General features: G+C 46.7%; 108 protein-coding genes. 91 read left to right on the forward strand and 17 right to left on the reverse strand.

All coding sequences use genetic code 11. The annotated features are described in order from the left end of the window. Nucleotides 1-235 precede the first annotated feature (235 nt). From MHZ95_RS18640 to thiD, 4 genes are all read right to left on the reverse strand, one after another. Complete coding sequence (locus MHZ95_RS18640) at nucleotides 236-1,588, reverse strand: YjiH family protein (protein ID WP_239392305.1); 1,353 nt, start codon at nucleotides 1,586-1,588, stop codon at nucleotides 236-238. A gap of 481 nt (nucleotides 1,589-2,069) precedes the next feature. Then, the gene (gene bshB2 / locus MHZ95_RS18645; RefSeq protein WP_239392405.1) at nucleotides 2,070-2,750 is read right to left on the reverse strand and encodes a bacillithiol biosynthesis deacetylase BshB2; all 681 of its coding nucleotides are present in this window, start codon (nucleotides 2,748-2,750) and stop codon (nucleotides 2,070-2,072) included. Nucleotides 2,751-2,767: 17 nt separating this feature from the next. Next, nucleotides 2,768-3,118: a YojF family protein gene (locus MHZ95_RS18650; protein WP_239392306.1), complete on the reverse strand. Its 351-nt coding sequence runs from the start codon at nucleotides 3,116-3,118 to the stop codon at nucleotides 2,768-2,770. Between the two features lie 228 nt (nucleotides 3,119-3,346). Next, the gene (thiD, locus tag MHZ95_RS18655) at nucleotides 3,347-4,180 is read right to left on the reverse strand and encodes a bifunctional hydroxymethylpyrimidine kinase/phosphomethylpyrimidine kinase (RefSeq protein WP_239392307.1); all 834 of its coding nucleotides are present in this window, start codon (nucleotides 4,178-4,180) and stop codon (nucleotides 3,347-3,349) included. A gap of 195 nt (nucleotides 4,181-4,375) precedes the next feature. On the opposite strand from thiD, the gene MHZ95_RS18660 reads away from it, so the two are divergent. The 5 genes from MHZ95_RS18660 to MHZ95_RS18680 all read left to right on the forward strand — a co-directional run bounded on the left by MHZ95_RS18660 (nucleotide 4,376) and on the right by MHZ95_RS18680 (nucleotide 6,818). Then, nucleotides 4,376-5,143: a DUF4230 domain-containing protein gene (locus MHZ95_RS18660; protein ID WP_239392308.1), complete on the forward strand. Its 768-nt coding sequence runs from the start codon at nucleotides 4,376-4,378 to the stop codon at nucleotides 5,141-5,143. Further along, a complete protein-coding gene (locus tag MHZ95_RS18665) occupies nucleotides 5,136-5,822 on the forward strand; it encodes a uracil-DNA glycosylase (protein WP_239392309.1) in 687 nt (228 codons plus the stop codon). Before MHZ95_RS18660 ends, MHZ95_RS18665 begins: the two co-directional genes overlap by 8 nt. Nucleotides 5,823-5,858: 36 nt before the next feature. Beyond that, the gene (locus MHZ95_RS18670) at nucleotides 5,859-6,032 is read left to right on the forward strand and encodes a uracil-DNA glycosylase (RefSeq protein WP_239392310.1); all 174 of its coding nucleotides are present in this window, start codon (nucleotides 5,859-5,861) and stop codon (nucleotides 6,030-6,032) included. Next, nucleotides 6,032-6,295, forward strand: a complete 264-nt coding sequence (locus MHZ95_RS18675; RefSeq protein ID WP_239392311.1) for a YwdI family protein — start codon at nucleotides 6,032-6,034, stop codon at nucleotides 6,293-6,295. Before MHZ95_RS18670 ends, MHZ95_RS18675 begins: the two co-directional genes overlap by 1 nt. Before the next feature lie 142 nt (nucleotides 6,296-6,437). Continuing rightward, nucleotides 6,438-6,818, forward strand: coding sequence for a DUF423 domain-containing protein (locus MHZ95_RS18680; protein WP_239392312.1), 381 nt, complete (start codon nucleotides 6,438-6,440; stop codon nucleotides 6,816-6,818). 53 nt (nucleotides 6,819-6,871) lie between these two features. Here the strand turns inward: MHZ95_RS18680 and gerQ are convergent, their stop codons facing one another. The 3 genes from gerQ to hemQ form a co-directional block, all read right to left on the reverse strand. Beyond that, entirely contained in the window at nucleotides 6,872-7,219 is a 348-nt protein-coding gene (gerQ, locus tag MHZ95_RS18685; RefSeq protein WP_239392313.1) for a spore coat protein GerQ, read from the reverse strand. 148 nt (nucleotides 7,220-7,367) lie between these two features. Then, a complete protein-coding gene (locus tag MHZ95_RS18690; protein WP_239392314.1) occupies nucleotides 7,368-7,787 on the reverse strand; it encodes a cell wall hydrolase in 420 nt (139 codons plus the stop codon). A gap of 118 nt (nucleotides 7,788-7,905) precedes the next feature. Continuing rightward, nucleotides 7,906-8,655, reverse strand: a complete 750-nt coding sequence (gene hemQ, locus MHZ95_RS18695) for a hydrogen peroxide-dependent heme synthase (RefSeq protein ID WP_239392315.1) — start codon at nucleotides 8,653-8,655, stop codon at nucleotides 7,906-7,908. A 308-nt stretch (nucleotides 8,656-8,963) separates the two neighbouring features. On the opposite strand from hemQ, the gene pta reads away from it, so the two are divergent. Beyond that, entirely contained in the window at nucleotides 8,964-9,935 is a 972-nt protein-coding gene (gene pta, locus MHZ95_RS18700) for a phosphate acetyltransferase (RefSeq protein WP_239392316.1), read from the forward strand. A gap of 15 nt (nucleotides 9,936-9,950) precedes the next feature. Next, nucleotides 9,951-10,790: an octanoyl-[GcvH]:protein N-octanoyltransferase gene (gene lipL / locus MHZ95_RS18705; protein WP_239392317.1), complete on the forward strand. Its 840-nt coding sequence runs from the start codon at nucleotides 9,951-9,953 to the stop codon at nucleotides 10,788-10,790. 389 nt (nucleotides 10,791-11,179) lie between these two features. On the opposite strand, the gene MHZ95_RS18710 is transcribed toward lipL, so the two are convergent. Beyond that, nucleotides 11,180-11,815 carry an RsfA family transcriptional regulator gene (locus MHZ95_RS18710; protein ID WP_239392318.1) on the reverse strand — a complete coding sequence of 212 codons (636 nt, stop codon included), beginning with the start codon at nucleotides 11,813-11,815 and terminating at the stop codon, nucleotides 11,180-11,182. A gap of 186 nt (nucleotides 11,816-12,001) precedes the next feature. Between MHZ95_RS18710 and MHZ95_RS18715 the strand changes: the two genes are divergently transcribed. Continuing rightward, nucleotides 12,002-13,300: an HD domain-containing protein gene (locus MHZ95_RS18715; RefSeq protein ID WP_239392319.1), complete on the forward strand. Its 1,299-nt coding sequence runs from the start codon at nucleotides 12,002-12,004 to the stop codon at nucleotides 13,298-13,300. A 16-nt stretch (nucleotides 13,301-13,316) separates the two neighbouring features. After that, nucleotides 13,317-13,823 (forward strand): YwgA family protein, encoded by a 507-nt coding sequence (locus tag MHZ95_RS18720; RefSeq protein WP_239392320.1) that lies wholly within the window; start codon nucleotides 13,317-13,319, stop codon nucleotides 13,821-13,823. An 81-nt stretch (nucleotides 13,824-13,904) separates the two neighbouring features. Here the strand turns inward: MHZ95_RS18720 and MHZ95_RS18725 are convergent, their stop codons facing one another. Continuing rightward, entirely contained in the window at nucleotides 13,905-14,090 is a 186-nt protein-coding gene (locus tag MHZ95_RS18725) for a 2-hydroxymuconate tautomerase (RefSeq protein ID WP_239392321.1), read from the reverse strand. Between the two features lie 67 nt (nucleotides 14,091-14,157). On the opposite strand from MHZ95_RS18725, the gene MHZ95_RS18730 reads away from it, so the two are divergent. Beyond that, complete coding sequence (locus MHZ95_RS18730) at nucleotides 14,158-14,688, forward strand: YwhD family protein (protein WP_239392322.1); 531 nt, start codon at nucleotides 14,158-14,160, stop codon at nucleotides 14,686-14,688. A 538-nt stretch (nucleotides 14,689-15,226) separates the two neighbouring features. On the opposite strand, the gene MHZ95_RS18735 is transcribed toward MHZ95_RS18730, so the two are convergent. After that, on the reverse strand, nucleotides 15,227-17,290 hold the full coding sequence (locus MHZ95_RS18735; RefSeq protein ID WP_239392323.1) for a transglycosylase domain-containing protein: 2,064 nt from the start codon (nucleotides 17,288-17,290) through the stop codon (nucleotides 15,227-15,229). Between the two features lie 202 nt (nucleotides 17,291-17,492). On the opposite strand from MHZ95_RS18735, the gene MHZ95_RS18740 reads away from it, so the two are divergent. From MHZ95_RS18740 to MHZ95_RS18835, 20 genes are all read left to right on the forward strand, one after another. Next, the gene (locus tag MHZ95_RS18740; RefSeq protein ID WP_239392324.1) at nucleotides 17,493-17,936 is read left to right on the forward strand and encodes a YwiB family protein; all 444 of its coding nucleotides are present in this window, start codon (nucleotides 17,493-17,495) and stop codon (nucleotides 17,934-17,936) included. After that, nucleotides 17,933-19,600 carry an arginine--tRNA ligase gene (gene argS / locus MHZ95_RS18745; protein ID WP_239392325.1) on the forward strand — a complete coding sequence of 556 codons (1,668 nt, stop codon included), beginning with the start codon at nucleotides 17,933-17,935 and terminating at the stop codon, nucleotides 19,598-19,600. The genes MHZ95_RS18740 and argS overlap by 4 nt, the downstream gene beginning before the upstream one ends. Nucleotides 19,601-20,067: 467 nt before the next feature. After that, nucleotides 20,068-20,745 (forward strand): adenosylcobinamide amidohydrolase, encoded by a 678-nt coding sequence (locus MHZ95_RS18750; protein WP_239392326.1) that lies wholly within the window; start codon nucleotides 20,068-20,070, stop codon nucleotides 20,743-20,745. Then, nucleotides 20,745-21,701 (forward strand): adenosylcobinamide-phosphate synthase CbiB, encoded by a 957-nt coding sequence (gene cbiB, locus MHZ95_RS18755; protein ID WP_239392406.1) that lies wholly within the window; start codon nucleotides 20,745-20,747, stop codon nucleotides 21,699-21,701. Before MHZ95_RS18750 ends, cbiB begins: the two co-directional genes overlap by 1 nt. Next, nucleotides 21,688-23,346, forward strand: coding sequence for a threonine-phosphate decarboxylase CobD (gene cobD / locus MHZ95_RS18760; RefSeq protein WP_239392327.1), 1,659 nt, complete (start codon nucleotides 21,688-21,690; stop codon nucleotides 23,344-23,346). Before cbiB ends, cobD begins: the two co-directional genes overlap by 14 nt. Then, nucleotides 23,343-24,170 carry a cobyric acid synthase gene (locus MHZ95_RS18765; RefSeq protein ID WP_239392328.1) on the forward strand — a complete coding sequence of 276 codons (828 nt, stop codon included), beginning with the start codon at nucleotides 23,343-23,345 and terminating at the stop codon, nucleotides 24,168-24,170. Before cobD ends, MHZ95_RS18765 begins: the two co-directional genes overlap by 4 nt. A 4-nt stretch (nucleotides 24,171-24,174) precedes the next feature. After that, complete coding sequence (cobS, locus tag MHZ95_RS18770) at nucleotides 24,175-24,939, forward strand: adenosylcobinamide-GDP ribazoletransferase (RefSeq protein ID WP_239392329.1); 765 nt, start codon at nucleotides 24,175-24,177, stop codon at nucleotides 24,937-24,939. After that, nucleotides 24,912-25,502 carry a histidine phosphatase family protein gene (locus MHZ95_RS18775; RefSeq protein WP_239392330.1) on the forward strand — a complete coding sequence of 197 codons (591 nt, stop codon included), beginning with the start codon at nucleotides 24,912-24,914 and terminating at the stop codon, nucleotides 25,500-25,502. The genes cobS and MHZ95_RS18775 overlap by 28 nt, the downstream gene beginning before the upstream one ends. Continuing rightward, nucleotides 25,454-25,855: a bifunctional adenosylcobinamide kinase/adenosylcobinamide-phosphate guanylyltransferase gene (locus MHZ95_RS18780; protein WP_239392331.1), complete on the forward strand. Its 402-nt coding sequence runs from the start codon at nucleotides 25,454-25,456 to the stop codon at nucleotides 25,853-25,855. Before MHZ95_RS18775 ends, MHZ95_RS18780 begins: the two co-directional genes overlap by 49 nt. After that, entirely contained in the window at nucleotides 25,855-26,436 is a 582-nt protein-coding gene (locus tag MHZ95_RS18785) for a cob(I)yrinic acid a,c-diamide adenosyltransferase (RefSeq protein WP_239392332.1), read from the forward strand. The genes MHZ95_RS18780 and MHZ95_RS18785 overlap by 1 nt, the downstream gene beginning before the upstream one ends. Nucleotides 26,437-26,440: 4 nt before the next feature. Next, entirely contained in the window at nucleotides 26,441-26,926 is a 486-nt protein-coding gene (locus tag MHZ95_RS18790; protein WP_239392333.1) for an ECF transporter S component, read from the forward strand. Beyond that, nucleotides 26,923-27,606, forward strand: coding sequence for a hypothetical protein (locus MHZ95_RS18795; RefSeq protein ID WP_239392334.1), 684 nt, complete (start codon nucleotides 26,923-26,925; stop codon nucleotides 27,604-27,606). Before MHZ95_RS18790 ends, MHZ95_RS18795 begins: the two co-directional genes overlap by 4 nt. A gap of 807 nt (nucleotides 27,607-28,413) precedes the next feature. Continuing rightward, on the forward strand, nucleotides 28,414-30,564 hold the full coding sequence (locus tag MHZ95_RS18800; RefSeq protein ID WP_239392335.1) for a (Fe-S)-binding protein: 2,151 nt from the start codon (nucleotides 28,414-28,416) through the stop codon (nucleotides 30,562-30,564). Nucleotides 30,565-30,753: 189 nt separating this feature from the next. After that, a complete protein-coding gene (locus MHZ95_RS18805) occupies nucleotides 30,754-31,959 on the forward strand; it encodes an acetyl-CoA C-acetyltransferase (protein ID WP_239392336.1) in 1,206 nt (401 codons plus the stop codon). A gap of 124 nt (nucleotides 31,960-32,083) precedes the next feature. After that, nucleotides 32,084-32,935, forward strand: coding sequence for a 3-hydroxybutyryl-CoA dehydrogenase (locus tag MHZ95_RS18810; protein ID WP_239392337.1), 852 nt, complete (start codon nucleotides 32,084-32,086; stop codon nucleotides 32,933-32,935). Between the two features lie 15 nt (nucleotides 32,936-32,950). Continuing rightward, a complete protein-coding gene (locus MHZ95_RS18815) occupies nucleotides 32,951-34,087 on the forward strand; it encodes an acyl-CoA dehydrogenase (protein WP_239392338.1) in 1,137 nt (378 codons plus the stop codon). Between the two features lie 59 nt (nucleotides 34,088-34,146). Next, nucleotides 34,147-35,286, forward strand: coding sequence for an acyl-CoA dehydrogenase (locus tag MHZ95_RS18820; protein WP_239392339.1), 1,140 nt, complete (start codon nucleotides 34,147-34,149; stop codon nucleotides 35,284-35,286). A 14-nt stretch (nucleotides 35,287-35,300) separates the two neighbouring features. Then, nucleotides 35,301-35,927, forward strand: a complete 627-nt coding sequence (locus MHZ95_RS18825) for a TetR/AcrR family transcriptional regulator (RefSeq protein ID WP_239392340.1) — start codon at nucleotides 35,301-35,303, stop codon at nucleotides 35,925-35,927. A gap of 403 nt (nucleotides 35,928-36,330) precedes the next feature. Further along, a complete protein-coding gene (gene rpoE / locus MHZ95_RS18830; protein WP_239392341.1) occupies nucleotides 36,331-36,903 on the forward strand; it encodes a DNA-directed RNA polymerase subunit delta in 573 nt (190 codons plus the stop codon). A gap of 164 nt (nucleotides 36,904-37,067) precedes the next feature. Next, a complete protein-coding gene (locus MHZ95_RS18835) occupies nucleotides 37,068-38,666 on the forward strand; it encodes a CTP synthase (RefSeq protein ID WP_239392342.1) in 1,599 nt (532 codons plus the stop codon). A gap of 85 nt (nucleotides 38,667-38,751) precedes the next feature. Here the strand turns inward: MHZ95_RS18835 and MHZ95_RS18840 are convergent, their stop codons facing one another. Beyond that, nucleotides 38,752-39,270 (reverse strand): DUF2529 family protein, encoded by a 519-nt coding sequence (locus MHZ95_RS18840; RefSeq protein WP_239392343.1) that lies wholly within the window; start codon nucleotides 39,268-39,270, stop codon nucleotides 38,752-38,754. A 414-nt stretch (nucleotides 39,271-39,684) separates the two neighbouring features. Here MHZ95_RS18840 and MHZ95_RS18845 point away from each other — a divergent pair, with 414 nt between their 5' ends. The 41 genes from MHZ95_RS18845 (at nucleotide 39,685) to MHZ95_RS19045 (ending at nucleotide 76,776) form a co-directional block, all read left to right on the forward strand. Further along, nucleotides 39,685-40,044 (forward strand): response regulator, encoded by a 360-nt coding sequence (locus tag MHZ95_RS18845; protein ID WP_255726852.1) that lies wholly within the window; start codon nucleotides 39,685-39,687, stop codon nucleotides 40,042-40,044. A gap of 102 nt (nucleotides 40,045-40,146) precedes the next feature. Continuing rightward, complete coding sequence (locus MHZ95_RS18850) at nucleotides 40,147-41,004, forward strand: class II fructose-bisphosphate aldolase (protein ID WP_239392344.1); 858 nt, start codon at nucleotides 40,147-40,149, stop codon at nucleotides 41,002-41,004. 411 nt (nucleotides 41,005-41,415) lie between these two features. Next, the gene (gene fsa, locus MHZ95_RS18855; RefSeq protein ID WP_239392345.1) at nucleotides 41,416-42,063 is read left to right on the forward strand and encodes a fructose-6-phosphate aldolase; all 648 of its coding nucleotides are present in this window, start codon (nucleotides 41,416-41,418) and stop codon (nucleotides 42,061-42,063) included. Nucleotides 42,064-42,430: 367 nt separating this feature from the next. Continuing rightward, on the forward strand, nucleotides 42,431-43,708 hold the full coding sequence (locus MHZ95_RS18860; protein WP_239392346.1) for a UDP-N-acetylglucosamine 1-carboxyvinyltransferase: 1,278 nt from the start codon (nucleotides 42,431-42,433) through the stop codon (nucleotides 43,706-43,708). 73 nt (nucleotides 43,709-43,781) lie between these two features. Further along, nucleotides 43,782-44,747: a class II fructose-bisphosphatase gene (gene glpX, locus MHZ95_RS18865; protein ID WP_239392347.1), complete on the forward strand. Its 966-nt coding sequence runs from the start codon at nucleotides 43,782-43,784 to the stop codon at nucleotides 44,745-44,747. 201 nt (nucleotides 44,748-44,948) lie between these two features. After that, on the forward strand, nucleotides 44,949-46,232 hold the full coding sequence (rho, locus tag MHZ95_RS18870) for a transcription termination factor Rho (RefSeq protein ID WP_239392348.1): 1,284 nt from the start codon (nucleotides 44,949-44,951) through the stop codon (nucleotides 46,230-46,232). A gap of 570 nt (nucleotides 46,233-46,802) precedes the next feature. Next, nucleotides 46,803-47,024 (forward strand): 50S ribosomal protein L31, encoded by a 222-nt coding sequence (gene rpmE, locus MHZ95_RS18875; RefSeq protein WP_239392349.1) that lies wholly within the window; start codon nucleotides 46,803-46,805, stop codon nucleotides 47,022-47,024. A gap of 198 nt (nucleotides 47,025-47,222) precedes the next feature. Further along, nucleotides 47,223-47,825 carry a thymidine kinase gene (locus tag MHZ95_RS18880; RefSeq protein WP_239392350.1) on the forward strand — a complete coding sequence of 201 codons (603 nt, stop codon included), beginning with the start codon at nucleotides 47,223-47,225 and terminating at the stop codon, nucleotides 47,823-47,825. Between the two features lie 173 nt (nucleotides 47,826-47,998). Continuing rightward, entirely contained in the window at nucleotides 47,999-49,075 is a 1,077-nt protein-coding gene (gene prfA, locus MHZ95_RS18885; protein ID WP_239392351.1) for a peptide chain release factor 1, read from the forward strand. Further along, a complete protein-coding gene (prmC, locus tag MHZ95_RS18890; RefSeq protein ID WP_370643113.1) occupies nucleotides 49,050-49,922 on the forward strand; it encodes a peptide chain release factor N(5)-glutamine methyltransferase in 873 nt (290 codons plus the stop codon). The genes prfA and prmC overlap by 26 nt, the downstream gene beginning before the upstream one ends. Before the next feature lie 43 nt (nucleotides 49,923-49,965). Continuing rightward, nucleotides 49,966-50,535: a stage II sporulation protein R gene (locus MHZ95_RS18895; RefSeq protein WP_239392352.1), complete on the forward strand. Its 570-nt coding sequence runs from the start codon at nucleotides 49,966-49,968 to the stop codon at nucleotides 50,533-50,535. 59 nt (nucleotides 50,536-50,594) lie between these two features. After that, nucleotides 50,595-51,623, forward strand: a complete 1,029-nt coding sequence (locus MHZ95_RS18900; RefSeq protein ID WP_239392353.1) for an L-threonylcarbamoyladenylate synthase — start codon at nucleotides 50,595-50,597, stop codon at nucleotides 51,621-51,623. 69 nt (nucleotides 51,624-51,692) lie between these two features. After that, entirely contained in the window at nucleotides 51,693-52,199 is a 507-nt protein-coding gene (locus MHZ95_RS18905) for a manganese efflux pump (protein ID WP_239392354.1), read from the forward strand. Nucleotides 52,200-52,259: 60 nt separating this feature from the next. Then, nucleotides 52,260-52,703 (forward strand): low molecular weight protein arginine phosphatase, encoded by a 444-nt coding sequence (locus tag MHZ95_RS18910; protein WP_239392355.1) that lies wholly within the window; start codon nucleotides 52,260-52,262, stop codon nucleotides 52,701-52,703. After that, nucleotides 52,703-53,998 (forward strand): methyl-accepting chemotaxis protein, encoded by a 1,296-nt coding sequence (locus MHZ95_RS18915; protein WP_370643114.1) that lies wholly within the window; start codon nucleotides 52,703-52,705, stop codon nucleotides 53,996-53,998. Before MHZ95_RS18910 ends, MHZ95_RS18915 begins: the two co-directional genes overlap by 1 nt. 138 nt (nucleotides 53,999-54,136) lie before the next feature. After that, nucleotides 54,137-54,574, forward strand: coding sequence for a ribose 5-phosphate isomerase B (gene rpiB / locus MHZ95_RS18920; protein WP_239392357.1), 438 nt, complete (start codon nucleotides 54,137-54,139; stop codon nucleotides 54,572-54,574). Between the two features lie 175 nt (nucleotides 54,575-54,749). After that, complete coding sequence (locus MHZ95_RS18925; protein ID WP_239392358.1) at nucleotides 54,750-55,295, forward strand: TIGR01440 family protein; 546 nt, start codon at nucleotides 54,750-54,752, stop codon at nucleotides 55,293-55,295. 227 nt (nucleotides 55,296-55,522) lie between these two features. Beyond that, nucleotides 55,523-56,764 carry a serine hydroxymethyltransferase gene (gene glyA, locus MHZ95_RS18930; RefSeq protein ID WP_239392359.1) on the forward strand — a complete coding sequence of 414 codons (1,242 nt, stop codon included), beginning with the start codon at nucleotides 55,523-55,525 and terminating at the stop codon, nucleotides 56,762-56,764. Between the two features lie 246 nt (nucleotides 56,765-57,010). After that, nucleotides 57,011-57,640: a uracil phosphoribosyltransferase gene (upp, locus tag MHZ95_RS18935; protein ID WP_239392360.1), complete on the forward strand. Its 630-nt coding sequence runs from the start codon at nucleotides 57,011-57,013 to the stop codon at nucleotides 57,638-57,640. Between the two features lie 19 nt (nucleotides 57,641-57,659). Continuing rightward, a complete protein-coding gene (gene wecB / locus MHZ95_RS18940; protein ID WP_239392409.1) occupies nucleotides 57,660-58,781 on the forward strand; it encodes a non-hydrolyzing UDP-N-acetylglucosamine 2-epimerase in 1,122 nt (373 codons plus the stop codon). A gap of 622 nt (nucleotides 58,782-59,403) precedes the next feature. Further along, nucleotides 59,404-59,775, forward strand: coding sequence for an ATP synthase subunit I (locus MHZ95_RS18945; protein ID WP_239392361.1), 372 nt, complete (start codon nucleotides 59,404-59,406; stop codon nucleotides 59,773-59,775). A 29-nt stretch (nucleotides 59,776-59,804) separates the two neighbouring features. Then, on the forward strand, nucleotides 59,805-60,515 hold the full coding sequence (gene atpB / locus MHZ95_RS18950) for a F0F1 ATP synthase subunit A (protein WP_239392362.1): 711 nt from the start codon (nucleotides 59,805-59,807) through the stop codon (nucleotides 60,513-60,515). 65 nt (nucleotides 60,516-60,580) lie between these two features. After that, the gene (atpE, locus tag MHZ95_RS18955; RefSeq protein WP_239392363.1) at nucleotides 60,581-60,793 is read left to right on the forward strand and encodes a F0F1 ATP synthase subunit C; all 213 of its coding nucleotides are present in this window, start codon (nucleotides 60,581-60,583) and stop codon (nucleotides 60,791-60,793) included. A gap of 154 nt (nucleotides 60,794-60,947) precedes the next feature. Next, complete coding sequence (gene atpF / locus MHZ95_RS18960) at nucleotides 60,948-61,493, forward strand: F0F1 ATP synthase subunit B (protein WP_239392410.1); 546 nt, start codon at nucleotides 60,948-60,950, stop codon at nucleotides 61,491-61,493. Continuing rightward, a complete protein-coding gene (locus MHZ95_RS18965; protein WP_239392364.1) occupies nucleotides 61,490-62,029 on the forward strand; it encodes a F0F1 ATP synthase subunit delta in 540 nt (179 codons plus the stop codon). Before atpF ends, MHZ95_RS18965 begins: the two co-directional genes overlap by 4 nt. A 25-nt stretch (nucleotides 62,030-62,054) precedes the next feature. Continuing rightward, nucleotides 62,055-63,563 (forward strand): F0F1 ATP synthase subunit alpha, encoded by a 1,509-nt coding sequence (gene atpA / locus MHZ95_RS18970; protein ID WP_239392365.1) that lies wholly within the window; start codon nucleotides 62,055-62,057, stop codon nucleotides 63,561-63,563. A gap of 129 nt (nucleotides 63,564-63,692) precedes the next feature. After that, nucleotides 63,693-64,550 carry a F0F1 ATP synthase subunit gamma gene (locus MHZ95_RS18975; RefSeq protein WP_239392411.1) on the forward strand — a complete coding sequence of 286 codons (858 nt, stop codon included), beginning with the start codon at nucleotides 63,693-63,695 and terminating at the stop codon, nucleotides 64,548-64,550. Between the two features lie 226 nt (nucleotides 64,551-64,776). Beyond that, nucleotides 64,777-66,192 carry a F0F1 ATP synthase subunit beta gene (atpD, locus tag MHZ95_RS18980; protein WP_239392366.1) on the forward strand — a complete coding sequence of 472 codons (1,416 nt, stop codon included), beginning with the start codon at nucleotides 64,777-64,779 and terminating at the stop codon, nucleotides 66,190-66,192. Between the two features lie 147 nt (nucleotides 66,193-66,339). After that, on the forward strand, nucleotides 66,340-66,747 hold the full coding sequence (locus MHZ95_RS18985; RefSeq protein ID WP_239392367.1) for a F0F1 ATP synthase subunit epsilon: 408 nt from the start codon (nucleotides 66,340-66,342) through the stop codon (nucleotides 66,745-66,747). 140 nt (nucleotides 66,748-66,887) lie between these two features. Continuing rightward, the gene (locus MHZ95_RS18990; protein WP_239392368.1) at nucleotides 66,888-67,124 is read left to right on the forward strand and encodes a DUF1146 family protein; all 237 of its coding nucleotides are present in this window, start codon (nucleotides 66,888-66,890) and stop codon (nucleotides 67,122-67,124) included. Nucleotides 67,125-67,790: 666 nt separating this feature from the next. Further along, nucleotides 67,791-69,095, forward strand: a complete 1,305-nt coding sequence (gene murA, locus MHZ95_RS18995) for a UDP-N-acetylglucosamine 1-carboxyvinyltransferase (protein WP_239392369.1) — start codon at nucleotides 67,791-67,793, stop codon at nucleotides 69,093-69,095. A 125-nt stretch (nucleotides 69,096-69,220) separates the two neighbouring features. After that, on the forward strand, nucleotides 69,221-70,189 hold the full coding sequence (gene spoIID / locus MHZ95_RS19000; protein WP_239392370.1) for a stage II sporulation protein D: 969 nt from the start codon (nucleotides 69,221-69,223) through the stop codon (nucleotides 70,187-70,189). A 10-nt stretch (nucleotides 70,190-70,199) separates the two neighbouring features. Beyond that, on the forward strand, nucleotides 70,200-70,862 hold the full coding sequence (locus MHZ95_RS19005) for a M23 family metallopeptidase (RefSeq protein WP_239392371.1): 663 nt from the start codon (nucleotides 70,200-70,202) through the stop codon (nucleotides 70,860-70,862). Between the two features lie 676 nt (nucleotides 70,863-71,538). Further along, nucleotides 71,539-71,811 (forward strand): sporulation transcriptional regulator SpoIIID, encoded by a 273-nt coding sequence (locus MHZ95_RS19010; protein ID WP_239392372.1) that lies wholly within the window; start codon nucleotides 71,539-71,541, stop codon nucleotides 71,809-71,811. A gap of 322 nt (nucleotides 71,812-72,133) precedes the next feature. Continuing rightward, complete coding sequence (gene mreB / locus MHZ95_RS19015) at nucleotides 72,134-73,126, forward strand: rod shape-determining protein (protein ID WP_239392373.1); 993 nt, start codon at nucleotides 72,134-72,136, stop codon at nucleotides 73,124-73,126. A gap of 42 nt (nucleotides 73,127-73,168) precedes the next feature. Continuing rightward, entirely contained in the window at nucleotides 73,169-74,008 is an 840-nt protein-coding gene (locus tag MHZ95_RS19020) for a flagellar hook-basal body protein (protein WP_239392374.1), read from the forward strand. A gap of 30 nt (nucleotides 74,009-74,038) precedes the next feature. Next, on the forward strand, nucleotides 74,039-74,875 hold the full coding sequence (locus MHZ95_RS19025; protein WP_239392375.1) for a flagellar hook-basal body protein: 837 nt from the start codon (nucleotides 74,039-74,041) through the stop codon (nucleotides 74,873-74,875). A 90-nt stretch (nucleotides 74,876-74,965) separates the two neighbouring features. Then, a complete protein-coding gene (locus MHZ95_RS19030) occupies nucleotides 74,966-75,274 on the forward strand; it encodes a DNA-directed RNA polymerase subunit beta (protein ID WP_239392376.1) in 309 nt (102 codons plus the stop codon). 66 nt (nucleotides 75,275-75,340) lie between these two features. Continuing rightward, the gene (gene fabZ, locus MHZ95_RS19035) at nucleotides 75,341-75,784 is read left to right on the forward strand and encodes a 3-hydroxyacyl-ACP dehydratase FabZ (protein WP_239392377.1); all 444 of its coding nucleotides are present in this window, start codon (nucleotides 75,341-75,343) and stop codon (nucleotides 75,782-75,784) included. A gap of 96 nt (nucleotides 75,785-75,880) precedes the next feature. Next, nucleotides 75,881-76,267 carry a hypothetical protein gene (locus MHZ95_RS19040; protein WP_239392378.1) on the forward strand — a complete coding sequence of 129 codons (387 nt, stop codon included), beginning with the start codon at nucleotides 75,881-75,883 and terminating at the stop codon, nucleotides 76,265-76,267. A 122-nt stretch (nucleotides 76,268-76,389) separates the two neighbouring features. Beyond that, complete coding sequence (locus MHZ95_RS19045; protein WP_239392379.1) at nucleotides 76,390-76,776, forward strand: hypothetical protein; 387 nt, start codon at nucleotides 76,390-76,392, stop codon at nucleotides 76,774-76,776. A gap of 71 nt (nucleotides 76,777-76,847) precedes the next feature. Here the strand turns inward: MHZ95_RS19045 and MHZ95_RS19050 are convergent, their stop codons facing one another. After that, a complete protein-coding gene (locus MHZ95_RS19050; protein WP_239392380.1) occupies nucleotides 76,848-77,291 on the reverse strand; it encodes a YwpF family protein in 444 nt (147 codons plus the stop codon). 281 nt (nucleotides 77,292-77,572) lie between these two features. Here MHZ95_RS19050 and MHZ95_RS19055 point away from each other — a divergent pair, with 281 nt between their 5' ends. Together MHZ95_RS19055 and MHZ95_RS19060 are read left to right on the forward strand one after the other, a co-directional pair. After that, on the forward strand, nucleotides 77,573-78,004 hold the full coding sequence (locus tag MHZ95_RS19055) for a single-stranded DNA-binding protein (protein WP_239392412.1): 432 nt from the start codon (nucleotides 77,573-77,575) through the stop codon (nucleotides 78,002-78,004). Between the two features lie 345 nt (nucleotides 78,005-78,349). Beyond that, nucleotides 78,350-78,511: a hypothetical protein gene (locus MHZ95_RS19060; protein ID WP_239392381.1), complete on the forward strand. Its 162-nt coding sequence runs from the start codon at nucleotides 78,350-78,352 to the stop codon at nucleotides 78,509-78,511. A gap of 65 nt (nucleotides 78,512-78,576) precedes the next feature. Here the strand turns inward: MHZ95_RS19060 and MHZ95_RS19065 are convergent, their stop codons facing one another. From MHZ95_RS19065 to MHZ95_RS19075, 3 genes are all read right to left on the reverse strand, one after another. After that, nucleotides 78,577-81,318, reverse strand: a complete 2,742-nt coding sequence (locus MHZ95_RS19065; RefSeq protein ID WP_239392382.1) for a DEAD/DEAH box helicase — start codon at nucleotides 81,316-81,318, stop codon at nucleotides 78,577-78,579. Continuing rightward, nucleotides 81,315-82,895: a hypothetical protein gene (locus MHZ95_RS19070; RefSeq protein ID WP_239392383.1), complete on the reverse strand. Its 1,581-nt coding sequence runs from the start codon at nucleotides 82,893-82,895 to the stop codon at nucleotides 81,315-81,317. The genes MHZ95_RS19065 and MHZ95_RS19070 overlap by 4 nt, the downstream gene beginning before the upstream one ends. A gap of 66 nt (nucleotides 82,896-82,961) precedes the next feature. Then, nucleotides 82,962-83,411 (reverse strand): helix-turn-helix domain-containing protein, encoded by a 450-nt coding sequence (locus MHZ95_RS19075; RefSeq protein WP_239392384.1) that lies wholly within the window; start codon nucleotides 83,409-83,411, stop codon nucleotides 82,962-82,964. A gap of 191 nt (nucleotides 83,412-83,602) precedes the next feature. On the opposite strand from MHZ95_RS19075, the gene MHZ95_RS19080 reads away from it, so the two are divergent. The 18 genes from MHZ95_RS19080 to MHZ95_RS19165 all read left to right on the forward strand — a co-directional run bounded on the left by MHZ95_RS19080 (nucleotide 83,603) and on the right by MHZ95_RS19165 (nucleotide 108,636). After that, nucleotides 83,603-83,950: a hypothetical protein gene (locus MHZ95_RS19080; RefSeq protein WP_239392385.1), complete on the forward strand. Its 348-nt coding sequence runs from the start codon at nucleotides 83,603-83,605 to the stop codon at nucleotides 83,948-83,950. 105 nt (nucleotides 83,951-84,055) lie between these two features. After that, complete coding sequence (locus MHZ95_RS19085; RefSeq protein ID WP_239392386.1) at nucleotides 84,056-84,511, forward strand: transcriptional regulator; 456 nt, start codon at nucleotides 84,056-84,058, stop codon at nucleotides 84,509-84,511. A 375-nt stretch (nucleotides 84,512-84,886) separates the two neighbouring features. After that, nucleotides 84,887-85,582 carry a hypothetical protein gene (locus tag MHZ95_RS19090; protein WP_239392387.1) on the forward strand — a complete coding sequence of 232 codons (696 nt, stop codon included), beginning with the start codon at nucleotides 84,887-84,889 and terminating at the stop codon, nucleotides 85,580-85,582. Beyond that, nucleotides 85,575-86,840, forward strand: coding sequence for an efflux RND transporter periplasmic adaptor subunit (locus tag MHZ95_RS19095; RefSeq protein ID WP_239392388.1), 1,266 nt, complete (start codon nucleotides 85,575-85,577; stop codon nucleotides 86,838-86,840). The genes MHZ95_RS19090 and MHZ95_RS19095 overlap by 8 nt, the downstream gene beginning before the upstream one ends. Nucleotides 86,841-86,982: 142 nt before the next feature. Further along, entirely contained in the window at nucleotides 86,983-87,597 is a 615-nt protein-coding gene (locus MHZ95_RS19100) for a 3'-5' exonuclease (RefSeq protein WP_239392389.1), read from the forward strand. Between the two features lie 96 nt (nucleotides 87,598-87,693). After that, nucleotides 87,694-88,827 carry a polysaccharide deacetylase family protein gene (locus MHZ95_RS19105; protein WP_239392390.1) on the forward strand — a complete coding sequence of 378 codons (1,134 nt, stop codon included), beginning with the start codon at nucleotides 87,694-87,696 and terminating at the stop codon, nucleotides 88,825-88,827. Nucleotides 88,828-89,301: 474 nt separating this feature from the next. Further along, on the forward strand, nucleotides 89,302-90,264 hold the full coding sequence (locus MHZ95_RS19110) for a nuclease-related domain-containing protein (protein WP_239392391.1): 963 nt from the start codon (nucleotides 89,302-89,304) through the stop codon (nucleotides 90,262-90,264). 748 nt (nucleotides 90,265-91,012) lie between these two features. After that, entirely contained in the window at nucleotides 91,013-91,306 is a 294-nt protein-coding gene (locus tag MHZ95_RS19115; RefSeq protein WP_239392392.1) for a YhdT family protein, read from the forward strand. Beyond that, the gene (gene panF, locus MHZ95_RS19120; protein ID WP_239392393.1) at nucleotides 91,303-92,748 is read left to right on the forward strand and encodes a sodium/pantothenate symporter; all 1,446 of its coding nucleotides are present in this window, start codon (nucleotides 91,303-91,305) and stop codon (nucleotides 92,746-92,748) included. The genes MHZ95_RS19115 and panF overlap by 4 nt, the downstream gene beginning before the upstream one ends. Before the next feature lie 161 nt (nucleotides 92,749-92,909). Further along, nucleotides 92,910-93,821, forward strand: coding sequence for a DMT family transporter (locus MHZ95_RS19125; protein ID WP_239392394.1), 912 nt, complete (start codon nucleotides 92,910-92,912; stop codon nucleotides 93,819-93,821). Nucleotides 93,822-94,086: 265 nt separating this feature from the next. After that, complete coding sequence (locus tag MHZ95_RS19130; protein ID WP_239392395.1) at nucleotides 94,087-95,391, forward strand: alkaline phosphatase; 1,305 nt, start codon at nucleotides 94,087-94,089, stop codon at nucleotides 95,389-95,391. Between the two features lie 408 nt (nucleotides 95,392-95,799). Continuing rightward, nucleotides 95,800-96,960: an aminotransferase class I/II-fold pyridoxal phosphate-dependent enzyme gene (locus MHZ95_RS19135; protein WP_239392396.1), complete on the forward strand. Its 1,161-nt coding sequence runs from the start codon at nucleotides 95,800-95,802 to the stop codon at nucleotides 96,958-96,960. Between the two features lie 283 nt (nucleotides 96,961-97,243). Beyond that, nucleotides 97,244-98,311, forward strand: coding sequence for a CAP and S-layer homology domain-containing protein (locus MHZ95_RS19140; protein WP_239392397.1), 1,068 nt, complete (start codon nucleotides 97,244-97,246; stop codon nucleotides 98,309-98,311). A gap of 395 nt (nucleotides 98,312-98,706) precedes the next feature. Beyond that, nucleotides 98,707-99,876, forward strand: coding sequence for a S41 family peptidase (locus MHZ95_RS19145; RefSeq protein ID WP_239392398.1), 1,170 nt, complete (start codon nucleotides 98,707-98,709; stop codon nucleotides 99,874-99,876). Between the two features lie 111 nt (nucleotides 99,877-99,987). Beyond that, a complete protein-coding gene (locus tag MHZ95_RS19150) occupies nucleotides 99,988-101,280 on the forward strand; it encodes a nucleotide sugar dehydrogenase (protein ID WP_239392399.1) in 1,293 nt (430 codons plus the stop codon). Continuing rightward, nucleotides 101,277-101,987: a WecB/TagA/CpsF family glycosyltransferase gene (locus MHZ95_RS19155; protein ID WP_239392400.1), complete on the forward strand. Its 711-nt coding sequence runs from the start codon at nucleotides 101,277-101,279 to the stop codon at nucleotides 101,985-101,987. The genes MHZ95_RS19150 and MHZ95_RS19155 overlap by 4 nt, the downstream gene beginning before the upstream one ends. A gap of 697 nt (nucleotides 101,988-102,684) precedes the next feature. After that, a complete protein-coding gene (locus MHZ95_RS19160) occupies nucleotides 102,685-106,161 on the forward strand; it encodes an S-layer homology domain-containing protein (RefSeq protein ID WP_239392401.1) in 3,477 nt (1,158 codons plus the stop codon). 108 nt (nucleotides 106,162-106,269) lie between these two features. Then, nucleotides 106,270-108,636 (forward strand): Ig-like domain-containing protein, encoded by a 2,367-nt coding sequence (locus MHZ95_RS19165; protein WP_239392402.1) that lies wholly within the window; start codon nucleotides 106,270-106,272, stop codon nucleotides 108,634-108,636. Nucleotides 108,637-109,267: 631 nt separating this feature from the next. On the opposite strand, the gene MHZ95_RS19170 is transcribed toward MHZ95_RS19165, so the two are convergent. Beyond that, nucleotides 109,268-109,411, reverse strand: coding sequence for a hypothetical protein (locus MHZ95_RS19170; protein WP_239392403.1), 144 nt, complete (start codon nucleotides 109,409-109,411; stop codon nucleotides 109,268-109,270). Nucleotides 109,412-109,512: 101 nt separating this feature from the next. Next, on the reverse strand, nucleotides 109,513-109,937 hold a 425-nt coding region (locus MHZ95_RS19175), incomplete at its 5' end, for a hypothetical protein (protein WP_239392404.1).

The raw sequence follows: 109,937 nt of genomic DNA on the forward strand, positions 1-109,937 counted from the left end.
AGGAGTTAGGGAGTGCTCATAACTTTCTTCAAGTGATCAAAGGAGTTAGGGAGTGCTCATAACTTTCTTCAAGTGATCAAAGGAGTTAGGGAGTGCTCATAACTTTCTTCAAGTGATCAAAAGAATAAGGGAGCGCTCATACCTCACCTCAAGCGCTCAAACCCTACCCCCAAGCGATTATATCCCCAACTCAAAAAGCCTCCGCAACAAGATGCGAAGGCTTTCGTTTTCCCATTTAAAACACAAGATGTGCAACTCCTGCTACGATTGGTAGTGCAATGAGTGTGCGCAGCAAGAAAATGAAGACGAGGTCCAAAAAGCTGATTGGGATTTTGGATCCGAGCAGGAGACCGCCGACTTCGGACATATAGATGAGCTGAACGACTGAAACTGTGGCGATGACGAAAAGGGTCATCGGTGATGTAATGGAGCCGTCCGCTAAAATAACAGGTAGGAACATGTCGGCAAATCCGACGACCATTGTTTGTGCGGCTTCTGCAGCTTCCGGAATTCCGAGGACAGTTAAAATCGGTTCAAACGGTTTTCCGAAAAACTTGAAGACGCCTGTATATTCCGCAAGAATGAGTGCGACCGTTCCGAATGCCATGACGACAGGAGCGACACCGATCCACATGTCGAGCACATTTTTCGAACCGTCTGTGAAAATTTTTCCGAGGTTCCGGCTTTTATTCGCCGTTTTCAGTGCATTTTCAAGACCGTGACTGACCACGTTATAGCCTTCTGGGAGCCGTTCTTCGTCACCTGTAAACGGTCTTCCATCAACATACTCATTTTTTTTGCCGGCGAGGGGATAGATGCGCGGCATGATAAAGGCCAAGAGCAGTCCCGTGAAAATGACGGTTGCGTAATATTGTGGGAAGTAGGAAGACAAGCCCACTGTATCGATAATGACAATCGAGAAAGTAATGGAGACGACGGAAAAAGTGGTTCCGATATTCGCCGCTTCCCTTTTTGTATAAAAGCCTTCCTCATATTGTCTACTTGTCAATAAAACACCGATTGTTCCATCGCCGATCCATGACGTCAACGCATCAATGGACGAGCGGCCCGGCAACTTGAAGACGGGACGCATAATTTTCACCATCATCGTTCCGAAAAATTCAAGCAATCCGAAATTCAAGAGCAAGGGCAATAGCATCCCTGCAAAGAAAAATATCGTGAATAAAAAGGCTACAAGCCCATCTGATGACAGAAGTAATCCGCCCGTATTTTCACTCCAAACGGCTTCAGGCCCGATCTGGAATGTCACCATTACTGCAAATACAGCGCCGAGGACACGTGTGATTGTCCAAAACGGTGAAACTTTAAATAGACTGACGACAAACGACGGTTTTGCATGATCCGTTTTTACGAATAAAAACAACACGGAACCGATCGCTGCAATGACGATCACAATGAGAGCAGCCATTGGCATAATAGGCTCAACGACAGACGATAAAAGATCAGCTAACTTCGCAATGGGGACTTTCCATTCTTCCCCAAACTTTAATGGAATCATAAACAAAATGACACCGATAATCGACGGAATCAAGAAATAGAACCAAGTGGATAATGAAAACTTGTTCACAATATGCCTCCTACTAAATTCAACGAACAAAATGTATAACTTGAATATTTATACATACTAGCCTGTTTCCAGCGCTTTGTAAATAGTACCTCATCTATTTCCACTTTTAAGTCTATTTAGTATATAGAAAAATGCAGGACGCCTGCCTATTAAAGGAACGCAGTCTAAGTGCGCGACGTCCTGTCGCAACGACTGCATAACCTGCATAGTGCAGGCCTCAGGTATAAGACGATTTGGCGACGAGGTATTTTTTGCCTCACAGCCAAAATGGCTTTCAAAGCTGCCAGCCTAAGTTCGCCACTTCCAGTAAGGTGCCTTAATTTCCGCAAAAAACGCAGAAATACGGCAAATCGAACCCTCCGCTGTTCGATTGGCAACGGCTGCCTGACTCACTTCCTGTGAGCCTCCGAGCGTCTGGCGTCCGGAACCTGGACAATTGAAAAAAAGTTGCAACCAATAGGATTGCAACTTTAGCAGGGGGTTATTCGAAGTCATTCGACCATTGATAACTATAAAAGCGTTCGTTGTTGAGCCATTTCAATGTCTCTGGATCTTGAGCCGCTAATTTTTTCTCTGTTTCGCGCATCATCCAAACGGTTTGGGATGCGTGAGCTTTCAGTGTGGCGAGTTTCTTATCCGCCATGGCGGAAACATCATGGATGATATCCGGTTGGCCGAGCACTTCAACGGTGTTGTTGGCGAAAGCGAGTGTGTAGAGGGCTGGCCGTTCTGTTTCAGGGATCCGTCTCACTGCGCGTACGACCGCTCGTGCTGTCGCATCATGGTCTGGATGAACGGCTAGGCCTGGATAGAAAGTGATGACAAGAGATGGATTGGTTTCGTCGATTAAATCGGTGATCAGCTGCACCATCTTTTCATCATCTTCAAATTCAATTGTCTTGTCCCGGAAGCCCATCATGCGCAAGTCTTCGAGACCCATTGCTTCGCAAGCTTTTTGGAGTTCTTCTTTCCGGATTTGAGGCAATGTTTCACGGTTTGCGAATGGGGGATTGCCGAGGTTCCGTCCCATTTCTCCGAGTGTCAGGCAAGCATAAGTGACGGGCACGCCCATTTCGCGATAAGAAGCGATGGTGCCGGAGACGCCGAATGCTTCGTCATCGGGATGGGGGAATACAACGAGTACGTGACGTTCTTTTTTTATCATACATGTATACCTCCTTAATAAGTGAACGGGGTTTCGCTAATTTCAAGCGCCACCGCCAGTTTTCCGTCGCTGTCCAGTCCGGCCATAAGAAGCCGTCCATGTTCGTCGAGCTTATAATGGGTGATTCCTTGTGCGTAAATCCAGCCGGATGGTAACTTCAACCCGATGCGGTGTGGCGAATCACCCGCCACTTTTCCGAGTTCATATTTGACGACGATATTGCGGATGAACGCCCCCGCATTGAAAAATCCTTCATTGAGATGCGTGGCATACGAGCCGTTCGTCGTTTCAAGATGGATATAGACATCTTTATTGGCAAATGAAGTAATCAATTCCTGCAAATGATCAGGTCTTACTTTTTTCATGCAAAAAATCCTCCTTTACACTGCTACATAGCTTCTTACTAGTATATAGAAGATAAACGTCGAATGCGATTCAGGGGGCTTGGGGGCAGATGCAATCAAACTACTGCTAAGTGCAATCAAACCTCCAACAAGTGCAACCAAACTACTCCCGAGTGCAACCAAACCCACCATGAGTGCAATCAAATTGAAAAACGGCCGGAAAAATCATTTCCCGGCCGCTTGGATGACTTATACTTCAGTTGTTGTAATTTCCGGGGCACCGAAACGGTTCTTAGCACCGTGCATAACCGGGCCGACATAGTCGTTCAGTTTCCAGCCGTTTGCAATCGCCGCTGATACGAATTTTTTAGCTTCGAAAACCGCTTCGCTTACTGCGAGACCGTTGGCAAGATTCGCCGTGATGGCCGCTGCGAATGTACAGCCTGCGCCGTGGTTGTAAGGTGCATCCGTTTTTTCCGCTTCCAGCAATGTGAAGGTATGTCCATCATAGAAAAGGTCTGCCGCTTTGTCATGATCCAATTGCTTTCCGCCTTTGATGACAACGTTGCGTGCGCCCAATGAGTGGATTTTTTGCGCGACTTTTTTCATATCTTCGATAGTGCGCGGCGTTTTCATCCCCGCAAGTTGACCTGCTTCGAACAAGTTCGGTGTAACGATCTCCGCTTTCGGTAGCAGAAATTCTACCATCGCGTCGACAGTTCCTGGATTGAGGACCTCATCTTCCCCTTTACATACCATCACCGGGTCGATGACAACATGGTCGAGGCCGGATTCTGCAATGGCATTTCCTGCCGTTTGAATCACTTCTTCCGTGCTGAGCATGCCTGTCTTAATGGCATCGATGCCTGTCGAAAGAGCAGTTTTGATTTGGGCTTTCAACACATCGATCGGCAAGGAGTACACACCGTGTGACCAGTTGTTGTCGGGATCCATCGTCACAACAACAGTTAAAGCCGTCATGCCGTATGTGCCGTGTTCTTGGAATGTTTTCAGGTCAGCTTGGATTCCCGCGCCGCCTGAAGTATCTGAACCTGCGATTGTTAAAGTCTTTTTTAACGTCATAATGGGAAAGTCTCCTTTTGTCTGGAATAAACACTGATTTTATCTTATCAAATAAATCGAAAATTACAATTGTCGCATATTATCGCTCGTAGCAGTTTCAAGCTCGTACCATTCCTTTCTAGTTGTTTGAATAGAAATTTTCCTATACTCTTAACATAGAAGATACTGTCGGAGAAAGGGGAAAAGAGGGGTCTGATGGCGAAAGATAAGAAGTTGGAAGAAATAGAGCAATTGTTGCAAGAATTGAAAGCATCCAAAGAAGAGACCGCCGTGACGATGGATACGGTGAGAAGGCGCCCATTCGGTTTTTGGCGTGGGTGGAAACTGTTGTTTTCATTGTGGAAACGATCCTATCTGATCATCGCACTTCTCATTCTGCTACTGATCCTATCGTTGCCATTTGTGGCATTTTATATGTTGAAACAAGGAAGTACGTTCACCGAACAGAAAGGTGTGTTCCTTGAACAGATACAAGATTTGAAAGAACTGGCAACCGCAGAGGCGTATACGAAAGTGATCATCGAACGGCAAGATAATACGTTGTTCGGGCAAAGTATCGGCCTGAATTTGCCGGGGACGAAACGGCAGTTGCTCGTCGTCATTCCGGGCTCGGTGAAAGCGGGCGTCAACCTATCCGGGCTGACGGAAAAAGACGTGATCATCGACGAGGAGAACAAGACGGCGAAGCTGACATTGCCGCCCGCCACTTTTTTAGGTGGGGCTGAAATTTATTTCGACCAAGTCGAAGTGTACTCGTACGAAGGGCTGTTCCGTGAAAAAGCGAATATCGAAGAAGCGTACGAGCTCGCGGCAGAAGCGAAAGAGCTCATTTTGGAAGAGACGGCCGGACAAGGCGTGTTAAGCATGGCACAGCAGAATGCGGAAAAAACATTGCGTGAGATGTTTTCATTCGCAGGCTATGAGGTAACGATTGAATTCAAGGAGTCGAGGACTGGTGAATAAAAAATTATTCGGGAATGAATGGGATCCTATTCTACAAGAAGAATTCGGGAAGCCGTATTATTTGCAACTGCGTCAGTTTTTGAAAAAGGAATATACGGAACAAATCATTTATCCGCCGATGGACGATTTGTGGACAGCTTTCAAGCTAACCCCTTACAATGATGTGAAAGTGGTCATTTTGGGACAAGACCCTTATCATGGGCCGGGACAAGCGCATGGGCTCAGTTTTTCTGTGAAGCCTGGCGTGAAAATCCCACCTAGTTTGCGAAATATGTTCAAAGAACTGGAAGCGGATATCGGTTGCCAGATGCCAGAAAACGGTACGCTTACAGGTTGGGCGGCACAAGGGGTACTGATGATGAATACGGTTCTAACTGTACGACAAGGAGAGGCACACTCGCATCGGGGACAAGGATGGGAAAACTTCACAGACGAAGTCATCCGCCAGTTGTCGGAACGAGAACAGCCGATCATTTTTATCCTTTGGGGACGCCCCGCGCAGGAGAAGAAAAAATTGATCGATACAACACGCCACGCGATTATTGAATCCGTCCATCCAAGCCCGCTCTCCGCAAGCCGAGGATTTTTGGGGAGCCGCCCATACTCCGCTGCGAATCGGATTTTGGAATCATGGGGGAAAACGCCGATCGACTGGTGCCAAACAAGTCCTAGCCACTGACGTGAACTGTCCGGCTGCGAAAAGAGGTGATCCGCGATGTCGGTGAATTGCTTTCAATGTCGCCATTTCTTTGTGACATGGGATCAGCGAAATCCGCGCGGCTGCAAAGCATATGGCTTTAAAACGAGGGAAATGCCGTCGATGGTCGTCAAACGATCTTCCGGCATGGACTGTTTGAAATTCGAACAGAAGAAAAGGGAGGGAAGATGATGATTCCTTATGACCGGATTATGGAAGAAATGGAGCGGCAACTGCATATAGCGAAACGATCGGGCGATGCGCAATCGATGCGCGAAGCGTTATCCGCCATCCGATCACTTTGCGAAGTCGCGCTTGGCGGGGAAGTGAAGCGGGAAGAGCGGATTGTCCCGAAAATGCTGGCAACGAGTCAGCCTGCTACATCCATATCTTCACTGGAAAGCAAGCCGCTCGTGGAAGAAGATGCAAATGGCGGTTCGCTCTTCGATTTTTGATAGGTAGAAAGTCTTTATTCGCTGATAAAGCTGGCTAAAGCGCTGATAAATGATGTGGAATCGCTAATATAGTGACCCGGAGCGCTGATATTGCCGGTGGGAACGCCGATATTCTTAAAATTACAAGAAAGTAGGAGAAATCATGCCATTTTTCATTATCGCAGGGGCTGTGAACGCAGCGATTGCCGTTGCATTAGGGGCATTCGGTGCGCATGCACTCAAAGAAAGACTATCCGAACGTTATTTAGCCATTTGGGAAACCGCCGTCCAGTATCAAATGTTCCACGCACTTGGATTGATCGCCATTGGAATTCTGATGAGTTCATCGCTGCTTGGCGCGACGACGCAACTTAGTTGGGCAGGGTACTTGTTGCTTGCCGGAATTATCTTTTTCTCGGGTAGCCTTTATATTTTAAGTCTGTCCGGCATCGGTGTTCTTGGTGCCATCACACCAATCGGCGGTGTTGCATTTATCATTGGTTGGATTATGCTCATCGTGGCAGCTGTTAAATATACACAATGAAGACAAAAAAATCTTCCGCATGCCAGATCAGGCAGACGGAAGATTTCTTTTATTCACGGTTGTTGTGGGAAGTATCTCACTTCTTGATCGAACTCCGCATAATCAAAGTAGATCATTGGGAAGAGGAAGCGGTGTCCCGTTGCTTCTTCACTCAAAATGACATGGTCACGGCCTGCAGCTTCTACCAAACCTCTAACTGTTTTTGTATTTTTACCACTATCCAGCGCATGCTCGAATGAAAAGTGGAAAGTGCCAGGAAGTCCTCTGTTTAGACGTAAAATATTCTCGATGTATGATTCTTCCCGGCCAGGTACGCCAGGAGGCCTTCCGCTCGGAATTGTCACTTGTGGCGGTGCGACATGTTGATTTTGATAGGTAGGATTCCAATAATATTGGACCATTTCTTCATCCTTTCTAAATTAAATTCAATTACGCCTTGGCGTAATTGCGTCCAGATTTTGAATTGAGCAAAGCTCAATTAACTCTTTTCAAAATCTGTGACATCCGCCGGAGGCACTTTATTCAGCGGTCGTTTGCTGAATAAAGTTTTTAGATCATGGGGCAGTCTTGCGTCGTTGGAGAATAGAAGCAGTGCGACTTGAATCTACCTGTGTTCCATTGGTTATACCATTGGGCAGGACAATCTCCCGCAGGCATGAAAAACCATAAGGAACGTTCTCCAGGGGTGAAGCGTTCGCCGTTGACGACGCGTCTTGCTAAGTTTCGATCATGCTCACGGGCACGTTGGTAAAAGTAGCTTTTCGTAGTCGCTTCAAAGCCTCCTGGACGTTGGAAAACCATCTGTTGCAACGTTCGGATATCGCCGAAATCGAGACAGTCTGCGCGTACACGATTCACCCCGACATTGCCGACTAACAGCATACCTAAATTTCCATCCCCCTCCGCTTCGGCGCGCATCAGGCGTGCAAGCAGATCCAATTCAGCATCCGTGTACTTAATCACTGCCACGGCACAACCCCCTTGCATCCACCATATGCAGCTTGGGTCTTTATCATGACCTTGAAAAAAAGAAAAAACGGTAAACCGGACGCAACCGGTTTACCGTATAGATCATTGATGAAGAAAGTTAGACTTGGAAGAAGCTTTCTTTTTTATCGCCATCCAAAATCGTCCCGATGAAGAATGAACCGAAAACGCCGTAGCGTGCGCTCACTTCGTCAAAACGCATTTCATAGACTAGTTTTTTGAATTGAAGAACATCATCTGAGAATAATGTGACGCCCCATTCGTAGTCATCGAAACCGACAGAGCCGGAAATGATCTGTTTCACTTTGCCTGCATAGCTGCGACCGATCAGGCCGTGACTACGCATCAATTCTTTCCGCTTGTCCATATCGAGCATGTACCAGTTATCTTCGCCTTCACGCTTTTTGTCCATCGGATAGAAGCAGATGTACTGGCTGCGTTGCAGTTCCGGATATAGACGCGCGCGGACATGCGCGTTTTGATATGGATCTTCATCTGATTGACCTGCTAAATAGTTCGACAGTTCAACGACCGAAACGTAGGAGTATGCCGGAATCGTGAAATCTGCGATTGTCAATTTGTTGAATTCAGCTTCCAACTCCTGCAGTTCGTCCATTGTCGGACGTAATGTCATCAGCATGAAGTCCGCCTTTTGTCCAACAATTGTATAGAAGGCGTGTGCGCCTGTTTTTTCAACGTCCGCTTTTTGTAGTTTTTCAAGATAGGCCAAAAATTCATCTACGGCTGCTTGGCGTTCTTCTTTCGACAATAATTTCCATGATGCCCAGTCCATCGACCGTAAATCATGTAAAACATACCAACCATCGAGTGTTTGTGCTGCTTCGTTCAAATGAATTCATATCCTTTCACAATGAATTTATGTCTAGACCCAGTGTAGCATAGATCGCGGAAAGAACGCCTCTAATAAGCCCGTTGTCACGAATTTGCCATGAAGTGTCCTGTTGTTATAAAAGCGGAAATTCGTGTATGCTAGAGAGAGAAATCATCTTCATTCAGCGGGTGTTTAAGCACCCGCTGAATGAAGATGAGCCTCCGGCGGATGTCACAGATTTTGGAAGGAGTCAATCGAGCAGGCTCGATTCAAAATCTGGACGCAATTACGCCAAGGCGTAATTGATTTAGGAAGGCGGACATGAAATGACAGATTTATTCACAAGTATAAAAGAGAGATTGAGTGGACGTGACAAGACGATCGTGCTCCCGGAAGGAATGGATGTCCGTGTTCTGCAAGCGGCGTCACGGCTGCATCAAGAGGCACTTGTGAAGCCCGTCTTATTAGGGAATGAAACTGAAGTGAAGCAAGTGGCGGCGGAGATCGGAATTGAGATGACGGGGATTGAAGTGATCGATCCTGCAGGCGTTCCCTATATCGAAGAACTTGTTGAAAAGTTTGTCGAACGCCGTAAAGGAAAAGTGACAGGGGAACAAGCGCGTGAGCAATTGACAGACGTCAATTATTTTGGCACGATGCTTGTCTATACAGGACGGGCGGATGGCTTGGTCAGCGGGGCGGCTCATTCGACGGCAGATACGGTGCGGCCTGCGCTACAAATCATCAAGACGAAGCCGGGCGTTTCGCGGACGAGTGGTGCTTTCATCATGATGAAAGGGGAGGAGCGTCTCGTCTTTGCGGATTGTGCCATCACTGTTGCACCGACTTCTCAGGAGCTGGCGGAAATCGCAGTGGAAAGCGCCAAAACAGCTATATCATTCGGCGTCGAGCCGCGTGTAGCAATGCTGAGCTTTTCAACGCAAGGATCTGCAGTAACGGAAGAGACGGAAAAAGTGTCGAAAGCGGCAGAAATTGCTCGATCGCTTGCGCCTGAATTGACGCTGGATGGGGAATTCCAGTTTGATGCAGCGTATGTGCCGGCAATCGCGGCGAAAAAAGCGCCAAACTCTGTCATCCAAGGAGATGCGAATGTTTTCGTTTTCCCATCGCTGGAGGCCGGGAATATCGGTTATAAGTTGACGGAGCGCCTCGGCGGATATGAGGCGATTGGTCCGATTTTACAAGGGCTGAACATGCCGGTGAACGATTTGTCACGCGGTTGTTCCGCGGACGATGTGTACAAGCTGACCTTGATCACGGCTGCGCAAAGCCTATGAGTAGGAGACGTTGAGATGTCACAATTTGAATCATTTTTGACCATACCCGAGTGGCGTTTCGTGGATGAATCGATGACTTCGCGCGCACGCTCTGCGTTGGAATCGTTCGCGATGGATGACACGCTCTGTCATCTTGTCGGGCAACAGATGAGCATGCCGGTGATCCGTACGTGGGTTCATTCTCCGACGGTGGTCCTCGGCATCCAAGATCATCGGCTGCCACATATTGAAGAAGCCATTCCGGTGTTGGAAAACGCGGGCTACAACGTCATCGTCCGCAACTCAGGCGGCTTGGCTGTCGTGCTGGACGAAGGGGTGCTGAATCTATCGATTGTCCTTTCGGAACAGGATTCGGCGATCGATATATCGACGGGCTATGAAGTGATGCTCGCCTTTATCCGCATGCTTTTTCCGGAAGCGGGCGATCGGATCGAAGCTTATGAAATCGTCGGCTCTTATTGTCCTGGCACCTATGATCTGAGCATTGACGGCCGTAAATTTGCGGGCATTTCCCAGCGCCGATTGCGGCAAGGCATCGCTGTTCAAATTTATTTATGCGTTGAAGGAAGCGGGGCAGAGCGGGCCGAAATCATCCGGGATTTTTACACTGTCGGTTTGCAAGGGGAAGAAACGAAATTCACTTACCCGTCCATCAAACCGGAAGTCATGGCTTCCCTCTCCGAACTATTGGCGATGCCACTCACCGTAGGAGAGGTCAACATCCGGATTCAAATGCTATTGCGCCAGTTGGCCGAAAACATTGTGATGAGCGGCTTAAACGCAGAAGAAGTGGAACTTTATACATTCTATTTAACCCGCGTCCTCGAACGAAATAAAAAAATGCTTACACGTTAATCAATTACGCCCCGGCGTAATTGCGTCCAGATTTTGAATTGAGCAAAGCTCAATTAATTCCTTTCAAAATCTGTGACATCCGCGAGCCTACAGGAAGCAGGTCATGCAGTCGTTGCGAATCGAACAGCAAAGGGTTCGATTTGCCGTATTTCTGCGATCTTTGCAGAAATTAAGGCACATTCCTTTTAGGACGTCGCGAACTTAGACTGCCTTCTATACTTCGTTCAGCGGGCGTTTGAACACCCGCTAAATAGGTAAACAAAACTGCAAACACTCGCCACCTATAGAGGTGGGGGTCTTCTGTAGCTGACGCTTCGCTTTCAGTACAAAAACATTTGATGAATGAAGATAAAATAGTGCAGCCGCTCTTCAATTAAAAAAACCGCTGATCAATGATTCAGCGGTGGTTCTTTGGAAACAAGGTTTCCGTTTTGTTCCATTTTGAAAATGGGTGCGCTGCGATCGGCTTCGTCATCCAGTGTGACGAGGCGGCGAGCGCGATTCATGATTTGAACGAATTGTTCATAATCGGCGCGCAATGTTTTGTTTTCTTGCTTGAGCTTTTCAATCTCTTTTTCAAGACTCTCATTTTTTTCATTTGCTATTTTAGCGGTTTGTCTCCAACGAAGAGATTCCGAATCGCCAGCGCCTGTATGATGCAGACGAACGAGATAAGCGATCACCGTATCTAGCGACAATGCCGATAAGGGAACAGGGGTCTTCTGGTCCTCTTCTCCACCTTGTGAAGGTGTGTATAGCTGCTGTCCGCGGCGTTTGAAATCTTTGCCGAGAACGCGCATTGCCTGCTTGCGCTCTTTTTTTGCTTCCGACAGCTCTTTTTCATACTCGCGTCGGACGACGGCATTCCACCTGAATCCGCATGCGGCTGCTGTCCGGTTGAGCAAATCACCGACTTCTTCGAACGCGCTCAGCTGTGTACTTCCTTCGCGGACATGCCGCAACACCGTCTCTGCCAATAGAGTGTCGTTTTCTTCAATCCAAGCATCCTGTCTAACTTTCACCATTTCCGTGCCTCCTGCCATATGTTCATAGTTTCTTTCTACGGTCAGTTTGGACAGGTTTGCGTTTCTTTATTCATATGGAAACAGCATTCTATCTCTTTTTTTTTGAATGTATCATTTTCACCTTTCGACGCTACGGTTTTTTTATTATACTTGAGAGAATGGACTTTATTCAGCTGGAGGTGCACAATGGCGTATAAAGATGAAAAACTGTCCGAAGAAAAAGTGTTCAAAGATCCGGTGCACCGCTATATCCATGTGCGGGACAAGGTCATCTGGGACGTCATTGGGACGAGGGAGTTTCAGCGCCTTCGCCGGATCAAACAGCTTGGGACAACTTATTTGGTCTTTCACGGCGCGGAACATAGCCGTTTCCATCATTCGCTAGGCGTCTATGAAATCGTCAGAAGGATTGTGGATGACGGGTTTGATGGTAGACCGGAATGGAATCAGGAAGAAAGGCTTGTTACGCTGTGCGCAGCACTTTTACATGACCTGGGGCACGGTCCTTTTTCGCATGCATTTGAAAAGGTGTTTGATCTGGATCATGAAAAGTTTACGCAAGCCATTTTACTAGGAGATACAGAAGTGAATGCCGTACTGACCCGTGTGGCGGACGATTTTCCGCAAAAAGTGGCCGACGTCATCGGGAAAACGTATCCGGATAAACTCGTTGTCAGTTTAATATCGAGCCAGATTGATGCGGATCGGATGGATTATTTGCAGCGCGATGCTTATTTTACAGGTGTTTCGTACGGTCATTTTGATATGGAACGGATTTTACGGGTCATGCGCCCTGCGGAGGAGCAGGCAGTTATCAAGTATAGCGGGATGCATGCGGTGGAAGATTACATCATGAGCCGTTACCAAATGTATTGGCAAGTGTATTTCCATCCTGTTTCGCGCAGCGCAGAAGTGATTCTGACGAAAATTTTACATCGTGCGAAACATTTATATGAAAGTGGGTATATCTTTAAGCAGGAGCCCGGTCATTTCCGCTCGTTTTTTGATCGGACATTTGCACTTGAAGAATACGTCGCTTTGGATGAAAGTATTTTGCTCACGTATTTTCAAATTTGGATGAAGGAAGACGATCCGATCTTATCGGATCTTTGTTACCGATTCATCAATCGGAGGCTGTTCCAATATGCGGAGTTCGATCCGGCAACAGAATACCGTAAAATCGGTGAACTTGAACAGTTATTTGCTGAAGCGGGTATCGATCCCGAATACTATTTACTGGCCGATTCTTCCTCGGATTTACCTTATGACTTCTATCGACCGGGCGAAGAGAATGAGCGCTTGCCGATCTATTTACAAATGCCAAATGGCGAGTTGAGTGAGTTGTCGCGGTCTTCGGATATTGTCGATGCCGTTTCTGGAAAGCGGCGAACGGACCATAAATTATACTTTCCAGAAGATTTATTGGAAGCGGGGAAAGAGACGAACCCGTTATACGGAAGGATTTTAAAGTTATTGAAAGGCTGAGAAAGGGGTGGCTCTCTTGTTGCAGGAGCATGCCAAAATTGTGCAATTTGTCGCCAGAGCACAGGAAGTGACCGGGCGGAAAAAGATGCAGAAAATGATTTATATCGCTAAAAAGATGAATTTCCCATTTGCGGAAAAGTATGAGCTCCATATGTACGGCCCATATTCCGAAGAATTGACGCTGCGGATCGAAGAATTATGCGAGATGGGCTTTCTCGCGGAAGAGTGCATGGACAAGGGGTCGTATGTCCAATACAAATACAATGTCACGACCGAAGGGAACCGTTTTCTCGAAACGGCCCACACGCCTCCCGAAACACTTGGGACATGCATTGATTTGATGAACGGGAAAAGCTCCCGTTTTCTTGAACTGGTATCGACACTGCTTTACTTCGATCATCTTGAAAAGGACGAACAAATAGCCAAGGTCCATATTGTGAAAAATAAACTGAACTTCTCCGAAGAAGAAATGACTGCGGCATTCGATTTTATTGAAGAGCTACAAAACTATGCAATCCATTGAAAAAAGCTGACCTGGAAGAATGATTTCATTCCAAGTCAGCTTTTTTCGTGATGCCGTCTAGGCGCCCTATGCTTTTGATTATTATAGATCGCTTTTCCGTTTTCCAGCATGTGCGTAATTACTTTTTGACATTTCTTCGATAATGACATGAATCGCTTCAATCGGAGCACCTGTCGTTTCCGCAACGACATCCGTCACTTTTTCGCACAAGGCACGTTTTTGTTCCTCTGTCCGTCCTTCGACCATCTTCACAGTTACAAATGGCATTCCATTTCCCCCTTTCGGCAAAAATCCGGTATAGTATAGATAATATCAGACTTGGAGGGGTAAGCGAATGGCAAATGAACAAAAACCAAAACAAAAACTAGGCTTTACCATTATAAAAGATGATCCGACAGACGGGCATGGCGGATTTGGGATTGGGTCATTGTCACTTGAAAATGTATCTCCCGTCATCATCGACGTTGAAGAAGGGCTAGCGCGCATCGAAATCGGGGCGATGCATGCTCGCAGTGACACAGAACGCGGCATTAAATTCACCGCTAACCGAGAGGATTCAGAAGGTGGAAAGCCGTACTGGCTCGTTTGGGTCACGATCGATTTTAAAGAGGATGGCCCTTATTACGCAGGTGTCACAGCATGCGAAATGGTCGTCAATCGTGAAAAGCGCCGCGGTTACAAAATCCTTGCCGACCACGTCAACCGCATGGACAAATCGATGAAACGTCAAATTATCGTTGAGCATATGGATGATAAATCTAAACGGATTCTAGCTGAATTCCTAGCGGGCCATAATCAAGAAATGTGGCAGCGCAGTGAACCGAAATTATTCACCGACCTTGGGCTGGAATCTTCAGACTTGTGAACGATTTGTGACAAATTTCGTATACTTCGGCATCCGAGGTTGAATGTCACTTAGAAAGGAAGTACACTGAAACCATAGCTTGCTAATTGGAGGCTAGGACAACCGGAATGGTGCGTTCCCTATCGGATTCCGTATCAAACAAACCCAAGCATGATACATGATTCGACAGGACGCCTTGCCCGGTAAAAAAGCTTTCCTTTCCTGAAGTTGCTCAGGAAAGGAAAGCTTTTTTGTTGTTGAATGAAGGAGAAAACAACGCTTTTAGTAATTAATAGCAGGCAAACAAGCCCCGCGACTGGTGCTCAAGTGCCCGTATCGCTCAAAGGCTAGCGTCTTGCGCTCAAACCTCACTGGGAGCGCTCAAAGTAAAGCCATCCGCGCTCAAACATCAGCAGGAGCGCTCAAAGTAAAGCCGTCCGCGCTCAAACATCAAAGGGAGCGCCCAAAGTAAAGCCGTCCGCGCTCAAACATCACCAGGAACGCTCAAAGCAATACCCGCCGCGCTCAAACCCTCACCGCAAACGCTCAATCAATCCACTCATTCAAAAAAAGAAAACGGAAACAGTTCAAATTTTTTACTTTCGCCCTCTTCATCCGAAGAGTAGCGTTGTTCGCGTAAGGTTTTATCCGTACATAGTTTTTGGGGCATATCTTGTTCTTTTACATAAACCAGTCTTTGTTTCTCGCATTCATTGACAGCGATGCCGCCTGTTTCGACGTCGATGATTACGCTACTGACACCATCCGGTGGAATGAAGGGTTCAGCTGGTTTGCCGCTGTGCACCTGTTCCATGAAATCGATCCATATTTTTTTGGAAGCGGCTTTGTCTTGGGAGTCGGTCAATTGCTGGCCGACGTCGAATCCGGTCCAAATGCCTGCTGTTAGCGATGGTGTATAGCCGATGAGGTATTGATCAGAAATCGTTGTCCCGGATTTCGCTGCGTAAGGGCGTGTTTGCTTTTGTCGCATGGACAGCCCCGTCGCATACGTATAATCATTGAAGACGGGGTCAAACATGCCGGTCATCAAATGTGTAAGCACGAACGCGTCTTGTTCTGAAAGAATATGTTTTTTACTTTGTTTCGGATGTTCGTATACCGTTTTCCCTTCGGCATCTGTAATCGATAAAATGGTCGTCGGTTGAATATCTATCCCGCCCGAAGCGATCCGATTATAGGCATTGGTCATATCGAAGAGGGTCACCTCGGATGTGCCAAGCGCAATAGCAGGGGATTCCGGGAATTCACTGTGAACGCCAAGTCGGTCCGCCATTTTGCTGAACTTTTTATATCCGATTTCCTCCAATGTTTTGACCGCGAAAATATTATCGGAAATGGCAATAGCTTGCGCAAGGGAAATGGGTTGTCCAGCAAACTTTCCATTAACATTATTCGGTTCATAAGTGGAGCGGCCATCATCATACGTGAAAATGGTCTTTTCAGTCGACATGAAGGTGAGCGGATTGAAGCCGTCTTCCAATGCTGCTGCATAGAGGATGGGCTTCATCGCCGAACCGGGTTGCCGTTTCGCCTGCGTTACCCGGTTGAATGGACTCTCGGTATAATCCACCCCGCCGACCAATGAAGTGATTGCACCTGTGCCTGGTTCAATGGACATGAAACCGACTTGCAGTTCACTGTCTGGCATCCATTTATCTACCATTTCTTCGGCAGTTTGTTGGTGATGCTGATCTAATGTCGTACGAATTGTCCAACCACCTTCTGCCGGATACCGTCCTTTTGAAGCGAGAATTTTTTCTGCTTCGCGCCATACTTCATCTAAAAAGTAGGGAGCGACCCGTTTGGCATCGGCCCATTCCCGCGTTTTCAACACAAGTTGTTCATTGGATGCGCGCTCTTCTTGCCGCGCTGTAATATACCCCTGATCTTCCATCAAGGAAAGCACAAGCAATTGACGTTCACGCGACCTTTCGGGGTTTTCGATCGGTGAATAAATGGAAGGTCCTTTCGTAATGGCGACGATGGCCGCGGACTCTTCCAATGTCAAATCTTTGGCCGGCTTGCCAAAATAAAACTTACTTGCCGCTTCCACCCCGTACATGCCATGGCCGAAATAGACCGTATTCAAATAGCCTTCCAAAATGACATCCTTGTCGTAAAATATTTCCATCCGATAAGCGTAGAGCGCTTCATGGATTTTACGCGTCCACGTCTTTTCGAACGTCAAATATAAGTTTTTGGCGTATTGTTGCGTGATCGTGCTGGCGCCTTCTACCTTTCTTCCAGCTTTGGCATCTCTCAAAAGGGCGCCGGCAATCCGGCGATAATCAAAGCCGTTATGCTTGTAAAAATTCTTATCCTCTACGGCTACAGCTGCATCGATCAGAAAAGGGGACATGTCATCGAGATCGACCCAATACCTGCGTTCAGCCGAAAAACGATCGCCGATTTGGTGGCCGTTTTTATCAAGGAAGACGGACGCTTTCGGCACACTTAAAGAAGGTGCACCAGCAATTTGTGCATACAGTCGTAGCGCAAGGAATAAGGTCAGTGCAGCGGTCAGCATCGTCACCGTTAACAGCATCAACCGTCGTAACGTCGATCGCATCTTTTTCTTCTTCACATATTCTATACGTCGCATACCATCCCGTCCTGTCCGTTTCGTCTATATCACAACCAGTATGCGACGCCCGGGACGAGATTAAACGACAATCTGCTAAAAACATCTAACATTGGATAGATTGAAATGTAAGCGGGAAAAAGGATATAATAAAATGATATTCAGGACGTATTAAGAACAACGAGCGTCTAATTCTGTAGACAATTGAAAAGGCGGTGAACGTATGGACTTGCAGGATCGTGCACGCACTGTCGCAATCCGGCTCCATTCGTCAATTCAGCATCCTGGACAGGACAAGGAAACACACGAGATGCACCTTACAGGAGAACTGATCGATAAAAAAGGGAAAACCTATTTGAGATATGAAGAGCAACAAGATGGAAATCGAGTGTCAACGACCATCAAATTCGGAGCGGAGGAATCGCTTATTCTCCGTGGTGGCGCTGTGTCCATGCGCTTGCCTTTTGCGATCAACGAAGAGCGGATGGGGACGTATGGAAGCGGACCCGCAACATTTGATTTGCTTGTCAAAACAAATGGGTTAGAAATATCCAAGAATGCGGACGATACCGGAGGACGTTTTGATGTGCAGTACGAATTGCACGGGGAAGGCGCATTGCTCGGTACATATGAACTAACGATTACATATATGGAGGGAACACAATGAACGCGGTAGAACAAATTCAACACGAAGTGAAATCGGCATTGCGCCAAGCGGTGATCGAAACAGGACTTGTAGAAGAGGCGGCACTTCCGGATGTCATGCTGGAAACACCGAAAAACAAAGACAATGGCGACTATGCTACGAATATCGCGATGCAATTAACAAAATTGGCGAAAAAGCCGCCGCGTGCAATTGCGGAAGCGATTTTGGAAAAATTGGACACGTCGTCGACAGCAATCGAATCGATTGAAATTGCGGGACCCGGTTTCATGAACATCCGCTTGAAAAAGGATTATTTAGGGGAAATCGTCAAAACGGTGCTTGAACAAGGCGAAAGTTACGGTCGTTCCAATTCAGGAGATGGCGAAAAGGTTCAAGTGGAATTCGTGTCGGCCAATCCGACCGGCGATTTGCATCTGGGCCATGCGCGCGGGGCATCCCTCGGTGATTCACTGTCCAATGTCCTTGATTTTGCAGGCTATGCGGTTGAACGAGAATACTATATCAACGATGCAGGGAATCAAGTGCATAACTTGGCGAAATCCGTGGAAGCCCGCTATTTCCAAGCGCTCGGTATAGACGTGGAAATGCCGGAAGACGGTTACCAAGGCCCGGATATCATTGAAATCGGTAAGCAATTGGCAGAACAATATGGCGATCAATACGTCAATGTTCCGGAAGAAGAGCGCTATACATTTTTCCGTCAATATGGACTGGATTTCGAATTGGAGAAATTGAAAAAAGACCTGGCCGATTTCCGAGTCATGTTCGATAGCTGGTTTTCAGAAACCTCTCTTTATGGGAACGGTAAAATCGATGTCGCGCTGGAAAAATTACGTGCAAACGGCCACGTTTACGAAGAAGACGGTGCAACTTGGTTCCGCTCGACGACATTCGGGGACGACAAAGACCGCGTGCTCATTAAAAACGACGGCACTTATACGTATTTGACACCGGACATTGCCTATCACGAGGACAAATTGAACCGTGGTTTTGATAAGCTTATCAATATTTGGGGTGCGGACCACCATGGATATATTCCGCGTATGAAAGCAGCCATCGAAGCGCTCGGTTACGACCGCGATACACTGGAAGTCAGCGTGGCACAAATGGTTCAGTTATATAAAGATGGCGAGAAATTCAAAATGAGTAAACGGACTGGGAAAGCCGTCACATTGCGTGAACTCGTGGAAGATGTCGGTTTGGATGCAGTCCGCTATTTCTTTGCGATGCGTTCGGGCGATTCACAAATGGACTTCGACCTCGACTTAGCCATTTCCCAATCGAATGAAAACCCGGTGTACTACGCGCAATATGCGCATGCACGGATTTCCTCGATTTTACGCCAAGCCGGGGACACAGGACTGTCCGCATCTGTGGAAAACGTCTCTGTATTGCAAGCGGAAAAAGAGCTGGAATTGCTGAAGAAAATCGGAGACTTCCCGAAAGTGATTAGCGATGCGGCAAGAATGCGTACACCGCACCGCGTGGCAACGTATATCCAAGAACTTGCCGCAGCCTTCCATAGCTTCTACAATGCGGAAAAAGTATTGGATCCGGACAACCGTGAACTGTCTGAAGCGCGACTTGCGCTCATTACGGCAACACGGACGACGATTGCAAATGCGCTGAAATTGATTGGCGTTTCCGCGCCTGAAAGAATGTAAGGATGTAGCCGCTGCACAGTTGTGTGGCGCTCAGCCTGTTGACAAACGCTCGCATCCGTTGTTGAGGCCTACAGGAAGTAGGTCACGCATCCGTTGCCAATCGAACAGCGGAGGGTTCGATTTGCCGTATTTCTGTGCTCTTTGCAGAAATTAAGGCACCTTCTTTCGGGACGCGGCGCCCTTAGGATGCCTTCCTTAATCGCTCGTCCGCTCATGAACTCTAGTTCAATTCGCGTCTTCGCTCGACTTCGCGCGTGCTCGCAGGATGCAAGTCATGCAGGCGTCGCGACAGGACGTCGCGCTCTTAGCCTGCCTTCCACATGACAAGCGTTTTCAATCAGGCTGAGGAAATGCCTAATGACGAATTACTTCATAAAAAAGGTGTAGGCAAAGTCAAAAATGGCTTGGCCTGCACTCCGGCCGCTGCACAGTTGTGTGGCGGTTTTTTCTTAGAAAGGGGAAGGCCGATGAAGGTGGAAAAAGAGCATTTCACGATAACCTCCGAATATGTCGCTTTGCATGCACCGGAGCCTTTGCGGACATTATCTTCTGCCGTTCATAATGCGGGATTCGGCTGGTATCGGACATTTGTCAACCGCCACGTTGATGCGGGTTACAATAGTGACGATGCCAAAGCCGAAATGGCGGCGTACCTTGAACGGCAAGGTTTTTCCGTGACGGACGCGGTCGGGATGATGACCGCTGTGAAGACAGACCACGTGGAAATCGAGGCATACGAAGGTGATTTCGGTAAGGTGTTGATTGCGGTGACGGCTGGCGTGGGCAATGCGGTCGATGTGTCCGCCTCCCTTACCCGGGACCGCGAAACGCGCATCGGAACGATCAATACGTGGATCATCGTCAATGGCCATTTAGCCGACGAAGCGTTCATTCAAGCGATCATTACGGCGACGGAAGCGAAGGCCAAAGCATTGCAGGGGGAATCAATCACAGACCCGCTCACCGGTACCATTGCGACCGGTACATCGACGGATAGCGTGCTCGTGGCTGCCACGCAACAAGGCGCAACAATTCCCTATGCAGGTCCAATTACGCCGCTTGGCAAACTGATCGGCCATGGCGTTTACGATTGCACGGTGCGCGCCATTCGGACATACAAACGGGCGAAAGGATGGACGCTATGATTCCAGCACATTTCATCGCCATCGCGCTCGGTTTGTTACTCGACCGGATCATCGGTGATCCACCGAATTGGCCGCATCCTGTTCGCTGGATCGGCACATTCATTTCGAAAATGACCGCATGGTTGAATAAAGGACGATACCGCACTGGAAAAGGGGCCTTGTTGCTGTTCATAACGGTCGCGCTCGTCTTTGGTGCTACATTTTTACTTGTCGGCTTGGCCTATCAAATTCATGTCTATATTGGTATTTTCATGGAAAGCGTACTCATTGCCATTGGACTGGCACAAAAAAGTTTACGAGACGCCGCACTAACAGTCTATGAACCGCTTGTGAATAGAAATATAGAAGAAGCGCGCGAAAAATTATCCTGGATCGTCGGGCGGGATACCGAAAAATTACAAGAGCCAGACATTGCACGCGGCGCCATTGAGACAGTTTCAGAGAATACGGCGGACGGCATCACCTCTCCGCTATTTTGGGCATTTTTGCTCGGCGCACCGGGCTTATGGCTGTACAAAGCCGTAAATACATTGGACTCGATGGTCGGTTACAAAGATGAACGTTTTGAGCAGTTTGGGAAGTTTTCAGCCCGGGCGGATGATCTGTTGAACTTCATTCCCGCGCGGATCACGGGGATGCTCATCCTGTTGTTCACACCCAATGAAGGGAAGCAACCTTTCTTGAAACGCTTTGCGGGCTGGATTCGTGATGCGAGGCGTCATCCGAGTCCGAACAGCGGGTTTTTAGAAGCTGCAACGGCTTGGCAATTGGGTGTCAAGTTAGGTGGCAAAAATACATATCGCGGTCAACTATCCGAGCGGCCGGAAATCGGTCCGGGTACCGTACCGCTTCGCGCGAACCATATACAATCGGTCATCACCGAAATGCATCTTGTCACCTTTGTCTTTTGGTTGGTGATGACCGTGATTGGAGTGTCTATCTATGCGATTGCCTGAACATGGTGCCAATCCGCACCACGTTTATGAAAGAGTAGGAATCGATGTGCCGGAACGGGTACTGGATTTCAGTGAAAACGTCAACCCCGCAGGTCCGCCGTCGAGCATTCAACAGAGCTGGCCAGATTTCTTGGGGCAATTAAGTGCCTACCCGGATCCACAAGGGGAACCGTTTTTAACGGCGGCGGCCGATTTCCACGGTGTGTCAAAAAACGATGTGTTCACCGGAAATGGAGCAGCGGAACTGCTTGCGCTGATCGCGGAACGTTATCGTGGCAAGCGTGCGGTCGTTGTCCACCCGACTTTCTCCGAATACGAAGCGACATTGACGGCTAAACATGTGGAAATTGTCCGCGTCACGGCAAGTGCGGTGAACGCTTTCCGATTGCCGGTCCAAGACATTATGCGGGCGATGGACGGGGCGGCTGTGCTGTACTTATGCACGCCAAACAACCCGACTGGCATACTGCCCGAACAGCATGAATTGGCTGGCATTGTCCAACATGCCAAAGAGGTAGGATGTGAAGTCGTCTTGGATGAGGCGTTCATCGATTTTGTCGACGAATCCTTATCGTTCATTGCGCAAATAAAAGAGGATCCACATGTCATCGTTGTCCGTTCGATGACAAAAATGTACGCCATCCCGGGAATCCGTCTTGGCTATGTCATTGCAGATCCCGCTATCATACAAGAAATCAAAGCGCTAGCACCGCACTGGAATGTCAATGGCATCGCGGCGCAGATCGGGACTGCTTGTTTACAAGAAGAAGGGTATCGACAACAAGCAATCGACTTTAGCAATAGGCAACGTGAAAGCATGAAAGCCTTTCTGCAAGCGCAAGGGTGTACCGTAACGAATTCCGTCACCAATTTCCTGTCATTCAAACCGCCGGCAGGGCAAGAGGCGAAAGAGTTATACCGGATGTTATTGAAAGAAGGGATCGTTCTTCGGCATACCGAAAATTTTCAAGGCATGGATGGTGAATGGTTGCGGATCGGCATGAAAAATGAAGCGGATATGGCTGTGTTAAAACGAGGTTTAGCAGAGTTGCTTTCATCTCCCGATCCTGCCAGATTGACGTTCATTAGCGGTGGTGTCCGAAGCGGGAAAAGTGCTTATGCTGAACAATTGCTACTGGACAAGGCGCGGCAACATGGCGGCAGGCTCGTCTATATCGCATCCGGCACAGCGACGGATCCCGAAATGCAAGCGCGCATTGCAAGACATCAACGGGATCGAGTCGCCCAAAATTGGACGACGCTGGAACAGCCGATGCAAATAGAAAATGTCTTGCCGAACATCCAAACAGGCGATTTTGTGTTATGGGATTGCGTAACTACTTGGCTGGCCAATGAATTATTCGATGGTTGGGAAACGGGAAATCCGTGTATCGACCAACCAGGCTGCATGGAACAAAAATGGACCCGACTGGAAGACACGCTGGACGCACTATTGGAAAAAGCGGAACATCTTGTCATCGTATCCAACGAAGTGCAAGATGAATGGCCAACAGGGAGCATCGAAACGGAAACATACCGTCAATGGATCGGTCAGATTCACCAGAAACTCGTTATGAAAGCGGACATGGCGATTGAAATGGATTATGGCATCCCGACGTTTTGGAAAGGGGAGACAGGCCGATGAATGGATTGATTGTGCTCGGCACCGCATCGGATTCCGGCAAGACGATGATCTGTACTGCGCTCTGCCGGATTTTGGCCAATGAAGGCGTACGCGTTACACCGTTCAAATCGCAAAATATGTCCCGCTTTTCCACGACAACGGAAAAGGGGGAAGAGATGAGCCGTGCACAGTTCCTACAAGCGGAAGCTGCACGGACTACCCCATCGATCTATATGAACCCGATTTTACTGAAGCCGGTTCCCGGCATGAAATCTGAGGTACGAATTTTCGGGGAACAGTTTGGACCCGTAGCAGGCATGACCTATCGCGAACAATTTTTCCAACGCGGTGTGGAAGCGATTCGAACGTCTCTTGCTAAACTTGCAGAAACATACGAAACGGTCATTATCGAAGGGGCGGGAAGTCCGGCCGAGGTGAATTTGAATGATCGGGAAATCGTCAATATGCGCGTTGCGGTAATCGCTGATGTCCCCGCAATTTTAGTTGCGGATATCGACCGTGGAGGCGCCATTGCCTCGATTGTCGGTACCTTGCAATTGATGCAGCCCGAACACCGTTCACGCGTTAAAGCGATCATTATCAATAAATTTCATGGAGATGTTTCCTTCTTCCAAGAAGGCATCGATTTCATTGAATCCTACACAGGCATTCCAGTGGCGGGCGTCATTCCATTCAAAGCGAATCATGGCATTGAAGAGGAAGATGCCGATCGGCCTGTAGCGGCTGCGCCCGAGGGGGTCGATGTTTACGACGAATGGGCGTCGCATGTGAAGGCGCACTTGAATTGGCCGCTTATGAAAGACATTTTGTCGGGACGGAGGTGAGGAGATGTCAGGCATCTGGTTGGCGCTTCAGTTTTTCACATCCGTTCCGATTAACAAAGAATTACCGCTTGGTCGAAAAGAAGTGACGGGCATGTATATGGCGCTTCCCTTTGTTGGAGCTGCCATTGGGCTTGTCATGTATACAGTGTCTGCTGTCATGCATGAATGGCTTGGTATGGGTTCGCTTTTGACCGCGGTTTTCATCGTGCTCGCGGGCATCGTGTTAACGGGTGGCTTGCATCTGGATGGCTGGGCCGATATGGGGGATGCTTTCTTCTCTTACAAAGATCGTGAACAGCGGCTTGCTATTTTGGAGGATCCGCGACTTGGAGCGTTCGGAACGATGGCGCTGGTGTTGTTGATTGTTGTGAAGATCGCATTGTTCAATGAGCTATTGTTGCGCGGAGATCTATCATGGATTGTATTGCTGACCATTCCCTTGCTGGCAAGAGCAGGAATGAACATCTATTTCGCAACGGAGCGTTTGGCGAAAAACAAAGGTCTTGCTCATTTTTTTCAAGAAAAGATGTCAGGAAAAACGGTTGTGGTCAGTTCGTTGATCATTTCGGCTGTCACTTTGCTCTTTCTTGGGCTAGCAATGGGGACAATTTCTGTTCCGCTCGCTTTGGCGATGCTGCTTTTTGTGGGCATCTTTCTTTATCGGAAATGGTCGCTCCGGCATTTTGGCGGGGTAACCGGCGACTTATGCGGCGCATTCATAGAAGGAATGGAGGCATTATTATGGCTGACCGTTTTGTGCTTTTCTTGATTCGCCATTTGCCGACGCAGGGGAATCAGGAGCGGAAGTACATCGGGTGGACGGACGAACCGATACTCGAAACGGCAATCGAACAGCAGTGTCTGATCACCGCCTCAACCGTTTTCGGCAGCGATCTCATACGGACCCGGCAAAGTGCTGCAGTCTACTTTCCAGACGCAACATTTATAGCGGATTCCCGTTGGCGTGAATGCCATTTTGGGATTTTTGAAGGGAAAACGTATGCAGACCTTGAAAAGGATGAGGACTATCGAAGCTGGATAGAGGATCCGGAAAGGAATCGGCCACCAAAGGGCGAAAGTTTGGCGCAAGTGAAGAAGAGGGTGCTGTCCGTAGTCAAGGAAATGCCGAACTACGCGGTCATCCTAACGCACGGCGGTCCGATCCGTGTCCTGTTAACCGCTTTTTCACAGGAGAACAAAGCATTCTGGTCATGGGATGTCCCGCATGGTGCCGCCTATCGGCTGGAATGGGACAATGCAACGGCGTTTAAGGAGGGGAGAGCGTGCACATCTATATCGGCGGTGCCCATAACGGCAAACGGGCTTACGTGAAAAAGTGGTTAGCCTCCCGGGAAAGTGAATGGTTTGATGGAAATTTGCCAGACGGAAGGGATGCTGAGAATAGTGTCGGTGTCCTTGTCTTGGCAGGTCTTGAAAAATGGTTAGCCACTGAGGATATACCGGAGGAAGAAGCGGTTGCCCGGGTGATGGAAGTGATCCGCAACCGGGAAGTCATCATCATTTTGACCGATATCGGCAGGGGAATTGTACCAATAGACGGGAAACAGCGCCAATTGCGCGATACTTGCGGACGGCTCTACCAACGGCTGATCGGCGAAGCGGAAGAAGTGACACGCATCTGGTACGGCATTCCACAGATTCTAAAGAAAAGGGGAGAAGGTTAATGAAAATTTACACACGTACAGGAGATAAAGGGAAAACGAGTTTAATTGGCGGCCGCGTCGACAAAGACAGCCTCCGTGTCGAAGCCTATGGCACGATGGATGAATTGAATTCATTCGTCGGAAAAGCGATGACGGAACTCGATCCGGGCATTTTCAAGGATTTGCTGGAAGACTTGGAAACGATCCAAAACGAATTATTCGATGGCGGCGGTGATCTCGCCAATGTCATGAAAGAACGTCATTATAAATTGGGGGAGGAACCGATCGAAGTAATGGAGCAGCGCATCGATCAGCTAATGGAAGAAGCGCCGCCTTTGGAAAAATTCATCCTGCCGGGAGGTTCACCGGCTGCCGCGACGCTTCATATCGCCCGGACTGTGGCAAGGCGGGCAGAACGACAAACGGTGTCGTTAATGAAAGCGGAAGAAGACGTTCCGGCTGTCGTGCAGCGCTATTTAAATAGACTTTCGGATTATCTTTTCGTAGCGGCGCGTATTGTCAACGCACGACTCAATGTCCCGGATAATGAATACGTCAGAAGCGCGAAAGTGTTCCGGACAGATACGAAAAAGGGCGAGTGACAAGATGAAACTACAAAGACTCACATTGACAGCAATGTTCGCAGCGCTCTGTGCCATCGGCGGGCTTATCAAAATTCCGTCCGGCATCGGTTCCTTGGCGCTGGATACCGTTCCCGCGATCGTATCGGTCGCATTTTTACCACCTGTTTTCTCAGGTGCGGCATCGTTGCTCGGTCATTTGGCATCCGCGCTGTACGCAGGGTTTCCATTAGGTCCATTTCATCTGCTCATTGCATGTGAAATGTTCGTCATCATTTTACTCTTTGCACGCCTGCACAGAGCAGGGCATCATGTGCTGAAATGGCTATTTTTCATTATTGCTAATGGCTTGCTTGCACCGTTGCCGTTTTATTTCCTTGTCTCGCCGGCGTTTTTCTTTGGCGCATTGCCCGCTATTCTTGTTGCGACGATCTTGAACGCTGGAGTCGCTGCCCTCGTCATTCCAGCGCTTCGGCATGTTTCTTCTAGTAGGGTGGGGATTCAACGGTGAGGAATGCAATCGACATTGGCAACGGGTTGATCATCACGACGGATAATTCAGGCGGCATCGGTGAAAAGCCAGGGGACTTGGTTACTGTACCCGATCGGTTCACCGCCTATTTTGCCGCCCGTGTTGCCTTGCTTGAACAATGGGCGGCGCAAGCCGAACCGATCTCCATTTTGCTTCATAATTTCAGCGGAAGCACCAGTTGGGAAAAATATGTCGCGGGCATCCACGATTTATTCACTGAAGCAGGTCTTCAAACGCCGCCGATCAGCGGCAGTTCAGAAACGAATATGACGCTTCTGCAATCCGCGATGGTTGTTACAATTATCGGTCGAACGAGTGAGCAACCAATCGATGAGGAAGTGAAATGGTTCACATACGGCATCCCCCTCGTCGGGAATGAAGTGTTGAACCGCGCCGCTGACATCGCCTCCATGCGCGTATTGAAAGAAGCGATGGAAATCGGGCTCATTCAACAACTATGGCCTGTTGGATCACGGGGTATCTTGGAAGAAGTCCGTTCCATGGTAGATAATGAAACGGCAAACGTCGAATCCGAATTGGATATCACCAAAACCGCCGGACCATCCACCGTCGTCCTCCTTGCCATCCCAACAACCAGAATAGAAAAAGCCAAAACATTTTTTGGAGCACTACTCAGGGAATTAAACATCTACATTTAACACCTGCGCCGCCAGCGCAGGTGTTTTTGCATGGAATCAATCAAAAATCAACCAATCGCTCATAACTCCCATCGCCGCGCTCAAATTCATATTATGGCGCCCAAACTCTATTGTGCGTGCTCAAAGCTTGTGTTAGGCGCTCAAACTTTGCGTCAGCCGCTCAAACAGACAGCGTAGCGCTCAAACTTTGCGTCAGCCGCTCAAACAGACAGCGTAGCGCTCAAACTTTGCGTCAGCCGCTCAAACAGACAGCGTAGCGCTCAAACTTTGCGTCAGCCGCTCAAACAGACAGCGCAACGCTCAAACATGCCCATGCAACGCTCAAAACGGTTTCCAAGCGCTCAAAGCATGTCGCTTCACGCTCAAAGTATCACTCAAGTGCTCAAAGACATGGCACTCACGCTCAATGTGTTGTTCAAGCGCTCAAAGTCTATCCCCGCGCGCTCAAAGCAGCATCCAAGTGATCAAAAGCACCGCCGCGCTCAAACTATCGTCTCAAGCGCTCAAACAGACGGCACAACGCTCAAACTTTGCGTCAGCCGCTCAAACATGGCTATGCAGCGCTCAAAACGGTTTCCAAGCGCTCAAAGCATGTCACCTCACGCTCACCCCCCCACCAACAGCGCTCAAAAATCCCCTCCCCAATTGTAAGAATTTCCCCACTCGCAAAGAATTCTCTATTGACTGAATGATCATTCATATTTAAACTATAAATAAAGAGTCGACAGAATAATAATTCTAAAGTATTATATTCTGAACATTTAAACACAAGGGGCACTCACAGAATGGAAAAGGGGGAGGAGACGAATGGGAGGATTGCTCATTGCCAACTGGATATTGTTTCTCCTAGTGACGGCATATGCATTAGCGTTATTCACCTATTTGATCAAAACACGCGTTCAATTTATCAAACTTGGGCGCAAAGAAGAGTTTGATCAAAATGTAAAAGAACGGCTTCGGAAAATTTGGGTGTATGTTTTCGGACAGAAGAAGTTGTTGAAAGACAAAAAGAGTGGGACGATCCATGTCATGTTTTTCTATGGATTCATCCTCGTTCAATTCGGAGCGATCGATTTAATATGGAAAGGGCTGAAACCGGGTTCACACTTGCCGTTCGGTCCGGTGTATCCGGCATTCACTTTCTTTCAGGAAATTGTCGCGCTCATGATTCTCATTGCGGTCGTGTGGGCATTCCATCGCCGTTACATTGAGAAATTGGTTCGTCTGAAGCGGGGTTGGAAATCTGGACTTGTCTTGATTTTCATTGGGGGACTCATGCTTTCAACTTTACTGGCGAACGGGATGAATTTGATCTGGCAAGGGCATGAAACGACTTGGTCGGAGCCGATTGCTTCAACAATCGCCACCGTATTCAGCTTCCTGCCGGAAACGGGGGCGGCGGCTGTATTCTTTGCTGCCTGGTGGGTGCATTTACTCATTTTACTGACGTTCCTCGTTTACGTACCGCAATCGAAGCACGCGCATTTGATTGCAGGGCCTGCCAATGTGTATTTTCATAGACTTGACCATGCAGGGACGTTGAAGCCGATCGACTTCGAGGCGTTGGAAAATATCGAAGATGAAGAGGAAATGCCTGCACTTGGGGTAGGGAAAATCACGGATTTCACGCAGTCGCAAATGATCGACTTCTACGCTTGTGTAGAATGCGGGCGCTGTACAAATATGTGTCCAGCTTCCGGGACAGGCAAAATGCTTTCCCCGATGGACTTGATTACGAAACTTCGAGATAACTTGACGAACCATGGGGCACTCGTCACCAAGCAGAAACCATGGGTACCGACTTTCGCTTTCAACCAGACGAAAGGAAACCAGATCGCATTGGCTGCGGGACTTGAAGGGGTTTCGTTGGATGAGATTTACAGCCCATCTCTTATCGGCGATGTTATTACAGAAGAAGAGATTTGGGCATGTACGACTTGCCGGAACTGTGAAGACCAATGCCCGGTTATGAACGAACACGTCGACAAAATTATCGACCTTCGCCGTTATCTTGTCATGACGGAAGGGAAAATGGATGCGGATGCGCAGCGTGCGATGACCAACATCGAACGTCAAGGAAATCCATGGGGGCTGAATCGGAAAGAAAAAGAAAACTGGCGCGATGCTAATCCGGAGTTGCATATTCCGACGGTGAAAGAAATGAAAAAAGCGGATGAGGAATTCGAGTATCTATTCTGGGTTGGCTCGATGGGGGCTTTTGACAACCGTTCGCAAAAGATCGCCCTGTCATTCGCCCATCTTCTGAACGAGGCAGGCGTCAAGTTTGCGATTTTAGGCAATAAAGAAAAGAACTCCGGTGATACACCGCGCCGTCTAGGGAATGAGTTTTTATTCCAAGAGCTGGCGACTGCGAACATTGGGGAATTCGAAAAAGCGGGTGTCACAAAAATCGTCACCATCGACCCGCATGCGTACAATATCTTTAAAAATGAATACCCGGATTTCGGATTCAAAGCGGAAGTTGTCCATCATACGGAACTACTGCATGAACTTGTTAGCCAAGGGAAGCTGAAGCCGCAACATGCAATCAATGAAACGATCACCTTCCATGATTCCTGCTATCTCGGCCGTTACAACGATGTCTATGATCCACCTCGCGAAATTCTGAAATCCATCCCGGGGGTCAACCTCGTCGAGATGAAACGGAACCGCGAAGAAGGTATGTGCTGTGGAGCCGGTGGAGGTCTGATGTGGATGGAGGAAGATACGGGCCATCGCATTAACGTCGCACGGACGGAACAAGCTCTCGAAGTGAGCCCGGGCATCATCTCATCCGGTTGTCCATACTGTCTGACAATGCTATCCGACGGGACGAAAGCGATTGAAGTGGAAGAATCCGTTGGCACTTATGATATTGCGGAACTGCTTGAGCGTTCCATTTTTGGAGAAGAGGAAGAACAGCTTGTCGAAGAACAAGAAGAAACGGTTTTGCAATAAGAAAGTGAAATATTGCGGAACTATCAGTATTATCATATAATTGGGGTAGGGAGTGGAAGTACTCCCTATTTTCATAGAAAAATATTGAGCGAGCGTTCAGTCAAATAGGGCTTTTCTATTGTAGGCAAAGGCCAAAATGAAATCATACAATGAATGAAAGCGTTACCACGTGATTTGGAGGCGAAGGGAATGGCGAAAACAGTTATCGTGGATGGAGCACGGACACCTTTTACGAAATTTGGTGGAGCATTGCAGAGCATGACGGCAAGCGATCTTGGGGGGATTGCCATCAAAGAGGCATTACAGCGCGCCGGGGTGAACGAACAAGAGGTCGATGAAGTCATTTTTGGAACGGTTTTGCAGGGAGGGCAAGGGCAAATCCCGTCCCGCCAAGCGGCAACGAAAGCTGGATTGCCGTGGTCCGTCAAAACGGAAACCGTTAACAAAGTCTGTGCATCCGGTATGCGCAGTGTGACGCTCGGCGATCAGCTCATCCGTTTGGGAGATGAAGCAGTCATCGTAGCGGGTGGCATGGAATCCATGTCCAATGCTCCGTACTATTTACCGAAAGGAAGGTTCGGTTTGAAAATGGGCGACACCGAGCTTGTGGACGGCATGATCTACGATGGGCTTTCTTGTTCATTTTCCCACGATCGGGTCCATATGGGAACATACGGCAATCGGACGGCTGAACAACTTGAACTGACACGCGAACAGCAGGATGAATGGGCGTTGCGCAGTCATGAACGGGCAACGAAAGCAATCGAAGCTGGGCTTTTCGCTGAAGAAATCGTCACGGTGGAAATTCTGCAAAGGATAGGCAATCCGATCAGAGTCGATACGGATGAAGCGCCGCGCCGCGATACATCGCTTGCATCACTTGCGAAATTACGTCCTGCCTTCGGAAAAGACGGCACTATCACGGCGGGCAATGCGCCCGGCGTCAATGACGGGGCATGTGCACTCGTGTTGATGAATGAAGAACGAGCGCAACGAGAAGGGAGAACCCCGCTTGCGACAATTATCGCGCATGCGGAGCTATCCATCGAACCAGAGAATTTCCCGCAAACACCCGGATTGGTCATCAATAAACTGTTACAGAAAACAGGAAAGAAACTGGAAGAAGTCGATCTTTTTGAAATCAACGAAGCATTCGCGGCTGTCGCACTCGCCAGTTCGCAAATCGCAGGGCTTGATCCTGAAAAAGTGAATGTCAATGGTGGGGCTGTCGCACTTGGCCACCCGATTGGCGCAAGTGGGGCACGGATCATTTTAACATTAGCTTATGAATTGAAACGTCGTGGGGGCGGCATCGGAATTGCGGCAATCTGTTCAGGCGGCGGGCAAGGCGACGCCATTATGATCGAAGTGGCTGGCACTCCACGCAACCATTGATGGGAATAAGCCTTTAGTCATCATTTGCAATCAAACTCCTAGCGAATGCAATCAAACAGTTGATAAGTGCAATCAAAGTGCCAGCGACAGGCACGACAACAAATCAGACGGGGGAATGGAATAAATGGAAATTAACAAAGTAATGGTCATCGGAGCGGGCCAAATGGGGAGCGGCATTGCCCAAGTATGCGCACAGGCAGGCTTCGCTGTGAAATTGAATGACGTTAAAGAGGAATTCTGCCAAAAAGGGCTGGCGGTCATTGCGAAAAATCTGGCCCGCAACGTTGAAAAGGGGCGCATGACGGAAGAAGAAAAAACGGCGATCCTCGGTCGTGTCAGCCCATCCCTTGATTTGCAAGATGCAGCGGACGTCGACATCGTCATCGAAGCGGCAGTTGAAAATATGGAAATCAAGCGCTCGATCTTCAGTCGACTTGATGAAATTGCACCGCAACACGCGATTCTTGCGTCCAACACTTCTTCATTGCCGATAACGGAAATCGCAGCCGCGACAACGCGTCCTGAAAAAGTGATCGGGATGCACTTCATGAACCCAGTACCGGTGATGAAATTGGTAGAAATCATCCGTGGTCTTGCAACGGCAGACGCAGTGTATCAAGCAGTCGAAAACATGACGGAGAAATTGTCCAAAACACCGGTTGAAGTGAATGATTTTCCAGGCTTCGTTTCCAACCGCATCCTTATGCCGATGATCAACGAAGCGATTTACACTTTGTATGAAGGCGTCGCCACAAAAGAAGCGATTGATGAAGTGATGAAGCTGGGCATGAATCACCCGATGGGACCGCTTCAACTGGCAGACTTTATCGGTTTGGACACTTGCTTATACATCATGGAAGTGTTGCATGAAGGATTCGGCGATTCAAAATACCGCCCATGTCCATTGCTTAGAAAATATGTATCGGCCGGTTGGTTAGGGAAAAAGTCCGGTCGCGGTTTCTACATCTACGAATAAAGGAGTTCGGATGCTATGGATCTACGATTCACCGAAGAACAACAGATGATGCGTGACATGGTCCGAAATTTTGCAAAGACAGAAATTAAGCCTTTCATTCCAAGGATGGAAGCTGGGGAATTTCCACATGAAGTGCTGAAAAAAATGGGGAAGCTCGGTCTGATGGGAATCACTGTCCCGACCGAATACGGCGGTGCCGGGATGGACTTCGTTTCGTATATTAGCGCCATCCATGAACTATCTAAAGTGAGTGCGGTGGTGGGTGTCATTCTTTCCGTCCATACGTCGGTCGGTACGAATCCGATCCTCTATTTTGGGAATGAAGAACAAAAAAAGCGTTACTTACCTAAAATGGCAAGCGGCGAATTCCTCGGGGCTTTCTGTCTGACAGAAGCATCCTCCGGTTCGGATGCCGGTTCTTTAAAAACGCGCGCCGTGAACAAAGGGGATCATTATGTGTTGAATGGTTCCAAAATGTTCATCACCAACGGCGGGGAGGCGGATGTCTATATCGTCTTCGCATCGACGGATTCCTCTAAAGGGACATACGGCATTTCCGCATTCATCGTCGACAAAGATGCACCGGGGCTCAACATCGGAAAAGATGAGCGGAAAATGGGGCTTCATGGATCGCGGACTGTCGAACTGTCCTTCGATAACTGTCGTGTACCCGTGGCAAATAGGCTTGGCGAAGAAGGGGAAGGGTTCAAAATCGCGATGGCGAACCTTGATGTCGGTCGGATCGGCATTGCCGCCCAGGCGCTCGGTATTGCGGAAGCGTCTTTAGAGGCGGCAACGGATTATGCGCAACAACGTATGCAGTTTGGCAAGCCGATCGCCGCACAACAAGGGGTCGCCTTTAAATTGGCGGACATGGCGACGGCGGTCGAAGCTGCAAGGCTTCTCGTCTACCGTGCCGCCCAGCTTCGCGCAGAACAATTGCCGTGTGGAAAAGAAGCTTCCATGGCCAAACTATTCGCCTCCCAAGCCGCCGTCGATAATTCGATTGAAGCGGTGCAAATTTTCGGCGGCTACGGTTATACGGAAGACTATCCCGTTGAACGTTATTTCAGAGATGCCAAAGTGACTCAAATTTACGAAGGCACGAGCGAAATCCAACGCATCGTCATCGGCAAACATGTATTGAAGTAGATCTATAGTCATTATGCAATAAATACCAAAACGGAAATACCATAAAAGGGGGAACCGAAGTGAATTTCAAACTATCCGAAGAACATGAAATGATTCGTAAAATGGTTCGTGATTTTGCGGAACATGAAGTGGCGCCAACCGCTGCAGAACGTGACGAGGAAGAGCGCTTCGATATGGATTTGTTCAACCAAATGGCAGAGCTCGGTTTAACGGGGATTCCGTGGCCCGAAGAGTATGGCGGCATCGGCAGTGATTATTTGGCCTACTGTATCGCTGTCGAAGAGCTATCCCGCGTCGATGCCTCGATTGGCGTGACACTGTCCGCGCACACATCGCTGGCGGGGTGGCCGGTATTCAAATATGGAACGGAAGAGCAGAAACAAAACTATTTACGACCGATGGCGGAAGGGACGAAAATTGGTGCGTACGGCTTGACTGAGCCGGGTTCAGGGTCTGACGCGGGCGGCATGCGGACGACGGCGAAGCTGGACGGCGATGACTATATTTTAAACGGCTCCAAAATTTTCATTACCAACGGTGGCATCGCGGATATTTACATCGTTTTTGCAGTGACCGATCCCGATTCTAAACATAAAGGGACAACTGCCTTCATCGTGGAGAGAGATTTTCCGGGCTTCTCCGTCGGGAAAAAGGAGAAAAAGCTTGGCATTCGTTCATCTCCTACGACGGAGATCATGTTCGACAATTGCCGCGTACCGAAGGAAAATAGGCTCGGTGAAGAAGGGGAAGGCTTCATCATCGCCATGAAAACATTGGATGGCGGACGGAATGGCATTGCCGCGCAGGCGGTCGGCATCGCGCAAGGTGCATTGGATGCAGCAGCCGACTATGCGAAAGAGCGCGTTCAATTCGGGAAACCGATTGCGGCAAATCAAGGAATTGGCTTCAAACTTGCGGATATGGCGACAGCGACGGAAGCATCGAGGCTCCTTACATACCAGGCGGCTTGGCTGGAGTCCAACGACTTGCCGTATGGAAAAGAGTCCGCGATGGCGAAACTGATGGCTGGAGATACGGCGATGAAAGTGACGACGGAAGCGGTCCAAGTATTTGGTGGTTACGGCTATACAAAAGACTATCCGGTCGAGCGCTTCATGCGTGATGCGAAAATTACGCAGATTTACGAAGGCACACAAGAAATCCAACGCCTTGTCATCTCCCGAATGCTTACAAAATGATCGGGAGGTCTAACATGGAAACGAAACGAAAAGTGAAATCATCCGTCAAAGACGAAAGCCTCGTCGAAAAAAGACGGCAGCAAATTATCCGCGGCGCTGTCAAACTGTTTAGAGAAAAAGGATTCCATCGCACGACGACTCGTGAAATTGCCAAAGAAGCGGGCTTCAGCATCGGAACGCTTTACGAATATATCCGGACGAAGGAAGACGTGCTCTATCTTGTTTGTGATGACATCTACAACGAAATGCTTCACAGGCTGTCGACCCTTCCGATTCAAAAAGGGACGACAGAAGGGCTGCAAGCGGCCATTGAACAATATTTCTACTTGATTGACGATATGGCAGATGAATTTCTTGTCATGTACCAAGAATTAAAATCATTGCCAAAAGACGCCTTGTCCTACGTCCTGACAAAAGAAATGGGAATGGTCGCGTTATTTGAGAAAATCCTTCTCACTTGCTTGAAGTCCGGGGAACTGCGCATTGCGGAAGAGGAAGTTAATATGGCTGCCCATCATATCGTCGTGCAAGGGCAGATGTGGGCATTCCGCAGATGGGCTTTGCATAAAAATTATAAAATCGAAGACTACATCGCCTTGCAAACAGACCAACTGTTATATGGAATCAGTAAAGGGAAATGAGCAAAATCATAAAAAAGCCGTGCAAACAATTGTTTTGCGCGGCTTTTCCGTATAGTAAAGAAGCTGGTGAGGTAAGCTTGTAAAAAACGATCATTAATGTTGATGCATTCAATCGCATACATTACCAGTGGATGCAATTTCCATGTATAATAAAAGGGAATCGGAAAGAGGTGCAAATATGAAGCCATATCATCATGTGTTAATTATAGCTATGCTTGTCTTTCTTATAATTTTATTATATGGTGATGGTTTCGGGGCAATCCCTTTTTTGCTTTCTGCGCTATATCTCATTTCCATTTGTGTAAAGGAACTGCGACACTTCAAAAAGAGTAAAAGACTGTAGCATATTTAGGATTACATTGTATATAATTATGTTTATGTTCAAAGAAAGGACGTGCGTGAAATGAATATCCGTGAAATGACAACAGAACAACTTTCGGAAGAATCCATGATAGACATCGCATTCGCGATTTTGACAGAAAAACAAACACCACTCACATTGCCGGAGCTTATGGATGAGATTCGTCAGCTCATCGGCGCGACAGAAGCTGAAATGAAAGAGCGACTGCAGCAGTTCTATACGGACATGAACATTGATGGAAGGTTCCTTGCGATCAATGACAATCGTTGGGGGCTTCGTGAATGGTACCCAGTTGAGCAAATCGAAGAAGAAACGGCTCCAGTCGTTAAAGTCCGTAAAAAGAAAAAGAAGAAAGCTTTATTGGATGATGATGACGAAGAGGAAGAAGAGGAAGAAGACGACGAGGACGAGTTATTCGACGAAGATTTCGATGAACTGATCGACGAAGATGACGAGGATGACGATGACGACGAGGAAGAGGAAGAAATCGTCGAAATCGAAGAGGATCTTCTTGAACCGGACGATGATCTTGAAATCATTCCAGACGATGAAGACCTTGAATTGGATGATGAAGAGGAAGAGGAAGAAGACGAAGAGGACGACGAATTCAAATGATTTTACTTGACTTCATTCCTTTGACGCTATAAGATTTTACTGGGCTCCTTAAAAAAGGACACATGAACCAGTGCATATGCGCTCCTCCTGTAGGCGATAACTACAGATGGAGCGCTTTTTGATTTTTCTATCATCATTCAACGAAATGAACGGAGGAGTTTGACATGACAAAATACATCTTTGTAACGGGTGGCGTTGTTTCATCACTAGGAAAAGGGATTAACGCCGCATCGCTTGGCCGGTTATTGAAAAACCGTGGTCTTCAAGTAACCATCCAAAAATTCGATCCTTACATCAACTTGGACCCGAGAATGATGAGTCCCTACCAACACGGAGAAGTGTTCGTCACAGAAGACGGAGCGGAAACAGATCTCGACTTAGGTCATTATGAGCGCTTCATCGACATCAAATTGAACAAGTTTTCGAACGTAACAATGGGGAAAGTCTATTCCTCCGTATTGAAAAAAGAACGTCGCGGCGAGTACAAAGGCGCAACGGTTCAAGTCATCCCACATATTACGAATGAAATCAAAAACCTCATCAAACGTGCGGGGAAAGAGACGAATGCAGATGTCGTCATTACAGAAATTGGCGGCAGTGTAGGGGACATCGAATCCCTACCTTACTTGGAAGCCATCCGTCAGATGAAAACGGATCTCGGTAAAAATGACGTGATGTATATCCATAACACACTTGTTCCTTATTTGCAGGCTGCCGGCGAACTGAAAACAAAACCGACACAGCATAGCGTTAAAGAACTACGAAGCCTCGGGATTCAACCGAATATGATCGTCGTGCGAAGTGAATACCCGGTGCCACAAGATATGAAAGACAAGATCGCTTTATTCTGTAACATCAAAGCTGAAGAAGTCATTGAAGCATTGGATGCGGAAACGTTATACGAAGTGCCGCTCCGATTGCATGAACAGCATATGGATAACATTGTTGTCGACTTCCTAGACCTTAAAACGAAAGAACCGGATTTAACGGAGATCAAGGAACTTGTGACGCTTGTCAAATCCCTTTCGAAAAAAGTTCGTATCGCACTTGTCGGGAAATATGTCGAGCTGCAAGATGCGTATATCTCAGTAGTGGAAGCATTGCGCCACGCAGGTTATGGTTTCGACGCGGATATCGAAGTGAAATGGATTAATTCTGAAGAATTGAATGCGCAAAATGCAGCAGAATTTTTAGCGGATGTTGATGGCATTGTCGTGCCAAGTGGATTCGGTGACCGTGGAATCGACGGTAAAATCGAAGCAGCCGCGTACGCGCGCATGAATGGAGTTCCGTTCTTAGGCATCGGTTTAGGCATGCAGTTAGCGGCGGTCGAATTCGCGCGCAATGTTCTGGACATCCAAGACGCGAATTCCACGGAATTTGATAAGGAAACACCAAACGCCATCATCGAAAATCATCCGGAAGATAACGGAAATGAAGAGCACGGCGGTACAATGCGACTAGGTTTACACCCATGCAAATTGAAAAAAGGGACAAAAGCATACGAAGCCTACGAAGAAGAATTGGTTTACGAACGTCACCGTCACCGTTTCGAATTCAATAATGCGTATCGCGAACAATTCGAAGAAGCAGGAATGATCCTATCAGGGAAAAGCCCTGACGATCAACTGATTGAAATGATCGAATTGAAAGACCATCCGTTTTTCATCGGCTGCCAGTTCCATCCGGAATTCGCATCCCGCCCAACACGCCCACAACCACTCATCCGCGACTTCATCGGCGCGGCAATGGAAGGGAAATAAGAAAAGCATAGGGCGCCTATAGTTAAATAATAAAAGACAGCACCCACCTGGAAAATTCCAAGCGGGTGCTGTCTTTGTCTTGCCCTCAATCTTCATCCGAAAGCATTTCATCATACGCCAGCTTCACGGCCTCATAGACAAATAAAGAAGCCATCGCATGCGGTTGGACAATTCGCTCACCGTTGTCGCCAGGCAATAGCCCGCGTGTCAGACCGGTTGATACATAAGTGTACGCTAAATTTTCAAGCTCATTATCTTCACCAGGTTTTTCAGCTGCCAGCGCGGCAAACGGGATGAAGCGATCAGCCAGCGTGCGCGCCAACTCTAGCGCCCACTCATCGGAAGAGGAACGGGTAAACAGCCAAACACGATCGGCTGAACCAATCTCCATTCCTTCTTCATAACGGACCGCTCCCTGTAATGGTTCAACGCCATACAAGGCTGTCACAATGACCGCTTCCATTTCCTTGGCTCCAGCTAAAATAACACGCCCTTCACCAATGGTCGCCTGGGCGAGAAGTCGCGCAGTCTCTTCAATCGATTCTTCGCCATTTGCCGCAATGCGCCCCAAAAGGCCGCCAATTTGTGTTGTTAATATTTTCAACCTTACCACCTCCCATCCATTATAAGTTTTTTACTTTTGAAAACCTACAAATCCCGCTTTTTATAATCAAAACGTTGATTTAACTTTATTATCAGAATTTTATAGTATATTATGAAGTAGAACAGATTGCACAGAACTTACTCCTTTTCTATAAGTTATGGCGGTATTCCAAACATAGGAAAACTGAAAAATACAGCAAAAAGGTTGTACGAGAAAAGTAATGCAAAGCTTGTTCAATCTTATCGTTAAAGGAAAAGCTCGCGTTCCCTTCGCGTTTGACTAGAATGTTTTTACAGTTAAAGTAAAAATCGAAACGGAATGATATTATTTCAAAAAAAAGCAGGAAAAATCAGATTGCTGTCAAATAAGTACTATACTAGACAATGAAGATTGCCGGGAAGAAGGGATTGCAAATTGAAAAAACTGTTGATCGTTGATGATCAGATGGGCATACGTCTTCTACTCGATGAGGTATTCCGGCGGGAAGGCTTTGTCACACGTCTTGCTGCAAACGGAATGGAAGCGCTTCAATCAGTGGAGATAGAGGCGCCTGATTGTATTTTGCTTGATATGAAGATGCCCGGAATTGACGGAATCGAAGTGTTGAAAAGAATTAAGAACGGCTGGCCGGAAATCCCCGTAATTATGATGACTGCATACGGCGAGATTGAATTGACCGATGATGCATTAAAAATCGGGGCAGTGAAATACTTTACAAAACCATTTGACATTTACGAAGTCCGTGATGCAGTTAGCGCATTATTTGAAAAGTGACAAAGCAGGCAGTGGTAAACACTGTCTGTTTTTGTTATGATATGAGTGGTATATAAGAGAGATAAACATGTACAAGATTCAATTATCCGAGGAGGAATTCGAATGGCGCTCGTATCGATGAAAGATATGATGATCAAAGGGAAAAAAGAAGGTTATGCAATTGGTCAGTTCAATCTGAACAATCTTGAATATACGCAAGCGATTTTACAGGCGGCACAGGAAGAGCAATCACCGGTCATTTTAGGTGTTTCTGAAGGGGCTGGACGTTATATGGGCGGCTTTACAACCGTCGTCAATATGGTAAAAGGTCTGCTTCACGATTACCAGATTACCGTTCCGGTCGCAATTCATCTGGATCACGGCTCAAGTTTTGAAAAATGTAAAGAAGCGATCGATGCCGGCTTTACATCTGTCATGATCGACGCATCATCGAAACCGCTCGCAGAAAATATTGAAATAACAAAACAAGTTGTGGAATATGCACATGCACGCGGCGTTTCCGTAGAAGCGGAACTCGGTGTGGTCGGTGGACAAGAAGACGATGTCATCGCAGACGGAGTCATTTACGCAGATCCGGCAGAATGTAAAGAACTGGTCGATAAAACAGGGATTGACTGCTTGGCGCCGGCACTCGGTTCTGTCCACGGCCCTTATAAAGGTGAACCGAACCTCGGTTTCAAAGAAATGGAAGAAATCTCGAGTCAATCGGATTTACCACTTGTTCTACACGGTGGAACGGGCATTCCTTTAAAGGATATCCAACGTGCTATCTCCCTCGGAACTTCCAAAATCAATGTGAACACGGAGAACCAAATCCAAGGGACGAAAGCAGTCCGGGAAAAACTCGCTGCAGATCCGGATGTCTATGACCCACGAAAATATTTGGCACCGATGCGCGATGCGATCAAAGCGACAGTCATCGAGAAAATGCGCGAGTTCGGCAGCTCCCAAAAGGCATAATCAGTTACGCCTTGGCGTAATTGCGTCCAGATTTTGAATCGAGCCTGGGGCCTACAGGATGTAGGTCATGCAGTCGTTGCGAATCGAACAGCAAAGGGTTCGATTTGCCGTATTTCTGCGATCTTTGCAGAAATTAAGGCACTTTTCTTTTAGGACGTCGCGCACTTAGACTGCCTTCTTTGACTCCTTTCAAAATCTGTGACATCCGCCGGAGGCTTTATCTTCGTTCAGCGGAAGCCTTCTGCTGAATGAAGATACCGCCTTTCGAAACACAAAAGGAGAAGCATACCAACAGATGTCTTCTCCTTCTTTTCGCATCATACAACTGCCAGAAATCGGCAGTTCAATAGAGAAACGACTTTTAATGGATTACACCATTGTCACTTTCACCATACTAAGGAGGATTCTGTCATGAAGTTTTTTATAGACACAGCAAACTTTGAAGAGATTAAAGAAGCACATAGTTGGGGTATCATTTCAGGAGTGACGACAAATCCATCACTCGTTGCAAAAGAGGATGTACCTTTCCATGACAGATTACGTGAAATTACGGCGCTTGTGCCTGGTTCAGTAAGCGCGGAAGTCATTGCACTCGACGCGGAAGGAATGATTGAAGAAGGACGGGAACTCGCGAAAATCGCGCCGAATATCACTGTAAAACTTCCAATGACTCCAGAAGGATTGAAAGCATGTTCAGTCTTTGCCCAAGAAGGGATCAAGACGAACGTCACCCTCATTTTCAGCGCAAACCAAGCCCTTCTCGCTGCACGTGCAGGAGCGACATATGTATCTCCATTCCTCGGTAGATTGGATGATATCGGTCAGGATGGTTTATCACTGATCTCAACAATTGCGGATATTTTCGCTATTCATGATATGAAAACGGAAATCATCGCTGCTTCCATTCGTAGTCCTCAACATATCACAGACGCTGCACTAAACGGAGCCCACATTGCAACAACACCATTTAACGTACTAAAGCAATTGTTCAACCACCCATTGACAGACAAAGGAATCGAAGCGTTCCTTGCAGACTGGGAAACAAGAAAAAGTAAATAATAACAAAAGCGTAGGGCGCCTGCTTAGACGCGACAGGCACAAGACGAGCCTGCAGCGGTGTACTTTACCGCACAGCAGGATTGCCTTGTGACCCGAGCGTCTGGCGCCCGGAGTCTAGACGGAAAAAAGCGGAAACCTCTTAAATGGAATAGAGGTTTCCGCTGAAATTCGGTTAAGCCTCCGGCGGATGTCACAGGTTTTGAAGGGGTTTAATTACGTTTATCTAAGTGCCTTAATATCTGCAAAGAACGCAGAAATTAAGGCAAATCGAACCCTCCGCTGTTCGATTCGCAACACTTCCATAGGTTTTGGCAATGGGGTCTTATCTTTATGATGGACCGTTACTGTAGGTTCAAAGGAGAATCGTATGGACGTTTATAAAATTAAGGGCGGCAAACCATTACAAGGGACGATCAAAGTGAGCGGTGCAAAGAACAGTGCCGTCGCGCTCATTCCTGCCTCTATTTTGGCAGACTCCCCTGTAACGATCGATGGACTTCCGGAGATTTCAGACGTACTGACGCTTCAGGCGTTGCTCGAAGAAATCGGTGGTCAAGTCCGTTTCGACAAAGGGAAAATGATCATTGATCCATCCGAAATGGTTGCGATGCCACTTCCGAATGGCAATGTAAAAAAACTACGTGCATCTTATTACTTAATGGGTGCCATGTTGGGACGATTCAAAAATGCGGTCATCGGTCTACCGGGCGGGTGCCACTTGGGACCGAGACCGATCGATCAACATATAAAAGGTTTTGAAGCGCTAGGGGCGAAAGTGACCAATGAGCACGGCGCCATCTATTTGCGAGCGGATGAACTGCGCGGAGCGAAAATCTATCTGGACGTCGTCAGCGTTGGCGCGACGATCAATATTATGCTAGCGGCTGTGCGGGCAAAAGGACGTACCATTATCGAAAACGCTGCGAAAGAACCAGAGATTATCGACGTCGCAACTTTATTATCCAATATGGGTGCGAAGATCAAAGGCGCAGGCACCAATGTCATTCGCATTGAAGGTGTAGAAAGACTTCATGGGACGAAACATACGATCATCCCTGACCGGATTGAAGCGGGGACGTTTATGATCATGGCGGCCGTAGCTGGCAGTGGGATTACGATCGATAATGTCATTCCGCTCCATGTCGAGGCGTTGACAGCAAAACTTCGTGAAATGGGCGTCAAGATCGAAGAAAGGGAAGAACAGATTTACATCCCGAAATCGAGGAAATTACAAGCCGTCGATGTGAAAACGCTTGTCTATCCAGGTTTTCCGACGGATTTACAACAACCGTTTTCGGTGTTGCTGACCCAAGCGGTCGGTTCTTCAGTCATTACCGATACGGTTTATTCGGCCCGCTTTAAACAGATTGACGAACTGCGCCGGATGAATGCGGATGGGCGGGTAGAAGGGCGCTCAGCCATCCTGTCGGGACCGAAACCGCTTCAAGCGGCAACTGTCCGCGCATCCGATTTACGCGCAGGGGCAGCACTCGTCATCGCTGGACTTATTGCGGATGGCGAGACGGAAATCCAAGAAATCCAGCATATTGAGCGTGGATATAGCTCACTCATTCCCAAACTTCAAGGGATCGGAGCGGACATCCGCAAAGTGACGATTCCTGAAAAGGCGGTTGTGAGCGAATAAATACGGCATCCGATGCCATGACAAAACGAGTTGAAAATTTACGGGTTGTTCGTAAAATATAGGAGGAACACAAATGGAACGCAGTTTATCAATGGAATTAGTGCGTGTGACAGAAGCGGCGGCTGTATCCGCATCACGCTGGATGGGACGTGGTTTGAAAAACGAAGCGGATGATGCTGCAACAACAGCGATGCGCACAGTTTTTGACACGATCCCGATGCAAGGAGTCGTTGTCATCGGTGAAGGGGAAATGGACGAAGCACCAATGCTGTATATCGGTGAAGAACTTGGAACAGGAAGCGGTCCAGCTGTGGACGTTGCAGTCGACCCACTTGAAGGGACGAACATTGTAGCGGCTGGCGGCTGGAATGCGCTCGCGGTTCTAGCGATTGCAGACAAAGGCAACCTCCTCCATGCGCCTGATATGTATATGAACAAAATTGCTGTCGGTCCTGAAGCCGTCGGTAAAATTGATATCGATGCATCGGTGACAGAAAACCTTCATGCAGTCGCGAAAGCGAAAAACAAAGAAATCGGCGACATTGTTGCTACTGTTTTGAACAGAGAACGTCATGCTGCCATTATCGAAGAGATTCGAGCGGCAGGTGCACGCATCAAACTCATCAACGACGGAGATGTTGCTGCAGCCATCAACACTGCATTCGACGAAACCGGCGTAGATATCCTGTTTGGACTGGGCGGTGCACCAGAAGGCGTTATCGCTGCAGTCGGCCTGAAATGTTTAGGCGGCGAAATCCAAGGCAGACTCGTACCTTCCAATGAGGAAGAAGCTCAACGCTGCAAGGAAATGGGCATTGACGTCAATAAAGTGCTCCGTATGGAAGACCTCGTCAAAGGTGATGACGCGATATTTGCTGCAACAGGCGTTACAGATGGCGAACTGCTCAGCGGTGTGCAATTCAAGGGCGGTTATTGTGAAACGCACTCAATCGTCATGCGTTCGAAATCCGGCACAATCCGTTTCGTGGAAGGCCGTCACAGCATGAAGAAAAAACCTCTACTCGTTATGCAAGACTGATAGACCTTGGATGCCCGGCATATCGTCGGGCATCTTCACCTATAACAACAGGAAGTTGGTACAATAAGAAACCGCATAAGTAGCGGAGAGAAGTGAACTGATCGACACATCCCAGAATGTAAGAAGAAACCTTCCCGGAATCAACCCCTTCATTATTAAACCAATCCTAAAAACCATTAATGTAAAGAGTGGTGCACACACATGTCAATATTAACAATCTCGGCGCTGGAAAATATGACTTTGAAAGAGTTATACAGCTTAGCCAAACAATACAAAATTGCTTATTATGCAAAGCTCACGAAAAAAGAGCTGATTTTCTCGATCTTGAAATCGCGGGCAGAACAAGAAGGATACTTCTTCATGGAAGGTGTCCTTGAAATCATTCAATCAGAAGGTTATGGATTTCTTCGACCGATCAACTATTCTCCGAGTTCGGAAGACATCTACATTTCCGCTTCTCAAATCCGCCGATTCGATCTTCGGAATGGCGATAAAGTAACCGGGAAAGTCCGGCCGCCAAAAGAATCAGAACGCTATTATGGCTTGCTGCACGTAGAAGCCGTCAATGGGGAAGACCCGGAAGTGGCCCGTGAACGCGTCCATTTCCCGGCATTGACACCGCTTTACCCGAATCGCCATATTCATCTGGAAACAACACCAAACAATTTGTCTACCCGCATTATGGATCTTGTTTCCCCAGTCGGCTTCGGGCAACGTGGCTTGATCGTCGCTCCACCAAAAGCGGGGAAAACGATGTTATTGAAGGAAATTGCCAACGCCATTACAACCAATCATCCCGAAACGGAACTGATTGTCCTGTTGATCGACGAGCGCCCGGAAGAAGTGACCGACATCGAACGATCCGTCAAAGCGGATGTCGTCAGCTCCACTTTTGACGAAGTGCCTGAAAACCATGTCAAAGTGGCAGAACTCGTTCTGGAACGCGCGATGCGTCTAGTTGAACATAAACGTGACGTCGTCATTTTGATGGACTCCATCACCCGACTTGCACGAGCATACAACCTGGTCATCCCGCCAAGCGGACGTACGCTCTCAGGAGGGATCGATCCTGCCGCATTCCACCGCCCGAAACGATTTTTCGGGGCAGCGCGTAATCTGGAAGAAGGCGGTAGCTTGACGATACTAGCAACCGCATTGATCGATACAGGCTCGCGGATGGACGAAGTCATCTACGAAGAATTCAAAGGAACCGGTAATATGGAGCTTCATCTCGATCGGAACTTGGCAGAACGCCGGATCTTCCCAGCGCTCGATATTCGCCGCTCCGGTACGCGAAAAGAAGAATTGCTCATTCCATCCAACCAACTCGAAAAACTATGGGCCATTCGAAAAACATTTTCCGACGCGCCCGACTTTGCCGAACGCTTCCTGAAAAAACTTCGCCAAACCAAAACAAACGAAGAATTTTTCGAGAAACTCAACCAAGAAATGAAAGCCCACCGAAACGGCAAAGGCTTACTATAAAAAACGAAATCCGCCCTTTACACAAGGGCGGATTCTTTTTCGTGCAAATGAAATAAACACCTAAGTAGGTAAAAGTCCATAAACGCTCATATTCCACAGCTACCGCTCAAACCCCGTCCTCCCGCGCTCATAATTCCCTGCAAGTGATCAAACCCCTGCCCCCAGCGCTCAAACCCCGTCCTCCCGCGCTCATAATTCCCTGCAAGTGATCAAACCCCTGCCCCCAGCGCTCAAACTCCGTCCTCCCACGCTCATAAATCCCCGCAAGTGATCAATCCACTGTTTCCACGCTCAAACTCCGTCCTCCCGCGCTCAAACCTCGCCCTCGAGCGCTCAAATCCCCTCGCAAATGATCAAACTCCTTATCCCCGCGCTCATACACCAACCAATTCTCATCCCCCTCATCCAAACAATAAATAGTTGCACAAGCTAAAAAGATTTGTTATAATCACTTAGGTAATTTGATTACCAATCTGCTGCATATACGGCTGACATACACGGGTCGTGTAAGGCATCAGTCTTATAATAAAACTCTGTTCCAGATGGTTCAGGGCGAGAGGAGAGAGATTGATGAGAGCAGGAATTCATCCAGCTTATAAAGTAGCAACTGTCACTTGTTCATGTGGAAACACATTCGAAACAGGTTCTGTAAAAGAGGACATCCGAGTGGAAGTTTGCTCAGAATGCCACCCATTCTACACTGGACGCCAGAAATTTGCTGCAGCGGACGGCCGTGTCGACCGCTTCAACAAAAAATATGGTCTCAAAGAAGAAGGCCGCGACGAAGAGTAAGGCTTTCACAATACCCGTCAGGTGCATATGCATCGGCGGGTATTTCTATTTGGAGAAGATGGTAAACGAATCCGAACATACATCAGGATTTGCATCAATCATAGCCAACTGACAAAGAATAAACGTCACATCCGACTTGTTCGATATTCTGATGACGATAAAATAAAACCTTATAAGTAAGTGGGAAGGGGATTTCACATGTACGTGTCGATGCAAGGCGGCTGGATCGAAGTGATTTGCGGCAGCATGTTCTCAGGGAAGTCGGAAGAATTGATTCGCCGAATCCGCAGAGCGCAATTTGCCAAACAGAAAATTGCCGTATTCAAACCGGAAATAGACGATCGTTATAGCGAGGAAGCGGTCGTCAGTCATAATGGGACAACCGTCATTGCCAATCCGGTTGCGAGCTCAGCGCATATTGAAGAATTTGTCACCGATGAGTATGATGTCATCGCTATTGACGAAGCCCAATTTTTCGATGAAGGCATTGTTGACATGGTCATGAATCTGGCGGATCGCGGATTCCGGGTCATCCTTGCCGGTCTCGATCAAGACTTCCGGGGAGAACCATTCGGGCCGATGCCTCGTCTCATGGCGGTCGCCGAACATGTCACCAAACTCCAAGCCGTCTGCACGGTTTGCGGCTCGCCATCTAGCAGAACCCAAAGACTGATCAACGGCGTTCCAGCCGGATACGATGATCCTGTCATTCTGGTCGGTGCCGCAGAAGCCTACGAAGCAAGATGTCGCAAGCATCATGAAGTACCGAAAGGCACCTCGGTCGCAATTTTTGAACAGTAAACACTCAATCCCCGCTTGGGAAACCAGGCGGGTTTTTACATTTTTGCTAATCAAAAGTACACAACGCTCTCCAGCAACAACCCAACACCCCCAACCAGAGAAATAACTGTATTTACCACGCCATTTCCCGTACAATTAACATACAAATTAGTTCTATAAATGAGGTGTCCAATATGTTTGAAAGGCTTCAGGCAGTAGAAGATCGATACGATCAACTGAATGAATTGCTGAGCGATCCAGATGTCGTGAGCGATATGAAAAAGCTCCGGGATTATTCGAAAGAGCAATCCGGTCTGCAGGAAACGGTTGAGGCGTACCGTGAATATAAAATTGCGATGACAGAACAGAAAAATGCCAAAGAGATGTTGAATGAACCGCTCGATGATGAAATGAAAGAGCTCGTCAAAATGGAATTGTCCGAGTTGGAAGAGAAAATTGAAGCACTCGAAGCGCAACTGAAAATATTGCTTGTGCCGAAAGATCCGAATGATAGCAAAAACGTTATCATGGAAATCAGAGGGGCGGCCGGAGGAGACGAGGCTGCTTTATTTGCAGGGAACTTATTCCGGATGTACAGCCGCTATGCGGAAATGAACAACTGGAAAGTCGATGTGATGGATGCTTCTCCGACCGAACTGGGTGGTTTCAAAGAAATCATTTTCATGATTAACGGCGAAGGGGCCTATTCAAAATTAAAATTTGAAAACGGGGCACATCGCGTGCAGCGTGTGCCGGAAACGGAGTCGGGCGGTCGGATCCATACATCAACTGCGACAGTCGCAGTCTTACCGGAAGCCGAAGATGTCGATATTGAAATTCTCCGAGAAGATCTGAAAATCGATACGTACCGTTCAAGTGGTGCAGGTGGTCAGCATGTTAACACGACAGACTCTGCTGTTCGTATTACGCACCTACCGACGGGAATCATCGTATCCATGCAAGATGAAAAATCACAAATTAAAAACCGTGAAAAAGCGATGAAAGTATTAAAAGCTCGTGTCTATGATGCGGCACAACAAGAAGCGCAAGCAGAATATGCTGCGAGTCGAAAATCGGCAGTCGGAACAGGTGACCGTTCTGAGCGGATCCGTACTTATAATTTCCCACAAAACCGGGTGACTGATCACCGCATCGGTTTGACGATTCAAAAACTAGATCAAATCATCGAAGGAAAACTCGATGAAGTCGTCGAGGCACTCATCCTTGAAGAACAGGCGAAACGCCTTGAAAGTTTGGATCAGCATGACTGAACAAGTGTATGCAGCACTTCAGCGAGCCACTTCACAATTAGAAGAAAAAGGGCTCGACACCCATGCGGCGAAACTTCTGATGGAGCACATCACCCAAAAGACAAGCGCCAGTTTGCTTGCCGATTTACGTGAACCGCTCACTTCTGAACAACAGCAAGCCTTTTGGGATGCGATGCGCGAGTTGCTCACAGGCAAACCGGTGCAATACATTATCGGTTCCGAACAGTTTTACGGATATACATTCAAGGTGGATGACAATGTTCTCATCCCGCGTCCAGAAACGGAGGAACTTGTCTACAATGCATTGCAACGTGGCCGGAAACTGTTTCCGCAACAATCAATCCGAGTCGCAGATATCGGTACCGGAAGCGGTGCCATCGCGATCTCATTCAAAAAAGAATGGCCCGAGTCTTCTGTCACCGCGACAGATATAAGTGAAGGAGCGATTGCGGTCGCCAAGCAGAACGCTGTGGATAACGATGCCGATATCGATTTCCGTTTAGGGGATCTCACTGACCCGATCGTCGGACAAAAATGGGATATGGTCTTATCCAACCCACCTTATATCGCACATAACGAAGCGAAGCAAATGGCGGATACAGTCCTAGATCACGAGCCGCATGGTGCCCTATTTGCTGACGAAGACGGACTCTTCTTTTACCGGCAACTTGCGGAAACATTACCGCCGCTTATGAATTGCCCTGCATTGATCGGCGTCGAAATCGGTTATTTACAAGGCGAAGCTGTGCACCAGCTCTTCCAAACTGCATTTCCTAAAGCTGTCATTGAAATTGTAAAAGATATCAACGGTAAAGATCGAATGATATTTTGCAAGATTGGTGAATAAATCCCCCTCCCTCTGGCGACAATGCGAGTAGGAGGGGATCGCTATGTTAGAAGATTACGAGGTTGCAAGAAAGAAAACATTATGGGACAAGTTGCTACCATACATTGAATTCATCATCGTCCTGCTTATTATACAATCCATCATTACCTTATTCACAGGGGGAGTAGAAGAGGAAGACACCATTCGTTTCCGATTACTTGCGCATTCGAATGCCCCTGTCGATCAACAGGTTAAAAGAAATATCCAGCGGGAAATCGAACCGCTCATCGCAAAGGCGGTTGCCGATTCGCAGTCCAACCAAGAGCTTGTGGATAACTTGACTGCAATTGAAGAGACTGTCCTAGAAGTGGCTGCATCCTTGTCCAATGGTCATGCGGTTACATTGGAAAGGACGGAAGCGCTGTTTCCACCGAAAAGAGCTGGGCTTTTCATCCATCCACAAGACACTTATGATGCGTACATCTTAACAATTGGAAGTGGACGTGGGGATAATTGGTGGTGTGCACTGTTCCCGAAAATCTGTTTTCCAGATCAAAAGGAAGAACAGGGGAAAGAAGAGGAGGAAGAAGTCACATTCTTCGTCTGGGAGTGGATAAAATCTTGGTTTTCATAAGGTTATCAACAAAATTTGTGGATAATTAATGAAAACTGTGTATAAAAGGGGTTTTTCACATGGAAACAATCATTGCAACCGTGGATAAAAATATGGATAACGAAAAAAAATATAAACAAGCTGTGGATATATTGAAAAGTGGAGAGGTCGTGGCGTTTCCGACTGAAACGGTATACGGTCTCGGAGCCATCGCCACGGACGAACAAGCGGTGCAGAAGATATTTGCAGCGAAAGGGCGGCCTTCTGATAATCCGCTCATTGTACATATAGGACGACAAGAAGAGGTTTCAAACTATGCTACCGGCATTACGCCGGAAGCGGAAAAATTGATGGCTGCTTATTGGCCTGGACCCCTGACGTTAGTCCTGCCTAAAATTCCGGGCGTCATTGCTGAAAATGTGACCCCGGGTGTGGACACAGTCGGACTCCGAATGCCTGATCATCCCGTCGCATTGGAACTTCTTCGCACATTACGGGAACCGCTTGCCGCGCCAAGTGCCAATCGCAGCGGCAAGCCGAGCCCGACAGAAGCTTCCCATGTGTATGAAGATCTGAAAGGTTTGATCCCGCTCATTTTGGATGGCGGAAAAACGGGCGTCGGCGTGGAGTCGACGGTCATCGATATGACTACGACACCCCCAGCGATTTTAAGACCGGGCGGGGTGACGAAAGAAATGATTGAAACGCTCATTGGCCCTGTTCAAGTTGAGAATAAAGTATCCGATGAAAAAGCGCCGCGTGCCCCCGGTATGAAGTATGCCCATTACGCACCCGAAGCGCCACTTTATCTGATCGGGAATGAATCGGATCAAATTGCCGTCGCCATTGAATCCCTGCATGAAGAAGGGAAGAAAGTCGCACTCATTGGCCCGGACGAGTTGGACATCCCCAAAGTGGACTGGTTTTTCGCTATTGGTTCCGAGGCGGATCATGAAGCGATGGCCGCAAATCTATACAGGGCACTCCGTCAATGTGATGAGACCGATGCGGACATCATCTTAGCGGTTGAAACGGATTTGGCCGGCGTAGGCGCAGCCGTGATGAATCGCTTGACGAAAGCGGCTGACGGAAAGTGGTATAAAGACTAATCTGAATAGGCATGACCTCCTTAGGTATCGCATAAAATGGACGAATGTGGTATCTGGGGAGGTTTTAGTTTGACGGAATTAGTCGTGGCGGGGATTACGACGATCGATATTCTCATCGTCTACGCCTTGTTGCATGTGAAAAAAGGAAGATTCAAATTAGCGCTCTGGACAGCCTTTCTGAATATGGCATTTCCGTTTCTCGGCTTTTGGGCAGGAGAAATGACAGCGAGTCTTTTTTCGGAATGGAGCGGATTATTGTCCGGTGTATTGTTGGGCTTGATCGGTATCCAAATGCTTTTACATGATGACGATGCAAAGACAGCGGTCAATAAGGCGGTATCTCCGGCTGTGATTGCGGTAGCTGTCAGTCTGGATACCTTCTCTGTCAGTGTATCGGTTGGGATGCTCCAATTGGATAAGACGCTTTTTATCTTGGCATCCGGATTGCTTTCTTTACTATTTTCCTATGCTGTGCTTCGTTTTAAACGCCATCTAGGGATCAAAAATGGAAAAGTGCTCAGACGATTGGCGGGCATCGCTTTGTTGGCTCTGGGAATAATGTCATGTTTTCGTTGAATTTATCTATTTCTTTCCTCATAGAACTCCGTTATTCTAAAGATATAGAAGGTGATAATTATGAATATTTATTTGATTTGTACGGGGAATACTTGTAGAAGCCCGATGGCAGAGGCGATTCTTCGGTCGAAAGGGATCGACGGTATGGCGGTTCGTTCGGCGGGCATTTATGCGCAAGACGGGTGGCCAATATCACAGCATGCGCAGGTGTTGATTGACGAGGCGAACATGCCGCATACGCCTGTCTCCAGAGCAATCTCACAGGAGGACTTGGAATGGGCGGATCTCATCCTGACCATGACAGAAGCGCATAAAGCGGCGCTTCTACATGTTAATCCCGCGGTGGAGCAGAAGACGTTTACGTTAAAAGGATTTGTTCAAGCAGGAAAAGATGGAGATGTCCATGATCCTTTCGGAGGCGATTTGGAAACCTATCGGCATACTTTTGCCGAATTATCACGGATCATCGACGAACTCGAACAGAAATTAGCGGAGGGAAAATGATGAACACTAGGGGAAAGAAACAATTCGGATTACGAAAAAAACTCGTTTTATTCGTCACGATATTGGCGATTGTCACGTATACAACGAGTGCGGTATTCATCAACTTTATACAACCGCAATTCTTTCCGAATTTTGATAAGTTCTGGTTTGCGGTGATGACGTATGCATTGGGCATATTCTGGTCCGGCTTATTAGCGGCACTGTTCAGTACCATTTTGACAAAACCATTGCAAAACCTTGAACAGGCGGCCAACAAAGTGGCGGCTGGTGAAATCGGTACGGATATCGAATTGCCGCGATCATCCGATGAAATCCGTTCACTTGCAGAAGCGTTTCAGCACATGGTCTTGAACTTACGCACAGTTGTTGAGCAAATCGAAACGAACTTTGAGAAAACCGCAACAACAGTGGACAAACTATCAGCGGAAACCGGAGCTGCGACTCGACAGGCGGACGCGGTCGCTTCAACCATTTTGGAAATTTCCGCAGGGGCGGAAGAATCGGCGATTGCCATTCAGGAAACCGCCGAAGCGATTGAGGATGTACGCGTATTGGCTGTCGAGGTGAATAACCGGGCGGAAGATTCGTCCGTCCGCTCAAAAGAGATGCTGGATGAACTTGTACGGACAACGGAAGTATTCCGTACGCTCGTAGAGGGAATCCGGAATATGTCGGCGCAAAGTGAGTTGTCATTGGGGACGATCCGACAGCTCGACGAAAATGCACAAAAAATTGGTGAAATTGTTCAGCTTGTCGGAAATATCGCGGCACAGACCAATTTACTCGCGTTAAATGCATCGATCGAGGCGGCACGTGCAGGTGAACATGGTAAAGGATTCGCTGTTGTCGCGGAAGAAGTCCGTGTCCTCGCGGATGAAAGCGCCAAAGCGGTTCAGGGGATTTCCGCACTCGTCGCGACGATCCAAACAGACGTTACAAAAGTCGTGAAAGAGATGGAACAGCAAGTGAAAACAGCCGCAATCGAAGCCGATCGTGCAAATGAAACGACTGGAAATGTCGAAGCGATGACATTGAAAGTGAACGGCATGGCGGATTCTGTTGTGGATATTACGAAATTTGTTGAAAATCAGTTGACCAATATCGAAACGACGGCACGTCAATCGCAAGAAGTTGCCGCCATCGCAGAGGAAACGTCGGCGGGTGCGCAGGAAGTCAGCGCTGCGACCGAAGAACAAGTTCGCTCCATTGAACAGGTGGATGCGATGGCAAGTGAATTGAAGAGACAATCGGAAGAGCTTTACAACGTCATCCATAAATTTGATCGAGCAAAATAATAAAGACTACTTAAATGATGCCAAATCGTCTAGTTGGCATCATTTTTATATGACATGATACAGGCGCTAAATTTCGCTGTTTTTTTTACGGGAAGATGGTAGAATGAGTTATAAGTAAATTATGAAAAGAGGGACGCTGTGAAAATCGCGATAGCTTCAGACCATGGGGGGAATAATCTCCGCCGTGAAATCGTGCAATTATTAGTGGAATTAGGCGTGGAATATGTTGATTTCGGTCCGGATTCCAACGAATCTGTCGACTATCCGGATTTTGCGACGCCTGTTGCAAACGGAGTCGCATCCGGCAATTTTGACCGCGGCATCCTGATCTGCGGAACCGGGATCGGCATGTCCATCGCTGCCAATAAAGTGAAAGGCATCCGTTGTGCGCTTGTCCATGACGTCTTCAGTGCGAAAGCGACAAGACAGCATAATGATTCCAACATCCTTGCAATGGGGGAACGTGTCATCGGACCGGGCCTTGCAAGGGAAATCGCCGCTACATGGCTGAATACGACATTTGAAGGTGGCCGTCATGAGCGCCGAATCGGCAAACTGATGGAATTGGAAGACTAAAGAAAAGCGCAAGTAGCCGTATAGATGCGCCAGGCATAAGACGAACCAGCGGCGCGGCGTCTTTTGCCGCATAGCTGGAATGACTTATGATTCGAGCATCTGGCTACTGAAGTTTGAAAAAGAAAAGCGCAAGTGACAGTAGCTAGCGCCTTTAGAAAAAGGCAGGTGCAGAGAAATGGATGTTTTACACCGATGTAAAGCTCAATTGGAACAGTTGTTGGCAGAAATGGCTGAAAAGACCAATCTAGAACCGGGTTCGCTCTTTGTCGTCGGCTGTTCCACTTCTGAAATCGCGGGTAGCCGCATCGGCACTGCGGGAGCAATTGAAATCGGCGAAATGCTGTTCGAACCTTTAACGGAATTTGCCAAGAAACATCAATTGTTTCTTGCATTCCAAGGCTGCGAACATATCAATCGGGCATTGACAATTGAACGCAAGGCAGCTGAAAAATTTAAGCTTGACCCGGTTTCGGTCATTCCGGTCGCGCATGCGGGCGGTTCGATGTCGGCCTATGCGTATCGTCATATGGAAGATCCAATTGTAGTGGAAGAAATCCGAGCTTCTGCGGGAATCGATATCGGTCAGACATTGATCGGTATGCATCTTAAACCGGTTGCAGTCCCGCTCCGGACAAGCGTCGGAAAAATCGGTGATGCGATTGTGACCGTGGCAACGACGCGGCCGAAGTTAATCGGAGGAACAAGAGCAATTTACGAATAACAGTGTAGTCAACCTAGAACATCCGGTGCCAGTTACTGACACAAAAGGAAGGCATTCTAAGTTCGTCGCCTCTTGAAAGTGCCTTAATTTCTGTAAAGCATGCAGCAATTAAGGCCAATCGAACCCTTTGCTGTTCGAATGGCAACGAATGCATGACCAACGTCCTGTTGGCCTAATTGTGGCAGTAACTGGCACCGAAATAATAGATGAAGAAGGGGAATGAGAACATGGATTTAAACAATGTAAAACGTGATGATGCAGCAGTATACGAAGCGATTATGGCGGAGAAAAAGCGTCAACAATCCAACATTGAACTAATTGCATCCGAAAACTTCGTAACGGAAGCGGTCATGGAAGCACAAGGCTCTTATTTAACAAATAAGTATGCTGAAGGTTATCCGGGCAAACGCTATTACGGCGGTTGTGAACATGTCGATGTCGTGGAAAATATCGCTCGTGACCGTCTAAAAGAAATTTTCGGTGCAGAATATGCAAACGTTCAACCACACTCAGGTGCACAAGCGAATATGGCTGTCTATTTCGCTGTACTAGAGCCAGGCGATACAGTACTCGGTATGAATCTATCACACGGCGGTCACTTGACGCATGGTAGCCCGGTGAACTTCTCCGGTGAATTGTATAACTTTGTTGAATATGGTGTCGGTAAAGAAGACGAACTGATCGACTATGAAGATGTCCGTCAAAAAGCGCTTGAGCATAAGCCTAAAATGATCGTAGCTGGCGCGAGTGCTTACCCTCGTGAAATCGACTTTGCGAAATTCCGTGAAATTGCAGATGAAGTTGGTGCCTACTTATTTGTAGACATGGCTCATATCGCAGGTCTTGTTGCAGTAGGCGAACATCCGAATCCAGTGCCGCACGCACACTTCGTTACGTCAACGACGCATAAAACATTAAGAGGTCCACGTGGAGGACTTATTCTTTCTTCAGAAGAATTCGGTCGGAAACTAGACAAATCCATTTTCCCTGGTGTTCAAGGCGGCCCGCTTATGCACGTGATCGCTGCAAAAGCAGTTGCATTTGGTGAAGCGCAAAAGCCAGAATTCAAAACGTATATCCAACAAGTGAAAAAGAATGCAAAAACACTTGCAGAAGCACTTATCGCAGAAGGTGTTGATATCGTCTCAGGCGGTACAGATAACCATCTCGTATTAGTGAACCTACGCTCACTTGGTATTACAGGAAAAATCGCAGAACATGCATTAGACGAAGTTGGTATCACTGCAAATAAAAACACAATTCCTTACGATACAGAAAGCCCATTCGTAACATCCGGTATCCGTCTTGGTACACCGGCAGTGACGACGCGCGGTTTCAAAGAAGAAGAAATGAAGGAAATCGCATCCATCATGGCAAGCGTTCTGAAAAACCCTGAAGACGAAGCCGTGAAAAAAGAAGCACAACAACGCGTTGCAGCATTGACGGACAAGTTCCCGCTCTACGCATAATATATCTGACACAACAAGCCGCCATCCTAGACAGATAGCGGCTTGTTGTGCATGTTTAGCGCTCAAATCATCACCCAGGTGATCAATCAACGCGCCAAGCGCTCAAACCATCACCACAAAAGCTCAATCACCACCGATTGAAATCGACCGACTATTTGAAAAGAAGGAAAACGTTTAGCTTGCAGATGTCCATATAGTCCGTTTCTGCTATAATAAACAAGACATTCCGAAAAGGGGCGAATAATCATGCCAAAAGTACATGTTTTTGATCATCCACTCATTCAACACAAACTGACACATATACGTGACGTCAACACAGGAACGAAAGAATTCCGTGAACTTGTCGATGAAGTGGCGACGCTTATGGCGTACGAAATTACACGCGAACTTCCGTTAATGGAAGTGGAGGTTGAAACACCGGTTAAAAAGGCGAACTCGAAAGTGCTTGCTGGTAAAAAACTGGGCATTATCCCGATTTTACGTGCGGGAATCGGCATGGTAGACGGAATTTTGAACCTAATTCCAGCTGCTCGCGTCGGGCATATCGGACTTTACCGCGACCCGGCGACATTGCAACCGGTCGAATACTATGTAAAACTGCCTTCTGACGTTTCAGAGCGTGAATTGATCCTCGTTGACCCAATGCTCGCGACAGGCGGATCTGCGATTGAAGCGGTCAATTCATTGAAAAAACGCGGTGCAAAAAACATCCGATTCATGTGTCTGATTGCGGCTCCAGAAGGGGTAGAAGCAATGACGGAAGCGCATCCTGATGTGGACATCTATATTGCCGCACTCGATGAAAAATTGGATGAAAAAGGCTATATCGTACCAGGACTTGGCGATGCAGGAGATAGACTTTTCGGAACAAAATGATGTGGAAGGCGTGAACGTTTTGACAAAGAAATGGAAAGTGATGACGATTTTCGGCACGCGGCCCGAAGCCATCAAAATGGCGCCGCTCGTACTGGAATTGCAAAAGCATGCGGATGATATAGAGTCGATTGTAACGGTAACGGCTCAACACCGACAAATGCTTGACCAAGTACTCGGAACATTCGGCATCACGCCCGACTACGATCTCAATATTATGAAGGATCGGCAAACGCTCGTCGATGTCGCGACGCGCGGACTGGAAGGACTCGATCGAATCATGAAGGAAGCGGAACCCGACATCGTGCTCGTTCACGGAGATACGGCGACGACTTTCATCGGAAGTCTCGCGGCATTTTACAACCGGATTGCGGTCGGTCATGTGGAAGCGGGGCTCCGTACATGGGACAAATACTCCCCATATCCGGAGGAGATGAACCGCCAATTGACTGGGGTGCTCGCGGATCTTCATTTTTCACCGACCGAAAAATCGGCACGTAACTTATTGGACGAAGGGAAACCGAAAGAGCGCATCTACATTACAGGTAACACGGCAATCGATGCACTCCGGACGACGGTGCTCGAAGAATATTCACATCCTGTTCTCGATAAAATCGGAACGGATCGGCTGATTTTATTGACAGCACATCGCAGGGAAAACCTCGGTGATCCGATGCGCAATATGTTCCGTGCCATCAACAGGTTGCTGGAAAAGCATGATGACGTCCAAATCATCTACCCTGTGCATATGAACCCGGCAGTCCGTGAAGTCGCTGACGAACTTCTTGGAGGCAACGATCGCGTACATCTGATCGAACCGCTTGAAGTGGTCGATTTCCACAACTTTGCCGCACGCGCCCACATTATTTTGACCGATTCCGGCGGTATCCAAGAAGAAGCACCGTCACTTGGGAAGCCGGTGATCGTTTTGCGCGATACAACCGAGCGACCTGAAGGGATCGAAGCCGGCACATTGAAACTCGCGGGAACGGATGAGGAGACGATTTTCGAATTGACAGACACGCTCCTTTCCGACAAAGACGAATACACAAAAATGGCCCAAGCATCGAACCCGTACGGCGACGGACACGCTTCCGAACGAATCGTCGAAGCGTTGAAAGAATACTTAACTTCTATACAATAAAAGCATCCACAAGCGGCCGGTAAATCCGGTCGCTTTTTCTACTAAGGGAAACCCCTAGAACAAGCCATCCCCTCAATTTTGTCGATTGTTTGACAAAACGAACACTTTGTGAAGAATTTCACGGGAATCAATTGACATCAAAATATGCCTATTGTATGCTTACAAAGGGTAAGAATGATAGGGGTTTTTCATATACATGCAACAGAGTTGCATGGCGAAATGATGAACGCTTGCTATCACGACTGCCTAACCATGTCGGAATTGCGCGAGAATTGCTTCTGGATTGTCAATAGGTAAGAAGTACTTTCTGTAAATCGCCTCTACTTCGACAAAAATGTATAATTTCTAGGTTCTATCCTTTTCGGAGTCTTTGCCTACAGGAAAAGCGGAAGTAAACCGGAACCGGGGGATACTTTTGGTAGAAGTCATAACTCAGTCTTATGGCAATCTCCATATACCCATGGAATTTTCGGAAACTGACGACTGGACAAGTAACAGGCTGGACGGCGGAACGGGAACCACCCCGCTTTTCCTTTTGAATTGCTTGCGCATGACCTTTCAGAAGGCATTGCAGCAATGCTCCATACTATCCAAAAAACAAGAATCAGGAGAATAACCGATCATGCAAACACTGCAAGAAATACATAACCGGCAAAGGAAAGGCGTCTTTTTTTTGCTCGCATTGTTCGTTCTCGGATGGGGATTCACTGATTATCAAACGATTTTCGCAGGTTTAATACTCGGATCGTTCTTTGGATTGTATAATTTCTGGATTCTTGTCCGTAGAATGAAGCGATTTGATGATTCCGTTTCAAAAGGAAAAGGAGGAGCATCAATAGGGACAGCGATGCGTTTCGCATCCGGTATGGCCGCGGCCGCTATCGCGATTTCGCTGCCGGAACATATTGACATGGTCAGTACGGTGATCGGTCTTATGATTCCATACATCCTGTTACTGGCTGATAGGATCATATTCCACAAACAGTATGAATAATTCGATTGTTAGAGGGAGGTGAACGAAACGTGAACCACGGAAATCCTAATTTTGAACTTTTCGGTATTGTTTTTAACGCGTCAAACATCTTAATGCTTTTCGTTACATGTCTCATCGTATTCCTCATCGCAGTCTCAGCTACACGCAGAATGCAAATGAAACCGACGGGCATGCAGAATTTCATGGAATGGGTCATGGATTTCGTGAAAGGTATCATTAAAAATAACATGGACTGGAAAACGGGCGGTCGTTTCCATATTCTCGGAATCACACTGCTTATGTTCGTTTTCGTAGCAAACGTCCTTGGATTGCCATTTGCAATTTATTGGGATGGGAATCTTTGGTGGAAATCACCTACAGCGGATCCGACTGTAACGCTGACACTTGCAGCCTTGGTCGTTGCGCTATCGCATTACTATGGTATTAAACTTCTTGGGTTCAAAGAGTATGGGAAAGGTTTTTTCAAACCGATGCCGTTCCTCTTCCCATTGAAAATTATTGAAGAATTCGCAAACACGCTGACACTCGGTCTACGTCTTTACGGTAACATTTTCGCAGGGGAAATCCTCATCGGTCTACTTGCAACACTTGGGGCCTCCAGTGCTGTTGGTTTTGCTGGAGCATTGATCCCGGCACTCGCTTGGCAAGGATTCTCGGTCTTTATCGGGGCGATCCAAGCATTCATCTTCGTTATGTTAACGATGGTCTATATCTCACATAAAGTGAGCACGGATCATTAAACATATACTACCCAATTTCAGGGTGGACAAACAAAATACAACTATACTTAGGAGGAAATTATACTATGGGTCTATTAGCAGCAGCTATCGCAATCGGTCTTGGTGCACTTGGCGCAGGTATCGGTAACGGTCTTATCGTTTCTAAAACAGTTGAAGGGATTGCACGTCAACCAGAACTTCGCGGTGCACTTCAAACGACAATGTTCATCGGGGTTGCTCTTGTTGAGGCACTTCCAATCATCGCAGTAGTAGTTGCATTTATCGTCATGAACCGCTAATTATGAAGAACTAAGTACAAAATGGCGAAGAGCGCAGTAAGAGGTCCTTCGCCATTCCTTTATGTAGAGAAATTTATGAATTGCAAAAAGAAATGCATTCCAATTTTCAAATAAAAAGGTAGAAGCACTTGAAGGGAGTGAAACAATCGTGTTTATGGATACCTTCATCCACGTAGCGGACCATGCTACTGTAGGATTTTTAGCAGATTTAAACAACAGACTGAACCTCGGTGATATCATCGTCACAGTCGTATTTTTCACGATACTCATGCTTCTTTTGAAAAAATTTGCATGGGGACCACTTATGGGTGTCATGGATCAACGCGCTGAGTTGATCGCGAATGAGATCGATGCGGCTGAAAAAAGTCGTCTAGAATCACAAAAACTTCTTGAAGAACAGCGTCAATTGTTAAAAGAAGCGCGTGATAACGCACAAGAGATTGTTGAAAACGCCCGCAGACAAGGGGAAACACAGCGTGAAGAATTGATCACAGCTGCGCGTGCAGAAGTGGGCCGCATGAAAGAAGCGGCTGCAGTCGAAATCGCAACTGAAAAGGACAAAGCCATTGCGGCAGTCCGCGAAGAATTCGTATCACTATCCATCCTTGCAGCGTCTAAAGTACTCGGGAAAGAAATTTCCGAAGAGGATAACCGCGCATTGATCGAAGAAACGATTGTGAAGGCAGGCGAAGGCCGATGAGCCAATCGGTAGCGGCACAACGCTATGCCCTCGCATTGTTTGAATTGGCACAAAAAAATGGACAGACCGGACCAGTTCTGGAAGATCTACAAGAACTGAAAAAGGCTTTCCAAGACAATGAACAACTCGGGCAATTGCTTGAATCTCCGAGATTATCCGTAACGAAAAAGAAAGAACTGCTTACAGACCTATTTAAAGGAGCCAACCCGCTCATTTTGAATACGCTGTCCGTCCTGATCGACAGGAAGCGCATAGATGAGGTTGTTCACCTTGTCGATGAGTTTAACGCATATGCAAATGATGCAGCAGGCGTCGCTGAAGCGAAAGTGTACTCTACACGTCCGTTAACAGACGTTGAGAACCAATCCATTTCCACTGCGTTCGCACGGAAAGTCGGTAAACAGTCTTTACGAATTGACAATATCATCGATCCGAATCTGATCGGGGGCGTCCGTCTCCAAATCGGTAACCGCATTTATGACAGCAGCGTGAGCGCGAAGCTCGAGCGTCTGAAACGGGATCTCATCGGATCATAAATCTGAAATTTGAGGGGTGACATACATGGGCATCAAAGCTGAGGAAATCAGTGTTCTCATAAAACAGCAGATTGAAAATTATCAATCTGAGATGAAAGTGAGCGAAGTAGGTACAGTTATCTCAATCGGTGACGGTATCGCACGTGCTCATGGCCTCGACAACGTCATGGCTGGAGAACTTCTTGAGTTCTCAACAGGTGTTTTAGGAATGGCACAAAACTTGGAAGCGAACAACGTAGGTATCGTTATCCTAGGGCCATACAAAGACATCAAAGAAGGCGATGAAGTACGTCGTACAGGCCGTATTATGGAAGTACCTGTCGGTGAAGAACTAATCGGACGCGTTGTAAATCCACTCGGTCAACCAGTTGACGGACTTGGTCCAATTGCAACGACAAAAACACGTCCAATTGAAAGCCCTGCCCAAGGGGTTATGGCACGTAAATCCGTTCACGAACCGCTACAAACAGGCATCAAGGCGATCGACGCACTTGTTCCGATCGGACGTGGACAACGTGAATTGATCATCGGTGACCGTCAAACAGGAAAAACGACTGTCGCAATCGATACGATCTTGAACCAAGCGGACCAAGACATGATCTGTGTCTATGTCGCAATCGGTCAAAAAGAATCTACAGTTCGTGGAGTTGTTGAAACACTCCGTAAACACGGCGCACTTGATTACACAATCGTCGTAACGGCTTCTGCTTCACAACCTGCTCCACTTCTATACTTAGCACCATATGCAGGTATCACAATGGCTGAGGAATTCATGTTCCAAGGTAAACACGTCCTTGTCGTTTATGATGACCTTTCCAAACAAGCGGCTGCATACCGTGAACTATCCTTGCTACTTCGTCGTCCTCCAGGTCGTGAAGCTTACCCAGGTGATGTTTTCTACCTTCACTCCCGTCTACTTGAACGTGCAGCGAAGTTGAACGACACGCTAGGTGCAGGATCAATTACAGCACTTCCATTCGTTGAGACGCAAGCAGGGGACATCTCCGCTTATATCCCGACGAACGTAATCTCCATCACGGATGGTCAGATTTTCCTTCAATCGGACTTGTTCTTCTCGGGTGTACGTCCAGCGATCAACGCCGGTCTTTCCGTATCCCGTGTAGGTGGTTCGGCACAAATCAAAGCGATGAAAAAGGTTGCAGGTACACTTCGTCTAGACTTGGCTGCGTACCGTGAACTTGAAGCGTTCTCACAATTCGGTTCCAACCTCGACCCTGCAACACAATCGAAGCTTGACCGTGGGGCGCGTACTGTTGAAATCTTGAAACAAGACTTGAACAAACCGTTCAAAGTCGAGCAGCAAGTCGTCATCCTTTACGCGTTGACACGCGGACATCTTGACGATATTGCGTTGAAAGACATTCTCCGTTTCGAAAGCGAACTACTAAGCTGGCTCGAAACGAACCACACTGACGTATATGATCATATTCGCACGACAAAAGATCTTCCATCTGATGACGCAATGGTAGCAGCTATCAATGCGTTCAAAAAGACCTTTGCCGCTTCCGAATAAGCAATAAAACAGTTGGACAACAACAGTCCGACGATGTTCGATCAAAAGAGGGATGTTTGAAAAGAAAGAAGAACGCAACGACAATCTTTTCGGACATCCTCTAAAAAACGATAAGGTGGTGAAATGTCAGTGGCATCATTACGCGATATAGAAAACCGTATTAAATCGACGAAGAAGACGAGTCAAATCACGAAGGCGATGCAAATGGTTTCCGCTTCCAAATTGGCCCGTGCTGAAATGAACGCGACCGCATTCGTTCCATACATGGAGAAAATTCAGGAAGTCGTCAGTTCAATTGCAGCCGGTACGAATGACGCCAGCCATCCGATGCTTATTTCGCGGCCTGTGAAAAAGACGGGTTATATCGTTATCACATCGGACCGTGGACTCGTTGGTGGTTATAACGCCAATATTCTGCGTGCGGTAACTCGTGCAATCGAAGAGCGTCACAAATCGAAAGATGAAGTGAGTATCGTTGCAATCGGACGAAAAGGTCTCGAGTTCTTCCAACGCCAAGGAATGAATATCGTCGAGAGCCTCGACGGTATAAGTGATCATCCTACCTTCGGAGAGATAAAAGACATCGCGAACCGTGCTGTTGGCATGTTCACAGAAGGCGAATACGATGAAGTCTACTTGTTCTACAACCACTTCGTCTCCGCCATCTCAAGTGAAGTGACGGAAAAGAAATTGCTTCCGCTCACGGATATCACATCGGCATCTGCAACGACTTCCTATGAGTTCGAGCCTTCAAGCGAAGCGATTCTTGAAGTGCTTCTTCCGCAATATGCGGAGAGCCTCATCTTCGGTGCATTGCTAGATGGGAAAGCGAGTGAACATGCTTCCAGTATGACAGCGATGAAGACTGCTACGGATAATGCATCTGATTTGATAGATAGTTTAACACTTTCATTCAACCGTGCACGACAAGCTGCGATCACGCAAGAAATTACGGAGATCATCGGCGGCGTCGCGGCGCTTGAATAGGCTTAACTTGTTTCAAGTTAAGCCTATGCCTCCGGCGGATGTCAGGGATTTTGAAGGGAGTTAATTGTGCTTATCCAAGTGCCTTGATTTCTGCAAAAAACACAGAAATTAAGGCAAATCGAACCCTTCGTTGTTCGATTCACAATTCAAAATCCCGACGCAATTACGCCGAGGCGTAATTGATTAGAGAAACTGTTCGGCAAAGAGTAAGACAGGAGGGAAAAGTATGAATAAAGGACATGTTCTTCAAGTAATGGGTCCGGTTGTTGACGTCAAGTTCGAAAACGGACAGCTCCCGGAAATCTATAACGCATTGAAGGTCCAGATTGAACGTCCTAACGAAGCCCCAGTGATATTGACACTGGAAGTCGCGCTTCACCTTGGTGACGATTCTGTACGTACGATTGCAATGTCATCAACAGACGGTCTACAACGTGGTGCTGTTGTTGAAGATATGGGTGCCCCGATTTCAGTTCCAGTAGGTGACATTACACTCGGACGTGTATTCAACGTACTTGGAGATATTATCGACCTTGGGGAGGAAATCCCGGCAGCAGAGCGCCGTGACCCGATTCACCGCGAAGCTCCGAAATTCGAAAATCTTTCAACAGAAGTTGAAATCCTTGAAACAGGTATTAAAGTTGTTGACTTACTTGCACCATACATCAAAGGTGGTAAAATCGGCCTCTTCGGTGGTGCGGGTGTAGGTAAAACGGTTCTGATCCAAGAATTGATCAACAACATCGCCCAAGAACACGGTGGTATTTCTGTATTCGCAGGTGTTGGAGAGCGTACACGTGAAGGGAACGACTTGTTCCACGAAATGACGGACTCCGGCGTTATCACGAAAACAGCGATGGTATTCGGTCAAATGAACGAGCCGCCTGGTGCGCGTATGCGTGTTGCCTTGACTGGTTTGACAATGGCAGAATACTTCCGTGATGAAAAAGGTGCAGACGTACTTCTATTCATCGACAATATCTTCCGCTTTACACAAGCAGGTTCTGAGGTTTCGGCACTACTTGGCCGTATGCCATCAGCCGTTGGTTACCAGCCGACACTTGCTACGGAGATGGGGCAGCTTCAAGAGCGTATCACATCGACAAACGTCGGTTCTGTTACATCGATCCAAGCGATCTATGTACCTGCCGATGACTATACGGACCCGGCTCCGGCTACAACGTTCGCGCACTTGGATGCGACGACAAACCTTGAGCGTAAACTTTCTGAGATGGGGATCTACCCAGCGGTTGACCCGCTTGCATCCACTTCTCGTGCATTAAGCCCTGAAATCATCGGTGAAGAGCATTACGAAGTAGCACGTCAAGTGCAACAGACGCTTCAGCGTTACCGTGAACTACAAGACATCATCGCAATCCTTGGTATGGATGAGTTAGGTGAAGAAGATAAGCTGGTCGTAGCACGTGCACGCCGTATCCAATTCTTCTTATCACAGAACTTCCACGTCGCTGAACAGTTCACAGGTCAAAAAGGTTCTTATGTACCTGTCGCTGAAACGGTGAAAGGCTTCAAAGAAATTCTTGATGGCCGCTATGATCACCTTCCAGAAGATGCATTCCGACTTGTCGGCCGTATCGAGGAAGTTATCGAAAAAGCGAAAAGCATGGGCGTAGAGGTCTAATTAATTTGATTCGGTAAGGACCGAATCAAATTAAAGCCCCCGGCGGATGCGACAGATTTTTTAAAGGAGTTATCGAGCAAGGCTCGATAAAAATCTGCGCCAAATTCGCCAAGGCGAATTTGATTTAATCGACACGGAGGGGAAAAAATGAAGACAGTTAAAGTCAATATCGTCACTCCCGACGGCCCGGTTGCTGAAACGGACGCAAACATGGTCATTGCCGTCACTGAATCAGGCGAAATCGGGATTCTTCCCGGCCACATTGCGATGGTCGCACCGTTGAAAATCGGTGCACTTCGTCTGAAAAAGGGTGACGCGACAGAACATGTAGCTGTACACGGCGGTTTTCTTGAAATCCGTCCAGATGTTATCACCGTTTTAGCACAAAGTGCAGAAATGGCTTCTTCTATCGATCTTGCTCGTGCGCAAGCTGCAGCAAAACGTGCAGAAGACCAACTTCGCGCTAAAAAAGATACCCAAGAATACCAAATGGCAGAACTTGGATTGAAACGCGCTATTAATCGTATCAACGTGTACGGTTCTAGAGCGAAATGAGTTGTTGATGAAAGCGGACAGAGGACATGTTTCTTCTGTTCGCCTTTTCAATGCTAGGGCTAAATGCTTATATTATTGACAAATTAAGTGCCCCGGCGAACTGTTCGAATAATTGACGGCGATAGGAGGAAAATGGATACATGAGTGGAATTATCGGATTTCAGCCATTGTTGGCGATCGTCTCACATATATTTTTCATCGGCGTTTCTTTCTATGCATTACAGGCTGTCATTCCCGAAAAAATCATTAAAAAAAATCGTGTCATTCAAGCGCAAATGTTATTTATTTTATTGAGCATTGCAATCGGTTGGGCCGTATCAAATTTCTTTTTAGAGATATCCTATTGGTCAGGAAAGCTGCCGTTTATGTTCAGTTGAAAATGTTCCCATATCCAACGCTTTGAACTATTTGCTGAATGAAAATAATGGATCCATGTTATCGCCGCACGTATAGAGGACGGCGATTTCCACCTGTAATGCTGACTCCGTATTTGGGGCGATGACATGAAACAAAACATTCGGTAAATAAAGAAAAGGTTTACATCAACCATTCAAAAGGAATGTATACTACAGGTCAGAAGACGAAATGACACAAAACGCCAAAAGTATACATAGTATAGACTACGTGACGGCACATGAAAAGATAGCCCACTTGCTGCTTGTCTTATGACAATGGGCACTGTAAAATAGGATATGTTTTTATGCTAAATTTATCTTCATTCAGCAGGAGACTCTCACTTCCGTAGGTGGTGAGATGACTGCGGCTTTGTTTTCCTTGTTCAGTGATTTTTCAAACGCTTGCTGAACGAAGATAAAGCCTCCGGCGGATGTCACAGATTTTGAAAGGAGCTAATTGTGCTTATCCAAGTGCCTTAATTTCTGCAAAGAACGCAGAAATACGGCAAATCGAACCCTTCGCTGTTCGATTCACAATTCAAAATCTGGACGCAATCATGCCGAGGCGCGATTGATAACAACGATAACTAACGACAATAGATCGAGATATTTTGTTTGGCTACAATTTAGGAGTCGGAGGGACTTATTTTGGATAAAATCATTATCAACGGTGGACGTGTACTGAGAGGGAATGTCCGGGTCGAAGGCGCAAAAAATGCAGTATTGCCCATACTTGCAGCTGCATTGCTGGCATCTGAAAGACCAAACATCATCCGTGACGTACCCAACCTTTCAGACGTCGATACGATTAATGAAGTGCTGAAAAGTTTAAATGCAAAAGTAAAATATGCACCGGAATTAGATGAGGTTATCATCGATTCTTCTAGCGAATTGTCCAGTGAAGCGCAATTTGAATATGTACGAAAGATGCGTGCATCCATTTTGGTCATGGGGCCGCTTCTTGCACGTAACGGTTTCGCACGCGTTGCACTCCCGGGCGGCTGTGCAATCGGCTCACGACCGATCGATCAGCATTTGAAAGGCTTCGAAGCGATGGGCGCGGAAATTACATTTGGACATGGACATGTGGAAGCGAAAGCGGAAGGCGGCTTAACAGGCGCGAAAATTTACTTGGACTTCCCAAGTGTCGGCGCGACGGAAAACATTATGACAGCCGCAGCATTGGCAAAGGGTACGACTATCATTGAGAATGCAGCCAAGGAACCGGAAATTGTGGACCTGGCGAACTTCATCAATGAAATGGGCGGAAAAGTCGTCGGTGCAGGTACGGACTCTATTCGAATCGAAGGGGTCAAAAAATTATTTGGTACAACACACCATATTATTCCCGATCGTATTGAAACGGGAACATTCATGGTGGCCGCTGCGATTACCGGCGGCGACGTCATCATTGACAATGCGGTACCGGAACACAATGCGGCTCTCATTTCGAAACTAGGCGAAATGGGCGTTGTCATTACGGAATTGGATGAAGGTGTTCGTGTGACGGCCGAATTACCATTGAAATCCGTGGACTTAAAAACGATGCCATATCCAGGATTCCCAACGGATATGCAATCCCAGATGATGGCATTGATGCTCACGGCAACAGGTACGGGCGTCTTGACTGAAACGGTTTTTGAAAATCGCTTTATGCATGTGGAAGAATTCCGCAGAATGAATGCTTCGATTAAGATCGAAGGGAGATCTGTCATCCTGACAGGTCCATCTGAACTACAAGGCGCTGAAGTGGCTGCAACAGACCTTCGTGCCGCAGCTGCCCTGATCCTTGCAGGGCTCGTAGCAGAGGGCGTGACACGCGTGACGGAATTATCCCACCTCGATCGCGGCTATGTGAATTTCCATACGAAGCTTGCCGCACTAGGAGCCGATATCGTACGCGTCTCCCCAGAAACAGAAACGGAAAAGACACCGCAAAATAGTTATAATTGATTTCAAACCGGAAAGGCTGTCAGCTCTAATTGACAGCCTTTTTTCATGCGTAGAAATTTGAAAATCCCATCCTAGTAGTTGTTCAAAGATATGTATAAAATCGTTTCAAACTCATATACTCTAGCATGGACAAACTTCTACCTATTCTATTCATCTTATTATTATTTTTTATTCCGATCTGGTTAAAAACGTCACCGGAAAACAGCGGTTCTACTGTGGATGCGACAGAACAGCTTTGTTCCATTGAAATTTCCGTTGATGGCGTGGACAAGCCGATTCCGCTAGAAGAGTACGTCGTCGGGGTCGTCGCTGCCGAAATGCCCGTCACATTCCAAGAAGAGGCATTGAAAGCGCAGGCCGTTGCAGCACGTACATATGCACTACGAACGACGGAAAACGGTCAAAAGCCGATTGCCGCAGATGTATCGGCTCAAGTCTATGCCACTGAAAAAGACCGGAAAGAGCGATGGAAGAAAGAGTTCAAACAGAACGAAGAAAAAGTGCAGGCGGCTGTTCAGGCAACGGCGGGCGATATCCTCGTCTATGAAGACGAAATGATTTCCGCCATGTTCTTTTCCACTTCGAACGGCAAAACTGAAGCCGCGCAAAACTTTAGCGGCAGTGATATCCCTTATTTACAAAGTGTGGACAGTCCAGGGGAGGAGGGCGTAGCACCGACTGTCGAGCGTAAAAAGGAAATTGCACTCACGAAATGGAACCAAATTTTAGGGACCAATTGGAATGCCGACCATTTTAGAAAACTGCAACTCGTCCGAAATTCGACAGGTCGGGTCCAAAAAGTAGTCTCTACCGGATTTGAAGCGACAGGCAGAGAAGTACGGGACCAACTGGAACTCGCCTCGACCGACTTTGATATTGCCTACGATGTGACCAACGAAATCGTCCATATTACAACGACAGGATACGGTCACGGCGTCGGCATGAGCCAATACGGAGCAGAAGCGTTTGCCCAGAAAGGATGGACGGCAGATAGGATTCTTTTACACTACTATAGCGGCACCGAAATAAAAAAATTCACTTCACTTGATTCGGAATGTTTAAAATCTCCATCACTTGCAAACAATAGCGAGTGAGGTGATGATAATGCGAGAAGAAAAACCGAAAGCCCCTTCTCAGAAGAACAAAAGTGCAAAGACAAAAAGCTGGTTCTGGCCAATCGTCTATTCGGGTATCGCAATTGTCTTCGTCGGAATGATCTGGGGGTATAATGCATTCATGAAAGAAGATTCCCCAGGCTCGGCAGACATTGCACAACAAGCCCCGAATGACAACCTGGTCGTAGAAACAAACGCATCCAAGGAGACGCTCAAATACCCATTCTCTGAAGATCTTCTGGATGACGTAGCGATTCTACAAGATTATTATGACGCAGAGGCATCTGACGAAGTACGAGAAAATTCCTTACTGGTCTTCAACCAACAGTATGTCACAAACACCGGAGTTTCCATCTCCGTACTTGGCCAGCCATTCGAAGTAGTCGCTGCAATGAGCGGCACAGTGGAAGAAGTCATTAATGACCCATTCACGGGTGACGAAATCATTCTATCCCATGCTGACGGTAAGAAAACAATTTACGGATCCGTTTCTGGTGTTCTAGTTAAAAAAGGTGACGAAGTAAGCCAAGGCCAACCCCTCGGCACCGCATCAGAAAATGAATGGAACAAAGATGCAGGCGTTCACTTGCATTTCGAAGTCCACGAAGACGGCGTCCCTATCAACCCAGGTTCCCTATTGGGATTCCAATAACACCTAAACAAGCCATTCCTGACTAATCCGGAGTGGCTTTTTTTTTATGGCATATGAAAATCCTTTAAGAATGAGTGAGCACAAGCTTTCAGGCGAATGAAACTCCATCTGGCGCGCTCAAAGCCATATCCAAGCGATCAAACTTTACCTCAAACGCTTAAAGCCACTTTCAAGTGATCAAATTTCTCCTCAAGCGCTCAAAGCCACTTTCAAGCGATCAAACCTCTTCTCAAACGCTCAAACCTACTTTCAAGTGATCAAACCTCACCTCAAACGCTCAAACCTACTTTCAAGTGATCAAACCTCTTCTCAAACGCTTAAACCTACTTTCAAGTGATCAAACCTCTTCTCAAACGCTCAAACCCACTTTCAAGTGATCAAACCTCTTCTCAAACGCTCAAACCTCTTCTCAAACGCTCAAACCCACCTCCAAGTGATCAAACCTCTCCTCAAGCGCTCAAACCCCCTTCCAAGTGATCAAACCTCTCCTCAAGCGCTCAAACCCGCTTCCAAGAGATCAACCCCCTCCCCAAACGCTCAAACTCCCATCCAAACAATCAACCCCCTCCCTCCAAACCCCCGCAAATTCACAACACATCAGCCAAGCATCGCATATCTCGCCATTCGCGCGCATAAGCTATAGGAAGATTCTGAGCTGACAGGAAAGGAAGAGGGCGTGCACGAGCAAATACGGAGGCGATGCGTGCGCCTCGGAAAAATGTTGCTTGAAACTGGACTTACCGTACGGGCGCTAGCAAAAGCGACGGGCTATTCGAAAAGCACGGTCCACAAAGACCTTACAGAACGTTTACCAAACGTCGATGTGGCACTGGCGGAAGAAGTCGCAAAAATACTTGCCTATCACAAGTCTGTCAGGCATTTACGGGGCGGCGAGGCGACAAGGATCAAATGGATGAACGAAACGAAGAAAGAAGTAGGGAGCAGGTAGTAAAGAAAAGCGGAGGGCGCCTGTCTAGATGCGACAGGCATAAGGCGATTCGACGGCGTGGCGCATTTTGCCACAGAGTCGGATTGACTTATGTCCCGAGCATCTGGCGCCCGGAGTCTGGACAGTAAAGAAAAGCGGGGGCACCTAGCGCCCTCCGCTTTTGTTTTATCTTGCTCAATTCAGGTTTCTACATAGATGAACCAACCAAAATAATGGTTCTAAAGTATGTTCATTAACGGTTAAGTATGGTAAAATAATTTGTTAGGAGCAGTTACATACAACGGATTATCAGATGATGCAGGTGGAAGGGGAAACTGGAACAATGTTTGCAAAAGATATCGGGATTGACCTCGGTACAGCCAACGTTTTGATACATGTAAAGGGAAAAGGGATCGTCTTAAACGAACCATCAGTCGTAGCCATTGATAAGAAATCGAACAAAGTGCTGGCAGTTGGAGAAGAAGCAAGACAAATGGTCGGAAGGACGCCTGGCAATATTATCGCGATCAGACCAATGAAAGACGGCGTCATCGCAGATTTTGACGTGACGGAAGCGATGTTGCGCCATTTTATTAATAAATTAAACGTCAAAGGTTTTTTATCCAAACCACGCATCCTCATCTGTTGTCCGACGAATATAACAAGTGTCGAACAGAAAGCGATTCGCCAAGCGGCTGAGAAATCGGGCGGCAAAAAAATATTCTTAGAAGAAGAACCGAAAGTTTCCGCAATCGGCGCCGGGATGGACATTTTCCAGCCGAGCGGGAATATGGTAGTCGATATCGGAGGCGGCACGACGGACGTCGCAGTGCTGTCGATGGGAGATATCGTCACTTCGCAGTCCATCAAAGTGGCGGGCGATACGTTTGACAATGATATTACACAATATATTAAAAAACAATATAAACTGTTGATCGGGGAACGGACCGCAGAAAATATTAAAATGAATGTCGGAACCGTTTTTCCAAAAGGGCGCAATGAACAAATGGATATCCGGGGCCGGGACATGGTATCTGGACTTCCGCGCACAATCACCGTCCATTCTGAAGAAATCGGGAACGCATTGAAAGAGTCTATCTATCTCGTCGTACATGCTGCAAAATCGGTTTTAGAACAAACACCGCCCGAACTATCGGCGGACATTATTGATCGTGGTGTTTTCCTGACAGGCGGCGGTGCGTTATTAAACGGCATAGACCAACTGCTTGCTGAAGAACTGAAAGTCCCCGTCTTCATTTCGGACAACCCTTTGGACTGTGTAGCAATCGGAACGGGGATTTTATTGGATAATATCGACAAAGGCGTTCTGCAATAACAGGCAGACACCAATACAATAAGTGAGGCAGGGGATAAGCAAATGTTCCGTGGATTTTATACAGTAGGATCAGGAATGATTGCCCAACAGCGTAAGACAGAGATGCTGGCAAATAATATGGCGAATGCCAATACCCCAGGATTTAAAGCGGAGCAAGCATCGATCCGTTCATTTCCGGAAATGTATATGTCCAGTATCGAGACGGCGCGCATACCGACCGCAAACGGCTTTCAGATGAAAGGACTTTCGCCGGTCGGTGCGGTTTCAACAGGCGTTTATATGCAGGAGACATTGCCATTATTCATCCAAGGCCAATTGCGGGAAACCGAACTGACAACGGACGTGGCGCTCGTCGACGGCCTCTTGCCGGCAGATGGGGAAACGGGCATTCCAGGTGCGATCTTTTTCAGACTGGAAAATGACGGTGGCAATGAAGTGTACACAAAAAATGGAAATTTCACATTGGACGCCAATGGCTTTTTGACCCATCCGATGGGCTATTATGTCCTCGACAGCAACGGTCAACGGATTGCGTTGCCAAATGACGATTTCCAGATTACGCGTGAAGGTGTTATCATGGCAGGGAACAACGCTGTTGCGACGATCGGTGTTTCCTTCGCGGGGCGTCCGGACACGCTTCTGAAGCAAGGGAATGGCCTGTTCGCGACGGAAGATGGGGCGAACCTGCCGGATGCAAACGGTGTGGCAGGCGTCACGTATTCGATGCAACAAGGGTATTTGGAAGGTTCCAATGTCGATGCTGCACGCACCATGACAGATATGCTGACGGCGTACCGCGCTTTCGAGGCCAATCAAAAAATCTTGCAAGCATATGATCGCAGCATGGAAAAAGCAGTCACTGAAATCGGTCGAGTCAACTGATCACCAGGCATTTGAAAGGAGCACGAACGTATGATACGCACAATGGCGACAGCTACGAATACGTTAAGCCAATTGCAAAACCAAATCGACGTCATCGGCAATAATTTGGCGAACTCAAGCACACATGGCTATAAAGCGAGCCAAGCGAACTTCCATGAATTGCTCTATCAGCAATTCAATAACGACAAAGCGGATGAGGCACCACGCCAATCGCCGCCAGGCATCCGTTATGGAGCAGGCGCGGTTCTCGGAGCGGCGCAAATGAATTGGAAAGTCGGCTCCTTGCAAATGACTGGACGTGAACTGGATTTTGCATTGACAGAGCCGAAACAGTATTTCAACATCTTGGCACCGGGCGAAGGCGGGGAACAGACCGTCTATACACGCCAAGGAAATTTCTATATTTCACCTGTGGATAATGGACAAGTGATGCTCGTCACAGGAGACGGTTATCCGGTTGCCGATAGTGCCGGCTTACCGATCTTATTTGCCGATGATGTGACCGACTATTCGGTCAGACCTGGCGGCATCCTGGAAGTGAAGCATACAGACGGCACAGCGGAAACAATTGAAATGGGGATCACCGTCATGGAGCGCCCCAACTTAATGACGCGGCTTTCGGCTGCGAACTTCGGTCTGCCGGAAAACTTGGCGGATCTCGGTGTTACACAACAAGACGTCCTGACTGAACTGCAAGGGGATGCGCGTAACGTGATAGGGATGCAGAACCAGGCGCTCGAGGCATCGAATGTCAATATGCAAAAAGAAATGACGGATCTCATCGCTGTCCAACGCTCCTACCAGTTCAATGCACGGGCAGTCACATTAGCGGACCAAATGCTCGGCCTCATCAATGGCATCCGCTGATCGGTCGAATAAAGAGAAAAGAACTCAACCTCCATTCACAGCAAGTCACACTTTTCCAAGGTTGGGAACTGGAATTAGGGAGTACTTTGAATGATGAATGAAAAACGAAACGATGTGAACCGAAATAGGCGGCAGACGGCAGGAACAAGGACGCGTTCATCCCGCCGTCAGCGTCCTGTTGAGAAGGAGGCGTCTATATCTCCCCGAAAGGTATGGAGACAGATCCGCCTTCTTCCGATTTGGTTGCGCGTCGTGCTAGTCCTGTTGCTACTCATAGGGGCGGCAATCTCCGGTATGATGGTTGGCTATGGTTATATTGGCGATGGACAACCCCTCGATGTCTTGAAAAAAGAGACATGGGTGCATATCCTTGATATTATGAACGGAAAAGAGTCGTAAAGGCTCTTTCATTTTTAATTTCTAAATAATTACATAAAAATGACATGAAAAGGAAGGGGTATGGATATGCTAACAGCAGAACAAATACAGGCGATTTTACCGCATCGCTATCCATTTCTGATGATAGATCGAATTCTCGAGGTGGAGGAAGGGAAACGCGCGGTCGGCATTAAAAATGTTACGATCAATGAAGACTTTTTCAATGGTCATTTTCCAGGTTATCCTGTCATGCCGGGCGTTTTGATTGTGGAAGCACTCGCACAAGTCGGTGCAGTGGCGATGTTACAAAAAGAAGAAAACAAAGGACGGCTCGCCTTTTTCGCCGGGATTGATAACTGCCGGTTCAAGCGGCAAGTCACACCGGGGGATACATTGCGACTGGAAGTGGAAATCACAAGATTGCGCGGTTCCATCGGAAAAGGGAAAGCGCGTGCGACAGTCGACGGCGAAATAGCATGCGAAACGGAAATTACATTCGCTCTTGGGCCAATCGTGTCGAAAGAGGACTAAATTTGCGAATGACATGGAATTTAGTTACAATGGACAGTAAAGTGCAATGACAAGAGACAGCAATTGCACTTCTAAAGCGGGAGGTAACAAATCAGTATGTTTAAAGATCTTTCTCCGAATTTGAAAAGCAGTATCACCAGGTCAATTACACAAACTTTTGAACAATACATGAGCGATATTGACTGGTCCGAAGAAAAATTTAGTATCGATGACTATATTGCCAGTTGGCGCGAATATATAACAACCAAAGCCCTTTGGTACTCGAAGATTCCAGATGAGATGAAAAGGGATCCGAAATTTCACGAAGACCTTGCGCAGCGCATCAATGAAATTATCCAACGCATTCTGAGCGAGCCGCCATCCGAAGAACAGATTGCGACGATTCAAATCATGCAGGAAAAGCTGAATACGCACTATGAGTATGCTTGTAAAGCTGAAGCGGTATACGTCGAAACTTTGTTGAAAAACCATTTGGGCATATAAAAACGAAAGCTAAAAATAACAGCTAAAAAATGACAGGGATAGCTCCTCCTTTTCTGGTCAACCTACAAAGTATCATACAGATTTGTATGGTAGACGGCTTGTGGAAAGGAGGGAAACTCTTCATGATCAAAAAAGCGATACCACTTGTTCTCATGTCAGGACTTGTACTAACGGCATGTGCCAATAACGATACAGTCCCGAACGATAACGAAACGCCAATGGAAAGTTTGGATGATCGAAATAGGGACTGGACGCCACGTGTAAATGACGAGCAAACAGGACCGGATTTTGATGGTCTCGATAACAATCGAGACGCGAACCGTAATGGCGATGGGATTATCAATGATAACAACGGTGTACGTAACGGTGTCATCAACGAGGACAACGATATACGTGACAACGGTGTCATCAATGATACGAATCCCAATGGTGTCATGAATGATGGAAACACGACAACCCCACGTGAAGATATCATTATTGAAGACGATCGTAATCGAAATAATCGCTAACCACAAGCCGTAAAAAAACCGCTTCGATAATCATCGAGGCGGTTTTTCCTTGTGCAAAACATGTAACAGCATTAATTTTCCGCTGTATTTTTATCTTTCTTCAAGCGTGGACGGGAGCGCATATCGGCTTCAAAGCGGCGGAGAAGATCCTCGCCTTCCAACCCTTCCCCGATCAATTCCTCCAATAACTGCTCTGCATATTGGGCACGTGCCCGTTTCAATCTTCCCTTCAATAAGACCGAAATATTTTCCCCGATTTGTTTCACAGCTTCGACAGTGACACGAAAAGCGGCAGGCTCATTTTCTGGATAGGAAATGACTACCTTCGCTTCAAGCAACGCTTCTTCGGATTTCCATGTTTCAAAAGTCTCTTGATGCTTTTGATCGATGAACATTTCCAATATCCACAAATGATGGCTATTTTCCTGATTGATGATAATTCCGTCGATCAGTGGAAAATCCAGTAATTGATTGTTATTTACGATTCCGACGGATAACATTTTGAATGTTTTCATCGCCATTCTCCCCATTCATTTTCCCTTAAGTATACCATAGACAACTATCCGGACAGAAAAAAAGAAAAGATCCTAAATTTAAATTGTCATGAAATCGGTACAATTCAACAAAGTGGATCATGGCGTGATTGATAACGATTAGCACCCAGAGGTGTTCTTGTAAACAGCAAATATTAAGCATCCAAACAGTCGAAATTTGCGATATGCGAAGTTGTCTAGAGGAAATGAACCATTGTAGTATGAAGCCAAGCAAATGGAAAGGAGGGAAAACATTGAATCAGGTGGCACTTGTAGGTCGTATTACAAAAGATCTGACACTTCGCAAAGTGTCTGTTGGAAGGGTCCAAGCCAGCTTCATACTTGCCGTAAACCGCAACTACAAAAATCGACAGGGAGAGGTGGATACAGACTTTGTCCTCTGTACGTTGTGGGGGAAACTCGCTGAGAATACCGCAAAGCATTGTGGTAAAGGGTCGTTGATCGGCATAGGCGGGAGGATTCAATCTAGGACATACGAACGCGAAGATGCAAGCCGGGTCTATGTAACAGAAGTGATCGGTGATGAAATCCGTTTTCTGGCGACAAAAAAACGGAGTACGGAAAACTTGTATGCTGAACCTGTAACGAGTACTGCGCAACCGGCGACAAAAGAAAACGAAGCAGCACATTTTCATTTGCCGGCGCGTGAAACAGAAGAATTACCGATTTTCTAACGAGACGACAGACAGCGTCATCTGAAAAAATGGATCGACAAGGGGGAAGGATCGCCGGACGACAAGCCGGGGCTATCATAACTGCAATGAGGAATAGGACTACGTAAAAAATGGGGAAATGGAACGCAAACAGACTGGGGATCTGAAACGTTCCAATCGTAAACCAAACTCGCCAGATGCAACCGGAGCATCTGCAAAACAACAGTAAAGGGAATAAAAAATACCTCTATCCGCTTATCAAGCGGATACTTACAGCCACGCTACGCGCATAGAGAGGACATGAAGGCGGAGACCGCTTCTGCCTTCATGCGCCTCATATCACAAATAAAGAAGGGAATGGGATAGATGCAAACAGTAGAAAAAGAAGTGAAACGATTGGAGATGCAAATCGGACAGCTCGTCACGATTATCGCGAATTTAAATGATCGCCTAAATCGGCTTGAGGACAGCGAACGCAAGCAAAAAATAAGGAGCATCCGTAAAATTCAATTGGCAGAACGTCTTTAATGAACTGGGGAAAATCCGAAAAAAAGACCCCGGAGCAATTGAAGCCCCGAGGTCGTTTTACATATTCAGCGATCAAATGAGAGGAGATCATCCAGTTCACGATCGGTCAATTCGGTCAACCATTGACTCGATTGGATAAGGTCTGCGGACAGTGCCGCTTTCTCCTCAAGCATTTTATCAATCTTTTCTTCAATCGTCCCGATCGTCACAAATTTATGGACATGGACGAACTTCGTCTGACCGATACGATAAGCACGATCTGTCGCCTGATTTTCCACTGCCGGATTCCACCAACGATCCGCATGGAGGACATGATTGGCGCCTGTTAAATTTAAACCGGTGCCCCCGGCTTTCAAGGAGAGAATGAAGATCGGAAACTCACCGTCTTGGAACGCTTCCACTAAACGATCGCGTTGTCCTTTAGGCATGCTGCCCGTCAGGAAAGGTGCATCGATCGCATATAACTCGGACAGGCATTGCCGGATCAATTGCCCCATTCCGATATATTGGGTGAAAATAAGACATTGTTCGCCATTACCGGCAATCTCTCCAGCCATGGAGACGATGCGATCCAGCTTCTCCGAGCGGGACATCATTTGCATCGCTGGAGCATTTGGCTCTTTTAAGAATAAAGCCGGATGGTTACAAAGCTGCTTTAATCGGCTTAACATTTTTAAGATGAGACCTTTCCGCTCAAAACCGGTGAGCGTCTCCAACTTGAACTTCGTCTCTTCCAGAAAGCTTTCATACAGAGCCGCCTGTTCGGTCGTCAACGGACAATACTCGTTCTGTTCGAGCTTTTTCGGCAAGTTGAGTTGCAGATCAGGGTCATTCTTCGTTCTGCGCAAAAGGAATGGCCGGATTTTAGCCCGGAGCTTTCTTTTCACAGCTTCGGAATCATCGCGTTCGATCGGAATGATATAATCATCCGTGAATTTCCGGAAACCGCCGAAATACCCTTTATGGATAAAATCGAAAATGGCCCATAACTCGGACAAGCGGTTTTCAATGGGGGTGCCTGTCAAAGCGATATGATGTTGGCCATGAAGCTTCCGAATGGCACGCGATTGCTTCGTCTGCATATTTTTGATGTTTTGGGCTTCGTCGAGTGTAATACTCGCGAATTCCGTTTCCGCAAGCATCTCGCCATCTTGGGTGCTCGTACCGTATGTCGTGAGAATGATATCGGGCTTCAGTTGCTCGATCCGCTCTTGGAATTGTTCATCTTTTGCACGGGACGGTCCGTAATGGGTATAGACGGAAAGCGCCGGTGCAAACCGTTCAATCTCTTTTTGCCAGTTGCCGAGAACGCTGGTCGGACAGATGATCAAAGAGGGGGTGGCAGTCTCTGTTCTGCCATGCACGTTCAGTAAATACGTAATGAGCTGAATCGTTTTTCCAAGCCCCATATCATCCGCCAAGCACGCACCGAAATGGTTATCCCGCATGAAAACGAGCCAATTATAGCCATCTTCTTGATAGGGCCGTAATTCGGCATGTAAGTCTTCTGAAATGCCTGCAGCAGGAAGTCCTTTCTTTTCAGACAGCATTTCCATATAGTTGCGCAGCGACTGTTGCATGGTGAAGGCGAAAAGTGGGTCATCCAGTTCTTCATCTTCCTCAAGAGGAACAAATTCCTCAGGGATGTCTTGGAATAAAAGATCTTTTACCGTCCATTCTCCGGCATCCGCCCGGTCCATCAATTCGCGGATTTTCTTCAGCCAGAGTGGATCGATATGGAACCATTGGTCGCCAGCGCGAATATATTCCCGGTTCTCGTCTACGAGTTTACGGAAAGTATCTTGGTCAATCGCATGCCCGGCAAGCGAGAAATTCCAGTCGAAAGAAAGGACTTCATCCAAGCCGGTTGCGGATTTATATGAATGGGTATTTGCATTGGTCCGAATCCGCATTTTCGATTCGGTAACGGACTTCAGCCATGCAGGCAAAATGATCGGATAACCGAATGACTGCAACAAGGCTAAATCATGTTGGAGAAATAAACGGACTTCGGCATCTGCCATCGATTGGGATAAAAAACTTTCCCCGACGGAAAGGTCAACGGATGCGATAAAAGACGTCATTTCCGCTTGCCGTTTTGCAATCTCTTCAGCATACGGCTTCCATTTCGCGGGCAGTGCTTCCTCGATAGGTGCAAGTAATTTACGGACAGCAGGTGCCCAGTGCGTACCGCGTTCGCTGACAATGACGGTTTCGAGCAGCCACTCACTATCCGAATCATCTTCAGGCTCGGTCAGACGGAAAGCGACGTTGACCGGAATAGTAGAACTGGATTCGCCGGGCCATCCAAATTGTTTCAGATGCGGCAAGAGAGCAGGGAATTGATCGGGATGAATGGCAGTCGTCATCAGCTTGCCACGGACGGCATCGCGTATGAAATGGGCCGCCTCTTTTGAAATACCTGCTTGATCGTAGTTGAAACGGATATCGTCACCGTCAACTTCAGCATAGTTCCAGATGTCTCCCTTCATCCAGGCATCAGATGCTTCTTGAATGGAAGTGATGGCAGCAATGTCTTTCTTAGACGCCCCCTGAAAGGATACATAGGGATGCATATCGGCAAAAGCATGTAGCAACTGATCGGCTCGCAATTGCAAATGCTGTTCATCCATCTGGGCAAGCAGGCCGAACAGTTCTCGTTCATTGCTGAAAAATAAATAAGTAACCAGTTCATCAGGTGTCAATGTATAATCATGCTCGTCTTTGGCGAGCAGCGTGAATTGCCCCTCATCTGTCCGTTCGATATCCAGTTGGAGAGTACGTTTTAATGTGAATTGTTCATTCATAAGTTCAGATTTCCCTTCTCCATCTCTTCCATCAACGCGCGCAGCCTGCGGTTTTTTTCACGCACGGTATCGATATATTGATTCCAAAAATCGATTTTCCCACTTTTTTTCGCTCCGGTTTTCATTCTCTTGAATAATTTGACCGCCCGTCGATAGCTATGGCGATTTTTTTCCTGTATGCATTTCAGGGCATACGTATGGAGAAGAGGCATGACGGCAATCGGGTCTTTCGACAAAGCCAATTTCAATCCCCCGGCATCCGCACTATCCAAAGAAACGCCATAGCGGTGCATCAGCGCTGCCCATTCGGCAAAGCGTTCCCGTTCAACAAGGAAATCGGCATAGACATCCACACCGGCACTGCCATATTGGGAAAACATATTTTCCCGCAATGCTTCGGGGAAATCGGCCGCTTCGAGTAACCCATCGATCGTGCGAACAAATGAAGGCCGATTGGAAATGGCGATCGCATTGTTCACATATTCGCCGATGAATGGGGAAATCGCATGCATCATAACGGATAGCGTCTCAAGTTCTTCCAAACCGTCCGCCAGTTGGGCAAGTGGAAGCCACAGTTCGACATGATTCGCATCCATCTCTTTGGCAAGCTCTTCCACTTCTTCGGGATTGCCTTGCAACAAGTGGAAAAAGGCGATGAAGATACGGGCTTCATCAGAAGGGTCCTTTGAAAGAATCGCCATTTCAGTAGCACGTTCTTTCGGGTTAGGATAAAGATTTTCCCAAAAGAGGCGATACACTTGGAAGCGTTTCTCAAAAAGGCCGGGATGCCGAAGTGCAAATGTCCGGACAAGTTCTTTTAAACGTTCATGGAAGGCATCCGTTTCAAACAGTTTAGGCTTCGCGCCGATTGCAGAAATGCAAGCTTGCAGTTTATCAAGCTGCTCGATCAGCCAATTTTGGATATACCATTTGCCATATTGAAAAGAGGCGAAATTGCCGTTTAAGTGAGTTTGTATATAAGCCCAACCTGCATCCAATAGATGCAAGCGATAGTACAGCTCAAATAGCGGTTTCCACTCCCATTCAAACGGGCTGAGCGGAATCGCTTTTTGGTCAATTAGGGAAGACTCATGGATGAAAATACCGGGATTATCGGATTGATCAAACGTTCGAAGTGGTTGGGTTAAACGTGACAGAACGTCAATCCATGCATCGGGCGTGCGCTCGGATATGGACAGGGCCAGTTGTTGCGATTCGGCTCTTCGCCATTCATGCAGCCAGTCCGTCAAAGAATGGAATTGGGAATAGAGATGAAAAACAGTAGCGATCCGATGCGAGCACCAGCCGGAGGAGCCGCAAGTGCATGCCGTCTCCATGCGGTCGAATGAGAGCCGGACATCCGCAGGGACGCCAGCTTCCAAGGAGATCATGAAGTCTTCCGGATTTGCTCCATAGCGATAAGATGTTATCGCATTATTTCGCACGAGCGTGACGGCCCGTCTAATTGCAAGCGCATCGGCTTCTATTTCAGGCCGGAGAGTATGTTGGATTTCATACATAAAGTCGGAAATTTGATTTTCGTGCAGGTAGGAAATGCGTTCTACCGTCATGTTCATTGGACCACTCCCTCAGAAAAGCATTCCCTCCATTATACCGCTTTTCAGCCCGGGAGTTAAATAATCTCATTCGGTATCTTGTTCTTTTACATATTTCAGGAACAATGAAAGCAGCGCTTTATTGGAATTCAAGTAATTTCGCCGATCCTTTTTCGTCATTTGCGAAATGATCGCCACAAATTCCCTGAGTTCTGGACTTTCTTCAAACAATTCCCGATGCCGATCGATAAAACTGTCCATATATTTATCCTGCACTTCTGCCGCTTTGACGGGTTGCGAAATGTGAGGGTCCCGTACTGCTTTTAAAGGTGTGCCAAGGATCATGGCCAAAAAGTAATCGTCCGGAATGGAAAAAGTCTCTTTGACGATGGGAAGCAAATCATTAGGGAATCCCCGTTCACTCCGTTCATAGTTCGATAAGGCAGCCGGATCGATTTTTAACTCATAGGCCGCTTCAAGCTGTTTCATACGCAAATATTCTTCTCGATATTCCTTGAATTGTTTACCAAAATGCATAACCGTTTACCCCTCTCTTTTTTGACAACCGTATAAAAGTAAGAGAGGAATTAATTCAAAACCGACAAAACGTTGATAAATATTTGGAATACGTTGGTTTTCTTGAAATAAAGGAAAAATATTGTAAGTATAATAGATAAATTTACTCATATCAAAAATCATTACTTTCAGCATGATCGGAGGAATGGAAAATGGAAGAATACGTAGTGACGATACCTAATCTGGAATCACTTTTTTTCGAAACGAAAGATCTGTATGAAAACATCACCCAATTAGTAAATCAGACATCTAATCCATCGAGCAATCTCATATACTTAAAAGAAGAACGCAAATTGTATCTTCGATCAGTGTCATTCGGTACGCTGGCTTTTCAATTTGTTTCACTTGACTTTGAAAACAACCAGATCCACTTCAAATGCTCGGACGATTCAATCGGAGATGCCAATCGACAAATCTACGAATTTCTCTCGACTTTACGCTGGAATTTTCAGCCGAAGAAAATGTCTTACGTCATGGAAAGAAGGGCGAAGTTCAACTAAAAAAACATCTAGAATTGAATAGAAACGAGGCAATATCATTCACAAATTAGCCACAAATGTGATAGAATATTAATAATCGGAATATTCAATAACGGAGGGAGAAAGATGCTATCAATCCAGAGAGTCACCCCATTTTTTACATCCCAAGAGGATTTCCGTTTACGCCTTGTGTTCGCTTACCAGTATTTCTCCATTGTCAAAGGTGGTGAGGTATTCCAGTTCATACCTTCTGAAGGAAAAGAAATTGTCATCAATATGAAGAGCTTACAAGTCGAAAACCTAGGGGAAGTGTTTGTGTTCCAACGGGGCAACCGATTTATTCGACTACCTTTGTATCAATTGCTCCTCATATCAGATCTCCACACGCATTTGGCAATTATTCTGGAAGGGGCGGTCAATATGGAAACAGAAGAAAAAATGCCGGAAGTCGTCATCCTGGAAGCGGAAGGGATTATTGAACAGTTGGAAGCGGAGAACAGGTTACGGATGATCGATTATGCACTTGAAACAGATAATGTACAGATGTTCAATGAACTAACGGAAGGACTGCAGCAAAAGTGAATAATGAAACTTGAAAAGGCACCTGTCGAAGAGCATTTAACGATAGGTGTTTTTTTTGATTTTGTTTAAGGGAAATAACAGTGAAATTGTCAATAGGACGAGGAGACTCTCTTGTGGCAGTTCGCCCTTCTTCCTCGATGTCTGCACAAATGTCGATTTCCCGGGAAATAAGTGAAAGGGAAATTTCCCGATGAATCGATCAGATTTTATTTATTCAGCCGATAGCGATTTGAAAAGAAGAGGATGAAAAGTGGCCAACATCTCCATCATTTTCACGCTCTAACGTTGCAAAACTCTCAATTTTTGCTAAAGTAATCTATAGGATACTATGATTTACACAAATTCAGCGATGGTTAGCAGAAAGGGATTACCGCTATGTTTTTCGACTTTAAATTTTGGCATTTCCTGACGGACCCCCAGCAGTTGTCGAGCCGACTTCAAACATCCGAGATGCGCGGCTTCAACAAACGTGTAGCGGCGGTCTTTCTATTTGGCATCCTCCTATTCGCCTTTCGCGAAATATGGGGAATGGGCACGGAATCCATTACACCGTTACTCCCGACAATGACAGCGACCGATTATACAATTGCGCGCTATGCTTCATTGCTCGGCACGATTCTATGGGCACTTGTCTATCTGTCCTTTCATTTCTTCGGTTTTGCCTACATACTGAGCCTGCTTACAGCGATTCCGTTTCAAAAGCTTCTGCCAATGCAATTGCTGATGACAGGATTATTATTAATTGAAAAAACATTGGTCTTGAGCGTCTTTATGGTGAAAGGCGCGACTGCAAGTGTTTCGTTTTTGTCTTTTGGGCCACTTGCCGTTACATTTCTAGATTCTTATTATCTTATCTTATTTCTCAATCAATTGACCATCACGACTGCTTTGATTCTGACCTTCCAGTATCGATTTATCCGTTCCTATAACGGAATCACTGAAAGAAAAGGCTGGTTCTGGATCTTATTTGGCCTCCATATTGGAATGGCACTCATCGTGGCAAGTATGGGTCTGATTCCATTTGAAAGTCTATTTCATTCACTTGTAGAAAGAGGTGTCGGCCATGAATAAAAAAATGAACATCGCCGTCGCCATTGCAATCAGTTCATTTTTAGCCATGAACTTCTATCTTTTATTCTCCGACAAAAGCGTCATACCGAAATCCGTGTACATTGATCGTTATGAACAAATGGCCACACATCATGTCCAACAGGAAATTGGAAAAGAGGGCCTTGTCGCACCATTTGAAACATATACTGTTTACGTCGGTCGTGAAGAGACGGTCGATACATGGTTTGTCCAAGAAGGGGATCATGTCGATGTCGGGGACAATCTTGCCTTCCTGCAAACGGAACATGTTGAAGGACAGCGGGCAATTTGGGAAGCTGACCTTCAAGCATTGGACGAACAGGAATCCGCAATTTTGAGCCTCATTTCCAATTTAGAGGCGGAACGCAAATATTCCTCAAGTGATAGTTCTGCTAATGTTTCGGAAAAAGTCGAAGGGGAATGGAATGTCGATGTTCAAGTCGATGTGAAACAGGATGCCTCTTTTGCGCAAGCCATTTCAGCAGCCGAACAAGAATTGGCTATGATCGAACGTCAACGGGTAGTCGTGGAGGCGCAGCTTGCACAAAACGCAACGAAGCCTGCATTGGTCAGCCCTGTTGAAGGCGTTGTTTCCAACATAACGCGCCATGGCACGATGCTTGCTGTCGACATTTTTAGCTCACAAAGAATTGTGGTCACCTATGCGAAAAACAAAGAATGGCAACAAATCGAAAACGGGGACCGTGTGCTGATCCAAGGTGAAGGCGTTGAGGAAGTGCTGGAAGGAACTGTCTTATCGGTGTCCATGGCACCTGCTTCCGATAATGAATGGCTCCGCACCTACAAAACGTTAGATGACGAAAAGATCACCAATCCGCTTGCTTATTATGAAGTTCGAATTTTATTCGATGCAGACTTGGAATCAATTCCGTTCGGAACGGACGTCAATGCAGTTGTCGTTGTCAATGAAGCGCAAGACGCTATCACCATAAATGACAAATGGCTCCATCGTTCTTACGGGGAATCCGCGTCCGTCTGGAAAATGGATGACACAGGACGTGCCCAATTGACTACTGTCGAGACGCCATTCAGTTGGCAATCACGCGCAGTCGTATCAGAAGGTTTACAAATCGGGGACATTGCCCTAGATAAACCGGAATTATCGCAATATGGGGATGCTCCGAGAGTATTTATGGCACTCCCTACGGATATGCCCACAAAGTCCCAATGGAGAACCTTTGGATGGCGTAATTATATCAAATATGGAATAATTAAATAAGGATAAGAGGGAATTCCTGAATTGTTATATAAGGGAATTCCCTTTTTTGTGTAGAAAAGAGGGATACCTCTTGTAGTTATGGGTATAGAGTAGTATAAGTAATAAGTAGGAAACGGATTTTTCTGGAAAAGGAAGTGGTCCTATGTCAGACACACATGAAAGAGCGAGAGAATTGCTTCAACTTAAACCGAAGCAACAAAATTGGGGGGCAAGAAGAGCCGCCGCGAGAAATAAGAAATACAGTTCTTCCTCCAAAACAGTAAACGATTACATTGTCCTTGATTTCGAAACGACAGGCTTTCGTGCGGGAGCGGATCGAATCATCCAAATTGGCGCTATTAAATACATTGATCACGAAGTGGCAGAAATGTTTACGACCTTCATTAATCCCTTGCGCCATATACCGCTGTCCGTTACAAGACTGACCGGTATTTCGAATGAAATGGTCGAAAGCGCGCCAGTGATCGAAGAAAAAATCCATGAACTGATTGACTTCATCGGAGAATTACCGATCATTGCACACAACGCCTCGTTTGATATGGGTTTTCTATATGCGCTGGAGAACATCGAAGGAATCGAAATCCCAGCCTACACTGTCATCGACACAGTCAAACTTGCCCGCAAAAAAATTACCCAATCGACCGATCATCGATTGACGACGTTAACCAATTATTTGCAGCTGGAACATGACGCGCATGACGCAATAGGCGATTGCCTAGCTACGGCCGCCATCTACCAATATTGTATCCAAAATTAGGAAGATGAGGCGTTGTGCATAAGATAGCTACAAAAGAATACATTATAGTGAAGAGTTCTATTTTCATTAAAAATATACGGAAATGGGGCAAACGAGATGAGAAATAGCTTATTAGCGATTTTTATAGCCGTCCTAATCAGTTTAACTTTCGGCGTAGGAAAAAGCGAAGCCGCCATCATGAAAACAAGCCATCATGTTGGCCTCCATGACCGTCTGCTTGATATTACAGATGTTCGTGTCATCGATAACGATATGAAAGTACCGCTTGATGAAATCGCAAAAGTCCTTTATATACCGGTGGAAACCGAGGCGGGGAACACAATCATCCGCAAGCGCGGCATTGAAATTGTGTATAATGAAGCGACAAACCTCATTTTACAAGATGGAAAAGAACTGACATGGTCCCCGATTGTCGATATCGACGGCACCATTTATATTAGTGTGAAATACATCGCCCGTGAAATCGGCTTTAAGGTCGAATATTTTCCAAAACAAAAAACGTTGCGCATTTATCGTGATGACTACGAGCATATGAGCCACTCAGATTATGAAAAACAGATCGCCAAGCTTTTGGCGAAAAAAGAAGCATCCAAACCGGCTGGGAAAGCGACCGTCTATCTCACATTCGATGACGGTCCCAACAAATACACGAAGATCAACAACAACACCCTTAAAGAATATAATGTGCAAGGCACCTTCTTTTTCCTCGGCAACTATATGAAAAACAACGAAGAAATCGTACAAACCGTTGCCGAAGCAGGACATTACATCGGTTCACATAGCATGACCCACGACCAAAACAAAGTCTACAAATCGACGAAATCGTTCATCGATGAAATGAGTGGGGGCATCGATCTAATCCATGAAATCACCGGTATCGACAGCAAACTGATTCGCGTCCCCTATGGTAGCAAACCGCATGTCACACCAGCCATGCAAAAAGAACTCAACACACTCGGATACAAAATGTGGGACTGGAACGTCGACTCCGCCGACTGGAAATACACAGACAAACAAGCCGATAAAATCGTCAAAAATGTTCAAAACGGCGTCCAAAAAGCCTCTCGATCCGGCGAACAAAACATCATCATCCTAATGCATGACCGCAGCCAAACAACAAAAGCACTACCCGAAATCATCCAATGGCTCCAACAAGAAGGCTACACCATCAAACCATACGAACCCGACCACCACATCACCCAAAACTTCCTGAACGACGTCACGCTATAACCCTAAAAAAACCGCCAGTAACGGCGGTTTTTTTAGTGAGATTAAATTGGGAGAGTTGCGCGCTCAAAAATATTGCTAAGCGCTCAAAGATCTCTTCAAGTGATCAAAACGCCGCCCCCGCGCTCAAAGAGTTCCTCAAGAGATCAAAAGAGCCGTCGCGCGCTCAAAGTCCTCCTCAAGAGATCAAAAGAGCCGCCGCGCGCTCAAAGAGCTCCTCAAGAGATCAAAAGAGCCGCCACGCGCTCAAAGAACTTCTCAAGAGATCAAAAGAGCCGCCGCGCGCTCAAAGTCCTCCCCAAGTGATCAAAGTCGAAGCGACACGCTCAATCCTTAGCATTTTCACCTCATAGCTTCAGCAAATGATCCCTTCAAATTTAAAATTTGCCGCACTTTTCAACGTCAAATTTCCAATTTGGTAAAAAGTGTATGAAAGTCCGAGAGAATCTGATAAGCTTTCATTGAGGTGATAAACAATTGATCTATAAACAAAGAAGTGCTCCCAAAAAACTAATAGGGCAGCAAGCGCTACTCCGACGTCTTCAGCCGAACTATCCGGAAATCCAAACCATCTTGGAACAATTTAAAAGAACCGATTCAGGATTTAGCGGAGAATGTGACTTCGACAAGCAGATGATTGAATACATTCCCCGCTATCCACACGCCATCCTACACGATGTATGCCTTAAACAAGATGGCGTATATTTCCAGATGGACTCCATACTCATCACTCCATCATTTATCATCATTTTTGAAGTGAAAAACTACGGCGGAAAAATCATTGTTAAATCCAACCCCACCCAATTCATCATCGAATACCCAACTGGGGAAAGAAAAGTGATGAGAAACCCAATTACTGAACTTGATCGAAAGAAATATTTCCTTCACGAATGGCTCAAGAAGTTGAATATTAGCATTCCAATCAGTGGAATCGTTGCGCTTGCTTTTACAAATGAATTAATAATTGAAGAACCACCAGAAACGAAAATCCTATTCACTTATGAAATCCCACTTTACCTCGGAAAACTTCAAATTCAACAAGAAATCCTCAGTAATTCGAAAATCAGAAATGTAGCCTTTGAAATGAAAAAACAACACCAAGAATACAACCCATTCCCGATGACCCAAACACTTAATATTCACCGTGCTAGCATATTGCCTGGCGTCATTTGCCAAGCTTGTAAATTTCGTGGGATGCAATGGGAGCGGAAAAAATGGAGATGCCCTAAATGTGGCAACGCCGGAGCGGGTAGCCATCTGGAAGCACTACTAGACTGGAATTATCTCATAGACAATAAAATAACTAACCAAGAGTTTCGAAGTTTCGCCAACTTACAGGATCGCCACGTAGCTAAAAGATTACTTCGTAAATCGCAATTGCCCCTCATTGGAGCAAAAAGGACAAGTTATTACGTTCTGAATACACTTCGCGAACCGTGAAGTGTATTTTTATTTAGAAATAAAAACGCTAATTCCCGCTCCTGCGCTCAATGAGCCCGCCAAGTGATCAAAGAGCTGTCCTCGCGCTCAAAGCCTCCGCCAAGAGATCAAAGAGCTGTCCTCGCGCTCAAAGCCTCCGCCAAGTGATCAAACTGCCGCCCCCGCGCTCAATGAGCCCGCCAAGAGATCAAAGAGCTGTCCTCGCGCTCAAAGCCTCCGCCAAGTGATCAAAACGCCGCCCCCGCGCTCAAAGCCTCCGCCAAGTGATCAAAGAGCTGTCCTCGCGCTCAAAGCCTCCGCCAAGTGATCAAAACGCCGCCCCGCGCTCAAAGTCTCCGCCAAGAGATCAAAGAGCTGTCCTTACGCTCAAAGCCTCCGCCAAGAGATCAAAGAGCTGTCCTCGCGCTCAAAGCCTCCGCCAAGAGATCAAAGAGCTGTCCTCGCGCTCAAAGCCTCCGCCAAGAGATCAAAACACCGCCCCCGCGCTCAAAGCCTTACCCCAATTGATCAACCCACCACCCTCCACGCTCAAACCCACCCACCAAAATAATCAATCTCTCCCAAAAAACTTCGTCTCCCTAAACTCTGCCAACTCCGGTATAATGAAACTCACAGAATATATTCGAACTAGGGATGCACTGTGAACCGATGCAGCAGTGCATCCCATACAGACGGATCCATCGTCGTCTGGTAAAATAAAGTGCCAGCAACTGGCATCACAAACACAACCGAAGAAAGGAACACCCTTATGGAAACCAAAACAAATACCCAACCAACCATCGACCCGCGCTTCAAAATCGCGCACCGCGAAGCATGGATTGGCGTCGGACTCGCCATTTTCAATTTCATTTGGTGGTTCGGCTTCGCTTACGGGCTCGGTTCACGACCTGTCGAAGAGTATACGTATATCCTCGGCTTGCCCGATTGGTTTTTCTATAGCTGCGTCGTTGGCTTCGTGCTCATTTCGGCACTCGTCATCTTCGTCGTCAAATTCATTCTAAAAGAAGTTTCATTCGAAGAAGAGGGGGAGCAAGCACCGTGAACTTGGGCGTCCTCATCCCGCTAGCCATTTTCCTAATTGCTATTTTTGTGATTGGACTACTGGCATCCAAAACATCTATGACCGCAAAAAACGGCTTCCTCCAAGATTATTTCTTAGGAGGGCGCGAACTAGGCGGTTTCGTCCTTGCGATGACGATGGTGGCCACCTATGGCAGTGCGTCGAGCTTCCTTGGAGGTCCGGGTACCGCTTATACAGTCGGCTTCGGCTGGGTTTTATTGGCGACGATCCAAGTCGTCACAGGCTATTTCGTCTTGCTCATTCTCGGCAAGAAATTTGCTATTCTTGGCCGCAAATATAACGCCGTCACGATGATCGACTTCTTGAAGGCGCGTTACAACAGCTCGGCCGTTGCGATTCTAGCCGCTATCGCCATCATCATCTTTCTTTTTTCCGCCATGACCGCACAATGGGTCGGCGGCGGATGGCTCATTGAATCGCTTACGGGCTTGCAGTACACGACGTCGCTCTTCATTTTCGCGGTTTCGGTGCTCGTCTATGTCATCATTGGGGGCTTCCGCGCCGTCGCTGTAACCGATGCCGTCCAAGGGGCCATCATGGTGATCGGCACACTCGTCCTGCTGATCGGCGTCATCATCGCAGGAGGCGGTGTACCCGCCATCATGCAAGATTTATTGAATGAAAACCCGCGTCTCGTCACGCCATTCGGGGCAGACGGGAGCTTGACCGCCGCTTACGTATCCTCGTTCTGGATTCTCGTCGGCGTCGGTGTCGTCGGACTACCGCAAATGGCTGTCCGTGCCATGAGCTACAAAAGCTCGCGTGCTATGCACCGTGCGCTCGTCATCGGCACAATTGTCACCGGCATCATCATGCTCAACATGCACTTGATCGGCGTGTTCGCCCGTCCTGTCATGCCAGGCATTGAAGTCGCCGACAAAGTCATCCCGCTACTCGCACTCGAAGTATTACCCGCATGGTTAGCGGGGATTGTGCTTGCGGCTCCGATGGCGGCGATCATGTCGACCGTAGACGCGCTATTATTACTGGTCAGCTCAGCCATCGTCAAAGATGTTTACCTAAACTTCATCAAACCGGATGCAACCGAAAAATCGGTCAAATGGATAAGCTTCGGCGTCACCGGCGTTCTCGGAATTATCGTCTTCCTACTCGCCCTGCAACCGCCCGAACTGCTCATCTTCCTGAATCTATTCGCATTCGGCGGACTCGAAGCCGCCTTCATCTGGCCAGTCGTCCTCGGACTCTACTGGAAATACGGCAACAAATACGGCGCCATCGCCTCTATGATCACTGGCATCGCATCGTACATCATCATCCATTTTTACAACGAAGCATACGGTAACTTACTCGGCGTCCACACCGTCACTATCCCGGTCGTCCTGTCATTCCTTGCCTTTGTTTTCGGCAGTCTGGCAATCAAACAAAAAGCCTTCGAGTTTTGAGCAATAAAAAGAAATTATGTGGAACATGAGCGTCCACATAATTTCTAACCCAGTACAATAACGTTTGAATAAAACAATGCAACCAAACAACACTAGAATCAAAGAACACAACGTTTGATTCCAATGAATTTATCATCCAAACCAAAGGAGGGATCAACCCCATGTGGAAAATCTACGCCTTACTCACAACGACCATGCTCATTTGGGGATTCAACTTGCCACTCCTCAAATATCTCATTACGGAAGTCGAACCTGTCACCATGACAGCGTTCCGCATCCTGTCTGCCAGTATCGTCGTCTTCATCATCCTTGCTGCACTTAAACTTCTTCGTTTACCTACTCGAAAAGAGTGGCTTTACATCCTGGGAGGCGCACTTCTCAACGTTGTTCTTCACCATTACTTCCTAAATATGGGCCTTGCCCGCACATCTGGCACAAACGCAGGACTCATCCTAGGAACAGGTCCCGTTCTCACGGCCATTTCCGTCTCGTTGATCTTTCGCAACTACCCATCCAAAATCCAATGGCTCGGCGTTGGCTTCGGACTGATCGGCGTCAGCTTCGTCGTCCTGGTGGGTGGGGAAATGAGCGGACTCGCACTCGGCGACATTTACGTCTTTATCGCCATTTTGGTCCAAGTTCTATCATTTCTAGTGATCTCGAAAGCCGCCAAAACCCTTAATCCGCTCACCATGACTGCCTACATGATGGGCATCGGCAGCATCTTTCTAATCATCATCAGTCTCATTCAAGAACCCGGCGAAATCCAAGTATTCGCCACAGTACCGTCCGTCTTCTGGCTCGGCTTCTTTGCCAGCGCCATCATCGGTACCGCAATCGGTCACATGCTCTACAATTACGCAGTCGGAAAAGTCGGCCCATCCAAAGCCGCCATCTTTATCAACTTCAACACCCTATTTTCATTACTCGGCTCCATCCTATTCCTAGGCGAAACTGTCTCCGCCCGCCACCTCATCGGGCTCCTCTTCATCATCGCCGGCGTCATCCTAGGATCCGGCGCCGCCGAAGACCTATGGAAAAAACGACGCGAACAACAAGAAAAAACCGCTTAACAGCGTCGCTTACTTTGGAATAATTGAGCCAAGCCAACACCATCCAAGCCGTCCAAAACTCTGGACGGCTTTCTTATTAACCTTCATTCCGCGAGAAAAATTGCCATCATGACATCTTCCTATCAAAGCAAAGCAAGACTTCCATTACAATTAGTTTGGCACACTCCGCCTCCAAAAGTTTAACAATCTCTTACACTACTTTAATAGTCCGTTAACAAGCGAGAGATATAGTTAGAACGTACGCAACTTTGAAGGAGGAATTCATTTGAAGAAAACGTTGAAGAAAAAGATGATGATCGGTGCGATTGCGGGGAGTCTTACCGTTGGAAGTTTTATAGGGATCACCTCACTGCAACCGGCTGAAGCGAAAAGCACACAATCCAATGAAAAAGTGGAGAACGTCATTTTTATGATTCCGGATGGATATTCTAGTTCGTACGCAACAAACTATCGCTTGTATAAAGGCGAAGAATCGGTAATGGATTCACACCTTGTGGGCATGCACCGGACGTATTCCGCTAACTCGGAAGTGACGGATTCTGCCGCGGCTGGAACCGCGATGGCGACGGGAACAAAAACGAATAATGGCGTCATTAGCATGGATCCGGATGGCAACAAGCTTGAATCGATTTTACAAGCTGCAGAAAAAAGCGGGAAATCATCAGGGTTAGTCGCTACTTCCACGATTACTCATGCCACGCCTGCCGTTTTCGCTTCAAATGTTGCAACGCGTGCCAATGAAAAAGACATCGCGCCTCAATTCCTTCAAAATGACGTTGACGTCATCCTAGGCGGCGGTAAAAAGTATTTTAGTGATGATTTATTAAATCAAGCACAACAAGATGGTTATGAAATTGTATCAGATGCGCAATCGTTAAACGATGTTAAGAATGCGGACAAGTTGATTGGACTTTTTGCTGAAGATAGCTTAGCTCCTGAATTGGATCGTGAGACGACGAATGAGCCAAGCTTGAAAGAAATGACAACAGCAGCCATCGATGTGCTAAGCAAAGATAAAGATGGATTCTTTTTGATGGTCGAAGGAAGTCAAATCGATTGGGCTGGCCACGATAATGACGCAGCATGGGCGATGAAAGACGCAGAAGCGTTTGAAAATGCAGTAGAGGCGGCACTGGATTTCGCGAAAAAAGATAAGAAAACGTTAGTCGTCATCGCAGGTGACCATGACACGGGCGGTATGTCAGTCGGCGGTTACAATGAATCAGGCGCTAATCTGGAAATCCTTAAAAATGTGACAGCAACCGGCGATTTCATGGCAGCTCAGTTAAATGAAGAGCGAAGCAATATCCAAGAAATCGTAATGGAATATGCCGATATTACATTATCCGTAGAGGAAATCGATCAAATCAAACAGGCAAGCGACCCATCATTCGAAATTAACTCAATCATATCCAAGCACGCACTCGTCGGATGGACGCATACAGGACATACGGGTACAGACATCCCTGTCTACGCTTACGGTCCACAAGCTCACAAATTTGCAGGCCTTATCGAAAATACAGATTTCCCACAACTGATGGCAGAAGCCATGAAAATCCCATTTAACTAAACCATAAATTGGTCCGCTCCTCTCCACGAGGTGCGGACCAATTTTATATCAAAAAGACAATAGTAGGCACAAACCAAGCCTCGCCCCCACGCTCAAAGCCTCCCCCAAGTGATCAAAGCCTCCCCCAAGTGATCAAAGCCCCGCCCTCGCGCTCACAGTCACTCCCAAGTGATCAAAGTGCCGCTCCCGCGCTCAAAGCCACCCTCCAAGTGATCAAAGCCCCGCCCTCGCGCTCACAGTCACTCCCAAGTGATCAAAGCACCGCTCCCGCGCTCAAAGCCTTGCCCTCGCGCTCAAAGCCACCTCCCAAGTGCCCAAACCAACGTCCCTCCAAACAACCTCCCAAAAACCAAACCACACCCACCCCGCATACACTAGACTACCTAACCACCAAAAGGAGGACTCGCCATGACACCTTCCATCAATCCGCGCGTGCAACAAATTGAACTGTCAGGTATCCGGAAAATCGCGAATCTGCTCACCGATTATCCCGACGCTATCAATCTCACCGTCGGGCAGCCCGATTTCCCGACACCCGACCGCGTCAGACAAGCAGCCCATCAAGCCATCAGCAACAATCAAACTGCCTACTCGTCTAACGCTGGTCTACTCGAACTCCGACAAGCGGCATCCACGTTTTTCGCAGACAAATATGGTTTCACGTATGATCCGAAAACGGAAATCCTCGTCACAACCGGTGCGAGCGAAGCGATGGATGTCGCTTTCCGCACCATTCTTAAAGCTGGCGATGAAGTCATCATTCCCGTACCGAGTTATACCGGCTACGAACCGCTCATCAAACTCGCAGGCGCAAAACCTGTCTACTTAGACACAACCCAAACCGACTTCATCCCGGATCCGCAGCAAATCGAACAACTCATCACACCTAACACCAAAGCGATCGTTTTCAACTATCCATCCAACCCGACCGGCGTCACCATCCCGCGCCCAACGATGGACGCCCTTGCCGCTACACTCGCCAAACACGACATTTTCGTCATCTCGGACGAAATCTACAGCGAAAACACATTCGTCGGGGAACACCGTTCGTTCGCCCAATACCCTGAATTAAAAGATAAACTATTCCTCATCCACGGCCTATCCAAGTCCCATTCCATGACCGGTTGGCGCATCGGTTTCTTGTTCGCCGCATCCCAATGGACAACACACGCCGCCAAAATCCACGCTTACAACACCATTTGCGCCAGCGTCCCATCCCAGCACGCCGCCATCTGCGCACTGACCGAATGCCGACAGACGCCTGCGGCAATGAACCACGAATATATCCACCGCCGCGACTACGTTTACACCCGGCTCACCAATATGGGTCTCCCGACCGTCAAACCGACCGGCGCCTTTTATATGTTTCCTTCTATTAGAATAGCCAACATGACCGCCGACCAATTTGCCCATACCCTGCTCGACGAAGCCCGCGTCGCCGTCGTCCCGGGCACCGCCTTCACATCCTACGGCGAAGGCCATATCCGCATCTCCTACGCCTACGCCTTCGACCAACTCGAAATCGCCATGGACCGTCTAGAAAAATGGCTCGGAGACCGAACACCGTAAACGTTCATATTGAAATGCTGTATATATTACCACCCTTTAGCTTCCGGCGGGGTGGTTTTCTTGTTTTCTAAAATGCTTTTCCGAAAGAAAAATGCAATTGTTTCCCGTACAATTCAATTGAGTCTTTTGTATGAATTAACTCTCATCCCACTCACCAACATCCCATCTTCATCCACAACATCACCCCGAAATCCCTATAACTATAAAACTATTAAAATAGTACAATTTAATAGAAAGAACCCGATTTTGATTTCAATAAAGTCGCACAAAAGGAGGGAACATCATGAAAAAATACATTTCAGCAGCCGTTCTATCAGCAACTCTATTATTCTCATTTCAACCATTCACCCAAGCTGCCACTTTCAAAGACGTTCCGTCAACACACTGGGCGCATGAAGCGATTACGAATATTTCCGATCGCGGTCTGATCAACGGCTATCCGGATGGCACCTATCGGCTAAACGAGCCCGTCACCCGTGCCCAAGCCGCCAAAATTGTCGCGCTCGCCATTAACGCCAAACCATCTGCGAATTTCAAACCACAATACCGGGATGTCAGCCCTGCACACGGCGCCTATGACCATATTCGCGCATTGACGGAACGCGGCATTTTCACGGATGGGGAACAGTTCCGCCCGAATGATCCGCTCACCCGTGCCCAAATGGCCAAAATGCTCGTCATCGGCTATGACATCATCGTCGACGATAACGACTATATTCGATTTGAAGACGTCCGGATGATCAACCAATATTATGGCTATATCATAACGCTCGCCGAAATCGGCATCACTACCACATCGCCCGGCGGCACGTATAACCCGAACGGCAACGTCACCCGTGCGCAAATGGCCGCATTCGTCGACCGGACAACGAAATTCGATCAGAACCGTAAAAAAGGGCTAATCTACTATGATCAACAACTACGCAAATACCGAGACAAAAAAGCATCCGAGCCGCCCGCACCCGTCGTGGACAACCCGACCCAAACCATCCAATTGGTCAATGAACAGCGGAAACAACTCGGCATCAAAGCACTCGTCCAGGATGAAAAATTAGCCGCCATCGCTCAAAAAAAAGCCGAAGACATGGCCGCCAACAACTATTTTGCACATCAGTCTCCAACATACGGATCTGTCGACCAAATGCTCGACACCTTTAATTACACGTGGACAGGCTATGGCGAAAACATTGCCAAAGGCCACACCACACCAGAAGCTGCCGTTGATAGTTGGATGAACTCACAAGGCCACCGCGCCAACATCATCAACACCAAGTTCACCAACATCGGCGCAGGCTACGCAAAAGACACTACAGGAACCACCTACTGGGTCCACCTATTTACTCAAAAATGAAGCTCGATGACAGAAATAACCGTCAAACCTTGGTAGGGGGGACGGTTATTTCTTTTTCAATAGGAAAAAGATGACTGACAACAACGTCATAATGATCATACAACCCAACCTTCACTTTCAATCAACCACTGCCCGCGCTCAAAGACCTCCGTCTCCCGCTCAATCAATCACGGCTCGTGCTCAAACACCTCGGCACCCGCTCAATCAACCACTGGCCGCGCTCAAAGATTCTCGTCACTCGCTCAATCACTCACCACTCACGCCCAATCAACCACCGTCCAACCACTCCACCAAAAAAACCAAATTTTCCCCAGCACTATGTATCTATCACCTAAATCGCGGGTATAGTTTATAATACAAATAGAACCTATACCCACGAAAGGGGGATCATTCGGATGAAATACCTTCAAATAGCACTACTTACAGTCTTTTCCCTCTTCCTATTCACGCCATTCGCTGAGGCGGATACCGTTGAGGATATTAAGTTTTATGTAGAAACGTATTATTATGGGGACATTCCGAAAGACTTGGACAAGATGACGACGGTGGAGGAAATCATGGGCTCCTTGGATGAGTATTCCCGTTACCTGTCTGCGGAGGAGTACCGCGCTTATGTAGGGCATGTTGCGGAGGACACTACCGAGCGACAAGCGGCAGCAACGGCTACTGAAAACCAGCCCGCGGTCACCTCGTCCATGCTGTACGGCAATATCGGTTATATCAAAATTTCCACATTCTCCACCGATCTCGGACAAAAAGTGGAAAAGCACTGGCTCCAGTTGCAAAAAGCCGGCGCCACCGAACTGATTGTCGACCTCCGTTACAATGGGGGCGGCTATGTGGAGAGTGCCGAACAGCTTCTCGGATTCTACCAAGGCGTGACAGATGCCTATCATCTACTGACGCGGGAAGGCAAGGAAACGATCAAGCCGGTTCCGAGAAAGACGAAATTCCCGAAGCAGTCGTATTTGCTCGTCAATCGTTATTCGGCTTCCGCATCTGAAATTGTCGCGGCCGCGTTGCATGACACCAACACCGCAACAATCGTCGGCGAGACGACAAAAGGGAAGGGGAGTGTCCAAACCTTTTTCGAATTCGATGACGGTTCGGCACTCAAACTGACCATCGGCAATTTCACAGGCCCGAAAGGAACAATCGTCCACAAGAAAGGCATCACGCCGTCAATCAAAACAACACCGGACAATGAACTCACCACGATGCATCAGCGGTTGTTGAACGCATCCTTCATTAAAAAGAGTTATCGCAAGACGGAGGAACTGAAAAACGTCGTGACCGATAAAGTCTTTCACGTCCAGTTCACCCAGCCGATGAACTTTTCGGACAAGCAAACGTCCAATACAGTAGAGCTAGTGAAATTGGGCGGCGTGGCCGTCCCGATTCAATTGAAGAACAACGCTGATGACATACTCGACGTCATCCCGAACAAAAACTTGCAAGTCGGCGGCTCTTATATGCTCGTCGTCCACCCGGGCGCCAAGAACACGAAAGGCCGCACCGTCAAACAAGGTACATTCACACCGATCTCGGTGACGGGTGCCCGTTAAGACACCGCAAGGCCATTCGATAAGCAGGCACTCGCAAGTACCAAAGCAGTTATGGTATAATCAACAAATGTTTACAAGGACAAGCACCATCCAACAGAGAGGAACATACCAATGACGAAAAACATATGTGTCGTAGGACTCGGCTATATCGGCCTGCCGACAGCCGTCATGTTCGCCAATAGCGGCGTGCGCGTACACGGCGTCGACATTAACGAAAAAGCGGTCAATATGATCGCCAATAAACAACTTCATATAGAAGAGAACGGTCTCCAAGAACGTCTCGAACAAGCTATCGACGAAGGGATGTTCACCGTCTCGACAGCACCGACGGAAGCGGACGTCTACATCGTCGCCGTCCCATCTCCGATCAATCCGGACAATACGGCGAACTTGGAATACATCCGTCAAGCGACGGCGTCCATCGTCCCGTACTTGCAAAAAGGCGCACTCGTGATTCTCGAATCGACGGTTCCACCGAAAACCGTGGAAAACGTCATGTTGCCGGAACTTCGCAAATCAAACCTCGTACTCGGTGAAGAACTATTCGTCTCACACTCACCGGAACGCGTCATCCCGGGCAAGATTTTCGAAGAACTCATCAACAACGACCGAATCGTTGGCGGCATTACACCGAAATCGGCTGAAATGACGAAAGAACTATACAAAACGTTCGTCCAAGGGGAAATCCACCTGACAGACGCGACGACAGCTGAACTTGTTAAAGTAATGGAAAACACATACCGCGACGTCAACATCGCCTTCGCCAACGAACTTGCGAAAATCGCAGAAACGATCGACGTGGACATTTGGGAAGCAATCCGATTTGCTAACTTCCATCCGCGCGTTAACATCCATACGCCGGGACCTGGAGTAGGGGGACATTGCATCGCCGTCGATCCATGGTTCTTAGTGGAATTAAGCCCAGACAAAGCCGACATCATTAAGAAGTCACGCCTGACAAACGATGGCATGCCGAAATTCACAGCCCAAAAAGCGAAAGCGCTATTGGAAGAACAAGGCATCGAAAACGGCAAAGTCGCCATTCTCGGACTTGCGTTCAAAGGGAACGTCGATGATATGCGGGAAAGCCCATCCACGGAAGTGATTAAAGAACTCGAAAACATCGGGTTAACCGTGACATCATTTGACCCGCATATTAAAGACATGCAGCACCCGACGCAAAAAGAATCACTCGGACAAGCTGTACAAGACGTCGACTTGATCATCCTGACGACGGATCATAATGAGTTCAAAAACATCAATCCTGAAATGCTGAACACCGGCGATACGAAACCGCTCGTCCTCGATACGAAAAACGCGCTCAACCGGGACAAATGGGAACGTGCAGGCTTCCGTTTCTTCAAACTCGGTGACGGGAAGCACAAAGGAAACGCTTCTATATGAAAGAAGAAATTTTAGGTGTTCAAGTCAATACGGAAAACTACGATGAGCTGATCCCGAAAGTATTCCAGAACATCGAAGATAAAAAGAAATCACTCGTCGTGGCCATCAACCCGGAAAAGCTGATGAAAGCGAAAGAAGATCCGGAACTGAAAGCGCTCCTGAATCGGGCCGAGTTCCAGATCCCGGACGGTATCGGAGTCATCATCGCGTCCAAACTGCAAAAAGGGAATATCACATCCCGTGTGACGGGCGTCGATATGATGGACCGTATTGTAAGAGAAGCGGCACGCACACAGAAGCCTATCTTCTTATATGGTGCCAAGCCGGGCGTTGCAGAGAAGGCGGCTCAAAAGCTGATCGATACCTACCCGGATCTCATCGTAGCCGGCACACAAGACGGTTACGAAAAAGACACGCGCAAAGTCATCGACACGATCAATCAAGCGAAGCCGGATATCCTATTCGTCGCCATGGGTTCACCGAAACAGGAACAATGGATCGAAAAGCACCGGGACGAGCTGCACCCCATCCTCTATCAAGGCGTGGGGGGCTCTTTCGATGTACTCGCAGGGAATGTCAAACGGGCACCTGCCATATTCCAACGTTTCGGGGCGGAATGGCTCTATCGTTTATTGAAAGAACCGAGCCGTCTCAAGCGGCAAATGAACCTCCCGAAATTTTTATTAGAAGTTTTTTCCCGGAAATGATAATTGAGCACTTGTAATCTAGTAAATTAGGTGCTAGAATACGAGTTGTAAGGATAATTTCCTCTAAAGCATATAACAACGCCACGCAGGTCGAAATCGGTTGGTTGACCACACAAAAAGGCTTGAACAGTTCCCATCTGTTCAAGCCTTTTTGTATTAACGAAAAGCGGAAGGGGCCGTTTAGACGCGACAGACATAAGGCGAAGATGCGGCGTGGTACTTTTTGCCACAGAGTAGCTTTGACTTATGACCCGAGCGTCTGGCCCCTGGAGTCTGGACAGCGGAAGAAGAAGTGGCAACTACTATTTTAAAAGACAACTCGAGTGACAAAAAAATGAACTTTTTGCGAACTCCATAACCCGTCCATTTCTACCTCACAATCACGCTCATCCTTGATACCACGCTAAATATCCAGAAAACATACGCAGCCGTCATAACACCCATACAAAAGAAATTTTTTTGTAACATTAATCCAATAACAGTAAAACACTTGATATATATCTAAAATACGCTAGAATAATATAAGCGACTCAGGAATCTCGAATCTTGCAGAACGGAAATTACGATATTACTAATTTGTAATTGACATCCTTGTCGCAAATATCTATACTTTACTGTGTAATGGCTTCTTACTTTCCATTTTGCCGTGGAAGTAGATGACAAATTTTATTTCTATCTAAGAGGAGGAAATTATTCAATGGCTAACCAACCATCGAAGTACAGCAAATTTTTACTTGGCGCTGCATCAGCTGCTCTCGTAGCATCCGCAGTAGCACCAGTAGCAAGCGCGGCAGATTTTAAAGATACAAAAGGGAACACGCACGAAGTAGCGATCGATGCACTATCTGATCTAGGCATCATCAATGGCTACCCGGACGGTTCTTTCCAACCAAACAAAACTCTAACACGTTCTGACGTTGTTAAAATGATGGGTAAATGGCTTGTATCTCTTGGACACGAAGTGCCAACAGACTACAAATCTAACCCACGTTTCACAGACTTAAACGCTAACTCTAACAATGAGTTGCTTCAATATGCTGCATTAGTAGCAGACCATGGTGTATTCCAAGGTAACAACGGTAAACTAGATCCAACTGGTAACATCACGCGTGAAAACATGGCATTGGTTCTTGTTCGCGCTTACGATGCGATCAACGGAACTGACCTTGTTGAAACTGTGAAAGCGGAAGATTTCGACCGTGACGTAACAGACCTTGCAACAGCTAAAGCTGAAGCACGTCCGTACATAGATGTGCTGGATTTCTATGATATCACGAACCCAGCAGCTCCTGTGTTCAACCCGAAAGGAACGACTACACGCGGTCAATTCGCATCATTCCTTCACAGAACTGCTAACCTTGAAGAAACTGCACTAGAGCTTCGCATTATCGATGTAGTTGGTTTGAACGACACGAACCAGTTCCTACAAATCAACTTCAGCAAACCGGTAACAACAGGTCTTGATCCTTCTGATATCCAAATCAGAAACTCAAAATCTGGCGATTCTTACGGTGTACGTGAAGTGAAACTTGCTGCTGACGGTAAAAGCGCACAAGTTGAACTCTTCCAACCAAGAGAAGGCGACATCGTTCTTGAGTATGTAACAGATTACGACATCTCTGTTAATGCAAACGGCGAATTGTTGACGTTCGTATTCAACCGTCCACTATTCTCTGAAGCTCGTATCGTTGACATCGATGTAGCAGGTAACAAATTCACTGCTGTAGATGACAAAACAGGTAACTCTGTAACTGTTAAAGTACTAAAAGATACTGAGTTCGACTACCAAGGTGCAATTGGTGAACTAGTACGTGTTTGGTACAATGGCGACAAAGAACTAGTAAAATATGAAATCCAATCTGCAACTGCTGAATATGATGCGATTGAAATCGATGATAAAGATACAATCAAACTTATCACTGCAGACAAAAAAGTGGATATCACTGACGACGAGTACACTGGCAACAACAAAAACGACGACTATAAGTTCAAACTTTATGTTGACGGTAAAGAAGTTACAACAAGCAATGGTGAAATTCCATCTGATCTTGCTAAAAAACGTTTCAACTTTGCGAAAGTTGGATACGACAAAGCTGGCGAAATCGAGTACGTTAGCGCTTATAGCCTAAACGAATTCCTAGTTGTTGACAAAGTTGACGGCAAAGAAATCGTTGGTATCGAAGGCGATGCTTCAGGTTCATTCAACGCTAAAGATGCAACAATCATCAAAGACGGCAAAGTCATCTCTCTTGACGATGTCAAAAAAGGCGACATCTTGTTCTTCAGTAACGATGCAGATGATAAAGACGGATTTGCAGAAGTATTGAACAACACAGTGAAAGGTAAAATCACTGACACATTCCTAGAAGCGATCCGTGTAGACGGAAAAACATATGATTTCGTTCACGATAAAGCAGAAAGCGACAAGTTTGTCAAAAAAGACTATGCTAACGCTGTGTTCTTGAACGATCGCGACAGACTAGAATACATCGATGAAGATACTGCAGAAGAACTACAAGCAGCTGGCGATGTTACATTGTACTTCGACCGTGCGGGTAACCTAGTTTATGTTGGCGGAGATACTGCTGACGTTGCGAAAAACACAAAAACTTCTATCCTAACAGAAGACATCAAAGTTAAAACTGACTTTGGTAAATCTGTTGCACAGTTCGAAACTGTCAACCAAGATGGTGACGACAAATTGTATCAAATCGATCTAGAAACGTTGAAAACAATCGTAGTCAACGGTAAAGATTATGATATCGATAAAAACGCTGACGAGTCAGACGAGTGGAAAGTTTCACACGACGACACGCACATCGTGTTAACTAGCGGAACTGGAGTAGTTGAGCGAATCGCTCTTAAAGCAGCTGGTACAGTTGTTAACTTCAAACTAGACGATGCTAGCGTTGTGAAAGAACTTGAATTCTTCACAAGCACATCTGCTAAAGAAGGTTACGGTTCAACAACTAGCGTTGTAGAAGCTGGCGACAACTATGTTGGCGGTAAGCGTCTACTAAGCAACACTGTTGTATTCGATGCGAAAAAAGCAGCATCTAACGGCACAATCGATGAGAAAGATGTAAAAGTAACTACATGGAGCGAATACAAAGGTTCAGACATCACTTCATCTTACTACATCTACAATGATGACAACGAAGTTATCGCGCTAGTTATCAAAGATACAAGTGCACAAGATACAGTAGAAGAATCAGCGCTTATTACAAATGTACTTCGTAATTCTGATAAAGAAATCATCGAAATCACTGCATTTGTTAATGGAGCTAAGAAAACATACAAAGTTGACGAAGTGAAATTCGACAGCGTTGAAAAAGGTTCAACTGTTGTACTTGAGTTCGATAAAGACAACTCTGACGTTATCGATGATATCAAAGCAGCTACTTCTTCATTCGTTAAAGAAGATCTGATTGTTGATACTGTAGATTCTGGCCGTCGTGAAGTTACATTTGTTGACGGAACGAAAGCTCGTCTTGTTAGCAATGGTCTAGTTCTTAACGGATCAGATAGCACAGATATCACTACAAAAGCATTGAGCGACCTTCGTGGTGAGAACATTAAAGTAACAGTTCTTTATGACGAAAAAGGATCTGAGTTCGCGAAGTACTTCGTTTACGAGAAAATCTCTAAAGCTGATTACGATGAGCTGAAAGCTGATCAAACAAAAGATCAAGTTGCAAAAGTAGAAGCTCTAATCAACGCACTTCCAACAGCTGCTAACATCAAACTTTCTCACGAAGCTGATGTTAAAAAAGCACGTGATGCTTACGATGCATTGACAACTGCTCAAAAAGAGAAAGTTTCAAGCACATACGTTGAGAAACTAGAAGCTGCTGAAAAAGCAATTGCTGATCTTAAAGAAGAAAACCCAGTTGAAATCGAAATTACAACTGCAACTGCAGTAGGAACAGATCTTTCTGCATTGCTAGGTAACTACACTTACACAGTTGAAGGTACAGTTGCTGGACAGGATGTTGAAAAAGTAACACTAACATTCACTGGCGAAGACGAAGATAAAACTGAAACTGTAGATGTAGTAGACGGTAAATTCACTTTCACAGCAACTGCAGGAGACTTGTTTGGAGTATACTCTAAAGTTGAAGTTTCTTCAGGAAATGTGAAAAAACAAGCAGATATTAACGTATCTGTACAATAATTTAGAACTAGTAAGTCTTGTGAGTCTAGTAGGTATCTATTAGACTCACAGACTTTGTTAAATCTATCAATCTATTAATCTTACTATTTATTGGAGGGTATACCACAGATGAAAAAGACAATCAAAGTCTCCGCAGCTACTGCGATAGCTCTATCTGCATTGACGCCTGTTGCTGCATTCGCTGCAGAGTCAGCAGCAGACACTGGATTCTATACAGCAAACAGCTATACAACAGGAGCAGATTTCCGTGCTCTTTCTACAGCTGAGAAAAGAGCTATTCTTACAAATCCAGAAACTGTTTTAGTTATTGGTGGTAAAGTTTACTTTGCTGCAGACGCAATCACAGCAGCTACGAATGCTGAGTTGGCAGAAGTTGCTATGACTGAAGCAGCATTCGAAGCACAATATGGTGAATTGACTAAAAATGGTTATGATAATCCTGAAGCACCAGTTGGTGATCTTAAGGTTGAATCGGTAAGTGCGACTAACAATCAAACTTTAGAAATTAAGCTTAATAATGCGATTACTGAGGATCAAGCTGAAGAAATTGAAGAAGCTGCGAACCGAGTTGTTGTATACACTGCAGTACAAGACCAAACTAATCCAACAGCGACATCTACAGTAATTACATTTAGTGAAGATCGCAAAACTGCAACTGTTATTTTAAATGCTCCGCTAAATACGGGTGCTAAATACAAAGTTGCGTTTGTAGATAATAATACAACTCCAGCATTGGCAAAAGTAGTGACTGAAACATCTAGTTTTTCAGAATTAATCTCTGGCTTAGAAACACCAGAAGTAACACCTGAATCATCACAAGATGAATATACATTAACTTTTGATAAGAAAATGAATGCTGCTGCAGAAACAAATACTAACTATACTGTCTATGATTCTACAAATAATGCTGTAGCAAGTGCCGTTTCTACTGCAGAATTTGTAACGAACTCAGGCGATAAAAAAGTAAAACTTACTGTTGCACCTGGAACACTACAAGCCGGTAAAACATATACAGTAATCGTTAATAATACTAATGTTACAGCAAATGACGGTACACAACTTACTGCTGCTCAAAGTAAGTTTACTATAAAAACTCCAAGTGTTACTGAAGCTACACCTAAAGTAGCTGGAATTCAAGTTACTGGGGAAAATGAAATTACTGTATTATATGACAAAGATCTGAAAACTAATGGAACTGTTGATACTGATTTAATTTCAGTTAAAAAATCTACAGGCACTCCATTAGTCGTATCTACTGCAGCTATTTCTGGAAAAGAGTTAGTAATTACTACAGATTCTGGTTCGGAATTGGAAGCAGGAAAATCATATAAACTTGAAGTAACTGCTAACGCGGGCATTAATGATGTATATCGTAATGTTACAACAACAGCTATTAATACAACAGTTAAAGCTGCTTCAAATGTAGGGGTAACTGCAGTTAACGGGAAATTTGTACTTGACACTACTAATCCAGGGCAATATGACTTAATTTTAACATTTGATCAACCAGTAAATGCTATTCCGAGTGCGGGAGCTGGTGATGTTGTAATTAACTCTTTAGGATCTACAATTGATATTGCTGGTACGACTGCGATTAGTAAATATTCTAAAGATTCTACAGGTAAATCTTTAATCATTGAAGATGTTGCTACTGCTTTCAGTGGGTTAGATATGGAAGCTGGTAAAACTTACGAAGTAGTTGTGAAAAATGGTGTAATTGAAACTTCAACTGCTACTGGAACGCCAAACACAAATGGAGAAGATTTGAAGACAAATGTTACTGGTATTGATGTAACTGCTCCAGAAGTGGATACTACAACATTAGTTTCAGCAGACAAAATTACTGTTAAGTTTGATGAAGTTATTAATATTGAAGACTTGAAAGCTGGAGATATTGCAGTTGAAGGTTTTGTTAAAGGTATTGATGGATCAATTACTCAGCAATCACTTTCAGGTGCAAGTCAGTTGAAATTCTCTGCAAGCGGTGATACTTTAACAATTACCCCTGCAAATAGTGCTGTTAAGTTTGTAACGGGTGACGTTGCAGGAGGAATTTCTAACTATGTAACTATTGCTGCTAATACAATTAAAGATGCTAACGGTTATAAAAATAGTGCTATTACTATTACAACTGTTAAAGATTTAGCCGCTCCTGTATTATTAGCAGGTTCAGCAACAGGTACAGATGATGTTGTATTAACATATTCTGAAGATGTAGATTTCAAAGCAACTGGTGGTTCTGACGAAGAAGCAACTCAATTCGTAATTGGTGGAGCAGAAGTGAATGGTTTTGCTACAGCAGCCGGTGCTTCTAGTAATGAGATTACTATAACATTAGCAAGTGCATTTGAGTCTGCAAAAGATTATTCTTCTACTACAATTACTTATACTCGTAATACTAACTATCAAGTTGAAGATGCAGAAGGTTTAATTGCAGTTAATGGGAAATTAACTGGTATTGAAACAGGCTTCTAATTAAATTTTATATACCAGATTCTAACATGATTTTGGCTATTTAAATTTTTTAGGTATGTCTAGTAGTCTAGTGCTAGTATTTGAAATTTGATTAAAAAGAGAACAGCCAACTGTCTTTCGGGATGGTTTGCTGTTTTCTTTTCTACTCAACTTTCAGTCATATATTATCATCTTGAATACAAATCATGAATGCCCTGCTTCCACTAACGGAGGTAGGGTTATTTCCATTGGAGGGATTGTAAATGAAGTAGTATGGAGTAAAAGCAGAATAGTTGAGATGGTCGATGGTGAAGGAAGGGGTGAATCAGAAACATGTTCCCGCTAAGCGGGTCGTTATTGTGTCGTTGGAGTTGTTCAAGGAATCAAGCGGCATCCACAGTTACAGTTGATGCTATGGGATTTGCAACTGAATGAAGCTACAGCCGATCGTTTGTTGATTCCTTCCGCATGCCATCTTGTACGGAATACAGAACATAACGTTCGTACCATCCTAGAAGTCACCAATTATGTGATATTTATTTTGGAAGTACAATATGGGGATTGGCTTGGAACTGAAAAAAGAATGGAGCTTCAGCCTTGAATGGTACGCTATTAGTATCGCTGGTTCGATTAAGGAATTGTTTTTTCCTCTTCATCGCTCGACTAATCCTTTTAGAGTTTTCGTGTAATTATTTACAACAAAATCAAAAGCATCTTTGTCCAATTGATTTCTTTGGAATGGACCGGTCTGCTCTGGACAATTCTTTTCTACTTGTTTTTTTGATGCATTATCCATTTCCCTAGAAGTGTCCTCCGTGTTCATAGGTAATTATCCCTTTCCGTCTGTAAAATGATTGTTTCCAGTAAAGACATACATATTAGTTTGGTTATTAGAACTCATATGTTTTCGGTTGCTTCTTCAATTATTTCGATCCGGCCATCAGAGTGTTCTTTCACCACCTGACCGATCTCGTTCATGTATATGATATAGGAGTCAAAAAGGCTTGCTTCGAGACGGGCACGAGCTCCTGTAAGGCTCGCCCATTTATTTAGATATTCTATATGCACTTCCATCAACAATCCCTCCTTCTCAGTTAAATACTCATTTCGCACTGCCTGTAGTATAAGTATACACCTTGGTTTTCTTTTATAAAATGTCGATAGTGCCAGGAGAGAGGGAAGGGATGTTTTTTCTCCTTCCCTCTCGTTTCCTCTCTCGTTTCCTCTCTCGTTTCCTCTCTCGTTTCCTCTCTCGTTTCCTCTCTCGTTTCCTCTCTCGTTTCCTCTCTCGTTTCCTCTCTCGTTTCCTCTCTCGTTTCCTC

Origin of the sequence: Sporosarcina sp. ACRSM, from assembly GCF_022346545.1 — a bacterium.
Lineage (GTDB): Bacteria > Bacillota > Bacilli > Bacillales_A > Planococcaceae > Sporosarcina.

Excerpts from the sequence above, each read along its gene's own strand:
- MHZ95_RS18895 (WP_239392352.1), top strand. The coding sequence starts at position 49,966 with ATGTTAGAAGATTACGAGGTTGCAAGAAAGAAAACATTATGGGACAAG.
- upp (WP_239392360.1), top strand. The coding sequence starts at position 57,011 with ATGCCAAAAGTACATGTTTTTGATCATCCACTCATTCAACACAAACTG.
- fabZ (WP_239392377.1), top strand. The coding sequence starts at position 75,341 with ATGCTAACAGCAGAACAAATACAGGCGATTTTACCGCATCGCTATCCA.
- MHZ95_RS19075 (WP_239392384.1), bottom strand. The coding sequence starts at position 83,411 with ATGCATTTTGGTAAACAATTCAAGGAATATCGAGAAGAATATTTGCGT.
- MHZ95_RS19125 (WP_239392394.1), top strand. The coding sequence starts at position 92,910 with ATGTGGAAAATCTACGCCTTACTCACAACGACCATGCTCATTTGGGGA.
- atpE (WP_239392363.1), top strand. The coding sequence starts at position 60,581 with ATGGGTCTATTAGCAGCAGCTATCGCAATCGGTCTTGGTGCACTTGGC.
- rpmE (WP_239392349.1), top strand. The coding sequence starts at position 46,803 with ATGAGAGCAGGAATTCATCCAGCTTATAAAGTAGCAACTGTCACTTGT.
- MHZ95_RS19050 (WP_239392380.1), bottom strand. The coding sequence starts at position 77,291 with ATGAAAACATTCAAAATGTTATCCGTCGGAATCGTAAATAACAATCAA.
- glyA (WP_239392359.1), top strand. The coding sequence starts at position 55,523 with ATGGATTTAAACAATGTAAAACGTGATGATGCAGCAGTATACGAAGCG.
- thiD (WP_239392307.1), bottom strand. The coding sequence starts at position 4,180 with ATGACGTTAAAAAAGACTTTAACAATCGCAGGTTCAGATACTTCAGGC.
- gerQ (WP_239392313.1), bottom strand. The coding sequence starts at position 7,219 with ATGGTCCAATATTATTGGAATCCTACCTATCAAAATCAACATGTCGCA.
- pta (WP_239392316.1), top strand. The coding sequence starts at position 8,964 with ATGACAGATTTATTCACAAGTATAAAAGAGAGATTGAGTGGACGTGAC.
- MHZ95_RS19095 (WP_239392388.1), top strand. The coding sequence starts at position 85,575 with ATGAATAAAAAAATGAACATCGCCGTCGCCATTGCAATCAGTTCATTT.
- MHZ95_RS18910 (WP_239392355.1), top strand. The coding sequence starts at position 52,260 with ATGAATATTTATTTGATTTGTACGGGGAATACTTGTAGAAGCCCGATG.
- spoIID (WP_239392370.1), top strand. The coding sequence starts at position 69,221 with ATGGACAAACTTCTACCTATTCTATTCATCTTATTATTATTTTTTATT.
- atpD (WP_239392366.1), top strand. The coding sequence starts at position 64,777 with ATGAATAAAGGACATGTTCTTCAAGTAATGGGTCCGGTTGTTGACGTC.
- MHZ95_RS19155 (WP_239392400.1), top strand. The coding sequence starts at position 101,277 with ATGAAAGAAGAAATTTTAGGTGTTCAAGTCAATACGGAAAACTACGAT.
- MHZ95_RS18810 (WP_239392337.1), top strand. The coding sequence starts at position 32,084 with ATGGAAATTAACAAAGTAATGGTCATCGGAGCGGGCCAAATGGGGAGC.
- MHZ95_RS19150 (WP_239392399.1), top strand. The coding sequence starts at position 99,988 with ATGACGAAAAACATATGTGTCGTAGGACTCGGCTATATCGGCCTGCCG.
- MHZ95_RS18915 (WP_370643114.1), top strand. The coding sequence starts at position 52,703 with ATGAACACTAGGGGAAAGAAACAATTCGGATTACGAAAAAAACTCGTT.
- lipL (WP_239392317.1), top strand. The coding sequence starts at position 9,951 with ATGTCACAATTTGAATCATTTTTGACCATACCCGAGTGGCGTTTCGTG.
- atpA (WP_239392365.1), top strand. The coding sequence starts at position 62,055 with ATGGGCATCAAAGCTGAGGAAATCAGTGTTCTCATAAAACAGCAGATT.
- MHZ95_RS19045 (WP_239392379.1), top strand. The coding sequence starts at position 76,390 with ATGATCAAAAAAGCGATACCACTTGTTCTCATGTCAGGACTTGTACTA.
- MHZ95_RS18925 (WP_239392358.1), top strand. The coding sequence starts at position 54,750 with ATGGATGTTTTACACCGATGTAAAGCTCAATTGGAACAGTTGTTGGCA.
- MHZ95_RS19135 (WP_239392396.1), top strand. The coding sequence starts at position 95,800 with ATGACACCTTCCATCAATCCGCGCGTGCAACAAATTGAACTGTCAGGT.
- MHZ95_RS19145 (WP_239392398.1), top strand. The coding sequence starts at position 98,707 with ATGAAATACCTTCAAATAGCACTACTTACAGTCTTTTCCCTCTTCCTA.
- MHZ95_RS18900 (WP_239392353.1), top strand. The coding sequence starts at position 50,595 with ATGGAAACAATCATTGCAACCGTGGATAAAAATATGGATAACGAAAAA.
- mreB (WP_239392373.1), top strand. The coding sequence starts at position 72,134 with ATGTTTGCAAAAGATATCGGGATTGACCTCGGTACAGCCAACGTTTTG.
- glpX (WP_239392347.1), top strand. The coding sequence starts at position 43,782 with ATGGAACGCAGTTTATCAATGGAATTAGTGCGTGTGACAGAAGCGGCG.
- MHZ95_RS18880 (WP_239392350.1), top strand. The coding sequence starts at position 47,223 with ATGTACGTGTCGATGCAAGGCGGCTGGATCGAAGTGATTTGCGGCAGC.
- fsa (WP_239392345.1), top strand. The coding sequence starts at position 41,416 with ATGAAGTTTTTTATAGACACAGCAAACTTTGAAGAGATTAAAGAAGCA.
- cobD (WP_239392327.1), top strand. The coding sequence starts at position 21,688 with ATGCGATTGCCTGAACATGGTGCCAATCCGCACCACGTTTATGAAAGA.
- MHZ95_RS18730 (WP_239392322.1), top strand. The coding sequence starts at position 14,158 with ATGGCAAATGAACAAAAACCAAAACAAAAACTAGGCTTTACCATTATA.
- MHZ95_RS19100 (WP_239392389.1), top strand. The coding sequence starts at position 86,983 with ATGTCAGACACACATGAAAGAGCGAGAGAATTGCTTCAACTTAAACCG.
- MHZ95_RS18790 (WP_239392333.1), top strand. The coding sequence starts at position 26,441 with ATGAAACTACAAAGACTCACATTGACAGCAATGTTCGCAGCGCTCTGT.
- MHZ95_RS19020 (WP_239392374.1), top strand. The coding sequence starts at position 73,169 with ATGTTCCGTGGATTTTATACAGTAGGATCAGGAATGATTGCCCAACAG.
- MHZ95_RS18650 (WP_239392306.1), bottom strand. The coding sequence starts at position 3,118 with ATGAAAAAAGTAAGACCTGATCATTTGCAGGAATTGATTACTTCATTT.
- rpoE (WP_239392341.1), top strand. The coding sequence starts at position 36,331 with ATGAATATCCGTGAAATGACAACAGAACAACTTTCGGAAGAATCCATG.
- MHZ95_RS19105 (WP_239392390.1), top strand. The coding sequence starts at position 87,694 with ATGAGAAATAGCTTATTAGCGATTTTTATAGCCGTCCTAATCAGTTTA.
- MHZ95_RS18710 (WP_239392318.1), bottom strand. The coding sequence starts at position 11,815 with ATGGTGAAAGTTAGACAGGATGCTTGGATTGAAGAAAACGACACTCTA.
- MHZ95_RS18815 (WP_239392338.1), top strand. The coding sequence starts at position 32,951 with ATGGATCTACGATTCACCGAAGAACAACAGATGATGCGTGACATGGTC.
- MHZ95_RS18835 (WP_239392342.1), top strand. The coding sequence starts at position 37,068 with ATGACAAAATACATCTTTGTAACGGGTGGCGTTGTTTCATCACTAGGA.
- MHZ95_RS18825 (WP_239392340.1), top strand. The coding sequence starts at position 35,301 with ATGGAAACGAAACGAAAAGTGAAATCATCCGTCAAAGACGAAAGCCTC.
- argS (WP_239392325.1), top strand. The coding sequence starts at position 17,933 with ATGAACGCGGTAGAACAAATTCAACACGAAGTGAAATCGGCATTGCGC.
- cobS (WP_239392329.1), top strand. The coding sequence starts at position 24,175 with ATGTCAGGCATCTGGTTGGCGCTTCAGTTTTTCACATCCGTTCCGATT.
- MHZ95_RS19165 (WP_239392402.1), top strand. The coding sequence starts at position 106,270 with ATGAAAAAGACAATCAAAGTCTCCGCAGCTACTGCGATAGCTCTATCT.
- MHZ95_RS19040 (WP_239392378.1), top strand. The coding sequence starts at position 75,881 with ATGTTTAAAGATCTTTCTCCGAATTTGAAAAGCAGTATCACCAGGTCA.
- MHZ95_RS18660 (WP_239392308.1), top strand. The coding sequence starts at position 4,376 with ATGGCGAAAGATAAGAAGTTGGAAGAAATAGAGCAATTGTTGCAAGAA.
- MHZ95_RS19085 (WP_239392386.1), top strand. The coding sequence starts at position 84,056 with ATGCTATCAATCCAGAGAGTCACCCCATTTTTTACATCCCAAGAGGAT.
- MHZ95_RS19080 (WP_239392385.1), top strand. The coding sequence starts at position 83,603 with ATGGAAGAATACGTAGTGACGATACCTAATCTGGAATCACTTTTTTTC.
- MHZ95_RS18735 (WP_239392323.1), bottom strand. The coding sequence starts at position 17,290 with ATGCGACGTATAGAATATGTGAAGAAGAAAAAGATGCGATCGACGTTA.
- MHZ95_RS19065 (WP_239392382.1), bottom strand. The coding sequence starts at position 81,318 with ATGAATGAACAATTCACATTAAAACGTACTCTCCAACTGGATATCGAA.
- MHZ95_RS18680 (WP_239392312.1), top strand. The coding sequence starts at position 6,438 with ATGCCATTTTTCATTATCGCAGGGGCTGTGAACGCAGCGATTGCCGTT.
- MHZ95_RS18985 (WP_239392367.1), top strand. The coding sequence starts at position 66,340 with ATGAAGACAGTTAAAGTCAATATCGTCACTCCCGACGGCCCGGTTGCT.
- MHZ95_RS18715 (WP_239392319.1), top strand. The coding sequence starts at position 12,002 with ATGGCGTATAAAGATGAAAAACTGTCCGAAGAAAAAGTGTTCAAAGAT.
- MHZ95_RS19005 (WP_239392371.1), top strand. The coding sequence starts at position 70,200 with ATGCGAGAAGAAAAACCGAAAGCCCCTTCTCAGAAGAACAAAAGTGCA.
- MHZ95_RS18805 (WP_239392336.1), top strand. The coding sequence starts at position 30,754 with ATGGCGAAAACAGTTATCGTGGATGGAGCACGGACACCTTTTACGAAA.
- MHZ95_RS19170 (WP_239392403.1), bottom strand. The coding sequence starts at position 109,411 with ATGGATAATGCATCAAAAAAACAAGTAGAAAAGAATTGTCCAGAGCAG.
- MHZ95_RS18965 (WP_239392364.1), top strand. The coding sequence starts at position 61,490 with ATGAGCCAATCGGTAGCGGCACAACGCTATGCCCTCGCATTGTTTGAA.
- MHZ95_RS18670 (WP_239392310.1), top strand. The coding sequence starts at position 5,859 with ATGTCGGTGAATTGCTTTCAATGTCGCCATTTCTTTGTGACATGGGAT.
- MHZ95_RS18785 (WP_239392332.1), top strand. The coding sequence starts at position 25,855 with ATGAAAATTTACACACGTACAGGAGATAAAGGGAAAACGAGTTTAATT.
- MHZ95_RS19025 (WP_239392375.1), top strand. The coding sequence starts at position 74,039 with ATGATACGCACAATGGCGACAGCTACGAATACGTTAAGCCAATTGCAA.
- MHZ95_RS18750 (WP_239392326.1), top strand. The coding sequence starts at position 20,068 with ATGAAGGTGGAAAAAGAGCATTTCACGATAACCTCCGAATATGTCGCT.
- MHZ95_RS18850 (WP_239392344.1), top strand. The coding sequence starts at position 40,147 with ATGGCGCTCGTATCGATGAAAGATATGATGATCAAAGGGAAAAAAGAA.
- MHZ95_RS19030 (WP_239392376.1), top strand. The coding sequence starts at position 74,966 with ATGATGAATGAAAAACGAAACGATGTGAACCGAAATAGGCGGCAGACG.
- MHZ95_RS18725 (WP_239392321.1), bottom strand. The coding sequence starts at position 14,090 with ATGCCATTTGTAACTGTGAAGATGGTCGAAGGACGGACAGAGGAACAA.
- MHZ95_RS19060 (WP_239392381.1), top strand. The coding sequence starts at position 78,350 with ATGCAAACAGTAGAAAAAGAAGTGAAACGATTGGAGATGCAAATCGGA.
- rho (WP_239392348.1), top strand. The coding sequence starts at position 44,949 with ATGTCAATATTAACAATCTCGGCGCTGGAAAATATGACTTTGAAAGAG.
- MHZ95_RS18800 (WP_239392335.1), top strand. The coding sequence starts at position 28,414 with ATGGGAGGATTGCTCATTGCCAACTGGATATTGTTTCTCCTAGTGACG.
- MHZ95_RS18675 (WP_239392311.1), top strand. The coding sequence starts at position 6,032 with ATGATTCCTTATGACCGGATTATGGAAGAAATGGAGCGGCAACTGCAT.
- MHZ95_RS19140 (WP_239392397.1), top strand. The coding sequence starts at position 97,244 with ATGAAAAAATACATTTCAGCAGCCGTTCTATCAGCAACTCTATTATTC.
- MHZ95_RS19115 (WP_239392392.1), top strand. The coding sequence starts at position 91,013 with ATGGAAACCAAAACAAATACCCAACCAACCATCGACCCGCGCTTCAAA.
- MHZ95_RS18765 (WP_239392328.1), top strand. The coding sequence starts at position 23,343 with ATGAATGGATTGATTGTGCTCGGCACCGCATCGGATTCCGGCAAGACG.
- MHZ95_RS18990 (WP_239392368.1), top strand. The coding sequence starts at position 66,888 with ATGAGTGGAATTATCGGATTTCAGCCATTGTTGGCGATCGTCTCACAT.
- MHZ95_RS18945 (WP_239392361.1), top strand. The coding sequence starts at position 59,404 with ATGCAAACACTGCAAGAAATACATAACCGGCAAAGGAAAGGCGTCTTT.
- MHZ95_RS19090 (WP_239392387.1), top strand. The coding sequence starts at position 84,887 with ATGTTTTTCGACTTTAAATTTTGGCATTTCCTGACGGACCCCCAGCAG.
- atpF (WP_239392410.1), top strand. The coding sequence starts at position 60,948 with ATGGATACCTTCATCCACGTAGCGGACCATGCTACTGTAGGATTTTTA.
- MHZ95_RS19160 (WP_239392401.1), top strand. The coding sequence starts at position 102,685 with ATGGCTAACCAACCATCGAAGTACAGCAAATTTTTACTTGGCGCTGCA.
- MHZ95_RS18775 (WP_239392330.1), top strand. The coding sequence starts at position 24,912 with ATGGCTGACCGTTTTGTGCTTTTCTTGATTCGCCATTTGCCGACGCAG.
- MHZ95_RS19070 (WP_239392383.1), bottom strand. The coding sequence starts at position 82,895 with ATGAACATGACGGTAGAACGCATTTCCTACCTGCACGAAAATCAAATT.
- prfA (WP_239392351.1), top strand. The coding sequence starts at position 47,999 with ATGTTTGAAAGGCTTCAGGCAGTAGAAGATCGATACGATCAACTGAAT.
- MHZ95_RS18740 (WP_239392324.1), top strand. The coding sequence starts at position 17,493 with ATGGACTTGCAGGATCGTGCACGCACTGTCGCAATCCGGCTCCATTCG.
- MHZ95_RS18860 (WP_239392346.1), top strand. The coding sequence starts at position 42,431 with ATGGACGTTTATAAAATTAAGGGCGGCAAACCATTACAAGGGACGATC.